Genomic DNA, 113,220 nt, shown 5'->3' with positions numbered 1-113,220 from the left:
AAGGTCGCCCGGCTCGACCTCGGCGGCCGGGGGCGGTGAGATGCCTTACGTCGTCAAGCGCACCGGATTCTACGCCCTCGTCGTCTTCATCGTGCTGTTCTCGGTCTTTCCGTTCTACTACGCGATCCTGACCAGCCTGAAATCCGGCACGGCGCTGTTCAAGGTGAACTACCTGCCGGTCGACTTCTCGCTGGCCAACTATGCCGACGTCCTCGGCAACGGCGTCTTTCCGACCAACATCCTGAATTCGGTCATCGTGGCGGTCACCGTCGTCGCGATCTCGCTGTTCCTGGCGGTCACCGCGGCCTACGCCCTGTCGCGGATCAACTTCGCCGGCCGGGGGCTGCTGCTCCTGACGATCCTCGCCGTGTCGATGTTCCCGCAGATCGCGGTGCTCGCCGGCCTGTTCGAGATGGTCCGCTGGGCGGGGCTCTACAACACGCTGTTCTCGCTGATCTTCGCCTATATGATCTTCACGTTGCCCTTCACCGTCTGGGTGCTGACCACCTTCATGCGCGACCTGCCGATCGAGATCGAGGAGGCGGCGATCGTCGACGGCGCCTCGCCCTTCGTGATCGTCATGCGCGTCTTCCTGCCCTTGATGTGGCCGGCGCTGGTGACGACCGGGCTCCTCGCCTTCATCGCCGCCTGGAACGAATTCCTCTTCGCCCTGACCTTCGTGTCGAACAATGCGACGCGCACGGTGCCGGTGGCGATCGCGCTGCTCTCCGGCGCCTCCGAGCAGGAGATCCCGTGGGGGACGATCATGGCCGCCTCGGTGATCGTCACGGTGCCGCTGATCGTCCTGGTGCTGATCTTCCAGCGCAAGATCATTTCCGGCCTCACCGCCGGCGGCGTGAAAGGATGACGATGGCTCTCCCGTTTCGCCTGCGGCCGGAAGCACGGGAGGACGAAGACGGCATTCGCGCCCTGGTCGCGGCGGCCTTCGCGCAAGCCCCGCATGGCGGCGGAACGGAAGGCGCGATCGTCGATGGTCTGCGCGCCGCCGGAGCCTTGGCGCTCTCCCTCGTCGCCGTCGACGAGGATGGCGGCCTTCTCGGCCATATCGCCTTCTCGGCCGTTTCGGTCGGGAGCGGCGAGAACGGCTGGTACGGCCTCGGCCCGGTTGCCGTCTGGCCGCAGCTCCAGCGCCGGGGGATCGGCACGGCGCTGGTGAGCGATGGTCTGCGCAGGCTGAAGGAGAGAGGAGCGAAGGGCTGCGTTCTTCTCGGCGACCCGGCTTTCTACTCGCGCTTCGGCTTTGAGAGCGACCCGGCGCTCACCTATCGCGGTCTGCCGAGCGAGTATGTGCAGCGCCTCGTCTTCATCCCGCCGGCGCCACGCGGCGAGATTACCTACCATGCGGCTTTCGAGGTCGCCGCCTGATGGAGCGCGACTTGGACGACGGGACCACCGACTTCGCCACCGCTTCGAATGCCGCCGACCTTCAGCGCGAGGCCGACTGGTGGCGCGGCTGCGTCCTCTACCAGATCTATCCGCGCTCCTTCCAGGATTCGAACGGCGACGGGATCGGCGACCTGCCGGGCATCACGCGGCGGCTGTCCCACGTCGCCTCGCTCGGCGTCGACGCGATCTGGATCTCGCCCTTCATGCCCTCGCCGATGAAGGACTTCGGCTACGACATCTCGAACTACCGCGACGTCGACACGATCTTCGGCACGCTCGCCGATTTCGACGCCCTCGTCGCCGAGGCGCACCGGCTGGGGCTGAAGGTGATCATCGATCAGGTGCTGTCGCACACCTCCGACAAGCATCCCTGGTTCGAGGAAAGCCGGCAGAGCCGCGACAACCCGAGGGCCGACTGGTACGTCTGGGCCGACCCGAAGGAGGACGGTACGCCGCCGAACAACTGGCTGTCGGTGTTTTCCGGCCCGGCATGGCGCTGGAGTTCGCGCCGCCGCCAATACTACTTCCACAACTTCCTGATTGAACAGCCGGACCTGAACTTCCACAATCCCGATGTCCGGGAAGCGCTTCTCGGCGAGATGCGCTTCTGGCTGCAGCGCGGCGTCGACGGTTTCCGGCTCGACACGGCGAACTTCTACTTCCACGACGCCGAACTGCGCGACAATCCGCCCCTGCCCGAGGCGATGCGATCGGAGATCTATACCTCGCGCGCCGACGCCTACAACTTCCAGCACCACGTCTTCGATCGCAACCGGCCCGACAATCTGCAATTCCTCAGGCAGATGCGCGCGCTGCTCGACGAATTCGGCGCGGTCGCCGTCGGCGAGATCGGCGAACGGACGACCGGCATCGAACTGATGGGCGAATACAGCTCCGGCGGCGACAAGCTGCACATGTGCTACGCCTTCGAGTTCCTCTCCGGGGCGATCCCCGAGCCGGAAACCATCCGCCGCGTCATCGAGCGCTTCGATGCCGCCGGTCCCGACGGCTGGGCCTGCTGGGCCTTCTCCAATCACGACGTCGTCCGACACGGAACGCGCTGGACGGAAGGCCCCGGCCGGCCGGATGACGTTTTGAGGCTCGCGGCCGGTATCCTGATGACGCTGCGCGGCTCGGTCTGCCTCTATCAGGGGGAGGAACTCGGCCTCACCGAAACCGACATTCCGCGCGAGAAGATGGTCGATCCCTCCGGCATCGCGCTGTGGCCGGACGTTCGGACCCGCGACGGCTGCCGCACGCCGATGGTCTGGACGAAGGACAACCGTAATGGCGGCTTCTCCGACGGCGAGGCCTGGCTTCCCGTCCCGGCCGAGCATCTGCCGCGGGCCGTCGCCGAGCTCGAGGACGACCCGGCGTCGCTGATGAATTTCTATCGGCGGCTGATCGCCCTGAGGAAACGCACGCCGGCCCTGACCAAGGGCTCGCTGCGCTTTCTGGAGGCCGCGCCCGGCATCCTGGCGATGCTGCGCGAAGAGGGGTCGGAGGCCGTCCTTTGCGTCTTCAACCTCGGCGAGCATCCGGCGACCTTCCCCCTGCCGGAGGATATGACGGCACGGCCGCTCGGCGAGGGCCTGTTTTCGGGAAGAATCGAGGGCGATTTGATCGCGCTCGGCGCGCATGACGGTTTCATCGCGGCGGTCGGTCCCCGCGGCACGAAAACATCGGGAGGATGATCGGATGGCCAATCTCAAGCTCACCGGGGTCAGGAAGGCCTACGGGTCGGTCGAGGTGCTGCACGGCATCGACCTCGACATCCACGCCGGCGAGTTCGTCGTCTTCGTCGGCCCGTCGGGCTGCGGCAAGTCGACCCTCTTACGGGTCATCGCCGGGCTCGAGGACATCACCGGCGGCACGCTGGAGATCGGCGGCAGGGTGGTGAATTCGCTCACCCCGAAGCAGCGCGGCATCGCCATGGTGTTCCAGTCCTACGCGCTCTATCCGCATATGACCGTCTACGAGAACATGGCCTTCGGCCTGACCCTGGAGAAGGGGACGGGCAAGGAGGCGATCGACCGGCGGGTGCGGGAGGCGGCGCGCATCCTGCAGATCGAACCCTATCTCGACCGCCTGCCCAAGGCGCTGTCCGGCGGCCAGCGCCAGCGGGTCGCCATCGGCCGGGCGATCACCCGCGATCCCTCCGTGTTCCTCTTCGACGAGCCGCTGTCCAACCTCGACGCGGCGCTGCGGGTCCAGACCCGCATCGAGATCGCCCGCCTGCACGAGCGGATGGCCGGCACGACGATGATCTACGTCACGCACGACCAGGTCGAGGCGATGACCCTCGCCGACCGCATCGTCGTGCTCAACAAGGGCCATGTCGAGCAGGTCGGCGCGCCGATGGAACTCTACAATTCGCCCGACAATCTCTTCGTCGCGAAGTTTCTCGGCTCGCCCTCGATGAACATCCTGCCGGCGAAGATCGAAAGCGCCGGCTCGACCACCCGCGTCATTCCGGAAGGCGGCGCGAAGGTCGACCTGCCGATCGTCACCACCGGCGCGGCGCAGGGGCGCCCCGCCCATCTCGGCATCCGGCCGGAGGATCTTTCCGTCACCGACGATCCGCACGCGCCGTTCCGCGGGCCGGTGACGCTCACCGAGTCGCTCGGCGAGGTGACCCTCGTCTATGTCGACATCGGCCGGGCGGACGAGCCCTTCGTCGCCAAGCTGCCGGGCGAGGTGGCGATCGAACGGGGCAGGACCATCGGCCTCACCTCCCGGCCGGAGGCGATGCGCCTGTTCGACGAGGCGGGGACGGCGCTGCGCCCGGAGATGCGCAGGGCGGCGTGAGGTTTGGCGCCGTGACGGCACGGCGCGGAGGCCTTCGGGGCCCGGGTCGTCGGTGAGGACACGCGCCGAAAGCCGGGGCCGCCGAGGGCGATTGGCCTGATCTCCCCCCGTGCGGGGGAGATGCCGCCCTTCGACCGGCTCAGGAGGCAGAGGGGGGCATGCCGGGCACAGACCCGTCGGAGATTCGCGCCGAGGCGCCCCCTCTGGGTCGTCACCCATCTCCCCTGCAAGGGCGGAGAGATCGAAGCGTCGCCGGCGGCCCTTGGGCTTCAAACGACCGCGTTTGCACCCCGGGGCGGCGCAATTGACGCAAGCGTGTTCGAAATTTGACGGCGCCAAGGCGGTAACCTCGCGGCGCGGAGAAGCGAAGTCGCTATGCTCGCTGCCGACCGCGCTTACCGGTTGTCGCCATGACACGGGAAGCGCCGATACAGCTTCGGGCCGCCCGCCGGGCGGCCGCACGCCGGAGACACCACCGCTCATGCCGATTGCAAGGCGCAGGCCCGGGGATTTCGGAGGCGGGACCGCCGCTCCGAGCGACGACGTCAGAGAGGACGCGGGCCGGGAAGGGGGCGGGGCGGGCGGTTCGGCGCAGCGACACACGCGCTATCTTCCGATCGCCGTCCTCGTCGCGGCGCTGGCTCTCGCCTATGCCCTCGGCCTCCACCGCTATCTGTCTCTCGACGCCTTTCTCGAAAGCCGCGAGGCGCTGCAGGACTATGTCGAGGCGCATCTCCTCCTTGCCGGCATCGGCTTCGTCCTCGTCTATGCCGGCCTCGTCGCCGTCTCCTTTCCGGCCGCCTCGCTCGTCACCGTCGCGTCGGGCTTCCTGTTCGGCTGGCTCCTAGGGGGGACCCTGACGGTGATCGGCGCGACGCTCGGCGCGACCATCCTCTTCGTCGCCGCCCGCACCGCCTTCGGCGACGTGCTGCGGCGAAAGTCCGGCGGGGCGATCGCGCGCTTTGCCGAAGGCTTTCGCGACGACGCCTTCGCCTATCTCCTGCTCCTGCGGCTGACGCCGGTCCTGCCGTTCTTCGTGGTCAACGTCGCGCCCGCCTTCTTCGACGTCTCGTTGACGACCTACGTCGTCACCACCTTCCTCGGCATCATCCCCGGATCGATGGTCTATGCGTTCCTCGGCTCCGGCCTCGATCAGGCGCTGGTCAATGCCGGCGGACAGCACGTCTCGATCAAGGATCTGGTGACGCCGGAAATGACCATCGCCCTCGTCGGCCTTGCCGGCCTCGCCATTCTCGGCGTCATCCTGAAGAAGACCGTGTTGCGCCGGCGCCGGGCCTGACGCGTCGCGCACCCGGTCGGGCCGACGATCCCGGGACTGCTGCCGGGCGCCTGCCGCGTCCGCAATCACCATGGAGGAACGGGCATGGCGCCCATCTTGAAGCCGGATCTCTGCGTCATCGGCGGCGGCTCCGGCGGACTGACGACCGCTGCCGCCGCGGCGGCTTTCGGCGTGAAGGTCGTCCTCGTCGAGCGCGGCGCCATGGGCGGCGACTGCCTGAACTACGGCTGCGTGCCGTCGAAGGCGCTGATCGCCGCCGCCAAGCACGTCGCGGCGATCCGCGAGGCGAAGCGCTTCGGGATCTCGGCCGGCGAGCCTGAGATCGACTTCGCCGCGGTGAAGGACCACGTGCGCGGCGTGATCGCGGCGATCGCGCCGAACGATTCGGTCGAGCGCTTCGAGGGCCTCGGCGTCACCGTGTTGAAGGCGGACGCGGTGTTCGTCGGCGAAAGCACCATCTCCGCCTCCGGCCAGATCGTCGAGGCACGGCGCTTCGTCGTGGCGGCCGGCTCCTCGCCGCTCGTCCCCGATATTCCGGGGCTGCGGGAGACGACGCATTTCACCAACGAGACGATCTTCGACCTGAGGCAGCGGCCCGAGCATCTCGTCATCATCGGCGGCGGGCCGATCGGCATGGAAATGGCGCAGGCGCACCGCCGGCTCGGATCGCGGGTGACGGTGCTCGAAGCCGGCGCGCTGCTCGGCCGCGACGATCCGGAACTCGCCGCCGTCGTCGTCGAGACGCTGCGCGGGGAAGGCGTCGCGTTGCGCGAGCGGGCCAAGGTCGTCGCCGTCCGGGGCGGCGACCGGGGGCCGTCCGTCACCATCGAGACCGACGAGGGCCGGGAGACCATCGAGGCGAGCCATCTCCTCGTCGCGGTGGGGCGGGCGCCGAACGTCGCCGGCCTCGGCCTCGAGGCGGCGGGCATCGACTACGACGCGCGAGGCATCAAGGTCGGGCGGGACCTGCGCACCAGCAACCGCCGCGTCTATGCCGTCGGCGACATCGCCGGCGGGCCGCAATTCACCCATGTCGCCAACTATCAGGCCGGCCTCGTGCTGCGGCCGATCCTCTTCCGCCTGCCGGTCCGCGAGCGTCGCGACCATTTGCCGCATGTCACCTTCACCGATCCCGAACTCGGCCAGGTCGGCCCGACCGAGCGGGAGGCGAAAGCCGCCGGCAGCCTCAGGGACGTCGTCCGCTGGCCCTATCGCGAGAACGACCGCGCCCAGGCGGAACGCCGCACCGGAGGCCTCGTCAAGCTGGTCCTCGGCGAGGGCGGCCGCATTCTCGGCGGCGGCGTTGCCGGCATGGCGGCGGGCGAGATCACCAACATGCTCTCTCTCGCCGTCGGCAAGAAGATGGGCGTCGCGGATCTGCGCGATCTGGTTTCGCCCTATCCGACTCTCGCGGAAATTGGAAAACGCGCTGCAACGGTCTACTATCGCCCCTATACGGAGAAGCCCTCGGTGCGGCGACTGGTCGGCATGCTCGCCCGGTTCGGCTGAGGGGCCTGATACGAGATCCGTTCGATCGGAGCGGGGCTCGAATCAAGCCCGCGCGGCGAATGAGCGTCTTCGTTTCCGGCATCACGAAGTGATCTGCCGGAAACCGTATGAGTACCGGCATTGTGCGCAGGATTCCGGCTGGGGAGCCGGGGCCCGACGCGCAGCACCGGACGGGCTGTTCGCCCGGATTTGAGTTCGAGCGCCGCGGGAGGGCGGCGGGACGAGAGCGGGGACACTCTTTGGACGATCCTGCGAGGTCGGAGGCTGGGGCATCCGGCGACGAGCCGGTGCCGAAAGTGCGGTGGCGGCTGTCGACGCGCATCCTCGCCATCACCGCGCTCGCCGTCATGCTCGCCGAAGTCCTGATCTTCGTGCCCTCCGTCTCGAAGTTCCGCAACGACTGGCTGACCACCAAGATCGAGGCCGTGGCGGTCGCCGGGCTCGCTTCGGAGGAGGTCGACGCCGGCGCCGGCTCGGTGCTCGGCCCCAACCAGGAGTCGGCGCTCCTGAAGGCGCTGGACGCCCAGCTTCTGGCGATCAACGACAAGGACGCCTCGCGCCTGCTCGCCCGCGCCGAGATGGTGCCCATTCCCGACATCCAGGTCGACCTGACGGAGCAGTCGATGGTGGCGACGATCCTCGGCGCCTTCGACACGCTGCTCTTCGGCGGAGACCGCACGATGCGCGTCCAGGGCGCGGTCGGCGACGGGTCGCTCGTCGCCGAGGTGGTGATGTCGGAAAAGCCGCTGCGCATGGCGATGCTGGTCTATTCGCGCAACGTCTTCTTCCTGTCGCTGTCGATCGCGCTGTTCGCCGCCGTCCTCGTCTATTCGGCGATCAGCCGCTATCTGGTGCGGCCGATCATGCGGATGACCCGCTCGATGGTAAGCTTCGGCGGCAACCCGACGGATTCCGAGCGCATCATCCGCCCGGACGAGCGCGGCGACGAGATCGGCGTCGCGGAGATGGAACTCGCGGCTATGCAGCGGCGGCTCAACGAGACGCTGCGCGAGCAGCGCCACCTCGCGGACCTTGGCCTTGCCGTCTCCAAGATCAACCACGACCTGCGCAACATCCTCGCCTCCAGCCAGATGATCTCCGACCGGCTGGCGACGATCGAGGACCCGACGGTGCAGCGCTTCGCGCCGCTGCTTCTGCGCAGCCTCGACCGGGCGCTGCACTACACCCAGTCGGTGCTGGCCTACGGGCGGGCGGTGGAAACCGCGCCGGTGCGCCGGGAGGTGCGGCTGAAGCATCTCGTCGACGACGTCCTCGGCAGCCTCACCGTCGATCCGAAATCGGAGATCGGGCTGATCAACGCCGTCCCGGACGACCTCCTCGCCATCGTCGATCCGGATCAGTTCCACCGGGTCATCCTCAACCTCTGCCGCAATGCCGCCGAGGCGCTGGCGGGGCTTGCCGAGGATCCCTCGGTGGTGGTGCGCAAGATCCGCGTCGGGGCCGAGCTGCTGCAGCCGGGGCCGGGCGGCTGGGGCGGCCTCCTGCTCTTCGTCGAGGACACCGGGCCGGGCCTGCCCGAGGTGGCGCGGGAAAACCTCTTCAAGGCGTTTCGCGGATCGGCCCGCTCGGGCGGCACCGGCCTCGGCCTGCCGATCGCGGCCGAGATCGTCGAGGCCCATGGCGGCGAGATCCGGCTGTCGGAGCGCGACGAGCCGGGCACGCGTTTCGAGATCCTGCTGCCGCCGAAGACCGCGCGGCGCGAGGCCGAGGCGGCGCGCGCCTGAATCCTGGGGCCCGCACGATTTCGCGTGCAACCGCCCCGCCCATTCGCTAGACGCCGCTGATGACCCTCCTCGACGGCGCGAGCCTCGTTCCCCTCGTCCTGACGCTTCTCCTGGCCGCTGCGGCGGCCGGCTTCCTCGCGGGCCTCTTCGGCATCGGCGGCGGGGCGATCTTCGTTCCGGTGCTCTACCAGACCTTCGAGGCGCTCGGGGTCAGCCATCTGGTCTCGATGCATCTCGCGGTCGGTTCCTCGATCGCCATCATCGTGCCGACCTCGCTCCGCTCGCTCGCCTCGCATCTGAAGCGCGGCGCCGTCGACACGGCGCTTTTGAAGCGCTGGCTGGTCCCGATCCCGCTCGGGGCGGTGGCCGGGGCGCTGCTCGCCTCGGTCGCAAGTTCCGCCGAGCTGCGGGGCATCTTCGCCGTGCTCGCCTTCGTCCTCGGGCTGAAGATGCTGATAGGCCGCCTGACGATGCAACTCGGCGACGACCTGCCGGGGCCGGTCGGGCGCTCCGTCGCGGGCGTCGTCATCGGGCTCCTGTCGTCGCTGATGGGGATCGGCGGCGGCGTCCTCAACAACACCTTCATGACCCTCTACGGCCGGCCGATCCACCAGGCCGTGGCGACCAGCGCCGGTGTCGGCGCGCTGATCGCGGTTCCCGGCCTCGTCACCTACGTCGTCGGCGGCTGGGGCGAGCCGGCGCTGCCGGCCCTGAGCTTCGGCTACGTCAACGCGTTTGCCGTCGCCGTGGTGGCGCCGGCCTCGATCCTCGCCGTGCCGCTCGGCGCGTCGCTCGCCCATCGGCTGTCGCGCCGCCAGCTCGAGCTCGGCTTCGGCAGCTTCCTTCTGATCGTCGCCCTGCGCTTCGCCTGGAGCCTCGTCTGATCGGCCGGGCCTGTCCCGGTCAGTCGGTCAGTCGGTCAGCACCAGCCGGTCGCCGCGGAAGTCGTAGGAAGTGAGCGTTTCGAGGAAGCTCATGCCGAGGAGCACGGTGTCGAGACCCTCGCCCTCGGTCACGGCGGCCTGAACGTCCCTGCGGCTGATCCCGCCGATGGTGACGCTGGCGAGGCGGATCGGGGCGGCCTTGGCGATGCCGTTCGCCGTCATCACCGCGTTGGTGAAATGCAGGCTCGACATGTCGATGCCGAGCGCTTCGGCGGTGCGGCTGTCCATCGCGACGACCGAGGCGCCGGTGTCGACGATGAAGCTGGTCGGCGCGCCGTCGATCGCGCCGTCGAGATAGAAATGCCCGTCGGCCGAGCGGGTCGCCATGAACCGCGGATGGCCGTCGTCCGCGCCGATCGGCACGACGCTGCCCGGCATCAGGACGGCGAAGACGCGGTTCTTCAGGGCGTCGAATTCCGGCCGGAAGGCGTAGAGGCCGATGAGCAGGGCGAAGACCGCCGTCCAGATGACCGCGCTTCTGAGCACCTGGCCGAGGTGGAGGCGGCTTGCCAGGAAAACCAGCGCGCCGAGGCCGACGAGCAGGATCGAGTCATAGGCGAGCCGGCCGAAGGTCTCGTCGTCGAGACCGGCGATGGTCTGGCCGTGCCGGGTGAAGAGCACGAACAGCGCCACGGCGACGCCGCCGAGCACGAAGTACAGGATGGCGTCACGGCGCATCGCGGCCGCCGGCGCCGTCCGCCGGCTCCTTCGCGTCGTCGCCGTGCGATGCGGCCGCGGCCGCGGGAAGCCGGCTCCGGACCCTTCGGGCCGCGAGACCTGCCATGATCCGGCGGCGCTCCGACGCCTCGAAGCCCGCCCATCCGGCGATCTCCGCGATCGTGCGGGCGCAGCCGAGGCAGAGGCCGGTCGCCGGGTCGACGGTGCAGATCTTCGTGCAGGGGGTTTCGATCGCCATCGGGGCTTCGGTGTCGTGCGTCTTTTGTCTGTCCCGGAGGATATGGCCGCCTTCGATCACCATAACAAGCACATGGGGGCGGATCGGCATGCCGGAAGGCTCATGCCTCCTGCCAGTTCGGATCGTCGAGGGCCGGCATCACCTCGAGCACGCGCGACTGCGGGAAGATCGCGATCGCCTCGGTGCCCTCGCGCAGCCGGGAATGAAGATCGAAGCGGCCGTTGTGGAGCTTCACCAAGGCCTGGACGATCGGCAGGCCGAGACCGGTGCCCTGTTCGGCGCTCTTCATCGCCACCGAGCCCTGGCCGAAGGCCGACAGGACGACCGGGATCTCCGATTCGGGAATGCCCGGGCCGTCGTCCCTGACCGAAACGTACTGTCCCGCCCCGGCGGTCCAGCCGACCGAGACGACGACGGTGCCGCCGCGCGGCGTGAACTTCACGGCGTTGGAGAGGAGGTTGAGGATGACCTGCCGGATCGCCCGCTCGTCGGCCCACAGCGCCGGCAGCGCCGGCTCGAAGTCGCCGCGCACCGTCAGGCCCTTGGCCTCTGCCTTGATGCGGACGACGCCGAGGCACTCGCGGGCGACGGCGACCAGCTCGATCGCCTCCTCGTTGAGGCTGAAGCGGCCGGCCTCGATCCGCGACAGGTCGAGGATCTCGTTGATCAGGCCGAGCAGGTGGCGCCCCGAGGCGTGGATGTCGCGGACGTAGGAGCGGTAGGTGTCCGAGCCGAGCGGCCCGAGCATCTCGCTTTCCATCACCTCCGAAAAGCCGAGAATGGCGTTGAGCGGCGTGCGCAGCTCGTGGCTCATCGTGGCGAGAAAGCGCGACTTGGCGAGGTTGGCGTCCTCGGCGCGGCGCCGCGCCTCGTCGGAGATCACCTTGGCGGTCTCGAGCTCGGCGATGAGTTCGTCCTTCTCGGCCTGATGCACGTAGCCGCGCAGCGCCGAGCGCCGCAGGATCTCGCTCACCAGCGAGAAGAAGGCGATCGCCGCGATCAGGATCGCGGTCATGGCGATGTGGGCGGGGTCGGTGCCGCCGGCGATGCCAATCGCCAGGAAGACCGCGGCGAGCGCGAAGGTCGCCGGCACGACCGCCTGCAGGGTGAAGGAGATCATCGCCGTCGACGCCACCACGACGAAGAGCACGGTGAACTGGAAGATGCCGAATTCCCGGCCGTGCAGCGGCCCGAGATCGAGGGCCGCGAGATAGGCCCAGCAGAGCCCGGTCATCGCATGGCCGGTGAGGAACAGGCCGCGCCAGCGCGCCACCGCCTCGGGCGCCACCTGCTCGGCGCCGAACCGCCGCGCCGTCGCGACCAGCGCCAGGTAGCAGCCGAGCGCGACGAGGGTCCACAGGACCGCCGGCACCGGGCCGAGGAACACCGACAGGCCGAAGCCCGTCGCCATCACCGGCAGCGGCAGCACGAAGGCCGCCGCCCGCAGCGCCGCGGCATGCTGGACGAGAAGCTCGCGGGTGAAGCGCGGCCCCGTGCCGCCGCGCATCGCCAGCCGCTCGCGCGCGGCCCGCAGCGTTCGCGCGAGCTCGCCTTCGCGCGGTCCGGGACGACGGGCGGCGCCGTGATCGACGGTGGGCGGTGCGGCAAAGGACATGAATTGACGGCTGCCGGCCTTCGCTGGGTTTCGGTCCGGCCGCATTCTGTTTCCCCAACCTTAAAAAAATGCCTTAAGGAAGCGGAAATTCGGCCGAACCGCCGAAATGCCGCGGCCGCCGGACGCCGCCGACGCCCGCAGACCGCCGGTTCGCAGGCGACAGGCACTGCCGTCTGACGGGCGAGAGGCACCGCCCGGCCACGGGCGACGGACAAGGAGCAGCCCATGCGACTCTTCGACGGCGGCCGCGCGCCCAATCCGCGGCGCACCCGGATCTTCCTCGCCGAGAAGGGCGTCGACCTCGAACTCGTGCCCGTCGACATGGCGAAGCTCGAGCACCGGTCCGAGGCGATCGCCAGCCGCAATCCGCTGAAGCGGCTGCCGGTGCTCGAACTGGACGACGGCACGATCGTCACCGAATCGATCGCCATCTGCCGCTACGTCGAGGCGCTGCATCCAGAGCCGGCGCTGTTCGGCACGACGCCGCTGGAGATCGCCACCATCGAGATGTGGAACCGGCGCCTGGAACTCGGTCTCTATGCGAGCGTCGCCGCGGCCTTCCGTCACAGCCATCCGGCGATGGCCGAGTGGGAGGTGCCGCAGATCCCGGCCTGGGCCGAAGCCAACCGCGACAAGGCGGTGGAGTTCCTGAAAGTCTTCGACGCCCATCTCGCCGAAAGCCGATACGCCGCCGGCGAAGGGTTTTCCGTCGCCGACATCACCGGCCTCGTCGCCGTCGACTTCATGCGGCCGGCGAAGATCGCGATGCCGGCGGAACTGACGAACGTCGCCCGCTGGTACGAGGCGGTGTCCACGCGGCCGAGCGCAAAGGCCTGACCGCCATTTCGACCCGACCGCAGAAGGCCGCCGGCGTAAGCGCGCCGCAGACGCTCTACCGCACCATCCGCGCCTGCCGGATCTGCCGCGACGAGCCGGTCGGCCGGCCGCTTCCGATCGAGCCCAATCCGATCCTCGTCCTCTCCTCCACCGCGCGCATCGTCGTTGCGGGGCAGGCGCCGGGCAATCTCGCCGACAAGACCACCAAGCCCTTCAACGACCCCTCCGGCGTGCGGCTGCGGGACTGGATGGGGATCGGCCCGGAGGTGTTCTACGATCCGTCGCGGGTCGCCATCGTCCCGATGGGCTTCTGCTTTCCCGGCTACGACGCGAAGGGCGGCGACCTGCCGCCGCGGCGGGAATGCCGCGCGACGTGGCATGCGAGGGTGATGGCCTCGATGCCGCAGGTCGAGCTGGTGCTGGCGGTCGGCCTCTACGCTCAGCGTTTCCACGTCGAAGGCGGGGGCGGCCGCTCGCTGACGGAGACGGTTTCCGCCTGGCGTTCCGTCCTCGCGGGCGGCGGGCGATTCGCGCCCGTCCTGCCGCTGCCGCACCCCTCCTGGCGCAACAATGCCTGGCTGAAGCGCAACCCGTTCTTCGAACGGGAGCTGCTGCCGGAGCTGAGGCGCCTCGTCGCGGCGCTGATCGGGGACGTGCCGCGGGAGGAGCCGACAAGCGGAGGCGACGGCGAGCCTTGACGGGCGGCCGGCAAGTCCCGACCATGCACCGAAACGCCGCGGCGAGACTGCGGGCCGCCGACGGCAGGAGCCAGACCGATGCAGACCATCTTCGTACAGTTCAAGTGCCGGCCCGGCATGGCCTACAAGGTCGCGGACGCGCTCGTCCTCGAGGTCGAGGAGATTTCGGAGGTGTTCTCCACCTCCGGCCATTACGACCTCATCGCCAAGTTCTATCTCTCAGACGACAGCGACATCGGGCATTTCGTCACCGAACGCCTGCAGGTTCTCGACGGCGTGGCGGACACCTTTACGCTTGTCGCCTTCAAGGCCTTCGGCTGAGGCAGGCTCGTCGAGGGGCGTGTCCGGCGGCCACACCCGGTTGCGGCCGGCGGTCTTGGCGACGTAGAGGGCCGCGTCGGCTCCGGCGAGCAGGTCTTCCGGCGCCGAGGAGAGAAGCGTGTCGGCCATCGCGCCGATGCTGGCGGTGACCGGCGTCACGCCGTCGGCGTGGAGGATGCCGAGGGCCTCGATCTCGCCGCGGATGCGTTCGGCGATGCGCAGCGCGTCGTCGGGGAGCGCCGCGGTCAGGAGGACGAGGAACTCCTCGCCGCCGAAGCGCACCACGAGGTCGCAATCCCTGCGCACGAGCCGGACCAGCAGGTCGGCGACCTGCTGCAGGCACATGTCGCCCGCCAGATGGCCGTTCTCGTCGTTGAAGCGCTTGAAGTGGTCGACGTCGATCATCAGCACGGCAAGAGGCAGTTCCGGCGATTTCTCGGCGAGTTCCTGGAACAGCGCGTCGAGGCGGCGGCGGTTGTAGAGCCCGGTGAGGGCGTCCCGCTCGGCCTCGGTCTTCGCCTGCTCGATCCGCAGCCGGTCCTGCAGGCGCCTGAGGAAGCTGTGGCGCGCGTCGCGCTGCATCTGCCGGTTGCCCGACAGGGAGAGATAGCTGGCGGCGCCGGCCGCCATGATGCCGATCACCAGCACCGGCAGGGGGGCATGGCTGACGAACAGCGCCCCGATATAGACCGTCACGCCGAACATGCTGGCAATCACGGCGTCGGCGAACTCCAGGCGAAACAGGAGGTTCATGAAGATCAGCACCAGGATCGCCAGATACTGGTAGTGCTGTGCGAGTTCGTTGGCATTGACGGTGTAGATCGCCATCACCTGGACGATCATCGCCAGCGGGCCGAGCGCCGCGGAACCCTTGGCAAGCCATGTCTTGCGCCGCATCCGCTGGCCGATGGTCGACAGGACGATGATCGGCGAGACGACGAAAAAGTGCAGGGCCGCGCTCAGCCAGAAGGTCTGCGGCAAGAGGATGTAGTCGACGATCAGGAAGACGTTGTAGCAGAGCAGCGTCGGAGCGAGCAGGGCCTGCGACAGCCGCTGCCGGTAGTTCGAGCGATACGCCCTGTAGGCCGCCTCGATGTCCTGCGGGAAGGAGAACCGGTATCCGCGGTCGGATATCAGCTGGTCGATCTGGGCGAGCTGCATGGGATTTGTGATCCTTTGCAGCAGATCTTGTGCGCAGAGATATAATTAAAGCTTGCCGGTATGCATCAAATTGGCCGCAAAACCGAGGTTTCACGGCCAAGTTATGTCGCCTGCTAAGCAATCCTCCGTAGCACGGGCAGATCTGCGCCCGCAAGGGCTTAGGAAATACCGTGGCGGAGGGTTAATATCGAGCGTATCGCCGCCGGAGCGGCGACTCACCAGATCGAGTAGCGGATGCCCGCCTGGATGGTGTGGCGCTTGAAGCCGTCGTCGCTGCCGCTGATCGCCATCGTGTCGCCGGTGGTGGTGTTTTGGCCGATGACCTCGGTCACGCCGCCGCCGTCGACATCCATGAAGCGGTAGCCGACGTCGAGCTTGAGGTTCTTGGAGACGTCGTAGGAAACGCCCGCCATCAGCGAATAGGCGAAGCGCCAGTCGGAGCCCTCGTCGGTCTTCAGCTCGTCGAAATTCGCGTCGCAGGAGGTCGAGAGGTAGCGGCAGCCGGTCTCGTAGGAGACGTGGACCGCGCCGGCGCCGGCGCCGAGATAGGGGGTGAAGCCCGCATAGGTGCCGAGGTCGACATAGGCGTTGGCCATCAGCTCGTAAGCCTCGGCCTTGCTGTCGAGGGACGCGTCGGCCGCGCCGAAGGACACGTTGTCGACATGCGACTTCCAGTAGCCGACGGTGGCGTCGGTGCGCAGGAATTCGTTGAACTTGTAGCCGATGCCGCCGCTGAACTCCGCGCTCGCCGGCAGCGACAGGCCGTCATAGTCGCCGCTGACCGAGCCGGCCGGCGTCGTCGCGCTGTAGCTCGTGTCGATGTCGCTCTTGAACTGGTAGCCGACGTCGCCGCGCAGATACCAGCCGGTACCGATCTCCACCGGCTGCACCTCGGGCACGTCCTGGTAGATCGGCGCGTAGATCGGATCGAGATCGGCGGCGAAGCTCGTCCCGCCTGCCGCGACGACGGCGCTTGCCGCGAGGGCGCCGATCCAAACTGCCACTTTCATCGACTTCTCGTCCCTTACCCGATTTGGCGGTGGTCCGGAAAAGATTGCCGGCCTCGCCTTGAGCGGGACTGTCGCACCGATCGGTTAACGCTCGCTTAACCGTGTTTCTTAACCATGCGGGAGAAGCGCGGGCCTCACCTCTCCGCCTGTTCGGCCGCCTCGGCAGCGGCCGTCTCGCGGAAGACGCGGCGGACGATCTTGCCGCTCGTCGTCAGCGGCATCTCGGCGACGAAGCCGATCTCGCGCGGATATTCGTGGGCGGAGAGGCGCGTGCGGACGAAGCCCTTCAGCTCGGCGGCGAGTTCCGGCGACGCCTCGATCCCGTCCTTGACGACGACATAGGCCTTGACGATCTCGGTGCGCAGCGGATCGGGCTTGCCGACGACGGCGGCGAGCGTCACCGCCGGATGCGCGAGGAGGCAGTTCTCGACCTCGCCGGGGCCGATCCGGTAGCCCGCCGAGGTGATGATGTCGTCGTCGCGGCCGAGGAAGGAGACGTAGCCGTCGTCATCCATCACCGCCTGGTCGCCGGTGAGCAGCCAGTCGCCTAAAAACTTCGCCGCGGTTGCCGCAGGATCCTGCCAGTAGTTCAGGAACATCACCGGATCGGGAGCCCGCACGGCGATGGTGCCGGCCTCGCCGGGCGCCACCTTCCGTCCGTCGGCATCGAGGAGGGCGACCTCGTGCCCCGGCACCGCCTTGCCGATCGCCCCGGCCCGCGAGACGCCGCAGGCGGCGGAGGAGCCGAGCACCATGTTGCATTCGGTCTGGCCGTAGAACTCGTTGACCGTCAGGCCGAGCGTCTCGCGTGCCCATTCGAAGGTCGCCGCCGGCAGGCTCTCGCCCGCCGAGGCGATGGTCCGGAGGGTGAGGTCGCGCAGGGCTGCCGCGTCGGTCGCGGCGGCGAGCATCCGCAGCGCCGTCGCCGGCAGGAAGGCGTTGCGGACCGCCTGCCGGGCCATCAACCGGAAGGCCTCCTGCGGATCGAAGCGCCCGGCGGTGAACACCACCGGCACGCCGAGCTGCAGCGACGGCAGCAGCACGTTGAGGAGGCCGCCGGCCCAGGCCCAGTCCGACGGCGTCCAGATCCGGTCTCCGGCCTGCGGATAGTCTTCGTGATGGAAGCGGATGCCGGGCAGGTGGCCGAGCACCACGCGGTGGCCGTGCAGCGCCCCCTTCGGCGGCCCGGTCGTGCCCGAGGTGAAGATGATCAGCGCCGGGTCGTCGGGGCCGGTCGCCGGCTCGCCGGGCGCCTCGGCCGTCTCCTGAAGCAGCGTCTCGAAATCCGTCGGGCCGGCGCGGGGCTTGCCGCCGACCGAGACCAGGTGCTCGAGCGCCGGCAGGTCGCCTTCGACCGCCGCGAAGGTTTCGAGCCCCTCGCGGTGGACGATGGCGAGCTTTGCGCCGCAGGCCTTCAGCCGGTAGCCGAGCGCCTCCGGCCCGAACCGCAAGGCGAGCGGAACGGCGATCGCCCCCAGCCGGTAGACGGCGAGATGCGCGATCACCGTCTCGAAGCTCTGGGGCAGCACGATCGCCACGCGGTCGCCGCGCCCGACGCCGCGCGCCGCCAACGCCGCGGCGAGGCGAACCGACAGCCGCGCGAGTTCCCCGTAGCTCATGCTGCGCGCCGGCGCCTCGCCGCGGTCCTCGATCAGGCAGATGCGGTCGGGCTCGCGGCGCGCATGGGCGTCGGCGCAGGCGGCCGCGATGTTGTAGCGGGCCGGAAGATTCCAGGCGAAGGCCGCCCGAAGCGTTTCATGGTTTTGCATTGCAGCACAAGAAGCACCCGGCGGGGCGCGCCGCAAGCCCCCGGCGGCACCGCCCGCAGCTGGCGCAGGGTGAGGCCGCCATGCGACGTAACGTCAATTCGATCGACAGGCCGCTGGCGTTCATGCTTAAACCTGCCGGGCGACGCTCCATCCGGCCGCCCTCGCGACGGTGCTCTTCGATGCCCGGTGATGTCATGACGTTCAAGGTCTTTCGCCCGAACCGCTCAGGCTTCGGTTTCGCCTGCCTTTTCCTCCTCGCGCTTCTGCTATTTCCCTCCGCCGCCTCGGCCGCCCCGCGCTACGAGCGGTGGGAGCTCGAGGTCCTGATCAACCTGCAGAGCCTCCAGTCGGACCGCCAGTGCGTGCCGAACGGCGGCCAGCAGCAGATCCAGATCCTCGGCGTTTCGAGCGACGACACGCTGCTGTCGCCGGAGGAAAAGACCTCGGTCCTCTCCGACCTGTCGGAGCTGATCTCGACGCGGACCAATGCCCGGACCACCAAGGCCGACAATTTCCAGTCGATCGCCTCGAGCTACAGCGGCTTTTCGGAAGCCAATTCCCGCGAGCTCGACCAGCTGATCGAGCGGGCCTCCAGCGCCGACATCACGGTGCTGGTGCGGCCCTACCGCGACCGCGGCGCCAGCGTCGACGCCGAGATCCGCCTGTGGGCGCGGGGCGCCGGCGGCGCTGCGCCGGGGCTCAACTGCGTCCAGTCCTTTTCCGTCGAGATTCCCACCAAGGAGGAGGATCCGGCCTGCGCCAGCGCCTTCGCCAAGGCCCGGCAGGACAACGACCCGGCAAGGCTCGAAGCGTTTCGCGACTTCTTTCCGCAATGCTCGCAGACGGCCGAGGCCGACCGGCTGGTCACCGAGCTGAAGGCGAGCCAGGCCCAGAAGGCCGAGCGGGAACGATGCGAGCGCAACTTCGCCAGGGCCCGGGCGGACGGCTCGGTGGCGGCCTATTCGGCCTATCTCGACGAGAACATCGACTGTCCGGGGCGCGACGTCGTGATGGCGCTGCGCGACCAGGCGGCCAAGGGCGCCGCCTGCGAGACCGCCTATCGCGACGCCCGGCGGCTCGACACGGCAGGGGCCTACGAAGCCTTCCTCACCGACAACCGGGCCTGCCCGCAGGCCGACACCGCCTCGGCCTTCCTGACGATGAAGCGGCAGGACGAGGAGCGGGCGAAACAGGCCGAGGCCGATCGCGCCAAGGCGCTGGAAGAGGCCAAGGCGAACGCGGCGAAGGGCCAGGCGCAGCAGAGCACGTCACAGACCTCGCAGCAGCAGGCGGGGCTTCCGACCGACCGGTCGCAGTCGAACTATGGCGGCCAGCCCGGCTATTCCCAGCCGCCCGTCTACAATCCCCCCGTCTACAATCCGCCGCCGAGCTACGAGCCGCCGCCCTCCAGCAGCCGGCCGGCCTATGCCAGCTATCGCGGCTATCCGATTCCCTCCGACCTCGCGGGCAGCACCTGCGGCCGGCTCTGGTACATGCGCAACCTGCTCTTCGATCTCGCCGGCTACTGCTTCAAGACGTCGAAGGCGCAGCGCTACTTTTCCAATGCCGGCTGCAGCGGCGGGACGCCGCGCGGCTCGGACGCGAGCGAGGTCAGCCGCATCCAGGCGGAGGAGCGGCAGAATGGCTGTTCGAACTAGCCTCCACGCCCTGTGGCAGGCCGCAGCGGTCTCCGCCTTTCTCCTGCCGGTCGTCGCCGCCGGCACCGCTTCGGGCGCGTTTGCCGCGTCCTCCGTGCCGCTCTTCGACCGGCTGGAGGCGCTGAGCGCCGCCTATCCCGGCGCCGTCGCTTCGATCGAGCCGGACGCCGTCGTGATGGCGGGCGGCAGCCGCATCGCCATCGACGACGGCAGGGCGAAGGACCACGAGGCGAAGCTCGCCGACGCCGACCTCGAGGACATGCTGTCGCAGATCTATCCGATCGGCGCCTGCGACACCGGCCGGCCGCCGCCGCGCAATTTCGATCCGGGGCGCATCCGCGACGACGCCTTCTTCCGCGCCCTCTACGGGGCCGCGAAGCCGGCGGCCGCGAGTCGCCTCGTCACGGTCGACTGGTTCGGCGCGAAGCTCCCCTTCAGCCGGGTCGGCGGGGCCGACGAGGCTTTACGCGCCGTGGAGAAGGAGCTTTCCGCCGATGCGGCGCTGAAGAAATATCTCGTGCCCTCGGCCGGCACCTTCAACTGGCGGGTGGTCGCCGGCACCAGCCGGCTCTCGGCCCACAGCTTCGGGGCGGCGATCGACCTCAACACAAAATTCGCCGACTACTGGCTGTGGAGCGGCGGAAAGCCCGGCAACGTCCCGCATTACTCGAACAAGTTTCCGAAGGCGATCGTGACGGCCTTCGAGCGCCACGGCTTCGTCTGGGGCGGCAAGTGGTATCACTACGACACCATGCATTTCGAATACCGGCCCGAGCTGATCGCCATCGGCCGGCTGGCCGAGGCGCGTGGCTGTCCGCCGGAGTGACGCCGCACGCCTTTCGCCGAGTGGTCCGATTCCGACATTTGGTACCGTCTTGTGGAGACCGCACAGCAAATGTCGGAATCGAAAGACCACTCGCCAAGATTATGATCCTAGTGGACTTTTCGAATTTGACGTTTGATACGACGCCTCACCCGATCGGGACTCAAACGTCAAATTCAATCCACTAGCGCAGCGCGGGCCGGCCTTTCACATCCTATGCGACGATCGTGTAGTCGGCAGCGACGCTGCGCCCGAGCACGGTGCGCATATTGGGAAGGTCGTTGCCTTCGAGCTTTGCCTCGAGCGCGTCGCCGGCAAGGCCGTAGCCGACCCAGCGGGCGGTGAGGCGCTGGCGCAGCGTCGCTTCGGGAACCTCGATCATTGCGGTGACGTCGAAGAAGCGGCGCATCGGCGCCCAGGCCGGGTCGTCGAGGAGAAGATAGTTTCCTTCGACGACGACGGTGCTAACGTCCGGCCCGATGATCCGCGCGCCGGCGCGGGCGATCTCGATCGCCCGGTCGAAGACCGGCACGGCGATCTCCTCGTCCGGGCTCTCCCGCAGCCGCTTCAGCGTCGTGGCGAAACCGCCGGTGTCGAAGGTGTGAGGGGCGCCCTTGCGCGGCCTGTGCCCCCGCGCGTCGAGCAGCATGTCGTCGAAATGGAAGCCGTCCATCGGCAGCACCGCCGCCGTGCCCGGGGCCCCGCGGCCGAGTTCCTCGGCGAGCCAGTCGGCCAGCGTGCTCTTGCCTGCTCCCGGCGAGCCGGCGACGGCGACGATCCGCCGCCGGGAAGGCGCAAGGCCGCGGAGGCGGGCGACGAAATCTTCTCGGGTGAGCCTTGTGGTCATGGCGCCTCGATCCGCAGCCGGAGGAAGACGCGCAGCATTACAGCATCGGTGCTGGGAGTGGAATTCCGCGCAAGACCCTGGGGCCGTCGGATCAGTCCGTCCGCCGCCTGACGAAGACGGGCCGATAGCCGCCGGGCAGGGGCCTGATCGCCGCGATGCCGAAGAGCCGCGAGACGTCCAGCTCGATCCGACCGGTGCCGCCGTCCTGGCGTGGCGATGGGAGCGCCGGCTCTCCCCGCGCGAAAGACGGCGGGACGCTGCGCGCCATTCGCCGCAAGCCGCGGAGCGTCGCCTCGCCCGCCGAAGGGCTCTCGCGCAGCGCGGCGCCGTCCTCCCGGGCTGTCGCCTCGGCCGGCACACTTGGCAGGTCGACTTCGCAGGTTGCTGTATCTCGGGCCATGGACCAACCGTCGACTTTTCTTACGCTGAGGGAGATCGGGCGATCCTGCATTCGTTTCTGCAGCGTGGTCAATATAAATCCGTTCACTATATTGCGAAAAATTTCAGCAGATTGATGACGAAACGACACTATTCGCCGAGCATCAGACTGGATAATCGCAACCTAACCTTGCGTCGAACTTGTCGTGATTCTTCCGCGGCGAGTGCTGGCCGCACGGCATCCATGCCCGTCGCGCTCGCTGCCCTCAGATGGCGAGGGACCGGGTCCGGCCGAACCGTTCGAGCTCCCATGCGGCGGACCAGCGTCCGTCGCGGCGTTCGAGGACGAGATAGTTGCGCTCGGCGGCATAGGTGGTGGCGTAGCCGGGGACCGGGCGGATGCGGATGCTGCGTCCCTTCAGCGGGCTCTCCCCGAAGCGGGCGAGCAGTCCGAGCACTTTCGGATAGCCGGGATGCGGCGCCGGATGGGCGATTCCCGAGGCAACGAGCTGATGCATCGTGCCGCCGCCCTTCAGCGTCATCTCGCCGCGCGTCGCGAGATGGATCTCGCCGGAGAGCACGGTGAGCGCTCCCTTGCCGCTCTCCTGCCAGCCGGCGAGCAGCGACAGGAAGCGTCGCCATTCCGCCCGGTGGGTCCGGCTCTGCCACTGGTCGCGCAGGTCGTCCTCGTATTCGCTGGAACCCGGCAGCACGTCGGCGACGAACTCCGCCCAGGAAAGCCGCGGGCCGAGCGCCGGGACGCTCGACATCATCAGGATGCGGTCCTGCGGCGGGGTCGTCGCGAAGGCCGTTTCGAGAACCCGCCAGCCGCTCTCGCCCATCACGCGTTCGAGCCGCCGCTCGCTGCGAAGGTCCGGCGAGATCACCGAGAGGCCGGGATAGCGCACCGCCGTGCCGAGATTGGCGCCGGTGGCGTCGAAGCCGTTCGGCGAGGTCTCGCCGGGCGAGACCGCCATCTGGAAGACCAGGAACATCTCGCGCGCCGCGGCGAACATCGCCCGCCCCACCGGGCTGTCGAGCATCTCCGGCGGATGGCTGCCCCAGCCGTCGACGATGTCGTGGTCGTCCCACATCATGATCGAGGGAACGCTCGCCGCGAGGCTGGCGAAGGCCGGGCGCGAATACGTGACGAGGTAGCGCTCGAAATAGAAGCGGCGCAGCGCCTCGGCGACCTCCGGCGTGAGTTCGACGGCGCCCCGCTCGGTCTTCGGCATGGCCGCCCAGCGTTCCACGGTGGGATGGCAGTGGAGAACGTCGTCGGCATAGAGCTGGTCGCCGCCCTGGAGGAGCAGGGCGAAGGGCGCGGCGGCGTTTTCGTCGGCGAGCCGTTGCCAGATCGCGTCGCGTTCGTCGAGACCGCGGTCGAGGTCGCCTTCCTCCTGGCCGTTGCAGGAAACATAGGCGATGCGGATGTCGGCGATGGCCGGCGATCGCACGCTGCGGCCGACACCGTCGCACTCGTAGGTGCCGGTTACGCCGCTGTTCAGGGAAAAGTCGTAGGCATGGACGGTGCGTCCGAACGCGTCGGTGACGATTTCGGGCGACACGGTCCCCGCCTCGGTCACGAGCGTCGGCGGAGCTTCGCCCGTCGGCCGCACGACCAGCGCCCGCAGAGCATCGGCCCTGCCGTCGCCGCCCCGCGAAAAGAGCACCGGGCCGACCCTGTCGGGCACTCTGCTCGTGCCGGTCCGCGCCGGGAGCGCCTGCCCATCCCTGCCTGCCATCGGTCAGCTCTTCGTTACGCCAGCCTGCGTCTCACCGCCTTGCGGCGGTTGCGCCACTGCCGCCGCATATAGGGGCGAGGCGGTGCTTGCCAGCGTCGAAGGTTGCAGCGCGACATCGCGCCGGCGTTCTACCAGCGCCGCAGCCAGGCGTCGGCGCCGTCCTTCGGGCCGTCGCCCTTGCCGCCGCCGCTCTCGGAAAAGCCCATCCCCGTCCCGACGCCCGGCAGGTTCTCCGCCGAAGCTCCGTCGGCCGCCGGCCGTTCGTCCGGCGCCGCATCGGCGAGGCGCGCGCTGCGGCCGTCGTTCCCCTCGCCGGCATTGGGTCCAGCCTGCTTGCGGCTGCGGAACATGCCGAGGAAGGGGCTCTTCGGCTCGGGCGTCGCAGTCGCGGCTTCGGCCGGCCGTTCGCCCGGAACCGGCGCCATCGCCGCTTCGCGCATCTTCGGCTCGGCATAGCCGATCGCCGTCGTGCTGCCCGTCGCCTTGTCCCGCGCCGTCGAGGCGGTGCGCAGGGTGTCGATCGCGCCGGTCGCGTTCTGGGCCTCGCGCACTTCCGCCTGGGACGTCATCCTGAAGCCGGGGTTCAGCCGCCGCGAGACCCGCTCGTAGAATGCGTTGCCCCCGGCGATCGCGGTGTAGTTCATGTTGCGGTAGCCGAAATGCATGCCGGCGGTGTGGAAGTATTTCGCCTTGTCGACGCCCCGGTGCCGCGCGCCGGAAAGCACGCGGGAGGCGACCTTCATCGCCAGATCCTTGCCGGCGTTCATGTCCCGCGTCATCACGCCCGCGGCGAACTGGCCGGGCTGTCCGACCACCTCGCAGACGTCGTTCGGATAGTCCGGCGACTCGACCCGGTTCATCACCACCGTGCCGACCGCGAGCATGCCGTCCTCGCTGGAGCGGTTGGATTCGAAATACATCGCCCGAGCGAGGCATTCCTGGGCGGGGCCGAAATCCCGCGTCGCGATGGCGTCGAGGGCCTCGTCGGCGCCGGGCGCCCCGACGCAGCCGGCAAGCGGCAGGGCGAGGGCGCAGAGGAGGGCGCGGCGGATGGCGATAACGGCGTGTGTCGTGCTCATGACAAACCCGTGATCGCAGATTGGGGCAGGAAGTCGACACATTTCGTCACAAAGCGAATCCGGCGGGGCGAGTGTTGCCGCCCTGCCGCAGCCCGGCGGCGCCAAGCCGCCCGGCGCGGCCCCGGCGTGCCAAGCGTTTCGCGGCACGACCGTCTCCGATGCGACGGCCCGGTCTGCACAATTTTCGCCCGCCGCTGCGCAAGCCTTGCGCAAGCTGCAGCGCGTGCGGCCCGTGCGCGCCGGGGAGGGCGGCTTAGCGTGAGGCCGAATCGTGCCGGCGCGGCCGGCCTGCCATGGCTGGCACGCATCTTGGATGGTCTCTTCTCGTGCGGTGCGTCTAGGGTTCCGGTGCCTTTCGAGGGCATGCTGGTCCGAGAGACGCACTCCCCGCGGGCTGCGGGGAGACACGGCGGGCCAAAATCCCGGGAGAACGCCGCACGGACCCGCGTGGAAGCGGGCCGTCTCCCGGTCCTCTTCAGTGCGCGACGTCCTTCACGAACCGGCCGCTCCGGCCGACGCGACGAAGAAGGAAGAAGCCGCATGCGAAATCTCGCCTCCGCCCTGGCGCTCGCCGTCTCGCTCCTCAGCCTTCCAGCCATCGGCACGGGGACAGCCGCGGCCGCGGAGAAGAAGGACTTTTCCGTCTGCTGGTCGATCTATGCCGGCTGGATGCCCTGGGGCTACATGCAGGATTCCGGCATCCTGAAGAAGTGGGCCGACAAATACGGCATCGCCATCAAGGCCGTGCAGATCAACGACTACGTCGAGTCGATCAACCAGTACACCGCCGGCCAGTACGACGGCTGCGCCATGACCAACATGGACGCCCTGTCGATCCCCGCCGCCGGCGGCGTCGACACCACCGCCCTCATCGCCGGCGACTATTCCAACGGCAATGACGGCCTCGTCCTGAAGAACGAGACCGATCTCGCGGCGGTCAAGGGCCAGCGGGTCAATCTCGTCGAGTTCTCGGTCTCCCACTATTTCCTCGTCCGCGCCCTGGAAAGCGTCGGCATGACCGAGCGGGACATCACCACGGTGAACACCTCCGACGCGGACATGGTCTCCGTCTACGGGACGCCGGAGGTCACGGCGGTGGCGACGTGGAATCCGATGCTGTCGCAAATCGTCGACGACCAGGGCGGCCATCTCGTCTTCGATTCCTCCAAGATTCCCGGCGAGATCATCGACATGATGGCGGTCAACACTGAGACGCTGAAGGACAATCCTAACTTCGGCAAGGCACTCGTCGGCGCCTGGTTCGAGGTGCTCGACCTGATGAAGTCGGATACGCCGGAAGGCAAGAAGGCGCTGGAGGCGATGGCGGCGGCGTCCGGCACTGACCTTGAAGGCTACAAGAGCCAGCTCGCCGCGACCGCGCTGTTCTACACGCCGAAGGATCTCCTCGCCTTCACCAGCGGCGGCCAGCTGCCGAAGACCACGAAGTTCGTCGCCGAGTTCCTCTACGATCACGGCATCCTCGGCCAGGGCGCGCCGAGCCCGGAATTCGTCGGCGTGACCTTCCCCGACGGCTCGACCTACGGCGACACCAACAACATCAAGCTGCGGTTCGACGACAGCTTCGTCAAAATGGCCGAAACCGGCGGCCTCTGATCCGGCTCGGATCCGGCCGCCCGACCCGCCGCCGCGGCATGCCCCGGCGGCGGCCCGCCCCTTCTTTCGACCCCCCATGACGGAGCCACGCGGATGGCACAGCAGGCCGCTTTCACCGAACTGCCGGTCGTCGACGTTTCCGGCCTCTATTCGTCCGATCCCGCCAACCGCGAAAAGGTCGCCGAAAAGCTCGGCCGGGCGGCCGGCGAGGTCGGCTTCTTCTACGTCACCGGCCATCCCGTCGATCGCCGGCGGCGCGAGGCGCTGCTTTCCGCGACGCGCAGCTTCTTCGCGCTGCCCGAGGAAGCGAAGATGGCGATCCATATCGGACGCTCCGGCAACCACCGCGGCTACGTGCCGGAGGGCGAGGAGGTGATGGTCGGCGGCAAGCGCGACCGCAAGGAAGCGCTCGACCTCGGCCGCGAGGTCGCCCCCGACCATCCGGATGTCGTCGCGGGTACGCCGATGATCGGCCCGAACCAGTGGCCGGAGCTTCCCGGCTTCCGCGAGGCGGTGGAGGGCTATTACGACGACGTGTTCGATCTCGGCCGGCACCTCCTCAAAGGCTTTGCCCTGGCGCTCGGGGTGGAAGAGACCTTCTTCGACGGCTTCGTCACCAACCCGCCGAGCCAGCTGCGGCTGATCCACTACCCGTTCGATCCGAGCGCCGAGGACGTGCAGGGGATCGGCGCGCACACCGACTACGAATGCTTCACCCTCCTCTTGCCGACGGCGCCGGGCCTCGAGGTGATGAACGGCGACGGCGAGTGGATCGACGTGCCGCTGCTCGACGACGCCTTCGTCGTCAACATCGGCGACATGATGGAGGTCTGGACCGGCGGCCGCTTCGTGGCGACCTCGCACCGCGTGCGCAAGGTGAAGGAGGAGCGTTATTCCTTCCCGCTGTTCTTCGCCTGCGACTACCACACGGAAGTGGCGCCGCTGCCCGAGGTCGCAGGTCCCGCGCCGTCGCCGCGCTACACCCCGATCCGGGCCGGCGATCATCTCTACGCCCAGACCATCCAGAGCTTCACCTATCTGCGCCAGCGGCTGGAGCGGGGCGAACTGGTCCTGCCGGAAGGCTCGAAGGCGCTCTCCTCCTTCGGCCAGTCGGCGCGCCGAAAGCCCGCCGCGAATGCTTGAGGCGCTGCCCCCCGTTCCCTCCGCCTATCGCGGCCTGTGGGAGCGCACCGCGCTGCAGCGGTCCGGCCCCGGCCTTCTGACCGACGACCGGCCGGCGCGGGTGTTCTGGCTGCAGACCGAACGCTGGCATGCGGATCTCCGCGTTCCGCTCGACCGGCCGCCGATCGACGGCTCCGCCGGGCTGGCGGGGCTCGGCGATGCCGACCTCGCCTTGCTTGCCGGCCAGGACGCCTTCTGCGGCCTGACCCGGGTGGAGGGGCCATACTGCAGCTGGCTGAGGCTGTTCGACCTGCGGCCCGTTGCGGCGCCCGACATCGGCCGGATGGAGGTGTTCGAGGAGCGTCTCGTCGAGCACGGCGTCACCGAGGCCTACCGCGAGGAATGGACGCTCGTCGCCGGTTCGCGCGACGGGTTCGAGGTGGCGGCGCGGGGCCGGGCGTCCGGGCCGCCGGCGGAGATCCTCCTCACGGCAGGAAGGTTCCGCATGCGGATCGAGCCGCGGCCCGCCGCGCCGCCCGGCATCGATCCCTTTGCGCCGGTCGCCGCCCTCGACCGCGCCGCCCTCTTGTGGCGGAGCTCGATGGTCGCGTCCCTCGAAGAGAAGAGCGCCGCGGGCTGGCAGGTCCGCCTCTCGACCCATCCCTGGCTGGAAGGCCGGATCGTCCCGGAGGAGGAGGCGCTGCCATGCGGCTGATCAATCTGCGCCCGACCCGCGCCGGGGCGGTCTGGCTGGCGGTGCTTCCCTTCGCCGCCCTGGTCGCCGCCTATGTGATCGCCAGCCAGATCCGGCTCGCCGAGAACCCCTCCGACAAGCTGCTGCCGTCGCTGGCGACGATGGGCCAGTCGATGTGGGATCTCGCCTTCACGCCGGATCGCCGCTCCGGCGATCTCCTGTTCTTCGCCGACACCCTGGCGAGCCTGGAGCGCCTTTTCGCCGGCCTCGGCATTTCCGCCGCCATCGCGCTCGTCGTCGGCTGCCTCGCCGGCTTCTTTCCCTATGCGCGGGCGCTCTTCGCCCCCTTCGTCGCCGCCTTCTCGCTGATTCCGCCGATCACCATCCTGCCGATCCTCTTCATCACCCTCGGCCTCGGCGAGGCGGCGAAGATCGGGCTGATCGTCATCGGCACCACCCCGGCGATGATCCGCACGCTCGCCCAGGCGGTGCTCGCGATCCCCGAGGAGGAGATCGTCAAGGCGCAGACGCTCGGCGCCTCGAGCTGGCAGATCATCGCCCGCATCTTCCTGCCGCAGGTCTGGCCGGTGCTGATCGCGGCATTGCGGATCGGCCTCATCCCGGCCTGGATCTTCCTGATCTCGGCCGAGGCGATCGCCGCGACGGAGGGGCTCGGCTACCGGATCTTTCTGGTGCGCCGCTATCTCGCGATGGACGTCATCCTGCCCTACGTCGCCTGGATCACGCTGCTCGCCTATGTGACGGACCGGTGCCTGTCCTTCGCCTCGCGGCGGCTGTTTCCCTGGGCCCATCTCAAGGGGGCGAGCCTTTGAGCTTCGTTGCGGTCTCAAACATCGCCAAGCGCTACGGCGACGCGCCGATTCTCGAGCGCCTGTCCCTCGACGTCGAAAAGGGCGAGTTCGTCACCATCGTCGGGGCGTCGGGCTGCGGCAAGTCGACCTTCCTCAGGCTGCTGCTCGGGCAGGAGCGGGCAGATCGCGGCACGATCGCGATCGAGGGAGCGCCGATCGCTCCCGAGCCGGGACCGGACCGCGGGGTGGTCTTCCAGAAATATTCGGTGTTTCCGCATCTGACGGTCATCGACAATCTCGTCCTGCCGGCGGAGATCGAGGCATCGCCGTTCTTCGGCCGGCTGTTCGGCGGCCGGCGGCGCAAGGCGCGCGAGGAAGCCGAGGCGCTGATGGAGAAGATCGGCCTTTCCCATGCGGCGCGCCGCTACCCCGCCCAGCTTTCCGGCGGCATGCAGCAGCGCCTCGCGATCGCCCAGGCGCTTTTGAGGAAGCCCCGGATCCTTCTTCTCGACGAGCCCTTCGGCGCCCTCGATCCCGGCACGCGCCAGGACATGCACGTCCTCATCGAGGACATCTGGCGCGAGACCGCGATGACCATCTTCATGGTCACCCACGACATAAAGGAGGCCTTCAAGCTGGGCACGCGGCTTCTGGTCTTCGACAAGATCCGCCACGATCCGCAGTTTCCCGCGGCCTACGGGGCGACCGTGACCTACGATCTGCCGCTCCACCGCAAGGCCGCGAATGCGGCCGGCGAGGGGACCGGGCCATCCCCGCACGAGACCGCCGATCTCGAAGCGACACTTTCCATGCCGGCGAGCCCGCGCCGCGAGCGCGCCGCCCCGGCCATCGGGCAATGACGGCCATCAGCGAGGAGAAGCCTTTCATGCATGAAGACATCCGTTTCGACGCCCCGTCGCGCCGCGGCCGCAGGGCCGGCGCCCGCATCGGGCCGGAGCGCGCCCACCGCCACCACCCGAATTTCGACGCCAAGGAGACGCGCGGCTGGAAGGCGCTGGAGGCCGAGGACAAGCTCTCCGGCGAAGGCTGGAAGCGCGAGGTCAAATGGGCGCTCGACATGGGCCTGCCCGGTGCCGACTCGATCACCGACAAATCGATCCCGACATTTGCGCGCGGTGAGCTTCCGCATTTCGCCGGCATCAACACCTTCCTCAAGGCGCCCTATGTCGAGAACGTCCGCGACGTCGGCAAGTACGACGCCGCCGTCCTCGGCATTCCCTTCGATTCGGGCACGACCTACCGGCCCGGCACCCGTTTCGGCCCGCAGGGCATCCGCCGCATCTCGGCGCTCTACACCACCTACAACTACGAACTCGGCGTCGATCTCAGGGAACAGATGACGCTGTGCGACGCCGGCGACGTCTTCACCATTCCCGGCAATCTGGAAAAGAGCTTCGACCAGATCTCGCGCGGCGTCAGCCACGTCTTCTCCTCCGGCGCCCTGCCGGTGATGCTCGGCGGCGACCATTCGATCGGCTTCCCTTGTGTGCGCGGCATCGCCGAATGCACCTCGAAGCGCATCGGCATCATCCATTTCGACCGGCACATCGACATCCAGGAAAAGGATCTCGACGAGCGGATGCACACGACGCCCTGGTACTGGGCGACGAACCTTCCGAACGTCCCGGCGGTGAACCTCGTGCAGCTCGGCATCGGCGGCTGGCAGGTGCCGCGCCCCGGCGCCAAGGAGGCCTTCCGCCGCCAAACCAACGTCCTCACCATCGAGGACATCGAGCAGTACGGCCTCGAAAAGACCGCCGAGATCGCGCTGGAACTCGCCTGGAAGGACGCCGACGCGGTCTACATCTCCTTCGACGTCGACTCGCTCGACTGCGGCTTCGTGCCGGGGACCGGCTGGCCGGAGCCGGGCGGCTTCCTGCCGCGCGAGGCGCTGAAGATCCTCGGCCTCGTCTGCGCGCCGGGAATCTGCGGTCTCGAAGTCGTCGAAGTCTCGCCGCCCTACGACACCTCCGACATCACCGCGCTGATGGGCGTCAGGGTCTGTGTCGAGGCGCTCGGCTCGATGTGCGCCCACGGGACCATCGGCAAGCACAAGGCGATCATCGACAAGCCGGTGGCGTTCTGACGAGCCGCGTTGCCTTGGGTGAAGTGGGCGAAGATGCCGGGAGGGAGATCGCCGATCTTCCCTCTGTGCCGAGGCGCGCCCCCCCGGCCCGCCCGGCCCCGGGGGGGGGCGCCCCGCGCCCGGCCCCAAAATCCCGCCCGTGGGGGCGCGGCCCCCCCGGGCGGGCGGGGCGGCGGGGGGGGGGCGCCTCGGCGCGACTTCCCAAACTTTCCGGCAGCGCGGCACGATGCAGCATTGAACAGAAGGCAAGAGGAGACGCCCCCATGCATCGCGGCGACGGCGATCACTTCCACCCCTACGACGTCTCTCACGGCGGCGGCCACTCTCACGGCGCCCACGGTCACAACCATCGCGGCACCGCCCAGTGGCAGGTGCCGCACAAAGGCGATCATGAGCCCGAAGACGACGACCACCATCATCACGAGGCCGATCTCGACCTTGTCGAGAAGGCCTTCGTCGAGGGCTTCCAGTCGGCCCCCGATCCGACCAGCTTCCTGCGGCTCGCCGGCATCCCCTTCGAGGCGAGGCTTTCCGACGGGACGGAGCTGAGGCTGCTTCGCGTCTCGCAGGAGCGGCGGGTCGACATGGGCTCGCTCACCCCGCATCTCGGCGGACGGACGTTCCGCTACGATCCGCTGCCGGCGCAGATGGTGTCGAAGCGCGACCACCTCGTCTTCGTCTATTTCGACGGCGAGTCGACCCGGCAATACGCCTTTGAGGACGCCCGCGCGCTCGGCGGCCGGTGAGGCGATGGGCTCTTGAGCGCCACCGCTGAGCGGCCTCGATTTGCCAATGCGACTTTCGTGGAGCCTCGAAAAGAACGAGACGCTGAAGGCTCGATACGGCTTCGGCTTCGAAAAGGTCTTGAAGGCGCTGGACGAGGGGCGGCTTCTGGAGCGGCGCCGACATCCCAACGTGCAACGTTATCCGCATCAGAAGCAGCTCGTCGTCGAGATCGATGAGTACGCCGGGGTGGTTCCTTATGTGGAATTGGAGACGGGGATCTTCATGAAGACGATGTTTCCCAGCCGGCGCGCGACGCGCGACTTTCTCGGAGGCGGCAAATGACTGGCCGTGAACCAGAACCGATCCTGACCGAAGACGAGCAGGAAGATTACGATCTGAGTGAGCACGCCACATGGGAAGCGGTCGGAGACCCGAATGAGGATCGGCTCGCCTTTCAGACGGCAGCGCGAAGCGTATTGCGGGAGTCGCTGGACCAGCGGGTCGAAGTTTTCGTTTCCAAGCGCGAACTGACGAGACGTCTCGACGCGGCGCCCGACGTGCCGCCGGCGGCCGATGACCAGGTGTCAGGCAGGTAGCTGCTCCGCCCCTTTCATCCCTTGCCGTAGTCGCCCTTCAGGCCTTCCAGCCCCTCGCGATAGGTCGGATGGCGAAAACGGTATCCGGCGTCCTTGATCTTCTTGTTCGAGACCCGCTTGTTCTCGCCGTAGAAGCTTCTCGCCATCTCCGAGAGGTCTGCGGCGGCAAAGTCGGTCTCCTCCGGCGGCGTCGCGCCGACCATCTCGGCGGCGTGGAGCACCACGTCCTGGGGCGGGGCCGGCTCGTCGTCGGTGACGTTGAAGATGCCGCCGAGCCGTCTTTCGGCGAGCAGCCGGGTGGCGCCGGCGATGTCGTCGACATGGATGCGGTTGAAAACCTGGCCGGGCTTGACGAGCCGCTTGGCCGTGCCGTTCGTCAGATTGACGAAGGCGTTGCGGCCCGGCCCGTAGATTCCCGACAGCCGGACGATGGCGACGGGCACGCGGCGCGTCTCGCCGAGGGCGAGCCAGGCCTTCTCGGCCTCGACCCGTGCGGTCGACCGCTCCGAGCGCGGCCTCAACTCGCTTTCCTCGTCGACCCAGCCGCCGTCGTGGTCGCCATAGACGCCGACCGTCGAGAGATAGCCGATCCATTCGAGGTTGGGGCTGCCATGGGCGAGTTCGTCGTAATACCAGCGCAGCACCGGGTCGCCCGCCCGGGCGTTCGCGCCGCCGGCATGCGCGCCCTTCGGCGCCGGGTGGCCGGGCGGCGCCGAGACGAGGAGATGCGTCGCGCGGTAGAGCGCGCCGGCCACCCCGTCGGCCGGGTGCTCCCCGTCGAAGACCAGCGGCTTCAGCCCGTGGGCCGCGACGGAGGCGGCCTTGTCGCGCGACCTCACCGTGACGGCCTCGACCGTCACCTTCTTCCTGTCGAGCCCGTCGACGAAACGGGCGGCGGAATAGCCGTAGCCGAAGACGAAAAGACGCATGGCTCAGCGCATCCGGCGGCCGGCGGGGACGAAGGCGTCGACCTCCAGCCGGCCGATCCTCAGGCGGCCGATCTCGGCCTCGCCGATCCGTGCCCTGCCGACGGAGAGCCGGCCGATGGCGAAGGCGCCGACTGCGACGGCACCGAGCGCACAGGCGCCGATCGCCAGCGAGCCGAGCGCGCCGGCGCCGAGGGCACCGGCCCCGAGGGCCCCTGCGCCGAGGGCGGCCGAGCCGGCGGAATGGTCCGGCTGCGGCAGGAAGGCTCCTTCCCGCAGCTGCAGCAGCGCGCGGCGGACCTTGGCCTCCGGCCGGTCGCCGGCGGGCGCGATGCCGGTGCCCGGCTCGCTCGTCGCCCCGGCCCGCTGCGGCGGCTCAGACTTCGCTCTCTTCCAGGACATGCCACTCGCTCCGCACCGTCTCGTCTCTCTCGATATCAAGCGCAGGCGGGCGAAGCCGCAAGGCCCGGCCGTGGTCGAGGCGTCCCAGCGCCCAGACGGCCATCGCCCGCACCGGTGCCGCCGCGTCGGCGAGCAGCCCCTCGACCTGGGGAAGCAGCGCCGGTTCACCGGAATTGCCGGCGGCGATCAGGCAGTTGGAGACGAACTTGTCGCGGCCGATCCGCTTGATCGGCGAACCGGAAAACAGCGCCCGGAAATCTGCGTCGTCGAGACCGAGAAGCGCGTCGAGCCGCGGCGCTTTGAGATCGTCGCGGGCGACGAGCTTCGCCTCGCGCGCCCGTTCGGCGAACTTGTTCCACGGGCAGACGGCGAGGCAGTCGTCGCAGCCATAGATGCGGTTGCCCATCGCGGCCCGGAATTTTCGCGGGATCGCCGCCTTCGTCTCGATGGTGAGGTAGGAGATGCAGCGCCGCGCATCGAGCTGATAGGGCGCGGGGAAGGCGTTCGTCGGGCAGGCATCGAGGCAGGCCCGGCAGGAGCCGCAGCGGTCGCGCCCCGCCTCGTCCGGCTCGAGCTCGAGCGTCGTGAAGATCGAGCCGAGGAACAGCCAGGAGCCGAAGTCGCGCGACAGAAGATTGGTGTGCTTGCCCTGCCAGCCGAGCCCGGCCCGTTCGCCGAGCGGCTTTTCCATCACCGGTGCCGTGTCGACGAAGACCTTGGCATCGTGGTCGCCGAACCCGGCCTCGCGGGCCCGGGCGACCAGGCGGCCGGCAAGTTCCTTCAGCCGGCCCTTGATCACGTCGTGATAGTCGCGGTGCCGGGCATAGACCGAGATCGCGCCGCGGTCGGGCCGGTCGAGAATGGCGAGCGGGTCTTCGTCCGGCCCGTAATTCATCGCGAGAACGACGATCGACCGCACATTCGGCCAGAGATCGCGCGGCGACCTTCGGCGATCCAGCGTCTCAGGCATCCAGCCCATGGTCCCGTGCCGGCCGTTCGCGACGAATTCGGCAAGGCGCTCGCCGGCGAGAGGGCTGCCGGCCGCATCGGCGATGCCGGTCGCGCAAAAGCCGAGCCGGCGCGCATCGGCCGCCACGAAGCTCTTCATCCGGGCAAGGGCCGTCGACGTCATGCCGTGGGTCTGCGCGCGCTGCGATCGGCGGCCGCAGCGCTCACCCGTCCCGCCGGTCGGCAAACGCCCGCAGCAGCGGGCCGAAGGCTTCCGGCGGCGGAAACTGCGGGAAGCTGTGGGCAGCGCCGGTCTCGGCGAAGGCGAGCTTCTCGCTGACCCAGGCCTCGATGAAGGGCGCGACGTCGGACGTGTCGTCGAGCATCGGCGAGCGCAGATTGACGAAGCCGGCGATGCGCTTCGGCTTCGAAAACACCCAGGTCAGGCAGGATGGGCAGAAATAGTGCTCGGTCTGCGGGCCCTTCAGCCCGCCGAGCACAGGCTCGCCGGCGGTAACGGCGAAGCCGTCTTCCGGCAGCATCCAGGTCAGGGAGTACGGGCCGGCCGTCATCTTCTGGCAGCCGCGGCAGTGGCAGGCGGCGGTGATCGCGGGTGCCGCCCTGACCTCGAAGGTCAGCGCGCCGCAGCGGCAACTGCCGCTCCGCGGCAGGTTCCAGTCATGCGCCATGCGGGTGCTCTCCTTTCCGGCGGGAGGCGGCTGCATCCCGCCCTGCCTGCCCTTGCTGGTTCCATCGCCGGCGATGCGGCCTCGGGCGCAGCTCAGCGGCCGGTCATCGCCAGCTGGTCGGGACGGTAGCGCGCGCCCGCGACATTGGCGAGCCTTTCGCCGATCTCGGCCTGTTCGGACTCGGTGAGGGCGATGTCGGCGGCCGCGGCGTTCTCCTCCAGATGCCTGATCTTGCGTGCGCCGGGGATCGGCACGACGAATTCCTTCCGCGACAGGAGCCAGGCGAGCGCCAGCTGCGCCGCCGTCACGCCCCGGGCCGCGGCAAGGCTCTTCAGCGTCTCGACGAGGGCGGCGTTGGCGGCCATCGCCTCGGCCTGGAAGCGCGGCAGGTCCTTGCGGAAATCGCCCTCGGAAAGCTGGTCCGGGCTGGTCAGTCCGCCGGTCAACTGGCCGCGGCCGAGCGGCGAATAGGGAACGAGCGCGATGCCGAGCTCCGCGCAGAGCGGGATGATCTCGGCCTCCGGATCCCGGGTGAACAGCGAATATTCGTTCTGCAGCGCCGCGATCGGGTGCACCGCGTGCGCCCGCCGGATCGTCTCCGGGCCGGCCTCCGACAGGCCGAGGGCGCGCACCTTGCCGGCCTTCACCAGCTCGGCCATGGCGCCGACCGTCTCCTCGATCGGCACGTTCGGGTCGACACGGTGCTGGTAGAACAGGTCGATCGTCTCGATGCCGAGCCGCTTCAGCGATTGATCGCACACCGCCTTGACGTGCTCGGGCCGCGAGTTGGTGCCGCCCATCGGGTTCGCGCCGGGCTCGGTCGAGATGTCGAAGCCGAACTTCGTCGCCACCACCACCCTGTCGCGCCGGCCCTTCAGCGCCTTGCCGAGCAGTTCCTCGTTGGTGAAGGGTCCGTAGACCTCGGCGGTGTCCCAGAAGCTCACGCCGATCTCGGCGGCGCGGTGCAGCGTCCTGATCGATTCGGCCTCGTCCTGGCCGCCATAGGCGTGACTCATGCCCATGCAGCCGAGGCCGATGGCCGAGACCGTCAGTTCCGTGCCGAGTTTGCGCTGATGCATGTCGTTTCTCCTGCCATTTCATCGCGGGAAATGCGTCAGCCCGGCGCTTCGGCCAGTCCTCCCGGGGCGGAGTGCCATGCGGACGCGCCGCCAGGCGGCAGAGCCGCGGAAACAATGCCGACACGAGCGCCTTCGGCCTGGCTGCGCGGAGCGAAGATCGAGGTCAGGCGGCAAGAACGGCCATTCTCCGCGGGCATCTGCCGCGGGGCACGGCGGCGCCGCCGGCGATCGGGGAGGGCCCGTCATGCGACGGGCAGACGTCCGGAGAGCGGACCGGCGGGCGCTGCCTGCGCCATCGTCGCCGCGCTCTCCCGCGACCGGCGGCCGCTCAGAAGTCGAGCTCGCCGTAGTTCAGGGACGGCGGCAGGCCGCGCACCCGCTCGGAAAGCAGCATGCGGAAGGACGGTCGCGACTTCACCCGCACGTACCAGTCCTTGGCATGCGGTTCGCTGTCCCAGGGCACCTCGCCGATATAGTCGAGGGTCGAAAGCGACGCGGCGGCGGCGATGTCGGCATAGGTCAGCTTCGGGCCGGCGAGCCAGTCGCGCTCCTCGACCAGCCAGCCGAGATAGCGCAGATGATGCTTGAGGTTGGCACGCGCCGCGCGGATCGCCGAGGCGTCGGGCGCGCCGCCCCCGTCCTCGGCCCGCATCTCCAGCTTGAACACCCGCTCGCGGATCAGATAGCGGGTGACCTCGCTTTCCATCTTCTTCAGGAACCATTCGGTCAGCCGGCGCGCCTCGGCCCGTTCCAGCGGCTTTTCCGACATCAGGCGCTTGTCGCGCTGGAAGGCGCCGCGGGTCTCGTCGAGATATTCGCCGGCGACGATCCCGCCGACGATCGGCGGGCCGTTGTCCTCGATCAGCACCGGCAGCGTCGCTGCCGGATTGAGCACCAGGAATTCGCGCCGCCGTTCCCACGGCCGCTCCTCCACCAGTTCGCAGCGCTCGCCGTATTCGGCCAGGACCAGCCGGACGAAGCGGGAGGCAGCGGACATCGGATGGTGATGGAGTTTCAACATTGCGCCTGGGGTCGGGTTCTGTGCGTCGGCATTCCGGGCGTTTCGGCCCGACCGCCGGCAATACCCGCGCCGAGGCCGGATCGGGCCGCAGGACGGGCATTTCCGCAATCTTCACACAAATTCGTCAACAGATTGGAAAAGCGGACATTTCGAAGGCAGTTGCGTGGCATCGGGTCGCGGGGACACCTGGATCACGAATGCGGGAAGGAAAGTTCCGGTTCCCCTCGCCCCCGCGGAGCAGGTCAGGTCCGGGCCAGCGTCCGGCGCGAAACAGCCCCGGGTGCCATGGAGCGCGGTTTCCGCCGCTTGCCGCAATTTGGCTGGAGACGTCGGGCCGAAGGGCGTCGTTCAGGAGGCGGCCGGACCCCCATCCGGGCCGGCGGACGGCCGAGGAGAATCGCAGTTGGATCTTGGAGCCTATGTCGACGCGGCGGTCCTCGGTATCGTCGAGGGACTGACCGAATTCATCCCGGTCTCCTCGACCGGGCACATTCTCCTGCTCGGCCACTTTCTCGGCTTCCATTCGACGGCCCACACCTTCGAGGTGGTGATCCAGCTCGGCGCGATCCTGGCGATCCTCCTCGTCTATTTCTCGCGGCTGTGGCAGCTTTTCATCACGCTGCCGACGAGCGGGCGCAGCCGGCATTTCGTGCTCGGCATCCTGATCGCCTTCCTGCCGGCGGCGGTCGTCGGGGTCATCGCCCACGACTTCATCAAGAACTACCTGTTCGAAACGCCGATGGTGATCTGCATCGCCCTCGTCGTCGGCGGCATCCTGCTCCTCGTCATCGACAAGGTGCCGCGCCGCGTGCGCTACGACGAGGTGACGGACTATCCGCTGTGGATGTGCCTCGCGATCGGCGTCTTCCAGTGCCTGGCGATGATCCCCGGCACGTCGCGCTCCGGCGCCACCATCGCCGGCGCCCTGCTGATGGGCACGGACAAGCGCTCGGCCGCCGAATTCTCCTTCTTCCTGGCGATGCCGACCATGGTCGGCGCCTTCGCCTACGACCTCTACAAGAGCCGCAACGAGCTGTCGGCGGACGATCTCGGCCTGATCGCGATCGGCTTCCTCCTCGCCTTCGTCTCGGCGCTGTTCGTGGTGCGAACGCTGCTCGACTTCGTCTCGCGCCACGGCTTTGCGCCCTTCGCCTGGTGGCGGATCGTCGTCGGCCTGGTGGGGATGGTGCTGCTCTTGACCGTCTTTCCGGCGAAGACCCCGGTCGTCGCGCCGGCCGCGGCACCGACCGAGGGCGCCCTCAGCGTCGAGGACATCATCGACGGCGAGCGGCCGAAAGCCGCGCTCGACCACGCCGCCGAGGGCAAGGGCGAACGCGTCACCGGCCAGCAGTGAGGCCGCCGCTCGGGCCTTGGCGCGAAAATCGAAATCGCCGTCCGGAAGGCAGGATGCGCCGGATCAAGCGGTGAAGGCGGCTTTGCCGAGCCGCTCTTTACGCGCGGGGCCGGCAGAGGGTCGGCGGCCGGGATCGGCCGAGGCGATCGCTCGGCCCCGGCCCGGGAGCGACTCTTTCAGGCGAGGCCGTCCTGGTTCTCGGCGTCGAGGCCGCCTGCCTGCGGCTGCGGCTTGGTGAACTGGCCCTGCGGGCGGAAGCGCACGAGATAGGTCGGCAGGATCGCGTCGAGGGTGCGGGGCATGCGCTCGAAGGCATCGAGCGTGCGGCCCTCGGCCTTGGCGGCTTCCGAGACGACGTTGTCGTGCTTGAGCAGCTTCACCTGGTCCTCGGTGAGCGGTGCGCCGGGCAGAAAGCGCATCAGCCGCGCCATGGTCGAGGCGGCGCCGAAGGGGATGGTCACGAAGCCGCGCTTGCGATCGACGACGCGCAGCATCTCCTCCATCATCTGGCGGAAGGTGAGGACCTCCGGCCCGCCCAGTTCGTAGATCCGCCCGCCCGGCACCTTGCCTTCGACGGTCTCGGCGATCGCCTCGGCGACGTCGCCGACGAAGACCGGCTGATAGCGCGTCTTGCCGCCGCCGATCAGCGGCAGCACCGGCGCAAAGCGCGACATGTCCGCGAAGCGGTTGAAGAACTGGTCCTCGGCGCCGAAGACGATCGAGGGCCGGACGATGGTGGCCTCCGGGATCGTCTCGAAGACGGCCGCCTCGCCGGCGGCCTTCGAGCGGGCATAGGCGGAATCGGAATGGGCGTCGGCGCCGATCGCCGAGATCTGGGTCATGCCGGCGCCGACCCCGCGCGCCGCCTCGGCGACCGCACGGGCGCCGAAGTTCTGGACGGCGTCGAAGCTCTGGCGGCCGCTCTCGGCGAGGATGCCGACGAGATTGACGACGTGGTCGGCATTCTCGACCGCCCGGTCGACCGACCAGCGATGGCGCAGATTGGCCTGGATCGGCAGGATCTGCCCCATGTTGCCGGCAATCTGCAGGTGATAGGCGAGATCGGGCCGGCGGCAGGCGACCCGCACGCGGTGGCCGCGGCGGCACAGCGCCCGCGCGACGTAGCGCCCGAGGAAGCCGGACCCGCCGAACAGCACAACCGTCTTCTTCAACCCGATCGTCATCCAATCCGCTCCTTCGTCCCTTTCGGGGCATCCCGACCCGGCGGCACCCGGCCTGCGAGAAGCCACCCGTCGGAAAATCCTGGGCCCGGCCGACGCATCGCGAGGGTGCCCCGCACGGCGCCCCGCGCACTCGCCTGCGCTCATAACCCGTTCACCCCCTCAGGTGAAGGCGGAATTCGCCGGTCGACCGCCGGCCGATGGGGGGGGTCAATTCAGGAGGGAGATATTGTGTCGATAAAACCAGAACGATAATGTCCATTCGACCGCGGCAGTCGGGGAAATCCGTTGGCTCTCGAACCTCCGCTCCCGCTGGAGTTCATCGTTCACGGGACGCCGACGAGCCTGCAGGGGTCGGCGCGATCGCGCGATGAGTGGCAGCGGCGGGTCCGGCGGGCCGCGCTTGCAGGGCTCCCGGTCGGTGGCTGGCTCTTGAGCCAGCCTCTTGCTGCGACGATATACATCTTTCCAGCAGCCCCGCTTGCCGGCGACATCGACAACCGCGTGAAGCACATACTCGATGCGATGACGCGGGTCGTTTACCTGGAGGACGCGCAGATCCATCGGATCGTCGTTCAGAAATTCGAGCCCGATGCCATCTTTCAGTTTGCGAATGCGAGCCAGTGCCTGGCCGAGGCATTGATGTCGACAGATCCCGTCGTCTACGTGAGAATTACCGACGATCTTCATGAGGAACTGCGGTGATGCTGGCTTTGACCGAACGGCTCGTACTCGACGCAATGGAACCAAGATGGAAGGCGCGGGGATACACCTTGATCCGTGAGCCGACCGAAGCGGAGGTGCCGAATTTCTTCGGCGGATTTCGCCCCGACGCGATCGCGGTGGGACGCGCGCCTTCGCTTCTGATCGAAGTCAAGCGCCCGGGCGGCGAGATAGGCGACTACAAGCTTGCCAAGCTCCAGGAACTCCTCAAGGGCCGCAACGACTGGCGTCTGGAAATTCTCTATGCCGCCTCCGAGGCGCCTCTTGTCGAACCGGTCGCGACCGAGTGGATCGGCAGCACTCTCGTCTCTGCGACCCAGCTCTCGCCGCATAATCCGCAAGCTGCCTTTCTTCTCGCATGGGCAGCGCTCCAGGCAGCCCTGACACGCAGATTTCCGATCGAGGCGAAGGGCCCGATCTCCGCGCCGCTGCTGGCTCTTCTCGACGGCGGGGATATCGATCAGGACGAACACCAGCTGCTGCTGGGGCTCTCCCGCAAGCGGAATGCGCTGGCGCATGGCCAGCTCGACATGCCGATCCTCGGCGAGGACGTGGCGGTGATCGTCGACCTCGCCGATCGTATCCTTGCCAAAGATCCGCAGCCTTAGCTCAGCGGCCGAGGCGCCCCTACCGGAACGCCCGCGACGGCGAGCCGTCATGGGCGGCGATGGTCGCGCCGTCCTCGATCTCCAGGAGCTTGACGTCGTAGCCCCAGAGATTCGCGAGGTGGTGCAGCACCTTGGCGGCGTCCTTGCCGTCGAGGGTGACGCCGTCGACGACGTTGTGGTGCAGGATCAGCTTGCGGTCGCCGGCGAGATCGACGTCCGCCACCTGAATGTCCGGGTCCTGCCGCCCGACGTCGAACTGCCGCGACAGCGACCGGCGCACCGCCTTGTAGCCGCGCTCGTCGTGGATCGAGGCGACGACGATCTCCTCGTCCTCGGCATCGTCGATGAGCCGGAAGAGCTTCTGCTTGCGGATCACGGCGGGGCTGAGGAACTGCAGGAGGAAGCTCTCGTCGCGATAGTTCGCCCAGGCGTCGCGCAGCACGCCATAGGCGTCGCCGCAGCCGGCGAAATCCGGGAAGAAGGCGCGGTCCTCCGGCGTCGGAGCGAGAGCGATGCGCTCGATGTCCTCCATCATGGCGAAGCCGAGCGCATAGGGGTTGATCCCGGAATAGCGCGGGTCGTCGTATTCCGGCTGGAAGACGACGCTGGTGTGGGAGTGCAGGAATTCCAGATAGGCGCCGTCGGTGATCTGCCCGGCCTCGTGCAGCCTTGTCATCAGCCGGTAGTGGGTGAAGGTCGCGCAGCCCTCGTTCATCACCTTGGTCTGGCGCTGGGGATAGAAGTACTGGGCGATCTGGCGGACGATGCGGATCAGCTCGCGCTGCCAGGGGGCGAGGCGCGGGGCGTTCTTCTCGAGGAAATAGAGGATGTTCTCCTCCGGCAGGCCGAGCATCTGGCGGCGCCGCTCGTCCTCGCCGTCGCGCTTCCTGCGGCTGGCGGTCTTCGGCAGCGTGCGCCAGAGATCGGAGAAGTGCTGTTCGGCGAAGGCCTGGCGCTCCTCGAGCCGCCGCTGCTCGGACTTCAGGTCGAGGGCGTGCTTGCCGGGATAGCGGTGGACGCCGTGGCTCATCAGCGCGTGGGCGGCGTCGAGGATCTGCTCGACGTTCTCCTGGCCGTAGCGGTCCTCGCAGGCCGCGACGTAGTTCTTGGCGAAGGCGAGGTAGTCGAGGATGCTGGTGGCGTCGGTCCACTGCTTGAAGCAGTAGTTGTTCTTGAAGAAGTGGTTGTGGCCGAAGGCGGCGTGCGCCAGCACCAGCGTCTGCATCGTCGCGGAGTTCTCCTCCATGATGTAGACGATGCAGGGGCTGGAGTTGATGACGATCTCGTAGGCGAGGCCCTGCCAGCCCTTGCGGTAGAGCGTCTCGTTCCTGACGAAGTGCTTGCCGAAGGACCAGTGCTTGTAGAACAGCGGCATGCCCGTCGAGGCGTAGGCGTCGAGCATCTGCTCGGAGGTGATCACCTCGATCTGGTTGGGATAGATGTCGAGCTTCAGCTCGCTGTCGGCGATCGCGCCGATCGCGCCGTAGACGCGGTCGAGCAGGTCGAAGTCCCAGTCCCGGCCGGTGAAGAGCGGCTCGCGCGGCATCGCGGCCGGGGGCGCGGCGCTGGTGGTCTTCCTGGCCCTCGCCATCAGCGTGCCTCCGCCGGTTCGTCGCGGCGCTCGAAGAGTTCGCGGAACACCGGATAGATGTCGCGCCGGTCGTTCACCTTGCGCATCGCCATCGGCAGGTTCGGCCGCACCAGTTCCTGATAGGCGCGCCAGAGGGTGGTCTCCTGGCGGGCGAAGACGCCGTCCTCGCGGTCGAAGTCGCCGCGCCCCACCTGCAGATAGGCGTAGTATTGCGACATCGGCAGGATCGTCTCGCGCAACAGCGCCACCGAGCGGGCGTTGTCGGAGGAGAGATTGTCGCCGTCTGAGGCCTGGGCGGCGTAGATGTTCCACTGGTCGGCGGGGAAGCGCTGCTTGACGATCTTGGCCATCTCGATCAGCGCCGAGGAAATCACCGTGCCGCCGGATTCGCGCGAATGGAAGAAGGTCTCCTCATCGACCTCCTTGGCCTCGTGGGTGTGGCGGATGAAGACGATCTCGACCTGCCGGTAGCGCCGGGTGAGGAACAGGTAGAGCAGCGAGAAGAACCGCTTGGCGAGGTCCTTCATGTGCTCGTCCATCGAGGCCGACACGTCCATCAGGCAGAACATCGCCGCCCGGGCGATGGGCTCCGGCGTCACCTCGATGCGCCGGTAGCGAAGGTCGACCGGGTCGATGAAGGGGATCACCCTGGCGCGCCGCTCCTGGCGTTCGATCTCGGCCTTGAGGACGGCGATGCGGCCGGAGGTGTCGCCGTCGCGTTCGAGGTCGCCGAGCTCGCGGCGCATCTTGTCGAGCTCGGCCGGGTTGGGCCGCTTCAGCGCGATGCGGCGCGACAGGCTGCGCCGCATGGTGCGCCCGACCGACAGCGAGGCCGGCGATCCGGAGGTGCGGAACCCCGCGGGATGGCGTTTTTCGACGGCGTCGCCGAGCACCTGGCGCTTGGCAAGATTCGGCAGTTCGAGATCTTCGAGGAACAGGTCGAGGAACTCGTCCCGCGACAGCACGAAGCGGAAGCCGTCCTCGCCCTCGCCGTCGGGGCTGCCTTCGGAGCCCGAGCCCTGGCCCTGCTTCGGCCGCTGGATGCGGTCGCCGGCCACGAACTTCTTGTTGCCGGGCAACACGTAGTCGCGCATCCCGCCGTCCCGGCCGGCATGGAAGCTCGGCTCGTGGACGTCGTCCGCCGGGATGGTGACGGCGCCGCCGCCGTCGATCTCGCGGATCTTGCGTGCGCCGGAGGCCTCGCGCACCGCCTGCTTCACCAGCGCGCGGGCACGCCGCATGAAGCGCTGGCGGTTGGCGAGGCTCTTGCCCCCCGGATCACGACGACGGTCGATGATATGCATGGCCGATCCAGTGGAAGTCCGAGTGCGCTCAGCTTGCCTGCCTGACACGCATATACCATTCGACGAGTCGCCGCACCTGCCTTGGCGTAAAGCCGCGCTCGACCATGCGGTCGACGAACTCGTTGTGCTTCTTCTCGGTCTCGGAATCCTTCTTCGAGCCGAAGGAGATCACCGGCAGCAGGTCTTCCACCTGGCTGAACATCCGCTTCTCGACGACGTCGCGGATCTTCTCGTAGCTGGTCCAGGAGGGGTTCTGGCCGCGGTTCGCCGCCCGTGAGCGCAGCGAGAACTTGACCACCTCGTTGCGGAAGTCCTTGGGATTGGCGATGCCGGCCGGCTTCTCGATCTTCGAGAGCTCCTGGTTCAGCAGGTCGCGGTCGAGCAGCTGCCCGGTGTCGGGATCCTTGTAGTCCTGATCCTCGATCCAGGCGTCGGCATAGGAGACGTAGCGGTCGAAGAGGTTCTGGCCGTAGTCGTGGTAGCTCTCGAGATAGGCCTTCTGGATCTCGTTGCCGATGAACTCCGCATAGCGCGGCGCGAGCTCGGCCTTGATGAACTCCAGATAGTCGCTCTCGACGTCCTCGGGAAACTGTTCGCGGCGCACCGCCTGTTCGAGGACGTACATCAGGTGGACGGGATCGGCGGCGACTTCCTCGGTGTCGTGGTTGAAGGTCGCCGAAAGCGCCTTGAAGGCGAAGCGCGTCGAGATGCCGTTCATGCCCTCGTCGACGCCTGCGGCATCGCGATATTCCTGCAGCGTGCGGGCCTTGGGATCGACCTCGCGCAGGCTCTCGCCGTTGTAGACGCGCATCTTGGCGTAGAGCGAGGAGTTCTCGTGCGGCTTTAGCCGGGAGAGGACCGCGAAGCGCGCCAGCATCGCCAGCGTGTCCGGCGCGCAGGGCGCCTCTGCGAGTTCCGAGCCGGTGACCAGCTTGTCGTAGATCCGGGTCTCCTCGTCGACCCTGAGGCAGTAGGGCACCTTGATCACGTAGATCCGGTCGATGAAGGCCTCGTTGTTCTTGTTGTTCTTGAAGCTCTTCCACTCCGATTCGTTGGAGTGGGCCATGATCATGCCGGTGAAGGGGATCGCGCCGATGTTCTCCGAGCCGACATAGGAGCCTTCCTGAGTCGCGGTCAGCAGCGGATGCAGCATCTTGATCGGCGCCTTGAACATCTCGACGAATTCGAGGACGCCCTGGTTGGCGCGGTTGAGGCCGCCGGAATAGGAATAGGCGTCGGGATCGTTCTGGGCGAAGGTCTCCAGCCGGCGGATGTCGACCTTGCCGACCAGCGAGGAGATGTCCTGGTTGTTCTCGTCGCCCGGCTCGGTCTTGGCAACGGCGATCTGCTTCAGCCGCGAGGGCATCAGCTTGGCGACCTTGAACTTCGAGATGTCGCCGCCGAACTCGTCGAGCCGCTTGACGCACCAGGGGCTCATCAGCCCGCTGAGGCGGCGGCGGGGAATGCCGTATTCGGCCTCGATCGTCTCGCCCATCGTCTCGGGATCGAAGAGCACGAGCGGGCTCTCGAACACCGGGCTCAGCTCCTCGCCGGCCTTCAGCACGTAGATCGGCTGATCCTCGATCAGCGACTTGATGCGCTCGGCGAGCGACGATTTGCCGCCGCCGACAGGGCCAAGCAGGTAGAGGATCTGCTTGCGCTCCTCGAGCCCCTGGGCCGCCTGCTTCAGGAAGGCGACGATCCGCTCGACCGTTTCCTCCATGCCGTAGAAGTCGGTGAAGGCCCGGTAGGTCCGGATGGTGCGGTTCTGGAAGATGCGGCCGAGGCGCGATTCCTGCGAGGTGTCCACCATCTCCGGCTCGCCGATGGCGGCGAGAAGCCGCTCGTGCGGCCCGGCATAGAGGATCGGATCCTCACGGCACTTCTCGAGAAACTGCGAGAGCGACATCAGCGTTTCGCGCCGCTGCTCGTAGGTCCTGGCGTACTGGTCGAACAATGTGCTCATCACCCACCTCCATTCGCCATGGCACGCTTCGAGCCTTGCGCGAAGGCGCGCCGATCAGTCCCGTCCACTCACCATGCTACATGTCAAACCGTTGAAAACAATCATTAAATTTCCAAAAATCCCGGCTTTGCCCCTTGCGTTCGCGGCTCTTCTGGGGAACTATGCGCGCGCTGGAAAATCCGATCCGCCGCGCCGCGCCTGCCATACTGCACTGCAAAACAGTTTCATCCCGGCGACCTTGAATCAAGTGGTCGCATGCGCGGCGCCGGACAAGGCGCACCAGAGGGGCCGGGCAATCACCTTCGCCGTGATCCTCGGCCGCGATCACCCGCCTTGCATCTTCCCGGGGCGCTTGCCCCATGCCGGCACTCGGATAAGTTTCGAACGACAAAGCGGCGCGGATGCGGCGCGCGGGTCCTGCGTTCATTCCTGTCGCCGGCGATCAGTCCGAATGCCTGGCTGTCGCGTCCTGCGAAGGATCAAGGCTCGCACGCCAATCTTGAGCGGAGCCTGTCACGGCCGGCCGGTGGCGAGGACGGCCTCTACGAAGGCGGGAACGAGCGTCGAGGCCGGGCCCTGCCTGGTCTCGTCGAAGAGCCAGCTCCCGTCCGACGGCTGGAGATTGAGTTCGAGCGTGCGGATGCCGGCCGCCCGGGCCTCGGAAACGAAACCGGCAGCCGGGTAGACCGCGCCGGACGTGCCGATCGCGACGAAGAGATCGGCGTCGAGGAGCCGCGCCTCGATCTCGTCCATGCGGTAGGGCATCTCGCCGAACCAGACGACGTCCGGCCGCAGGCCGCCGACACGCGAGCAGGCGGCGCAGGAAAGGCCGGTCGAAAGGTCGCCGGCGGCCGCTCGCCTGTCGCCGCAACGGGCGCAGAGCGAGCGGGCGAGTTCGCCGTGCATGTGGATGACGTCGCGCGAGCCGGCGCGCTCGTGCAGATCGTCGATGTTCTGGGTGACGAGGGTGAGGCGGCCGGCAAATTCCGCCTCGAGCCGCGCGAGCGCAAGATGGGCGGGGTTCGGCCGGGCGGCCGAAAGGCTGGCGCGGCGGGCATTGTAGAAGGCGTGCACGGTGTCCGGATCGCGGGCGAAGCCTTCCGGCGTCGCGACGTCCTCGAGCCGCACCCGCGACCAGAGGCCGCCGGCGTCCCTGAACGTGTCGATGCCGGATTCGGCGGAAATGCCGGCGCCGGTGAGAATGAAGATCGCCGCGGTCATGCCCGCGCGAACGCGGCTTCGCCGATGCGCGCGACGCCGAGGTCGCCCATCTCCTTCCAGGCACGCGCCAGCGAGCCGTCAAGGTCGATGGCGCGGCAGGCATCCTCGACGACGCAGACCTTGAAGCCGGCCTTGCGGCCGTCCATCGCGGTCCAGGCGACGCAGAAGTCGGTCGCGAGGCCGCAGACGAAGATCCGCGCGACGCCGCGCTCCCTCAGATAGCCGGCGAGCCCCGTGGGGGTGGCGTGATCGGCCTCGACGAAGGCGGAATAGCTGTCGATGTCGGCATGATAGCCCTTGCGCACCACCAGCTGCGCCGTCGGCACCGAGAGGCCGGCGTGGAAGGCCGCGCCGCTTGAACCCATGACGCAGTGGTCGGGCCACAGCACCTGCGGGCCATAGGGAAGATCGATGGTCTCGAAGGGCTGGCGGCCGTGGGTCGCGGCGAAGGAAACGTGGCCGGGCGTGTGCCAGTCCTGGGTCAGGACGACGACGGGAAACAGCGCGGCGAGGCGGTTGACCACGGGCACCACAGCTTCGCCACCGGGCACCGCGAGGGCACCCCCGGCACAAAAGTCGTTCTGGACGTCGACGATGATCAGGGCGTCGTCCGCGCCGGGTCGGATCTGGGTCATGGCGCCACGATGCCAAAAAACGCACCGCAACAAAAGCCGGTCGGGCCACGAAAGCCGGGCCCGCGTGGCGGGTGCCGCCGACCTCGCCTCGCATATCCCGGCCCGGCCGGCCGAACGGCTTTGCCCGCGAACGCGAAGACGGCCGGTGCGCGCCCCTTCGCACCGGCCGTCTTCACGAGGCCGCCGCACCCGGCCGGGCCGGGCCGGGCGCAGCGGCAAGACAGAGTTCGCTCAGTCGGTCAGCGCGGCCCGCAGGTCGGCGCCGCTTTCGACCGCGACGCGGTCGCCGATGCGCCGGAAGGTCAGGGTCGCCGGCTCGGCGCCGCCGGTCCCGGGGACGGCGATGGTCGTCGTCTCGCCGTCGGAAAGGGTCGAGACGAAGCGCAGCGGCGTTCCGCTCTCGCCGTCGGCGAGCGTTGCAACCAGCCTGAGGCCGGACCCCTCGACGGTGTAGTAGGCGGCCCCCTGCACGGTGCCGAGCCGGATCGTCTGGCCGGCCTCGGGCTTCAGGTCGCCGGCATGGGCGGCGGTCGCGGCGGCGAGGAGTGCGGTCGCGGTGATGATCTTCAGTTTCATAGTCGGCCTCGTTGCTTCAAAATGTCTTGTTGATCCGAGACCTATTCCTTCATGCTGCGGCGCACAATGGCATGGCAGCCATGATATTTCGCTCGGGCGGCGATGTTCTATTGGGCGATGCGAAGGATCGATCGTCCGTTCGGCGCTTCAGCTCGCAGGTTTTTCCGGAAAATCGCCGGGGTGCCCTTGCGTCGGGGCCGTCAGGGCGCGCGTTCCCTGCGGGCGATTTGACTTTGCCGGACCCGGCTCCAGCCTTTGGCGGCAGGGACGATGCGGCGCCTTCGCTGCGGGGGCAAATGGGGTCCCCGCACGGCGCCACGGGCGGATTTCGAGAGGTTTCGCGGTGATTATCCAAGCAAAGCGTAAGGCCGGGCGGAAGGCGCGGGCGGTCGGCGCCGGCCTTTTTGCGCTCGCGGCGCTCGCGGCGCTGCACGCGCCGGCCTTCGGCCAGTCGGCACAGAGCCCGGCGGCTGCGGCCGAAGATCCGATCGCCAGCGATCCGGACAAGGTGCTGGTCGAGGTGTCGCTCGGCGACTGGCAGGTGCGGACTTCTCTCGCCGCCAAGCTTTCGCGCAAGATCTCGGACATTCCGCTGACGGTGAAGGTCGCGCCCGACCTCGCCGACGCGGTCTGCCCGCTCGATCGCGGCGCACTCGACCAGCAGGTCGTGGTCAGCCCGACCCGCACCTGTGCCGCCAAGAAGACGACCGAGGCGCTGGAGGCCGAGGTCCGCAAGGTGGTTCCGGCGCAATAGCCAGGATTTTTTCGCAGCGGAACGAGGGGCCGGCGGCGGCTTCGTCACACCTTCGCCGCAATGAACTTCGTGTGGTCGAAAGCCCGGCGCCTCGCTCGACGACGAGGCCGCGGCGCCGCGGCCGGTCGGTTCCCGAACGGGGTTGCCGCCGCATCATCGAAATCGCCGAAGGTCCGCCGCCGTCCGCCCGCTTTAAGAAAGCGGCCGGATGCTGCGGCCGGAGAGACTGAATGGAAACCCGTCCGATGCGCATGATGGCTGTCGCCGCCGTTTCGATCCTTCTGGCCGGCGGCCTTGCGGGCTGCGCCACCAGCGGCGTCGAGGACGCCATGGATCTCGAGGCGCCGGCCGACGACGCCCATTGCCAGAGCCTGCTGATCCGGCCGGGGGAGCTCGTCTACGCCCAGTGCCGGCTGGCGCTGCGCAAGACCTATCTGAACGACTACGCCGCCAGAAAGGCGGTGATCCAGCAGCAATACGGGCCGGTCTCGGGCGAACTCGACATCGCGCTTCGAGCCGACGCCTTCTGCAATTACGACGAGAGCGTCAAGCAGGTGGTGACGCCGGGTCTTTCCGACGACGTCGTCGCGGAGACGGCGTATCAGAACTGCGCCAACACCCGCGGGGAACTCGGCGCGAAGTTCGCGGAGGCCACCGGCCGGCCGGCCGAGCTTCTCGCCGAGGCCGAGCGCCCGACGGTTCTCGGCCAGAACCGCAAGGCGATCCGCGAGGCGCGGGTGGTGATCAAGGGGCCGCCGGGTTCGACGCTCGTCACCGAATCGCAGGTCGCGATCGAGAATGCGCCGGGCGCGCAGGCCGCGGGGACGGTCGTCCCGCCGGCGCCGGTGGCGCACTGAGCCCTTGCCGCCCAAAGACTTCGCCTGAACAATTCTTGCCGTTGCTTGAAGGAAGGGGCGGGTGTGGCCCGCGTCGCTGGGCCGCGAATCAGCCCGCATCCGGAAGGCACGGTCGCGCCCGCCAGGCGCGGTTCAAGCGGAGTTTGCGGTGCGATCGGCGGCGATTTGCCGGCCCCTGCGGCGGGCCGGCAACGCTCCCCCATCCGTCTCTCCGGCTGTGATCCGAATGTCGCATCGCCATGTTCCGAAAGGCTTTGCTGACTTTGGAAAACAGTCGCGAAACAAATTGTTAACGATGAACCCGCTAGGCTTCGGACGTTCGGCAAGGACTGTGGCTTTTGAGCACTTGCCGCTAGCTGGTTTTGGCAACAGGTTCCGAACGCACCGGCCGCAAACGCGTCGGGAATTTGAACTGCGGCAACCAACCGTCAGGCACTGATAGGTAGCTACTATGAAGAAAGTCATCATCGCATCGGTCGCGTGCTTCGCTCTCGCAACCTTCGCTGGCTGCATGGGCAAGGGCATCGGCAAGGGCAAGGGCAAGGCCCCGGTCGAGCCGGCCTACTCCGAGCCGGCTTACGTCACCAAGGGCTGATCCCCTTCAGGTGTGGGGAAGGTCGTTCGCGGCCTTCCCCGTCAATTCGCCCGAGCGGCCTTAGGGCCGCCGGGCGTTCGGTCCTGGAACCGAACCAACCGCAGCGCATTCCTCGGCCGGCCGATCGGTCGCTTGTCTTTCGCCGAAGGAAAAACCCGCGCTGAACTCCATGGCTGGAGTATCGACAGCGTGACATGACGCCACGCCGCGCTTCCTGATCAGGTCGAGCGCCTTATAAGCGTCATGGATGTTGACCGATCGACAACAAGATGAAGTCGGTCATCACGTTTCGTTTTCTAGAAAGGCAGCACTATGCTTCCCTCATTCTTGCGGCTCGCGGCGGCTGCATGTCTCTGTCTGGCTTTTGCCGGATGCACCTCGACGGCCTCGGGCAACAACACGGTCATGGCCGGCGCGCCGGCGAATGCCACCGACAGCCTCGTCCAGCCGGCTGCCTTCGCGCCGAGCGAGGAGGGCCAGTCGCGCCTCGCCAAGCCGTATTTCATCTCCTTCCGCGCCCGCAACGCCGAGAGCTACGGCCACACCTTCGTGGTGTTCGGCAGGCTCGACGCCAGCGGCCACGTTCCCTATGATTCGCGCGGCGTGCTCGTGCCGAGCATGACCGAAATCGCCGGCCTGCATCCGGCCTCGACCAGCGTGGTGCCCTACATGCTGGGCCACTTCGTGCCGGTTCCGTCCGAGACCGGCGCCAGCGACGGCGACAGCGAGAAGGCCTATCTCCTGGCCGAGTGGACCATCCCGCTCACCGCGGCGCAGTACAACGAGATCGTGCCCTACATCCACAAGCTCCAGGCGCGCAGCCCGGTCTGGAACGCGCTGACCTACAACTGCAGCGCCTTCGTCGCCGACGTCGCCCGCCACATGGGCTACAAGACCCCGAGCCCGCTGCATCTGCCGCGCGACTTCATCAACGACATGCGCAAGATGAACACCTGAGGAATGCGGGAGCCGGGAAGACCGGCACTCGATCTTGCGACGGCCCGGCGTCTTCGACGCCGGGCCGTTTGCGTTTCGGACGCCTGCTTCGCTCGTCGCTCAGGGATGGCGAGGGAAGCACGGAGCGGGTCTGCGGCATGGTTCCCGCTCTGCCGCAGCTCCTGCCGCCGGAGGCATCAGAGCAGGTCGTCCGCGCGTCGACGGGGCTTCCGGCGCGGGCCGGGCGCCGCTATCAAAGGGTATGTCAGACCGCTTTCTCCGCCGCCTCCCCGTACTCGCCGCCGCAGCCCTCGTCGTGCTGTCTGCCGCATTCGTCCTCGCGTTGCCGGCGCGCGCCGCGTCCCTCGACGAGGCGTTCCGCGGCTTCCTCGACGAGGACATCTGGCCGGCGGCGAAGCAGCGGGGGGTGCCGCGCGCCGTCTTCGATGCCGCCTTCGAGGGCGTTTCGCCGGACACGACGCTGCCGGACCTCGTCCTGCCGGGCGGCAAGGACACCGTCGCCGAGACGAACTTCCAGGCCGAGTTCAAGAGCGGTGCGGACTATCTCTCCGAGCGCGCGGTCGCCGCGAACGTTTCGACGGCAAAGGCGCTCGCCGCGAAGTATCGCGGCCTGCTCGCCCAGATCGAGAAGCGCTACGGCGTGCCGGCACCGGTCGTCCTGGCGATCTGGGGGCGGGAGTCGGCCTACGGCCGAGCGAAGATCCCGCTCGACGCCTTCCGGGTGCTCGGCACCGAGGCGTTCCTCTCCCGGCGCAAGGCGATGTTCCGCGAGGAGCTTCTCGCGGCTTTGCAGATCGTCGCGGACGGGCACCTGAAGGTGTCGGAGATGAAGTCCTCCATCGCCGGTGCGCTCGGCCAGCCGCAATTCATGCCGACCAAATTCCTGAAATACGCGGTCGACTTCGACGGCGACGGGCGCCGCGACATCTGGGGCTCGGTGCCGGACACGCTCGCCTCGATCGCCAACTTCCTGAAGGCGGCCGGCTGGCAGGCCGGGCGCGACTGGGGCTTCGAGGCGCGCATCCCTGCCGGGGTCTCATGCCGCAACGAAGGGCCCGACAGGACCTTCCGGATCTCCGATCTCGTCAAGCTCGGGGTCGAGCGCGTCTCGGGCCGGCCGTTCCCGCCGAAGGAACTCTCCGGCGCCGGACATCTCCTGTTTCCCGCCGGCCGGCTGGGCCCGAGCTTCGTCGCGACGCCGAATTTCTACGTCATCAAGGAATACAACAATTCCGACCTCTATGCCCTGTTCGTCGGCCACGTCGCCGATCGGATCGGCGGCAGCGGGCCGCTCGAGGGCACGTGGCGAAAGACCGACGGGCTGACCCGCGGCGACGTCTTCCGCATGCAGAAGAAGCTCGTCGCCGAAGGCATGGACGTCGGCGCAGTGGACGGGCTGGCGGGCTTCAAGACCCGCCGCTCGATCGGCGAGGCGGAGGCAAGGCTCGGCCTTTCCGAGACGTGCTGGCCGTCGAAGGGCCTTGCCGCCAAGCTGTGACCGGAAAGGCCGCCCGGCGTCCTTCGGTCCCACGAATGCCGGCCCGTCATTTCGTTTCGGGGCGCCGCGCGTTCCGGAATGCGATTGCGATTCCCGGGCCGATGCCGTCGCCGGCCTCCGGGCGAAGCCGGACGGGCGCGCGCGAGGGTATCTCTGCAAGCGGCCAAGGCCCGTCGGCAGCATCACCTGTGGATGAATTCACCATTCGGTAACGAGAGTTGCCAAATCCTTGGGGAAGAGGATTTGCGTCACTACCGCCGGTCGCCGCGCCATAGTATTGACCGTTTCGTGGAAGCCCACGGAGAGCAGCGAAGAAACGCGCTGCCGCGGCGGGAGTTGCCGGGGAGGCGACTCGGACGGTTCGATCCTGCAAGGGGTCGGACCGTCCCACCTGGGCTTTCCGATCCCGGTTCGCAGCCTCCGGCGACGCGAGCCCGGTGCGGCGGGATCCTCCGCCTCTCATCCTCAGAATTTCGGCGCCTCGATCCCTGCCGACCGGCAGGCCGAGCGCAGCGTGTTCGCCATCAGCATGGCGATGGTCATCGGCCCGACGCCGCCCGGCACAGGCGTGATCGCCGCCGCCTTGCGGGCCGCTTCCTCGTAATTCACGTCGCCGACGAGCTTGGTCTTGGGCGTGCCGTCCTCCTTGAGGCCCTTCTCCGGCGCCTCGATGCGGTTGATCCCGACGTCGATCACCACCGCGCCGTCCTTGACGTAATCGCCGGTGAGCATCTCCGGCCGCCCGACGGCGGCGACGAGGATGTCCGCCCCGCGGCAGACGCCCGGCAGGTCCTTCGTGCGCGAATGGGCGATGGTGACGGTCGCGTTCGCCGCCAGAAGCAGCTGTGCCATCGGCTTGCCGACGATGTTCGAGCGGCCGACGACGACGGCGTTCTTGCCGGAGAGGTCGTCGCCGAGCACCTCGCGGATCAAAAGCATCGAGCCAGCCGGCGTGCAGGGCACGAAGGCCGCGGCGGTATCGCCCGTCGACAGGCGTCCGACATTGATCAGGTGGAAGCCGTCGACGTCCTTGTCGGGATCGATGGTCTGGATGACCTTGGCCTCGTCGACGTGCTCGGGCAGGGGAAGCTGGACGAGGATGCCGTGGACTTCCGCGTCCTCGTTGAGATCGCGCACGACCTTCAGAAGCGTCGCCTCGCTGGTCTCGGCCGGCAGCTCGTGCTTGATCGACTTGAAGCCGCAGGCCGTCGCCGTCTTCGCCTTGGAGCCGACATAGACCTGGCTCGCCGGGTCCTCGCCGACGATGACGACGGCGAGCCCGGGCACGGTGCCGGTCTTTGCCGTCAGGGCCGCCGTCTCCGCGGTCACATTCTCGATGATCCGCGCTGCCGCCGCCTTGCCGTCGATGCGCCTCGCCTCTGCCATGGCCTTCTCCCCTTTGAGCCCGCGTTCTTGATGAGCGGCCGGTCATAAAGGGACGGGCGGGCGATGGAAAGGCAGCCGAAAGCGGAGCTGGAATGTTTCGCGGCGACGGGGTGATTTGCGATCGTCGATGTCGTCTGGTTCAACCCGATCGAACGGACTGGACGATGGACAGGAGATCTATACCGGCGGACTTCAGGATGACCGCCGCGCCAATCAGGAAGACCGTGTAAAGGAAGGCGGCAAGGCAGGACGTCCAGACCGACCCCCAGAAAGTTCCACGCAGGGCGTCTTCTCGAATGCGCGGCGTATTCTCGTCGACGACCGAGCCTGCGAAATCCAGAAGGACGGCATCGGCTTCCTTCTCGGCGCCGGCGATTCTGGTGGTCGTCCAGGTGCGTAGATATTCGTCCAGTTCGGTTTCGTTCGGCTTTCGACCATTCCGTTGAAAGAAGTCCGTCGCCCACTCGCGCTTGGCGATCTTGTAGAGGCAGTAGGCGATCATGCCGGAGAGATTCTCCGCCATCGGCTGATCGACATTCACCAGCCTTTCGAAGATCGGATTGTAATGAGGCTCCGGCGGGGCCGGCGTCTGATTCACTTCGATTTCCACCCGCCCGTGTTCTCGATCGCCATACGGAGCCGATTTCCGGCGGCATCCATCGCCGAGGCGAAGGAAGCGCGCGTCACGATCGTCACGTCGCCGCGACCGGGTACGCTCATGACGTCGGAGAGGTGCCCGGAGCGGGTGTCTCTCACGATGAAGCTTCGACCGGGCCTGCTCTTCTTGCCGTCCCGCGTGACTTTCACGAAGCATCCTCCCTGTCCGACGAACCCCCGGAATTCTCAAACGCGTGTCGGGCAAAACCTCGTTCTACATATAAGCGAATTCGATAAAGCTTTCCATGATCGGTTTGACGGGAGTCCGTACCGACGCTCGAAGGAACCGAGCGACGGGCCGGAGACGAAGGCAGGGGGCTGAAACGTTCTGCCTTCGAGGCCCCTCATACGGTTTCCGGCAGATCACTTCGTGATGCCGGAAACAAAGACGCTCATTCGCCGCGCGGGCTTGATACGAACCCCGCTCTGATCGAGCGGATCTCGTCTCAGACCTTCTCGATGTCGCCGTGCGGCGTCCAGATGGTGCCGTCGATCTTGCCCTGGAGTTCGGGATAGTCGTCGTTGTCGAAGCGTGGTTCGAGACCCGAGGACTTCTGCCGGAAATAGTCCCGCGTCAGCTTCACCACCGTCCCCGACAGCGCCACGATCGCGATCAGGTTGATCGAGGCCATCAGGCCCATCGAGGCGTCGGCGGTGTTGAACACCGTCTCGACCTTCACCAGCGAACCCCAGACGACCATCAGGAGCAGGCCGATCTTCAGGATGCCCAGCCAGATCCGGTTGCCGGCGCCGAGGAAGGTCATGGCGTTTTCGGCATAGGAGTAGTTGCCGATGATCGAGGTGAAGGCGAAGAAGAAGATCGCGATCGCCACGAAATACTGGCCCCAGCCGCCGATATGGGCCGAAAGGGCGTTCTGGGTGAGCTCGGTGCCGGTGACGTCCTGGCCCGGGGTGTAGATGCCGGACAGGAGGATCATCAGCGCCGTCGCGGTACAGATCAGCAGCGTGTCGATGAACACGCCGAGGCCCTGGACCAGCCCCTGCGACGACGGATGGTGGGGATCGGGGGTGGCGACGGCGGCGATGTTCGGCGCCGAACCCATGCCGGCCTCGTTGGAGAACAGGCCGCGCTTCACGCCGTTCAGCATCGCCGCCGTGATGCCGCCGGCAAAGCCGCCCGCCGCCTCCTCGAAGCCGAAGGCGCTCTTGACGATCAGCCAGAGCGTCGCCGGAACCTCGGTGATGTGGACGGCGAGCACGTAGATCGCGACGGCCAGATAGGCGACCGCCATGAACGGCACGACGATCTCGGCGACGTTGGCGATCGAGCGGATGCCGCCGAAGATGACGATCGCCGAGATGACCGCGAGGCCGATGCCGATCCACAGCTTGTCGAAGCCGAAGGCGGCCTCGACGGCGTCGGCGATCGAATTCGCCTGCACGGCGTTGAAGATCAGGCCGTAGGCGAGAATCAGGCTGAGCGAGAAGATCACGCCGAGCCACGGCAGGCCGAGGCCGTGCGACATGTAGAAGGCCGGTCCGCCGCGATACTGTCCCTCCTCGTTGCGGATCTTGTAGAGCTGGGCGAGGGTCGATTCCGCATAGGCCGTCGCCATGCCGACGATGGCGACCATCCACATCCAGAAGATCGCCCCCGGCCCGCCCAGCGTCAGAGCCACGGCGACGCCTGCGAGGTTGCCGGTGCCGACGCGGCTCGCCAGCGACACGGTCAGCGCCTGCAGCGGCGAGATGCCCGCCTTGTCGCCGCCGCGGCTGCCTTTCACCACCCTGAAATATTCGGCGAAATGCCGGATCTGGATGAAGCGCAGCCGGAAAGTGAAATAGATGCCGACGGCGAGGAGCCCGTAGATCAGCACGTAGCCCCAGAATATGTCGTTCATGAAGTTGATGATCGGGTCGATATAGGCCATGCCCTGCTCCGCTCACGGCCGGTCACGGCCTTGCTGTCCGGCTAAGGATTGACCGCGCGGAAGGAAAGAGTCCACCCGGGGCGAGGCGCGTCCAACGGAATTTCCGGCTCGGGCATCCGGCGACGGCGGCGAGGCGCCGCAGGCGGGCGGCGAACGGTATGCCGCACTTGCCAATCCGGCGGCGCCGGACGACATGGCTGCCGACGCTTTCCGGAAAATTCGAACGAGGGGACGAAAATGTACGAAACTCTGGTCAAGGCCCATGGCGGGCTCGCCATGCTGGCCCTTCTTCTGTCGCTCGGCTGGACCGGCGTCGCGCTCGCCGGGCCGTCGGGCGCCGTCGCGGCGGTCGCCGGCTGGAGGAAGGCGGTCTATGTCGGCGCGGTGGCGATCGTCAGCCTCGTCGGCCTGCTCGGCCTCGGCCTCGTCGGCTTCAACCCAGACTGGGCCGGGCAGATCTTCACCTGGGTCGGGATCGTCGTCCTCGTCGCTTATCCGATCCTCGGCGCGAAGAGCCGCAGAGCCTATGCGAGCGGCGAGAAGGGGACGGCGATCGGCCTGTCGATCGCCATGCTGGCGCTCGTCGTCCTCGCCTATTTCGTGATGACGGCCAAGCCGTTCTGACCGCGCGACACGTGTCGCCGCCCTGCCGTCGCCCTGCCGCCGGCAGGTCGCGCTTCAGGGCCGTGCGAGGGAGCGGACAGGGAAGGCTCCTTGGCCCCGCCCTCATGGAATGCCAGCCTCAGACCGAGACGTATTTCCGCCAGTCGTGCTCTTCCTTGAAACCGAGCACCTCCCGGATCTTGCGGTTGGAAAGCGGCGCCTCCCACTCGCCGAGTTCGCGGGTGATCGGAATCTGCGGGCAGTATTTCTTCAGGAACTCGGCCGTCGGCAGCTCGGCGGTGATCGTGTCGTTGGTGGCGTTGAACACCTCGAAGCCGAGGCCGTCCTTGGCGATGGCGAGATCCACCATCTGGCCGAGGTCGCGGGCGTCGATATAGCTCCAGGCATTGCGCTTGCGCGACATCGGATCCTTCAGGAAGTCCTTGAACATCTCGTATTCGTGCGGCTCGATGACGTTGCCTATCCGCAGGGCGTAGATGTCGGCGCCGGAGCGCATGGCGAAGGCCCGCGCGGTCTTCTCGTTGACGACTTTCGACAGGCCGTAGCTGTCCATCGGATCGATGTCGTAGTCTTCCTCGAGCGGGAAGCCGTGGAAATCCTTGTCGCCTTCCGCAAAGCAGACGCCGTAGGTCGTTTCCGATGAGGCGATGACGATCTTGCGGATGCCGAGCTTCACGGCCGCTTCGATGACGTTGTAGGTGCCGAGCGTGTTGACCCGGAAGGTCTCGTTGTCCGGCTTGATCAGGACGCGCGGGATCGCCGCGAAGTGGACCACCGCGTCGATGGGGGCGGGGCCCTTGCCTGTGGCAAATTCCGTCATGTTGAAATGGCAGGACAACGCGTCGAACATCTGGCCGCTGTCGGTGATGTCGGCGGTGAGATTGTCGACGCCCTCATGCTCGAAGGGAACGAGGTCGACATTGAGCACCCGATGCCCCTTGCCGACGAGATAGGGCACGACGTGGCGGCCGGCCTTGCCGGTGCCGCCGGTGAAAACGATGCGCTTTGCCATTTGATGAACTCCCGTATTCTGCAAGTGGGCGCCCGACGCGGACCCTGCCTTCGGGGCCTGCGGGGCCGGGTGTCGAAAAGGACGCGGCGGCGTCGACCGCCGGCCCATGTCAGAACCCCGTGGCGGGGCCTCGTGTCTCGGCCCGGTGTCTCGGCCCGGTGTCAGGGCAAGCTGTGGCGCCGGCGCGTTCCGGCCAGCCTGCCGGCGGGAGCGCAGCTGCGACGCAGCGTCAATCGTTGATGCGCAGATTGCGCAGCCGGTCGAACAGCACGGCAAGAATGATCGCCCCGCCGATGAAGGCGCCCTGCCAGAAGGCGCTGATGCCGAGAAGGCCGAGGCTGTTGCGGATGACCTCGATCAGCGCCGCGCCGACCAGCGCGCCGAAGGCCGTGCCGACGCCGCCGGCGAGATTGGCCCCGCCGATCACCGCCGCGGCGATCACCTGGAGTTCCATTCCGGCGCCGATATTCGTCGTCACCGCGCCGAGCCAGCCGGTCTGGATGATGCCGGCGATGCCGGCGGTGAGGGCCGAGATCATGTAGACCGCGACCTTCATCGGCCGCACCGGCACGCCGGTGAGGACGGCGGCGTGCTCGTTGCCGCCGATGGCGAAGAGGTGGCGGCCGAACTTCGTCCATCGGAGCACGAAGCCGAAGATCAGTGCCAGCACGACCATGTAGATGACCGGATTGGCGATGCCGAAGAAGAACGCCCCGCCGCCGAGCGAAAGCAGCTTCTGATGATCTGGGCCGAACTCGAAGACGACCGTGTTGTTCGACGCGACCATCGCCAGGCTGCGCGCCAGCGAAAGCATGCCGAGCGTCACCACGAAGGGCGGAAAGTTCAGATAGGCGATCAGGATGCCGTTGAAGGCTCCGACGAGGAGGGCGGTGCCGATCGCGGCGAGGATGCCGACCTCGATCGAATGGCCGGCATGCATCGTGATCGCGAGGATCATCGAACTGAGGCAGAGGACGGAGCCGACTGACAGGTCGATGCCGCCGGTGATGATCACCATCGTCATGCCGAGGGCGATGATCGCGGTGAAGGTGACGTTGCGGGTGATGTTGTAGAGGTTCTTCGACGTCGCGAAGGAATCCGTCTCGAAGGAGAGGTAGAGGCAGGCGAGGCAGAGCGCGACGACCACCCAGAAGGTCTGGCTGGCGACGAGGGCGCTCAGCCGGCTGTGCTGGCGGTGGTCGATCGACTGGTTGAGGGTGATTGCCAAGAGAGTGAGCCTCCCGCTCGCGTTGTTCATGCTCTGCCCGTCGCCGGCGTCTTCGGCCTCCGGTCAGTCGCCGCGGTTGCCCGACACCCGCTGCCGGGCCGATCGCGGCGCATGCGGCGAAGGTCTCGAAACGGCCCGTCCGGTTCCGGCGCGAAGGAAGAGACGTTCAGGCGGCTTCGATGGCGCCGGTGATCAGTCCCGTCACTTCCTCCGGCGAACTCGCCGCGATCTTCTTGTCGGCGACCTTGCGGCCACGCCGCATGACGATGACGCGATCGGCGACGGTGAAGACGTCGGGCATGCGGTGGCTGATCAGGACGACGCTGATCCCCTGGTCGCGCAGCCGGCGGATGAGGGCGAGGACCTCGGCGATCTGGCGCACCGAGATCGCCGCCGTCGGCTCGTCCATCAGGACGATCTTCGCGTCCGACAGCCGCGTGCGGGCGATCGCCACGGCTTGCCGCTGGCCGCCCGACATCTTCTTGACGAGGTCGCGCGGCCGGGTTTCCGACTTCAGTTCGGCGAAGATCTCGCCGGCCCGGCGATACATCGCCGCATAGTCGAGAATGCCGAACGGGCCGAAGCCGCGTTTCAGCTCCCGGCCGAGAAAGACGTTGGCCGCGGCCGTCAGATTGTCGCAGAGCGCGAGGTCCTGGTGGACGATCTCGATGCCGTGCCCGCGCGCGTCCACCGGCCTGTGCATGTTGAGCACCTTGCCCTCCATGCGGATGGTGCCGTGGCTCGGCCGGAAGTTGCCGGCGATCATCTTCACGAGGGTCGATTTGCCGGCGCCGTTGTCGCCCATCAGGCCGACGACCTCGCCGGCAGCGAGCGCGAAGGACACGTCGTTGACGGCCTGGATCGCGCCGAAATGCTTCGACACGTTGCTGAGTTCGAGAACCGTCACGCCTCGTCACCCTCCCGGGAGCCGCCCGAAACACCGGGACCCGCCGCAGGCGCCGCAGCACCGTCCGTCGGCCCACTCAAACTGACGCAAAGGCAAGTTCCGCCGCCGCTCGGGGCAGATTCCCGCAACCCGCTCTCGCCGCGCAGATAAGGCACTGTCGGTCCGCGGACGTCAACGGGATTCGGCGGCCATCGTCGTCCCTGCTGCAATTTTTACTGCGGTCGGAGAAATTCAGTTGACCCTCGTTCTGCCTCGGGCTTAGATAAAGCCAGATCGTCACTTCGTTTTTGCACTGCAATACTGCCGCGTCTGCATGAGGTGCAAGTCGAACGCCTCCTCTGTTCATGTTGCTTTGCAGCATGTGCTGTGGGGCGGTGCCGGAGCGTGGCGCGTCCGAGGTCGGGCGGCGGCAGGGCCTGCACGGACCGGAGGGCGGACCGGAGGGCACGGGCGCGTCGGCGCCGGCAGCTCGGGGCCATGTGCATCTCGGGAGGATGTGCAGCTCGGGAGGGATGTGCAGCGCAATCGCCGACCGCGCCGCGCGGTCGGATCGAGACAGCGGCCGCAAGAGCCGCTCCTTCCGCCGAAACCATCGCGTCGGGCATGGAGGCGGACGACACCTGGGAGGACCAAAGTGCAGAAAACCAAACTCTTCGTTGCCGTGGCGGCAGCCGTCATGGCGCTCGGCGCGGGTCCGGCTCTCGCCAAGAAGCAGCTCGTCATCGTCGTCAAGGGGCTCGACAACCCGTTCTTCGAGGCCATCCATCAGGGCTGCGAAAAATGGAACAAGGAGAACGCCTCGTCCGACTACGAGTGCTTCTACACCGGCCCCGCCTCGACCTCGGACGAGGCCGGCGAGGCGCAGATCGTCCAGGACATGCTCGGCCGCGCCGACACCGCCGCGATGGCGATCTCGCCGTCCAACGCCAAGCTGATCGCCCAGACGCTGAAGGTCGCGAGCCCTTCGATCCCGATCATGACGATCGACGCCGATCTCGCCAAGGAAGACGCCGATCTGCGCAAGACCTATCTCGGCACGGACAACTACCTGATGGGCAAGAAGATCGGCGAATACATCAAGCAGCAAAAACCGAAGGGCGGCACGATCTGCACCATCGAGGGCAATCCCGGCGCCGACAACATCCTGCGCCGGGCGCAGGGCATGCGCGACGCGCTGTCCGGGCAGGAAGGGCTTTCGGCGCTTGCCGGCGAAGGCGGCTGGACCGAGGTCTCGGGCTGCCCGGTCTTCACCAATGACGACGGCGCCAAGGGCGTCCAGGCGATGACCGACATCCTCGCCGCCAATCCCAAGCTCGACGCCTTCGGCATCATGGGCGGCTGGCCGCTCTTCGGCGCGCCGCAGCCCTATCGCGATCTGATGAAGCCCTATGCCGACCGGATCGCCAGCGGCGATTTCGTCGTCGGCGCGGCCGACACGATCGGTGACGAGGTGGCGATCGCCGGCGAAGGCCTGGTGACGGCGCTGGTCGGCCAGCGTCCCTTTGAGATGGGCTACAAGGCGCCGAGCGTGATGATCGACCTCATCGACGGCAAGACGGTCGAGGATCCGGTGTTCACCGGTCTCGACGAATGCACCAAGGACACCGTCGACACCTGCATCCAGAAGTGACCATGGGAGGAAGGCGGCGGCGGCCCGCGTCGCCGCCTTTCCTCGCTGCCGAAGGTTCTCGACGCCGGCCCCTGCTCAGGCCGCGAGCTTCAGCGCCACGTCCTCGCCATTGACCTTCACCTCCGTCGCAAGGCCCATCTTGCCGAGAAGTTCGAGGAACGGCTTCGGCGGCAGATCCTCGACATTCGCCATCTTCTTGACGTCCCAGGTGCCATTGGCGATCAAGAGCGCCGCGGCCACCGGCGGCACCCCGGCCGTATAGGAAATGCCCTGGCTGCCGACCTCCTCGAAGGCCGCCTTGTGGTCGGCGACGTTGTAGATGAAGACCTCCCGCGCGCGGCCGTCCTTCCGGCCCTTGACGAGATCGCCGATGCAGGTCTTGCCCTCATATTGCGGCGCAAGCTCCGCCGGGTTCGGCAGGCAGGCCTTCACCACCTTCAGCGGCACCACCTCCTGGCCCTCGGCGGTCCTCACCGGCTGCTCTGACAGGAGCCCGAGATTCTTCAACACCGTGAAGACCTGGACGTAGCGTTCGCCGAAGCCCATCCAGAAGCGCACGTCGGCGTCCTTGTAGCGGGCGGACAGCGAGTGGATCTCGTCGTGTCCGGTCATGTAGGTCGGGCGCTTGCCGACGACGGGCAGGTCCCACTCGCGCGGGATCTCGAACATCTTGTTGGTCTGCCAGGCGCCGTTCTGCCAGGAATAGACGACGCCGGTGAATTCGCGGAAGTTGATCTCCGGGTCGAAATTCGTCGCGAACCACTTGCCGTGGGTCCCGGCGTTCACGTCGACGATGTCGATCGAGGCGATCTCGTCGAGATACTCGTCCTCGGCGAGCCGCGCATAGGCGTTGACGACGCCGGGGTCGAAGCCGGCGCCGAGGATCGCCGTGATTCCGGCCTTCTCGACTTCCGCGCGGCGCTTCCACTCGTAATTGCCGTACCAGGGCGGCGTCTCGCAGATCTTCAGCGGGTCCTCGTGGATCGCCGTGTCGATATAGGCGGCGCCCGTCTCGATGCAGGCCGACAGCACCGCCATGTTGACGAAGGCCGAGCCGACATTGATGACGATCTCCGCCTTCACCTTGCGGATGAGCGCGATGGTCGCGGGAATGTCGAGCGCGTCGAGCCGATGCGCCGAGATCACCCCGTCCTTCACCCTCATTGCGTCCTTCTCGGCGACGGAGGCGACGATTGCCTGGCATTTCGACAGCGTGCGCGAGGCGATGTGGATCTCGCCGAGACGGTCGTTGTTCTGGGCGCATTTGTGCGCCGCCACCTGCGCGACGCCGCCGGCGCCGATGATCAGCACGTTCTTCTTCATCTCGTTCCCCTTCAGGACCTTCCGCATTCGGCCTTACGAGAGGCTTTGTTCGTAGTCGTCATAGCTGAAGTCGCGCACGACCTCGACATGGCCGCCGAGCCGCTTCACCGCGATCGCCGGCATCGTCACGCCGTTGAACCAGTTCTTCTTGACCATGGTGTAGCCGGCCGCATCCTGAATGGAGATCCTGTCGCCGATTTCCAAGGGCTGCGGAAACGAAAACGTCCCGAAGACGTCGCCGGCAAGGCAGGACTTGCCGCAGATCATCACTTCGTGCGGCCCGCTGTTCGGCAAGATCCTGGCGCTCTCCCGGTAGATCAGAAGGTCGAGCATGTGCGCCTCGACGGAGGAGTCGACGATCGCCAGCTCCCTGCCGTTGAAGAGCCGGTCGAGCACCGTCACCTCCAGCGTCGTCGTCCTGGTGATCGCCGCGTCCCCGGGCTCGAGATAGACCTGAACGCCGTATCGTGCGGCAAAGTCCTTCAGCCGCCGGCAGAACGCCTCCACCGGATAGTCGGCGCCGGTGAAGTGGATGCCGCCGCCGAGCGACACCCAGTCGACCCGTTCAAACAGATGGCCGAACTTCGCCTCGATCTGTGCCAGCATGGCGTCGAAGCGGGAAAAATCGCCGTTCTCGCAGTTGTTGTGGATCATGAAGCCGGAGATCTTGTCCAACACGGCTTCCACCCTCGTCGTGTCCCATTCGCCGAGCCGCGAAAACGGCCGGGCGGGATCGGCGAGATCGAAGGAGGAGGTCGAGACGCCGGGGTTCAGCCTGAGGCCCCTTGCGATCGAAGCGCTTTCGGCCTCGAAGCGGGTGAGCTGCGAGACCGAGTTGAAGATGATCTTGTCGGCATGGGAGACGACCTCCGCGATCTCGTGATCGGCAAAGGCCACCGAATAGGCATGCGTCTCGCCGCCGAATTTTTGCCGCCCGAGCCGCACCTCGTAGAGCGAGGACGAGGTGGTCCCGTCCATGTGTCCGGCCATCAGGTCGAACACCGACCAGGCGGCGAAGCACTTCAGCGCCAGAAGCACCTTGGCGCCGGACTTCTGCCGCACCGCGTCCATGACGCGCATGTTCTCCAACAGGCGCGTCTCGTCGATCAGATAATAAGGGGTCTGCAGCATGGCCCGCCCGTCATGCCGGTGGTTCCGGCCGTTGGTCCCGGTCAGTTGTTCCGGCCAGTGTTTCCGGATTGCGGCCGGTGTTTAGGCGAGGGGGGCAGGGGGTGCAAGGTGTGGCGGCAGTGGGGCGCCAACGACGGTCGGCTTGTCGGCCCGAAGGCAGAACCGAATTTTTTAAAGTCCTCGAGGGGAGAGGGCAGGCGTGCCGGAGGCGCCGCGACGCCACTCGAGGACGTCGGCTCGTACGGTTTCCGGCAGATCACTTCGTGATGCCGGAAACAAAGACGCTCATTCGCCGCGGTTCCGGGATGAGACGATCCAGCGCGCACTGAGTTGTGGCGCAATGCTCGCTGAATTGTGGCTCGGGCAGCACGTTCCCTAGCAATGGCGCCCCTCTTTCGTTTCCGCTAGACTAAGACCAACCTCAAGAGATGAGACGCGTCATGACAGCAGGGGAAAAATACGTGGAAAGCTTGCCTCGCAAGCGGCATTTCCATGACCGCAACGAACGAAGATCCTACGAAACTGCCCGCATCGTCGCAGCGCGCCTGATCGACGATCCGAGATCCCTACGCCAGGGCTTGGCATACATGCGCCGCCACATGGAGGGAGACCCACACCAGGCGGACTACCTTCGTCTGTGGCAAGATGTCATTCGGCAAGACACCAAAGAAATCGCCCGTCTTCTCCTCGAGGACTCCCCACGCGGAGCGCTCCTTCGCGACACGCGGCCGGTATTCCACGTGCTGACGGACGAAGAACGGCGAACGGCCCACCTCGCCGCCGCCGGGGCGGGAGACGCCGGCATTTCGAGCGAGGGTCTGCGACCTTGATCATGCGGCAAGACCGCGTGGATCACATCCTCCGGGCTGCGGCAGAAATCACCGGCCACAAATTATTCGTCCTGGTCGGCTCTGCCGCCGTCGCAGTCGGTCGCAAGAACGTGCCGGCCACGATGATGATCACGCCCGAAATCGATATCTACGCTCCCGGCGCCGAAGATTCGGAAGCGATCTCTGACCTGATCGAAAGTAATATCGGCCGCGACAGCGCCTTCCATAAGACACACGGCTACTTCGCAGACGGCGTATCGCCGCAAACTGCGACGATGCCATTAGGCTGGGAAACCCGAACCACCGAATACGAGGGATCAGGATGCCCCGGCGTTCTTGTCATCGTCCCAGATGTCAACGACATAGCTCTGGCCAAGCTCGTTGCGTGGCGAGAAAAGGATCGTGGATGGCTGACCGAAGGCGCCCGATACAGCTTACTGTCGCTTCAAATCATGGCGGATCGACTACATCTCATGCCGGAAGCCGATCAAGACCGCGGAATCCCCAGTAAGAACGAACTGATCCGACGCATCGGGATTCTTTCGATAGCCTGCAAGACAGAAATTAACTTCGCACCAATATCGGAAGACGAGGATACGGCGGGGATGACCCCGCCGCGCAGAACTTAGCGCCTCCTGCTGCAACTTAGCGCGCAGAGGCAATCGATCGTCGAGCCCTCAGCTGCAGCCGCTCGTCGATCCGCAGGTGTCGCACTTCAGGCAGGTGCCGTTGCGCACCATGGTGAAGTTGCCGCATTCCGAGCAGCTCTCGCCGGTGTAGCCCTTCATCATCGCGATCGTCCGGCGTTCGGCGCTGGTGGCCTTCGGCCCGTCCTGGGTGCCGGAAGCGGCCGCCGTGACGTTGGCGCTGTCCCGCTCGCTCGCCTCGAAGGCCAGCGGCTGGTCGAACAGCCCCTGCGCCGGCGAGGTGTCGGCGACGGGTGCCGGCGCGGCGAGGGGGGCTTCCTCGTAGTCGCGCTTGAAGGCCGTGGCGGTCTGGGCGCCGGCCGCGGCGGGGGCGGCGCGGGCCGACAGCGTCGGCTGCAGCGGCGCCGCGGAGGCGGCCGGCTTGGCCGCCGGTGCCGAAGCGGCGGCGGGCTTGGCGGCACTGGCGGAATTGGCCGCGACCGGGGCCGTCGGGCGCTGGGTGCCGGCGGTCACCGGCTTGGCGCCGCCTGCTGCAGGGGCCGAGACCCCGCCCGAGGCGCCGCCTGCCGCCTGGCCGACGGGCTCGTTCGACGAGACGAGGCGGAACTTCGCCGTCTGGCCGCGCACCATGCCGGACGAGATCGGCAGCGGCGCCGGCTTGTCGCCCTCCACCCCGCGGCCGACCGTCGAGGCGCCGATGTCCTCGGGCTGGACATGGGCGAGGTCGTGCCGGCCGAGATAGGAGACGGCGAGCTCGCGGAAGACGTAGTCGAGGATCGAGGTGGCGTTCTTGATCGCCTCGTTGCCCTGCACCATTCCGGCCGGCTCGAACCGCGTGAAGGTGAAGGCCTCGACATATTCCTCCAGCGGAACGCCGAACTGCAGGCCGAGGGAGATGGCGATGGCGAAGTTGTTCATCATCGCGCGGAAGGCGGCGCCCTCCTTGTGCATGTCGATGAAGATCTCGCCGAGCCGGCCGTCGTCGAACTCGCCGGTCCTGAGATACACCTTGTGGCCGCCGACGATGGCCTTCTGGGTGTAGCCCTTGCGCCGGTTCGGCAGCTTCTCGCGGTCGCGCACCACCTTTTCGACGATGCGCTCGACGATCCGTTCCGCGACCTGCACCGCCTGGGCCGGAGCCGGGGCGGCGATCAGCGCGGCCGCCGTCTCTTCGACGATGTCCTCGTCGTCATCCTCGTCGGCGATCAGCGAGGCGTTGAGCGGCTGGGAGAGCTTCGAGCCGTCGCGATAGAGGGCGTTCGCCTTCAGCGCCAGCTTCCAGGACAGCATGTAGGCCGACTTGCAGTCCTCGACGCTCGCGTCGTTCGGCATGTTGATGGTCTTGGAGATCGCCCCGGAAATGAAGGGCTGCGCCGCCGCCATCATGCGGATGTGGCTGTCAACCGAGAGATAGCGCCTGCCGATCCGTCCGCAGGGATTGGCGCAGTCGAAGACGGCGAGGTGCGCGTCCTTCAGGAACGGCGCGCCCTCCAGCGTCATGGCGCCGCAGACGTGGATGTTGGCGGCCTCGATGTCCCTCTTCGAAAAGCCCAGCGCCGGGAGCATCTCGAAGGAGAAGTCGTTGAGCTCGGCGTCCGTGAAGCCGAGCACGTCCTTGCAGAATGCCTCGCCCAGCGTGAACTTGTTGAAGACGAACTTGATGTCGAAGGCCGAGGACAGCGCCGCGTTGACCGCCGCGATCGTCTCGTCGGTGAAGCCCTTGGCCTTCAGCGAGGACGGGTTGATCGCCGGCGCCTGGTTCAGATTGCCGTGGCCGACCGCATAGGCCTCGATCTCGGCGATCTCGGCTTCCGGATACCCCAGCGTACGCAAGGCGTCCGGGACGGCGCGGTTGATGATCTTGAAATAGCCGCCGCCGGCGAGCTTCTTGAACTTCACCAGCGCGAAGTCGGGCTCGATGCCGGTGGTGTCGCAATCCATGACGAGGCCGATCGTGCCGGTGGGCGCGATCACCGAGACCTGGGCGTTGCGATAGCCGTTCTTGGTGCCGAGCTCGACGGCCTCGGTCCAGGCGACCTTGGCGCGGCCCGACAGCCGCTTGTCCTTCAGCGAGGCATGGTCGAGCGGCACCGGATCGACGGCGAGCGCCTCGTAGCCGTTGGCGATGCCGTGGGCGGCACGGGCGTGATTGCGCATGACCCGCAGCATCGATTCGGCGTTGCGCTCGTGATCGGGGAAGGCGCCGAGGACGCCGGCCATCTCGGCCGAGGTCTTGTAGGCGATGCCGGTCATCAGCGCCGAGATGGCGCCGCAGATCGCCCGGCCTTCCTTGGAATCGTAGGGAATGCCGGAGGACATCAGCAGGCCGCCGATATTGGCGAAGCCGAGGCCGAGGGTGCGGTAGTCGTAGGAGAGCCGGGCGATCTCCTTCGACGGGAACTGCGCCATCAGCACCGAGATCTCGAGCACCACCGTCCAGATCCGGACGGCGTGTTCGAAGGCCGCCGTGTCGAAGCGCCGTGCCTCCTTGCCGCCGTCGCCCTTCACCACTTCCTGGAACTGGATGAGGTTGAGCGAGGCGAGATTGCAGGCCGTGTCATCGAGGAACATGTATTCCGAGCACGGGTTCGAGGCCCGGATCGGACCCGCCTCGGGGCAGGTGTGCCAGTCGTTCATGGTGGTGTTGAAGTGCAGGCCCGGATCGGCGGACGCCCAGGCGGCATAGCCGATCTGCTCCCACAATTCGCGCGCCTTGACGGTCTTGTGCACCTTGCCGTCGGTGCGCCGCACGAGGCTCCACTCCTCGTCGTTCTCGACGGCGCGCAGGAAGTCGTCGGTCAGCGAGACCGAGTTGTTGGAGTTCTGGCCGGAGACGGTGAGATAGGCCTCCGAATCCCAGTCGGTGTCGTAGACCGGGAATTCGATGTCGGTGTAGCCCTGGCGGGCGAACTGGATGACGCGCTTGGCGTAGTTCTCGGGAACCTGGGCCTTCTTGGCGTCACGCACGGCGCGCTTCAGCGCCGGGTTCTTCATCGGGTCGAAGCAGTCGCCCTCCGGCCCCTCGCAATTGACGCAGGCCGCGAGAATCGCCTTCAGGTGCTTCGCCACGGTCTTCGAGCCGGTGACGAGGGCGGCGACCTTCTCTTCCTCGCGGACCTTCCAGTTGATGTAGGCCTCGATGTCGGGATGGTCGATGTCGACAACGACCATCTTCGCCGCGCGCCGCGTCGTGCCGCCGGACTTGATGGCGCCGGCCGCCCGGTCGCCGATCTTCAGGAAGCTCATCAGGCCGGAGGACTTGCCGCCGCCGGCGAGCTTCTCGCCTTCGCCCCGAAGGCGCGAGAAGTTGGAGCCAGTGCCCGAGCCGTATTTGAACAGCCGTGCCTCGCGCACCCACAGGTCCATGATGCCGCCGTCGTTGACGAGGTCGTCGGCGACCGACTGGATGAAGCAGGCGTGCGGCTGCGGATGCTCGTAGGACGAACCGGAGCGGGTCAGCTGGCCGGTGCGGTAGTCGACGTAATAGTGGCCCTGGCTCGGGCCGTCGATGCCGTAGGCCCAGTGGAGGCCGGTGTTGAACCACTGCGGCGAGTTCGGCGCCGCCTTCTGGGTGGCGAGCATGTAGGCGAGTTCGTCGCGGAAGGCGCAGGCGTCCTCCTCGGTCTCGAAATAGCCGCCCTTCCATCCCCAGTAGGCCCAGGTGCCGGCGAGCCGGTCGAACACCTGGCGCGCGTCCTTCTCGGAGCCGGTGCGCGCGTCCTCGGGCAGGTCGGCGAGCGTCTTTTCGTCGGCGACGGAGCGCCAGAGGAAGGACGGGACGTCGTGTTCCTCGATCTTCTTCAGGCGGGCCGGGACGCCCGCCTTGCGGAAGTACTTCTGGGCGAGGATGTCGGCCGCCACCTGGCTGAACTGCTCGGGGACGTCGATTCCCTCGAGCTTGAAGACGACCGAGCCGTCGGGGTTCCTGATCTCGCTCGTCGCCTTGCGGAAGGCGACCTCGTGATAGGGGCTCTGGCCGGCCTTGGTGTAGCGGCGCTCGAACTTCATGCCCATGGAAAACCCATCCTCGACTGGTTGGCTTCGACCCGCGGAGCGCAGGAACGGGCGTCCGCCGACGGCCGCTCGCCTCTCTCGCCGATCTCGTGATCCTGGCCAGCATCTAGTGCCGGTCCGGCCAGGAGCTCCTACATATAGTGGGTAAAGAGCGTTACGCGAAGCTTAATGCCGTCGATTTTAACGGCCCTGAGCAGTTATCAACGGAATTCACGCTCGGCCTGGGGACGGCGCGCGACGGGCCGCCCGGAAGCGGGGTAGCAGGAGTACCGCCCGACCGAAGCGTAGGGTGAGTCTTTCCGGCCGGTCAATGACGGCGGCGACACAGATGCGGGGCGTCGACCATGGACAAAGTGTGCACAAACTGTCGCATCGGGCGGGCGAGCCTTGCAAAGCCGGGCTTTCGGACCCTACGCTGAATTTTAGGAAATTTGCGCTGGACAAGCGAATCGTGCGCGCGGGCAGGCCTTCGGGTCCGTCGGCATCGCATTCGTCGTCACCAGAGAGCCGTGGAAGGACCGTGCTTGGGCCGGCCTGAGCATTCAGCCTGGAAACTGTCGACCGCCGACCTGACGGAGGCGGGACCCGAGGTGGCGATCGACCGAATCACCCGGCTCGCCACCCGGATCCTCGGCGTTCCCGCCAGCTTCGTCTCGGTCTTCGACGAGGGCAGGCAGGTGTTCAAGAGCGAGGCGGGGCTGCCGGGGCCTGCCGAGCGCGACGAGCAGGGCCTCAGGGTCGCTGCCGCCCGGGGCTCGGCCTGCCTCGACGTCGTCGAGCATGGCGAGCCGGTGGTGATCGACGACGTCGCGGCCGATCCGCGATACGCCGCCGGCGCGGGCGTCCGCGCGCTTCGCATCGGCGCCTATATGGGCCTGCCGGTGCGGCTGCCCGACGGAACGGTGATCGGCTCCTTCTGCGTTGTCGACGAAAAGCCCCGCGCCTGGACCGAAGAAGAACGGCAGGCGCTCGAGGATCTCCTGGCTTTGCTCGCCGGTGAGCTGGAGCTGCGCCAGGAGGTCAAGCTGCGCAAGCAGCTCGAGCAGCGCTCGCTGCTGATGTCTCGGGAGATGGAGCACCGCATCAAGAACTCCCTGTCGACCGTGCAGGCGATCATCCTCCTGTCGGTGCGGGAAGGGCAGAGCCCGTCGGAGATCCGGGCCGACCTTCTGGAGCGGGTCGCCTCGCTCGCCAAGACGCAGTCGCTGCTCGCCGATCGCGACGGCAAGGGCGCGCTGTTTTCCGAGATCGTCTCGAGCGAACTCCAGCACTACGGCATCGGCACCAATGTCTGGATCGACGGCCCGCAGGTCATGATCGGCAAGGACGACGCGGTCTCGGTCTCGATGATCATCCACGAACTGGCCACCAACGCCACCAAGCACGGCGCCCTGGCACCGCACATGCGCGGCGGCGTCGCCGTCCGCTGGACGCCCGCCGAGCGCGACGGCCGGCCGGCCCTGACATTCCATTGGGAAGAGTGGTTCGGCGGCGGCCCGGCGCCCGAGGCGGCGCGGCGGGCGGGGGAACTCGGCTTCGGCACCGAACTCCTCGAAACCCTGGTGCTGCGCCAGATGCGCGGAGAGATGTCGCGGGAACTGACGCCCGGCGGGCTGATGTTCATCGCGACCGTCAGGCTCAGCGGCGCGCCGGCCTGAGAGCGGCCGCCGCGGCGGTGGGTGCCGCGACCGGGCGCCCTATCCGGCGGTGCCGCGCCCGATCGGCGCCTGGAAGCTCAGACCGAGATCCCAGGGAAAGAAGATCCAGGTGTCCTGGCTGACCTCGGTGATGAAGGTATCGACCAGCGGCCGGCCCTTGGGCTTGGCGTAGACCGTGGCGAAATGCGCCTTCGGCAGCATCGCCCGGACGATGCCGGCGGTCTTGCCGGTGTCGGTGAGATCGTCGACGATCAGGATCCCCTCGCCGCCGTCCTCGAGAAGCTCGGGGCTGATCTCCTTCAGGACCCTCAGCTCCCCCTGTTCGGAATATTCGTGATAGGAGGCGACGCAGACCGTCTCGATCAGCCGGATGCCGAGCTCGCGCGAGATCACCGCCGCCGGCACCAGACCGCCGCGGGTGATGCAGACGATCGCCCGCCACTCCTCCTTGCGAAGGCCCGCAAGTCTCCAGGCCAGCGCCCGCGCATCGCGATGAAACTGGTCCCAGGAGACGGGAAACGATTTTTCCACCGTCGACATGGTCGGGGCTATCCATCCTCAGAGCAATTCGTCCGGCCCGGATAGATCGAATCGGCATTTGCACGCAAGCTCCGTCCCGCCTCGCGGTGCCGACGGCCTCTGCCGCCGGGACGCGAAATCCCGGCGTCCGGCGACTCTTCGTCAACGCGGCGAGGCTGGCCTGGTGGCTTTCTGCCGGCTACTGATCGGGCGCAACCAAAACGCAACCGGGACTTATCTCCTCATGCCCCTCGACCGGTACCATCCCTACGCACTCGCGCTCATGCGCATCGTTTCGGGCCTGATCTTCATGGAGCACGGCACCCAGAAGCTCCTCGGCTTTCCGGCCGGCGGCCACGGCACCGTCGAGCTAATGTCGCTCTTCGGCCTCGCAGGCGCGATCGAGCTCGTCGGCGGCCTGCTCCTCGTCCTCGGCCTCTTCACCCGCGTCGTCGCCTTCGTCTGCTCCGGCGAGATGGCCTTCGCCTATTTCATGGCGCATGCGCCGCAGGACTTCTTCCCGGTCAACAACGGCGGCGACGCGGCGATCCTCTACTGCTTCGTGTTCCTGTTCCTGGTCTTCGCCGGGGCGGGTGCGGCGAGCCTCGACGGCGCCCGCGGACGCAGCGCCTGACCTTTGGGAGCGCCGCGGCTCGCGCCGGACTCAGGCCGAGGCGCGGCGCTGGTCCACGGCCTGAAGCATCGCCTCGACCGCAGCGGCCGCGGCGTCGATCGCGGCCTCGTCGCGGGAGCGGATGACGATCTCGGTCGAATAGCGGCTGCCGTCGAATTTCGGATAGGAGCCGATGACGACCTTCGGATGCTCCCGCGCGATCGCCGCCAGCGCATCGCCGATGTCGCCTTCGCCGAAGCGGCAGGCGATCGCCCGGCTGACCAGCGGATCACCCGCCGGCAGGGCTGCCGACAGCCCGGCGAGCATCGCCTGAAACACCGCCGGCACGCCGGCCATGACGAAGACGTTGTCGATCCGGAAGCCCGGCGCCACCGACACCGGATTGTCGATCAGCCCGGCGCCTTCCGGCGTGCGGGCCATGCGGCGTCGGGCGGTCGTGAACTCCATTCCCCGCTGCCGGTAATGCGCCTCCAGCCGCGCCACGGCCTCCGGATGGTCGACGACCGGCAGACCGAAGGCCGCCGCGACGGCTTCGGCGGTGATGTCGTCGTGTGTCGGTCCGATGCCGCCGGAGGTGAAGACGAGGTCGTAGGTCCGCCGCAGCGTGTTCAGCGTGTCGGCGATCATGTGCGGATCGTCGCCGACGATGCGCACTTCCTTCAGGTCGATCCCGGCGAGCGTCATCACCTCGGCGAGGTGACCGATGTTCTTGTCCTTGGTGCGCCCGGACAGGAGTTCGTCGCCGATGGCGAGCATGGCGGCCGTGGCGGTCTCACGCGGCATCCGGTTCCTCCGATGGATTGCATCCCGGCACGGGCCCGGCCCCCGGCCGCGCCGCGCGCGACCGGCTGCCCCGGTGCCGGAGCGCACGACTAAGCGTGAGGAACGCAAGGAAAGCAAGGGCGGCGCGCCAGCCCCGGCCGTGCCGATTGTCGCGGCACAGGCGACGGTGCGTCGCGGCGATTCGGCGAGCCGGCCGCGGCACGATCGCCTATGTCCCTGCCCGGGTCTTCCGTCAGGAGAAGACGACAGGAACGAAAGGACACGCATCGCATGGCCAAGGTACTCGTCCTCTATTACTCCAGCTACGGTCACATCGAGACGATGGCGAAGGCGGTCGCCGAAGGCGCCGAGGGCGCCGGCGCCAGCGTCGACATCAAGCGCGTGCCGGAGACGGCGCCCGAGGAGGTGGTCAAGGCGGCGCATTTCAAGACCGATCACCCTTATCCGGTCTGCGAGATCGACGAACTGGTCGGTTACGACGCGATCGTCGTCGGCGTGCCGACCCGCTACGGCAACATGGCCTCGCAGATGCAGTCCTTCTGGGACCGGACCGGCCCGCTCTGGGCGCGCGGCGCGCTCGTCGGCAAGGTCGGCGGAGCGTTCTCCTCCTCGGCAACCCAGCACGGCGGCAACGAGACGACGCTGATCTCGGCGATCAAGACGCTGCTGCATCACGGCCTGATGATCGTCGGCCTGCCCTATGCCTATCAGGGGCAGATGAACATGGACGAGATCGTCGGCGGCTCGCCCTACGGCGCGACGACCATCGCCAAGGGCGACGGCTCGCGCATGCCGAGCCAGCTCGAGCTCGACGGCGCCCGCTTCCAGGGCCGGCACATCGCCGAGATCGCCGCCAAGGTTGCCGGCTGACGCCGGACGACGCGCGCGTACGGCCGTCGGCGCAGCGTCGTCTCGTCCCCGCCGCCCTGTCATCGCCGAAGGCCGCCGCGCGGCGGCATGCCGGCTTCCTTCGCGTCGCGGCCCCCGCGTGACCTATCGGCTGCCTTGCCGGGCTGGTAGAGGAGGGGAAGCGACGAGAAAGGAACGCGCGGCATGGCGAATGCGGAGGAACTGAAACGGGCGGCCGCCGAGGCGGCCCTCGACTTTGTCGAGGACAAGATGGCGCTCGGCATCGGAACGGGCACCACGGCGGAGGCCTTCGTGCGGGCGCTGGCCCAGCGCGTGCGGGGCGGGCTGAAGGTGACGGGCGTCGCGACCTCCGAACGCACCGAGCGGCTCTGCCAGGAACTGTCGATCCCGATGGCGACGCTCGAGACCCTGCCGCGGCTCGACCTGACGGTCGACGGCGCCGACGAGATCGATCCCGGTCTGCGGCTCCTCAAGGGCGGCGGCGGCGCGCTGCTGCGCGAAAAGATCGTCGCCAAGGCTTCCAAGCGGATGATCGTCGTCGCCGACGCGGCGAAGCTGGTCGACGAACTCGGCGCCTTTCCGCTGCCGATCGAGATCAACGGCTTCGGCATGGTCGCCACCTATCTGGCGATCCAGGAGGCGACGGAGGCGCTCGGCCTTTCCGGCGACCTGACCCTGCGCCGCCGCGGCGAGGAGCCGTTCATCACCGACAGCGGCCATCTGATCCTCGATGCGGACTTCGGCCGCATTCCCGATCCACAAGCGCTGTCGCGCGCCCTGCACGAGGTTCCGGGCGTCGTCGAGCACGGCCTGTTTCTCGGACTGGCCAGCGATGCGCTGGTCGCTTCGTCGGACGGGGTCCGGCACCTGACCGTTTGACGGCCAATGCCTTGCGGGTTCGACGGCCGACGCGGCCGCCGGCTTGCACGGCGCGGCGGAAGCCGCTAGGTCGCCGGGAAAGGAGCCGGTCCGGTCTCGCCGGCACCGCCGCACCGGACCGAGCCGCCGCAGAACGCGTCGCCGGCGTTTCGACGGACGGCGCCGTTCCGGCACGGTCCGATGCGACGGCGACGGTGGAACGTCCGGGGCGCAGATCAACCAATGGAGTCACTCAACCGATGATCTTCAGTCAGTCGATGCGCCGCGGCCTTTTCGCCGCAGCGACCGCGATGCTTCTCGTCCCCGTCGCGGCGAGCGCCCAGGACCAGAAGCCGGCCGACCAGGCGGCGGCACAGAAGGCCGCGGACGAAAACATCAGCGAGAGCCACCTGAAGGCGGCGCGTGCCGCGATCGCGGCGATCCACGCGACCGACCAGTTCGACGAGATCCTTCCCAACGCCGCGACGCAGATCAAGTCCGAGCTGATCTCCAACCGGCCCGACATGGATTCCAAGATCTCCGACATGGTCGACGAGGCGGCGCTGAAGCTCGCGCCGCGCCGCGCCTCGCTGGAGACCGAGGTCGCGCGGATCTACGCCCGGATGTTCTCCGAGGACGAATTGAACGACATCGCGCAGTTCTACAGCTCCGAGGCGGGCAAGAAGCTGCTGGCGCAGGGGCCGGATGCGACGCGCGCGATGCTGAAGGCGGCGCAGGTCTGGAGCAACGGCATCGTGCGCGACCTGCGCCAGGCCGCCTTCGACGGCTTCCGCGCGATGAACGGCGGCAACGCCCCGGCGGAGAGCGGCGCGCCGGCGACCGGCCAGAACTGAGCCCGGCGGCGGCCGAGGCCGGCGGGCAGCCATGCGCTCCCGGCCGGCCGGCCGGGCGAGGGCGGGCCGTGCGTCTCTGCCCGGTGAACGCCCCGTCCGCCTGTCGAAGCCTCGCCGGAACGACACATATCAGCGCGGGATTTTCGGATCCGGCACCGCCGGCCGCGTGGCGGCGCGGCCTCTTCGCCCCGCGGAGTTTTCCGCCGGGCCAGCGAGCGGAACGATCGGCATGGGCGCTTTCGACTACGATTTCTTCGTCATCGGCGGCGGCTCCGGCGGCGTGCGGGCGGCGCGGCGCGCCGCCGCGCTCGGCAAGCGGGTGGCGATCGCCGAGGAATACCGCTTCGGCGGCACCTGCGTGATCCGCGGCTGCGTGCCGAAGAAGCTCTTCGTCTACGCCTCGCAGTTCGCCGAGTCCTTCGAGGACGCCCGCGGCTTCGGCTGGAGCGTCGGCGAGACACGTTTCGACTGGCCGTCGCTGATCGCCGCCAAGGATGCCGAGATCGAGCGGCTCGAAGGCATCTACCAGAGCAATGTCGGCAAGGCCGGCGCGGAGATCTTCAACGACCGGGCGGTGCTCGAGGGGCCGCACGAGATCCGCCTCGTCGAGGCCGGGCGCCGGGTGACCGCCGACAAGATCCTGATCGCCACCGGCGGCAGGCCGAACCGGCATCCGGCGATGCCCGGCGCCGAGCACTGCATCACCTCCGAGGAGGCGTTCCACCTCAAGAAACTGCCGAAGCGGATCGCGGTCCTCGGCGGCGGCTACATCGCGGTCGAATTCGCCAACATCTTCCACGGCCTCGGCGTCGAGACGACGCTGATCTATCGCGGCAAGGAGATCCTGCAGGGCTTCGACGACGACCTGCGCCACGAACTCCACCAGGCGATGGACAAGAAGGGCCTGCGCGTCCATTGCTGCGACACGCTCGAGCGGGTCGACATGCGCGGCGACGGGACGCTGGCGGCGACGGCGATGAGCGGCGAAGTCTTCGTCGTCGACGAGGTGATGCTGGCGATCGGCCGCACCGCCAACACCGAGAACCTCGGCTGCGAGGCGGCCGGCGTCGCACTCGATGCGCGCGGTGCCGTCAAGGTCGACGACTATTCCCGCACCAGTGCCGAGAACATCTACGCCATCGGCGACGTCACCCACCGGGTGCAGCTGACGCCGGTGGCGATCCACGAGGCGATGTGCCTGATCGAGACGATCTTCCACGACAGGCCGACGAAGCCCGACTACGACACGATCGCGACGGCGGTGTTCTCGCAGCCGGAGATCGGTGCTGTCGGGCTGACGGAATGCGTCGCGGCCGAGCGCTTCGCCGAGATCGAGGTCTACCGCACCGCCTTCCGGCCGATGAAGAACACGCTTTCGGGCCGCGACGGCAGGATGCTGATGAAGCTGGTGGTCGATGCGACGAGCCGCCGCGTCCTCGGGGCCCACATCCTCGGCCACGACGCCGGAGAGCTGGCGCAGCTCCTCGCCATCGCCGTCAAGGCCGGCCTCAGCAAGGACCAGTTCGACGCGACGATGGCCGTCCACCCGACAGCCGCCGAGGAACTGGTGACGATGTACGAGCCGAGCTACCGGGTGCGGGGCGGCGAGCGCATCTGACGCACCGGCGACAGGCGGCATTTCCCGGTTCGGACCGACGCCGGAAGACGCCCCGGGCAGTCGGGCGGGAAGCCGCGGCCCCGTCCGCCGCGCTCAGGCCCTGCGGCGGGCTGCCGGGACCGGCGGCGCGTCGATTGCGGCGACGAGCAGCAGGCCGAGGGTGACGGCGTTCAGGACGTGCCAGACCGCATGGGTGCCGAGCGGCCAGACCTCGCAGAGCGGTGCGTCGAGCATGCGGAAGATCAGCGAGACGAAGAAGGTCGCGCCGGCGCCGAGCACGAGGGTGCCCGGCTCCTCGCGCCGCGAGACCAGGATGCCGCCGACGCCGACGAGGGCGAAGAGCCCCGGCATGTAGCCGGCCGAGGAGCCGACGATCGCGGCGAGCACCGGTTCGACGACGAGCGATGCGGCGAAGAAGACCGCGGTTCCCGCCGCCGCGACGAGCGGCGTCAGCGCGAAGAACCGGCTGAGCGCCAGGGCGAAATAGCCGTAGATGAAGACCGCGATCGGCACGACGTCGGCAAGGCTCGCCCAGCGCGTGGCGACGGTGTGGAATAGGAAGGATCCCGCGCCGATCACCGCGACGAGGAGGCAGAGGGCAAGGGCGGGTTCGTCGCGCCCGCCGCGCATCTTCCAGAGGCTGAGCCCGAGCAGCGCCGCGGCGATGAAGGCGATATTCGTCCAGGCATTCAGCGGCTCGGCCCAGAAGGCCGCGCTGGTGCGTTCGCAATAGTCGTCGATCGGGGCGGTCCAGTCCATCGGCACGGCTTCTGCTGGATCGGCCCGAACAGCGGTACCGACGGTGACGTTTCGAACGGGACGACGCGGCGGCTGGAGGAGCGCCGCGTCCCCCCGGTTCCTGGGGCGAAGCGGGCCTTACGGCAGCCTGAGCCTTCTGCGCAAGCGCGAAGCCGTCACACGCCCGTCCGCCAGGGGTCGTAGGTGCCGAAATTCCACAGATGCCCCTCCGGATCGCGGCAGGAGAATTCGCGGGAGCCGTAGTCCTTGTCGGCAAGGTCCATCACCACCGTCGCGCCGGCGGCCTTCACCGCCTCGTAGAGCCGGTCGATGTCGGTCACGACGACATAGGGGCTCTGGGTCACCCGGGCGTCGCCGCCGGATGGCGGTGCCTGACATGCGCCGAAATCGTCGTCGCGCGCCTCGCCGACCATGACCATGCCGGCGCCGTGGACCAGCTCGGCATGAAGGATGGTGCCGTCGTCCGCCTCGTGAACGGCGCGCCGTTCGAAGCCGAGGACGGAGCAGAGCCAGTCGATCATCGCCCGCGCATCGGCGTAGCGGAGCGTCGGGATCACGCTCGAGGTCATCGCAGTCTCCTTCGTCGGACTTGTGCCGGCAGGCACCGGCCGCAAAGCCGCCGGGGCCTCCGAGGAACATGGGTGGGCGAAGGCGGGCTTTCCATTCCCTTCACGCCTGTCCAAGGTTTCTTGCTGTCGCCGACGAAACCTCCACTTCTTCTGCGGGATCGCGGCCGATGGCCTTCCCGGCGGGTGCGGCCCTGCCGGGGCCGGCCGCGGCGCATCGGGAGGAAGGACATGAACGACATCAACGACAGGAACGACAGAAACGGAACCGGCTGGCTGGCGGCCCTCGTCGCGACGATCGGGATCGCCGCCACCTCGTCCGGCGCGGCGGCCGAGATCGCGGCAGGCAAGACGGCGATGGTCGCCGTCGCTAAGTTCGACTATGCCGACACGTCGGGCGAGGCGCGCGACCAGACCGCGGCCCATGCCGAACGGCTGGCGGTGTTTCGCGACCGGCTGGAGGCCGAACTCGTCGAGGCCGGCAGTCTCGACAAGGTGACGCTCGCCTGCATGACGGGCGCGGCATCGGGATGCAGCCTTGCGGCGCTGAGGGCAGAGCCGCTGCTCGGCGAGGCGAAGCGCGCCGGCGCCGACTATCTGGTCTATGGCGGGATCCACAAGATGAGCACGCTCGTCGGCTTCGGTCGCGTCGACGTTCTCGACGTTGCCAAGAACCGTGTCGTCTTCGACCGCGTCATCACCTTTCGCGGCGACACCGACGATGCCTTCCGGCGCGCGGCGGCGTTCGTCGCCACCGACATCCGGCGCACCCTGACGGGCGATCCGTCCGCGGCGGCGGATGCCGGAAAGGACGAGACGCGCGGCGTCAGATGATCGGAGCGGGGAGGGGACGGCGATCGGCGCAGCATGGCATTCCGGCTTTCGCCGAAGGGCGGCAGGATTTTCGCGCGAAAACCATTGAAGGGCGAAAATCCGCTCACCATCTCTTAATCATCGACAAAAAACGAGAGGCCTCTCTCCCGCGATGCTTGCCATCGCGGCCATATTCAAAAGGAACGTGACTGCGATGACTTCACAAGCTCTCATTCGTCCGGCCTGGACGCCGGTGACGATTGCCGTGATGGTCGGCGGGTTCTTCGTCTGGTGGCCGCTTGGTCTGGCGATGCTGGCCTACATCCTCTGGGGCGAGCGCCTCGAGGGGTTCAAGCGCGACGTCAACACTTCGACCGACAAGTTCATGTGCAACATGCGGCGTGCCGGCTTCAAGCAACCCTTCCGGCAAGAGGCGACCGGCAACGTCGCCTTCGACGACTGGCGCGACGCCGAGCTTCGCCGGCTCGACGAGGAGCGGCGCCGGCTGAACGAGGCGGCGGCCGAGTTCGAGGCCTATGCCCGCGAACTGCGCCGGGCCAAGGACCAGGAAGAGTTCGACCGCTTCATGCGCGACCGCAAGGGCCGCGAGTCCCGCCGCGACGAGGGTGGCCCGATCGTCGACGGCCAGCCGGCCTGATCTGCCGCCCGGCGACGGCATGCGGCCCTGCCGAACGCGAGGCCGAAATCGAGACCAGAATCGGGGGCAACGGGTAGCCCTTGCCCCTCACGGCCGACAGCGGCTGTTGATTGAGCCGGGCGGCGGCATCCTTCGGGGTGCCGCCGCTTTTCATTCTGGGCTAGACTGAGCCGCTCGGCGAACGGGGTGGACGCAGGCGGATTTCCACCACCCGTCTCCGACGTGAGACACAAGCCGGATCGCCGTTCTCGATGCCTCAGCTTCTGCGCCGCAAACCGGAACCGCCGCTGCCCGAAACGATCGACGTCGCGGGGAGCCCGCTCCCCTTGACCATCCGGCAGAATCCGCGGGCAAAGCGCATGATCATGCGCATCGCACCCGGCGGCGGCGGTTTGATCGTGACGGTGCCGCGCGGCATGTCGGCCCGCAAGATACGCGGGTTTCTCGACCGCCACCGCGGCTGGGTCGAAGAGCGACTGGCGCGCGTCCCGGACCGCGTCGTCATTGCGCCCGGCGCGATCGTCCCGCTGCGCGGCGAGCCGACGCTGCTGACCCATCGCGGCGGCCGGCTGGTCACGCGGCTGGCGCCTGTCGGCGATCGGGCCGAACCGGAGGCCCCGCAAGCCGTCTCGCCGCCGGTCGCCTCACGGCACCGTCCGCCTCGGCTTCACGCGGCAGGCGCGATGGGCGACCTGTTCCAGGCAGCGGGAATGGAACCGATCAGGTCTCGCGACGCCGTTGGACATGGGGGCGCGGCGGGCGCTGCAGGCGCGGCCGCCCTTGGCGGAGCGGAAAACGCCGGTCGCCACCGAGGCGATCCCGCTTCCGGTGCAGCGCCGGCCCGGCCCGACGATGCCGCCATCGCCGGCATTCGCCAGCAGCTCCTCGTCGGCGGCGAAGACAGGCATTTTACCCGCCGCGTCCTCGACTTTTTCTGCCGCGAGGCCGGGCGCGACCTTTCCGAACGGGTGAAGTGCCACGCGGCGGCGGTCGGTCTGGAGCCCCGCGCCATCACCATCAAGGACACCACCAGCCGCTGGGGCTCCTGCACCCACGACCGGCGCCTCGCCTTTTCCTGGCGGATCGTCATGGCGCCGCCCTTCGTCCTCGACTATCTCGCCGCCCACGAGGTGGCGCATTTCGTCGAGATGAACCACGGCCCGCAATTCTGGGCGCTGTGCGAAAGGCTCTGCCCCGACACGCAGGCCGGCAAGGCCTGGCTGAAGCAGCATGGGTCGGGGCTGCATGCGATCGGAGTGGGGTGAGGGACGGCGCGGTTTCGACCCGATGCGTCCGTCGACCGCGGTGAATTCAACGCCACCGCCGGCCATGGACGATGCTGCCTATGCGGCGAGCGAGTAGCCGGTGGTGCCGCGATCCGCCGCGCGGATGGTGATTGGCTGAGTTTCGGCTTTGGGAACGCTGCGCTGCGCCAGGAGCTTGATGCCGACATCTCCAAGAGCTTCAGCCTTTCGATCGCCATCCGGCGGATCAGCGTCTCGGCCGTCGAGTCGATTTCGATCTCACCGCGATTGACGGCGGGGATGGCGATCATCTCCTCGCCGACCGCCTCGCGATCGGCCGCGATGTCTTCGATATAGACGTTGTCGAGGCCGCTTTCGATGTGATGATGCCTCGCCATCTCAGCCCGCGACTAAGCCGGCCGTGCACGACATAGCCCCACGATAGTTTGCTTCTGGCAAGATCCTCTCCATGGTCACGTCGCCCCGACTTGCCGGATCCCCCTCCGCCCCTCGACATCGCCGCGTTTCGATGCCACTTGCCGTCTCATGAAACCCGACGTCAAAATCTGCGGCCTGTCGACGCCCGAGACCCTGGACGCGGCGCTCTCCCGCGGCGCGAGCCATGTCGGCTTCGTGCATTTCGCCAAAAGTCCCCGGCATCTCGACGTCGAGCCGATGGCCGCGTTGGTGCGCCGCGTCGCCGGCCGCGCCGAAACCGTCATTGTCACGGTCGACCCGGACGACGATCTGATCGCGCGCTTTGCCGGGGAGGTGCGGCCGGACTGGCTGCAGCTGCACGGGCGGGAAACGCCCGAACGGGTCGCGGAAGTGAAGGCGCGGACCGGGCTGAAGGTGATGAAGGCGCTGCCGGTTGCGGAAGCCGCCGATCTTGAGGCCATTGCTGCCTATCGCGGCGTCGCCGACCGCATTTTGCTCGATTCGAAGCGGCCCAAGGGCTCCGACCTGCCGGGCGGCAACGGCGTCTCCTTCGACTGGCGGCTGCTCGCTGTCCTTGACCCCGGCCTCGCCTACATGCTTTCCGGTGGCATCGACGCGGACAACGTCGCCGAGGCGCTGCGCGTGGCGCGGCCCGCCGGCATTGACGTCTCCTCCGGCGTCGAGAGCGCGCCGGGCGTGAAGGACGTCCGCCGCATCGACACCTTCTTCGACGCGCTGGACCGGATCGCCGCCGGGACGCCAGCCTGAAAGGCTAGAGAGCCCATGAACCAGCAGCTGCCCAACTCCTTCCGCGCCGGCCCCGACGAAGAGGGGCGCTTCGGCCTGTTCGGCGGGCGCTTCGTCGCCGAGACGCTGATGCCGCTGATCCTCGACCTGCAGGAGCACTGGAACGCGGCGCGGGCCGATCCGGCGTTCAAGGCCGAGCTCGACGGGCTGAACAAGCACTACACCGGCCGCCCGTCGCCGCTCTATTTCGCCGAGCGGCTGACCGAGGAGTTGGGCGGCGCGAAAATCTACTTCAAGCGCGACGAGCTGAACCACACCGGCTCGCACAAGATCAACAACTGCCTCGGCCAGATCCTGCTCGCCCGCAAGATGGGCAAGACCCGCATCATCGCCGAGACCGGCGCCGGCCAGCACGGCGTCGCGACGGCGACGGTCTGTGCGCGGTTCGGCCTGCCCTGCGTCGTCTACATGGGCGCCACCGACGTCGAGCGGCAGGCGCCGAACGTCTTCCGGATGAAGCTCCTCGGCGCCGAGGTGCGCCCCGTCACGGCCGGCCACGGCACGCTGAAGGACGCCATGAACGAGGCGCTCCGGGACTGGGTCACCAACGTCGAATCGACCTACTACCTGATCGGCACGGCCGCCGGCCCCCACCCCTATCCGGAACTGGTGCGCGAGTTCCAGAGCGTCATCGGCAAGGAGGCGCGCGAGCAGGTCATGGAGGCCGAAGGCCGGCTGCCGGACATGCTGGTCGCCGCCGTCGGCGGCGGCTCCAACGCCATCGGCCTGTTCCACCCGTTCCTCGACGACAAGGACGTCGCGATCGTCGGCGTCGAGGCCGGCGGCAAGGGGCTCGACGGCGAGGAGCACTGCGCCTCGCTGACCGCCGGCTCGCCGGGCGTCCTACACGGCAACCGCACCTATCTCCTGCAGACCTCCGACGGGCAGATCAAGGAGGGCCATTCGATCTCGGCGGGTCTCGACTATCCCGGCATCGGCCCGGAACATTCCTGGCTGAAGGACACCGGACGTGTCGAATATGTGCCGATCATGGACCGGGAGGCGCTCGCCGCCTTCCAGATGCTGACCCGCACGGAGGGCATCATCCCGGCGCTGGAGCCGGCCCATGCGCTGGCCGAGGTGATCAAGCGCGCCCCGAAGATGGGCCGCGACCAGGTCATCGTGATGAATCTCTGCGGTCGCGGCGACAAGGACGTGCACACCGTGGCGAAGCATCTGGGGATGGAGCTCTAGGCGAGGCTCGATCGGCTCCGCCGCATCTGCCGATCCGGCCAGAGCTGCATATTGGAAGGAGACGTTCGATGGCGTCGGTCGACTTATCCGTTCGGCTCGAGCCTTCGGTGAAGGCGGATCTCGAGGCCGAAGCCAGCATGACCAACCAGACGGCGGCGGAAGTCGCCGAGGCGGCGATCGCGCAATATCTTTCGGGCCGCAAGGTCAAGCGCGAAGCCGTTCGCCAGGCCTTGCAGGAGGCCGAGGATGGCGTGTTCGTCTCAGAGGCGGCGATCTCGCGCTGGGTCGAAAGCTGGGGGACGGCCGACGAACTTCCGCCTCCGGAGCCTGATGTCTTCCCAGGCCGATGAAAATCGTCTTCCTGCCGCGCGCCCGTGCCGATCTCGGCTGGTTCCGGCGGTACTATGAAGAGATTTTCCCGGACGGTGCCGTGAGAGCGCGCCTCCAGTTCGGCAGGACGATGCAGACGTTGCGGGAGCATCCGCTTGCGGGACGGCAGGGAGAAGAAGGCACGCGTGAGATCGTTCTTGGACGAACGCCGTTCATCTTCGTCTACGTCGTGCGCGAGGACCGGATCGAGATCATTCGCGTCTTCGACCAACGCGCCGAGCGATCCGGCGAGTGGCCATAAAACCATACGAGAAGAACCTGGCTCGGGAGCGCATCATTGACCGACATCGTCGAAATCCACGTCACCTGCCCGTCGCTGCTCGACGCGCGGGAAATCGCCGGCAAGCTGCTCGACGAGAAGCTCGCGGCCTGCTGCAACATTCCGGTCAAGGAGATCGACAGCCGCTTCTGGTGGCAGGGCAAACGCCAGCGCCAGGACGAGTGGCGCCTCGCCGTCAAGACGCGGGCCGACCTGTTCGAGGCCTGCGCGGCGGCTATCCGCGCGGCGCATCCCTACGAGACGCCGGCGATCTTCGGCTTCCGGGTGGATTTCGTCGATGCGGCGACGGCGGCCTGGGTGGAGGAGGTCTGCCGCAAGCCGTGAGCCCGGGATCGTGGTCGGGGCGCCCTGCGATCGTCCTCTTCGCCGGCGCTCCCGCGCCGTCGTCTTTCTGCGCGCCGGCACCGGCGATCGGACGGCGCGCGGCGGGCGTTCGCCGGTTCCGACCCGCTTGGCAGCGCGGCGCATGATGGCGTAAGGAACGCGGCATCCATCGGCAGTTCCGGATTTCAGGCGCCCGCGAAGAAACTCACTCGGCGTCCCGTTCGAAAGCGCATCCATGACCACCCGCATCGAAGCCCGTTTCGCCAAGCTGAAAGAAGAGGGCCGACCCGCCCTCGTCACCTTCGTCATGGCCGGCGATCCGGATCACGCGACGGCGCTCGAGATCGTCCGGGCGCTTCCCGATGCCGGCGCCGACGTCATCGAACTCGGCATGCCGTTCTCCGATCCGATGGCCGACGGTCCGGCGATCCAGAAGGCCGGGCTCCGGGCGCTGAAGGCCGGCGAAAGCCTGAAGAAGACGCTGTCCCTGGTGACGGACTTCCGGCGGGGCGACACCGAGACGCCGATCATCCTGATGGGCTACTTCAACCCGATCTACGTCTATGGCGTCGAGGCCTTCGTGAAGGATGCGCTCGTCGCCGGCGTCGACGGCCTGATCGTCGTCGACCTGCCGCCGGAGATGGACGAGGAACTCTGCCTGCCGGCGCTTCAGGCGGGTCTCAACTTCGTCCGCCTCGCGACGCCGACCACCGACGACAAGCGCCTGCCGGCGGTGCTGAAGAACACCTCGGGCTTCGTCTACTACGTCTCGATCACCGGCATCACCGGATCGGCGGCGCCCGATTCCGGCAAGGTCGCGGCGGCCGTCGCGCGGATCAAGCGCCACACCGACCTGCCCGTCTGCGTCGGCTTCGGCGTCAGGACCGCCGAACAGGCGGCCGAGATCGGCCGCGGCGCCGACGGCGTCGTCGTCGGCTCGGCGCTGGTCTCGGCCATCGAGGCCTCGCTCGAGGACGGCGGCGGCGCGGCTGCGGTCTCCTCCGTGACCGGGATCGTTTCGCGCCTTGCGGCCGGCGTTCGCGGCGCGCGCCTTGCCAAGGCGTGACATCGCGGCCATCTGAGCTCCGCATCCCGCCCTCGCGAACAGGAAGACGGATCGCCCCGTGAACTGGATCACCAACTACGTCCGCCCGAAGATCTCCAGCCTTCTCGCCGCCCGCCAGGTGCCGGAGAACCTCTGGATCAAATGTCCCGAGACCGGCGAGATGGTCTTTCACAAGGACCTCGAGGCCAACCACTGGGTGGTGCCGTCCTCGGGCTTCCACATGCGCATCCGCGCCCGGGACCGTCTCGACCATTTCTTCGACGGCGGCGCCTACGAACTCGTCGACCTGCCGACCGCGGCGGTCGACCCGCTCAGGTTCCGCGACCAGAAGCGCTATGTCGACCGGCTGAAGGAAAATCGCGCCAAGGCGGAGATGGACGATGCCGTCGTCGTCGCCAAGGGCGCGATCGAGGGGCTGCCGATCGTCGCGACCGTCCAGGACTTCGCCTTCATGGGCGGCTCGCTCGGCATGGCCGCGGGCGAGGCGATCATCCGCGGCTTCGAGACGGCGATCGAGGAGAAGCGGCCGCTGGTGCTGTTCTCGGCCTCGGGCGGCGCGCGCATGCAGGAAGGCATCCTGTCGCTGATGCAGCTGCCGCGCACCACCGTCGCGGTGGAGATGCTGAAGGAAGCGGGCCTTCCCTACGTCGTCGTCCTCACCAATCCGACGGCGGGGGGCGTCTCGGCCTCCTACGCGATGCTCGGCGACGTCCACATCGCCGAGCCGGGGGCGGTGATCGGCTTTGCCGGCGCGAGAGTGATCGAGCAGACGATCCGCGAGAAGCTTCCCGACGGCTTCCAGCGGGCGGAATATCTGATGGAGCACGGCATGGTCGACATGGTCGTGCCGCGCCAGCAGCTGAAGGGCCGGATCGCGACGCTCCTGAAACTCCTCCTGAAGGCGCCGGGCGACACCGTCGCGGGGCTTCTCGAAAACGGCGCGGCGATCGGCGAGGCTTCCGGGCAGGAGGGCCAGCCCGCGCCGCACGAGGCGGAGGCCGCCGATCGCGCCGATGCTCACTGAGCCGCGCTTTGCATCTTCGCAAGCTCTGGCGTAACACGCCGCGATGACGACGACCTCTCTCGCCGCGGCCGAGATCGAGACGCTTCTCGGCCGCCATCCCAAGGGCTTCGACCTCACGCTGGATCGCATCGCGCGGCTGCTGGCAGCCCTCGGCGATCCGCATCTGCGCCTGCCGCCGACGCTGCACGTCGCCGGCACCAACGGCAAGGGCTCGGTCACCGCCTTTGCGCGGGCGATCCTCGAGGCCGACGGCCGCGCCGTCCACACCCATACCTCGCCGCATCTCGTCCACTGGCACGAGCGCTATCGCCTCGCCCGGCCCGGCGGCGGCTCCGGCCTCGTCGACGATGCGGTGCTCGCCGAAGCGGTGCGCCGCGCCGCCTCGGCCAATGGCGGCCGTCCGATCACCGTCTTCGAGATCCTGACCGCCGTCACCTTCATGCTGTTTTCCGAGGCCCCGGCCGAGATGGCGATCGTCGAGGTCGGGCTCGGGGGCCGCTTCGACGCGACCAACGTCATTCCCCGGCCGGCGGTCAGCGTCATCACGCCGATCTCGCTCGACCACCAGTCGTTCCTCGGCGACCGGGTCGAGCTGATTGCGGCCGAGAAGGGCGGCATCATCAAGCCCGGCGTTCCGGTGGTGATCGGCCAGCAGGCGGAGGAGGTGGCGCTCGAGGTGCTGACCACCATCGCCGACCGGGTGGGGGCGCCGGTCTGCGTCTACGGCCAGGACTATTTCGCCTATGAGGAACACGGCCGGATGGTCTATCAGGACGGCCTCGGCCTCCTCGACCTGCCGCTGCCGCGGCTGCCCGGCCGCCACCAGATCGTCAATGCCGCCTCCGCCATCGCCGCCCTCAGGCAGGGGCCCTATCCGCCGTCCGAGACGGCCATCGAGAGGGGGCTCGGCAGCGTCGAGTGGTTCGGGCGGATGCAGCGCGTCACCGCCGGTCCGCTGCTCGACCGCGCCGTTTCGGGCGCCGAGATCTGGATCGACGGCGGCCACAATCCCGGCGCCGGCGTCGCCATCGCCGAGACCCTCGCCGACATGGAGGAGCGGGTGCCGCGGCCGCTGTTCCTCATCGCGGGGATGATCAACACCAAGGAGCCGGTCGGCTTCTTCTCGGCTTTCGCCGGCATGGCCCGCCGGGTGTTCACGGTGCCGGTCAACATGAGCGAGGCCGGCATCGACCCGGACGAACTCGCCGATGCCGCCATCGAGGCGGGGCTCGACGCCGAACCCTGCGACAGCGTCGAGGAGGCGATCGCTCTCGTCTCGACCAACTGGCAGGCGACGCCGGCGCCGCGATTTTTGATCTGCGGCTCGCTCTATCTCGTCGGCGAGGTCTTGGGAAAGAACGGCATGGCGCCGCGCTAGGGTATCGGGGAATCGGGCGCCTGCGCCCGGCATTATACGGTTTCCGGCAGATCACTTCGTGATGCCGGAAACAAAGACGCTCATTCGCCGCGCGGGCTTGATACGAGCCCCGCTCTGATCGAGCAGATCTCGTATTACTCGATGAACTCTTCCTTGCCCTCGCCGGGGCGCGCGGGAGTGCGAGTGCGGGAGCGGCGCCGGCGCAGCGCCACGGCGCCGTGGCCGCCGGCCCCGCAGACCCAGCCGGCGACGAAGCCGAACAGCGCGAGAAGTACCCCGTCGCCGGTCGCCGGGATCGCCGGCCGATAGTCCGATGCGGCCCGGCCCGCGATCGTCCAGTCCGGATCGATGGCCACCTCGAAGGGCCGGAACAGCGGCGCCGTCGACACCAGCGCGCGGTAGCGCCGTTCGAGATCGCCATAGCGCTCGAGATTCGTCTCCGCGTCGCTTCCCTGCCGGACGGCGACGTCGTCGGGATTTGTCTTCAGCCGGTCGATGGCCTGCCGCGCGGTGAGGTCGGAGGCGCGGGCGCTCTCCTCGAAGCGCTGGACGACGGCCTGCATCTCGTCCGCCGCCCCGCCGAGACGCTGCAGATACTGCTGCGTGAACTCGGCCGACTGGCTGAACAGGAAGCCGCCGAACAGGGCGGCGAGGACCCGGGCGAGGAAGGCGCTCAGACTTGTCGTCCTCCGATGCGATGCGTGACGACCGGCGGGCCGATCCCTATGCGGCACATAGTAGCGCGCCCGGAGGCCGGTTGTATCGAATCCTTCGAAAGGCGGTAAACGTTTCGAAACCAAGGGTTTCGGCCGAAACGGCCGCGGCGCGAGCGTCGAGCGGCGATCGCTTTCAGGTTGCGCGACCGAACTGGGCCGCCCATAGTCTCCCATGCACGATCAAAGGCCGGCCGGAGATGCAGCGCGTATTCCCTTCCCGGCACGGCGCGTCTTCCCGGCGGCATGATCGCAGAGGCGACGAGACGCAAAAAAGGCCCGCGCCGGTCGCGCGAGCCTGATTTCGTTTCTGCGGGGGCCGAAGCGTCGTGTGGCTCAGGCCGCGCCCTTGATCCAGTCGACCAGCTTCGACTTCGACTGGGCGCCGATCTGCACCGCCGCCGGCTCGCCGTTCTTGAACAGGAGCAGCGTCGGGATCGAGCGCACGCCGAACTGCGCGGCGAGATCGGGGTTTTCGTCGATGTTGACCTTGGCGATCTCGACGGTGCTCATCTCCTCGGAGATTTCCTCGAGGCTCGGCGCGATCATCTTGCACGGGCCGCACCACTCGGCCCAGAAGTCGACGACGACCGGCTTCTGGCTGTCGAGGACGTCGGTCTTGAAACTCTGGCTGTCGACCTTCTTGGTGGCCATGTCCGGCTCCTTGTGTGAGAGTTTAGCTGCTAGGTAGACCCGCATCGCGGCCAATTCAAGCAAGGTCGCCGGTCGGCGAACGCGACGTCTTCGCCGCGAAGACGGACGTCCCTCCCGGGGCCGCGAGCGCGGCGTCGAGACGCGCGCCCGGAACCTCGATCAACCGCGGCGCCTCGGTGAAGATCAGCGCCGCCTCGACGCGCCTTTCCGGATAGAGGGGGGCGACCAGGGCCCGGTAGAGGGCAAGCTGCAGCACATAGGCCGCAGGCACCTCGTCCAGTTCCTCGGGCGGCGGGCGGTTGGTCTTGTAGTCGACGATCAGCACCCGGTCCGCCGTCACCGCCAGCCGATCGATGGTGCCGTTGACCGAAAAGCGCCTGCCCTTGAGCGCCACCTCGCCGGCGACGGCGACCTCGGGCCGGCTGCCTTCCGCAAAGACCGGCGCAAAGGCCGGGTCCGCCATCACGGCGAGCACCCGCTGGGCGAGACTGTCGCATTCGGCCGGCGGCAGGTCGTGGGCGAGGGCGGAAAGGATCAGCCGTGCCGCCGCGTCCCGCTCGACCGGAGCAACGTCGGGGAGGAGTTCGAGCATGCGGTGGGCGGCGAGGCCGCGGCGGATTGCGAAGGACGGCGCCGCAGCGCCGGCGAGGACCGGCGAGGGGGGCGGCGTTCGCCCGAGCCCGCCCGGCGCAGCGGCGTTGACAGCGTCTGGGGCGTCTGGGGCGTTTTCGGCGTTTTGGGCGTCGCGCCGAAGGTCCTCGTCCGGTTCGGGCAGGAGTTCGGCCGCCGCGCTCGCCAGCGAGGGCGACAGCGGTCGCGGCGGCAGTTCCTCCGGCGCCAGCCTCGACAGCGGCAGAGGCGGCGCCGTCCGGGAGGCCTCGCGCCCAGGCGCGAGCTTTTCGCCGGACGGCGTCTCGCCGATGCGCAGGGCGATCGTCTCGCCGACGGCATTGGTGACGATCTCCGCCTCCGGCTCCAGCGCCAGGCCGACCCGTTGCAGCCAGGTTCCGTCGCCCGGGCCGCGCTGCGGTGCGAGGCCGCAAAGCACCAGGCGGTCCGCCGCGCGGGTCATGCCGACATAGAGCAGCCGGCGATACTCCTCCTCGGCGCGCTCCCTCTCGCTCGCCTTCAGCCCGTCGACCGCAGCGTTCCTCAGTTCCTTCGTCGGACACCACAGAAAGCCCGGCGCCGCGCCATGGGGAAGCCCCGGCATCGCCTCGAAGGCCATCAGGCTCGCCCCGTGCGAGGCCGAGAACGGCGCCGAGCCGGGATCGACCAGGAACACCGCCGGCGCCTCCAGCCCCTTGGAGGCATGGACGGTGAGGATCCGCACCTCGCCGCGCCCGTGGCCGAGTTCGCGTTTCAGCACCGGCGGGCTTTCGGCAAGCTCGGCGAGGAAGGCGTCGAGACCGGCGATGCCGGCCTCCTCCTTGGCGAGCGCGAGATCGAGGAAGGCGTCGATCACCTCGCCGGCCTCGCCGCCGAGACGCGAGACGAGGGCCTTGCGCCCGCCTTCCGGGCCGAGGATGCGGGCATAGAACGCGAAGACCCCCTCGAAGCCGGCACGGTTGCGCAACGCGTCGAGGCGGCCGATCGCCAGGCGCGCCTTTTCGAGGAGCGCCGTCGCCGGGGCGCCGTCGGGCACGAAGGCCGGCAGCCGGGCCGGGCCGCCGGCTTCGTCGGCGAGCAGCCGCAGCCCGAGGGAGAGCGGCTGCGAAGCCTCGCGCGACAAGGCGAGGGCCATCACCTCGTCGTCGGAAAATCCGAAGAGCGGGCTCTTCAGCACGGCGGCGAGCGACAGGTCGTCGTCGAAATTCGCGACGACGCGGCCGAGCGCCATCAGGTCCTCGACGGCGATGTGGTCGGTGATGACCAGGCGATCGGTCCCGGCGACGGCGATCCGCCGGTCGCGCAGCGCCGCGGCGAGCGCCGCCCCGAAGCCGGACCGCTTGCGCACCAGCACCATGACGTCGCCCGGCGTCAGCGGCCGGCGCTCGCCCTTGACGAGGACGGGATCCCCCAGCCAGCCGGCGATGGTGTCGGCGATGCGGGCGGCGAGCCGGTGGGTCGGCGAGCTCGCCGGCTCGACGTCGAGCGGCTTCGTCCAGTCGTCGGGCTCCTCCTTGGCTTCGGCCCGGAACGGCGGCCAGACCTCGACGAGGCCGGGCCCGTCGCGCCGCGCGGCGGAATGCACCGGTGCCTCGCCTCCCGCCGAGAGGCCCTTGCGGTTGTCGGCGTCGGCAAACACCCGGTCGACGGCGGAAAGCACCGTCTCGACGGTGCGGAAGGAACGGTTGAGCTGCACCGCCTCGAAGGCGAGGCCGGCACCCTCGGCCCGCCTTTCCACCCGCCGGCGCTCCTCGTCGAACATGTGCGGCGAGGCGCCCTGGAAGGAGTAGATCGACTGCTTCTCGTCGCCGACGGCAAACAGCGTGCGGCGGCGGTTGTGACCGCCGGCCCCGGCGAAGAACTCCTCGGCGAGCTCGCGCATCACCTGCCACTGGCGGGGGCTCGTATCCTGCGCCTCGTCGATGAGGATGTGGTCGATCCCCTTGTCGAGCTTGTAGTGCACCCAGGCGGACGCCTCCGACCTCAGGAGGAGATCGGCGGTGTGGGCGATGAGGTCGGTGAAGTCGAGCCGGCCGCGCCGGCGCTTCAGCGCGGCATAGTCGCGCTCGAAGGCGTCGGCGACGAGAAGGGCGGCGCGGCTCGCCCGACAAAGCCGCAGCGTCGCCAGGCGCTCCTCGACCGCACGGGCCCGCCCGCCGGCCGCCTGGACCCGCTCCAGGAGATCCGGCACGAATTCGGCGACGCCCTTGGTGACGAGGCTCTTCAGCGAGCCCCGAACGTCGCCCTTCGAATCGAGCCCGATCCCGCGATAGGCGTCGAACCGCGGCTGCGGCGCCGCCGCCGCGTCGAGCAGCAGAACCAGCTTCTCGGCAAATTTCGCGTCGGTGGCGGATTTCGAGGCGAGCGTCGCGATCCGCAGCATCTCGCAGGTGTCCGGATCGAGATGCGGGCAGGGCAGCGCCGCGGCGAGGACCGCCGCTTCGTCGAGCTCCTCGTCGACGCCGAGTGCCGTGCCGAGAAGGGCGATCGCCGCATCGACGCCGCCGGCCTCCTCGAGATGCCGGGCGAGCTCGTCGCGCTTGAAGGCGATGTCGGCGAGGAGCTTGTCGAGGCCCCATTCGCCGGCGATCTCCAGCGCGTCGGCGAAGGCCGAAGCGAGGCGCCCGGCCGCGTCCTTCGGCATGCGCACGGTGCCGGTGAGGAGCCGCTTGCGCGTCTCGGCGAGGAGCCGCCCGGTCTCCGCCTCCTCCATCACCTCGAAATGGCCGGGAACATCCGCCTCCAGCGGAAACTGGTGGAGGATCGCCTCGCAGAAGGCGTGGATCGTCTGGATCTTCAGGCCGCCGGGCGTCTCCAGCGCGCGGGCGAAGAGCTGGCGCGCCTCCTTCAGCGTCTCCCGGCCGGGGCGCCGTCCCGCCTCGAGCCGCGCGAGGACCTCGGCGAGCGTCTCGTCCGGCATCGTCGCCCAGGCGCCGAGCCGGGCGAAGACGCGGGCCGACATCTCCGCCGCGGCCGCCTTGGTGAAGGTGAGGCAGAGGATCTTCGACGGATCGACCCCGGACAGAAGCAGCCGCACCACCCGCTCGGTGAGGACGTGCGTCTTGCCGGAGCCGGCATTCGCCGAGACGAAGACCGACTTGTCGGGGTCCGAGGCGACCGCCTGGCGGTGCCGCGTCGTCTCGTCGACGAGAAAGGCGGGCGTCTGGGCGTTCGTCACTCGGCGTCTCCCTCGGTCTCGTCGCCGCCGGCGACCGACCATTCCTTGACCCGCGCCAGATGGTCGTAGTCGCCGGAAAAGTCGCCGGCGAGAACCGGCCGGGCGCGCGAGCCGAAGGGCGTCTCCGCCCTCAGATACATCGCCGCGATCGCCTCGAAGCGGCGCATCGCCTCGTCGCAGAGCGCCGTCGGATCGCAGGGCGGGGCGCTCCTGCTGCCGGCCGTGCGCAGCCCCTCCTGCTTCAGCTCGCGCTCCTTCAGCCGCACATAGGTGAGGTCGGCGATGGTCTCGCCGGGCTCCGTCCCCTCGAAGTCGCCGCGCATCGCCATGCCGCCTTCCAGCGCCAGCTGCGGCGCAAGCAGGCTGCGGGCCTGCTTCACCGAGGGGCTGGAGCCGGTCTTGAAGTCGAGGATCTCGATCGTGCCGTCCGAGAGCCGGTCGATGCGGTCGGAGCGGCCGCTGAGGCTCACGCCGACGGCGGGAAAGTCGCTCGCCCCGGAGCGCTCGGCGAGGCGCTCGCGAACGGTGTCGCCGCGCGCCTTCTCCCAGTCGAGGAAGCGGGCGGCGGTGGCGGCGATGCGCGGCCACCAGATCGCGGCGATCTCGCCGGGCAGGGCGGCGCGCTCGAAATGCTCCCGCGCGATCAGCGCCAGCTCGTCCGCCGCGTCGGGTTCGGCCGGGTCGATCCCCTTGATGACGAAGTCGGCGACGATGGCGTGGATCAGTTCGCCGCGCTCGCGGGCGTGCGGCGCACGCATCAGCGGCGGCAGGGCCTCGAGCTTCAGGATGCGCCGCGCATGCACCGCATAGGGATCGCGGATCAGCGTCTCCACCTCGGTCACCGAATAGCGCCGTGGCCGCGTCTCCTCGGGCGGGCGGGGCGCCGGCCGGGCGATGCGCGGCCGGTCCTTTGCCGCCTCCAGCATCTCAGCCGCGGCGACATAGGCCTCGCCGCGCGCCGCCATTTCCGCCGTCGCATCGCTGCCGGCGAGGGTCGTCAGGCGCTGCAGGAAGCGCGAGGCGATGGTCGGCGCCCCGTCCATGCGGCGCGAGCGGGTGAGGACGACGCGTTTGGCGCCCATCGCCATCCAGAAGTCGTGGGCGGCGAGGCCGATCCGCCGTTCCGGCGGGTCGAGCGCGATCTCGCGGCGCATCAGCCGGGACAGGAAGGCGCCGCTGCGGGCGCCCGCCGGCCAGATCCCTTCGTTGAGCGAGCCGAGGATCGCCGTGTCGACGCCTTCGAGCCGCGCCTCCAGCGTGCCGAGGACGAAGGCTCTGGCGGAGAGGCCGCCGCGCGGCTTCACCGTGGTGCCGGCGACGAGCGCGGCGACCGCATCCGGAAGCTCCTCGGCGGGAAAGCTGAAGCCGGTCGCCGGCGCCGAGACGAGCTGCGACAGGAAGTCCGCGAGGGCGGCGCCCGTCTCGCCGGCATAGAGCTCGGCGGTCGCGCCGGTCTCGTCGCGGGCGAGCGTTTCGAGCGCCTCGGTCAGCGGAACGGCAAATTCCGCGATCTCGCGCGGCTCGCCGCCGCGCAGCGCCGCCAGCGGTTGCAGCGCCGCGGCGAAATCGTCGGCGAAGGCCTGCGCCGCCGCATATTCGCTGCGCCTGACGTTGCGGGCCGGACGGGTGAGGAGACGGCCGACCTCGCCGACCGGAAGCGCCTCGATGGCGGCGATGCGCCGGCGGAGGATGTCGCCGAGCCGTGCCCCGTCGGCCTTGTCCACCGTGCCGCGGACGGCGATCAGCTCGATCGCCCGGGCGGCGTTGCGGGCGTCCGCCGCGCTGCGGCCGAGGCGGCAGAGCGGATGCTTGAGGAGTCCGAGGAGGGCGACCGGATCGCCCGGCTCGAGCGCCACCGTCAGGAGCGTGGCGAGCAGCGTGCCGGGCGCCGTGACTGCGAGGGGACGACCGGCGGAGTCGTTCGCCGCGATGCCGAAGCGTTCGAGCTCGGTGAGGACGCGGCGGGCGAGCCGGCGGTCGGGAGTGATCAGCGCGACCGTCCGCCCGGGTTCCTCGAGCGCCTCGCGCATGGCGACCGCGATGGCCAGCGCCTCGACCCGCGGTTCCGCCGCCTCGACGAGCGCCACGCCCTCCAGAGCGTCCGGGCCGAAGCGCGGCGCCTCCTTTGCCCAGAGCGCCGTCGTCTCGGCCGGGCGAAGCGCGCTCGCCACGAATGCCTCGCGCCGGGCGAGCCCGGCCGGCAGACCCTCGGCGAGGTGCCGGACGGCCTCCGGCGGCATGGCGAAGCGGGCGAGGATGCGCTTCAGCCCGTATTGCGGATGGCCGGGGCTGGCGATCGAGGCCTCGCGGTCGATCGCCGCGAAACCCTCGGAGCCGATGTGCCGGTCGAGACCGGGCAGCACCAGCGCTCCGTTCGGAAGGAAGGCGACCGCATGCATCAGGTCGAGCGTCGCCGGGGCGGTCGCCGTCGAGCCGGCGACGACGACCGGTCCGCCGCCCGCGCCGGCGAGAAGCCGCGCCGTTTCGCTGCGCAGCCAGACGTTCTTGGCGGCGGCCTCGCTGGTGACGCCGCGCTCGCCGAGCACCTTCGGCCAGTGTTCGGTGACGATCCCGAGAAACGAGAGCGTCGTCTGCCACCACGCCGCGAGGGCGTCCGGCGCGAGACCGGCGAGCTTGTCGAAGGAGGTCCCCTCGGTCTCGATCTCGTCGAGCAGCGCGCCGAGGTCGCCGGCGAGCCACAATGCCTCGGCCGCCGCGGTGACGCGCTCGGGCGCTGCGCCGGGAAGCTCCTCCCCGGCGACCCGGTCCGCGAGATGGCGCCAGGCGCGGGCGAGGCGCGCGAGATCGAGCCTTCGTTCGAGCTCGGGCATGGCGGGAAGGGCGGCACCGGCCGCCGCATCGCCGGCGGCCCCGGCGGCGAAGATCCCGGCCTCGTCGCCCTCGCCGATCGGGCGGATGCGCGGCAGGATCGCCGAGCGGGTTCCGCGACGTTCCGCAAGCGTGTCGGCGAAGGCGGCGGCGAGGCTCCGCGCGGCGCGCCGGCTCGGCACGTAGATCGTCGCCGCGGCGAGTTGCAGCGGGTCGCCGTCGTCGCGGAAGCCGTCGACGATCCGCCCGTCCAGCAGCGCCTCTGCGAGCGTCTTCAGGAACGGCAGGCCGGGCGGGATCGAGAGGACGTTGGGTGCCATGCGGACAGTCTAGGGTGAAGCCGGCCGATTCGCACCGACTGCGCGCGATCGGTGCCGTTGCCGGAGGGAAAAGGCCCGGCGGCGACGCCATCCATCTGCCCCGGAAGGGGCGAGATCGGGCCATCCGCCCCGTTCAGCCCATATTCAGACGTTCCGTCCGCTTGCCCTGTGGCGCCCTTGTGCTTCCCCCTCCGGCTGGTACACTCGGCGCGACGCAGAAACGAGAGGCGCCGGGGACGCGATGGACGCAGTTCCGCGCCGGAGAGATCGTGTGAGTGACCATGACGATACGGGGAGACACCGGCACAAGCCGCACATAGCTCGCGAAACCTTCGCCTTCGGCGCCACCGACCGGCGGCGGGGCGAATCCGACCGTGCCGAGCATCGCTCCCATCCGCAGAAGGCGAACAGGGCGGCCGCGGCGCGTGACGACGGGCTGGATGCGAACTCCTCCGCCGGCGACGATACGCGGCTGACCAAGCGCCAGCGGCGACGCCGGCGCAAGAGCCGCAAGGTGTCGGAGGTGGCCCCCGCCGCTGCAACGGACGTTCAGAAGCCTGCCGCACCGGCGGCGGGGATGCCGCGTGGCGCGCGCAAGTACGGCCGCGCCCGGCGCGGCGACGGCGATTCGCCGGGCGCCCCGGAAAAGCCGACGCCGGCCAAGAACGCCCCGACCGGCGCCGGTGGCGAGAAGCGCCCGTCGGCCGCGCCGTTCCGCGCCCCCGTCGAGCCCGAAAAACCGCCGATCTACGCCGCCCTCGACCTTGGCACCAACAACTGCCGGCTGCTCATCGCCGTTCCGACCCGGCCCGGGCAGTTCCGGGTCATCGACGCCTTTTCCCGCATCGTCCGGCTCGGCGAGGGGCTCGGGCGCACCGGCAGCCTGTCGCGCGGGGCGATGGACCGGGCGACGGCGGCGCTGTCGGTCTGCGCCCAGAAGATCGCGGCGCGCGAGGTGACGCGCGCTCGGCTGATCGCGACGGAGGCCTGCCGGGCCGCCGCGAACGGCGCCGAGTTCATCGAGGAGGTCGCCGAGCGCACCGGACTGTCGCTGGAGATCGTACCGCGCGAGACCGAGGCGCGCCTCGCGGTGTCGGGCTGCGGCTCGCTGATCGACCGCAAGGCGCGCGGCGCCGTGCTCTTCGACATCGGCGGCGGCTCCTCGGAGATCGCGCTTCTCGATCTGCGGGGCCCGCATACGCGCCGGCTCGCCAGCCGCATCGTCGCCTGGACCTCGCTGCCGGTCGGCGTCGTGACGCTCGCCGAGCGCCATGGCGGCCGCAACGTGACGCCGGAGATCTTCGAGCGCATGGTCGCGGAGACGGTGGAACTCATCGAGGGGTTTGCGGGACGCGACCGGCTGAAGGACCTCGTCGGCACAGAGAACTTCCACCTCCTCGGCACCTCCGGCACGGTGACGACGTTGGCGGGCGTCCATCTCGGCCTCGAGCGCTACGACCGGCGCCAGGTCGACGGGCTGTGGCTGACCGCCGAGGAGTCCGATACGCTGGTGCGAAGGCTCGCCGGCTGGAGCTTCGAGGAGCGCGTCGCCAATCCCTGCATCGGCTCGGACCGGGCGGACCTGGTGCTCGCCGGCTGCGCGATTTTCGAGGCGATCCGCCGGGTCTGGCCGGCGCGGGCGCTGCGCGTCGCCGACCGCGGGCTCCGCGAGGGCCTGCTCACCGAGATGATGGTCGCCGACGGCGTCTGGCGCCGGCGCGACGGAAGGCGGGCAGGCTGATGGCGGGCCGGGGCGACGATCGCGGCATGAGCGTCAGGGTCAAGAAGAAGCGCGGCGTCAAGGCCTCGTCGCGGCGCTGGCTCGAACGCCAGCTGAACGATCCCTATGTGCGGCGGGCGAAGGCCGACGGCTACCGCTCGCGCGCCGCCTACAAGCTGATCGAGATCGACGACCGCTACAGGCTCTTGAAGCCCGGCCAGGCGGTGGTTGACCTTGGCGCCGCGCCGGGCGGTTGGAGCCAGGTGGCGGTCGACCGGGTGAAGTCGGCGCTCGACGGCGTCTCCGTCGTCGGGATCGACTATCTGACGGTCGAGCCGGTCGCCGGCGCGACCATTCTGGAGATGGACTTCCTCGAGGCGGACGCGCCGCAGCGGCTGCTCGACACGCTGGGCCGGGCGCCCGACGTCGTCCTGTCCGACATGGCGGCACCGACCACCGGGCACCGCCGGACCGATCACCTGCGGACCATGCATCTGTGCGAAGTGGCGGCGGATTTCGCGGTGAGGACGCTCAGGCCCGGCGGCCACTTCCTCGCCAAGACCTTCCAGGGCGGCACCGAGGGCGACCTGCTGACGCTCCTGAAGCAGAGCTTCGCGACGGTCCATCACGTCAAGCCGCCGGCCTCGCGCGACGGCTCGGTCGAGCTCTACATCCTCGCCAAGGGCTTCAAGGGCCGCGACGGCGCGGGGCAGCTTGGCGGCACGGACGACCCGGACGAGGGCGACGACGGGGGCGAGGATGGCGAGGCCGGCCCGCTCGGGTGAACCCCGGAAGCTCGCTGCCGGCCGCCGCGCCCGCGGCCGGTGAGACCCGGACCCGGCGTCGCCCGGCCGATCTTGGCGGGGCGTCCGCCGGCAGGCGTCACTCGGCCGGTACCCGGCGCCCGGCGACCTCGTCGCCCGCATCGGCAGGCAGGCGCAGAAAGGCCAGCACCGCGGCGCCCGTCACCACGCCGACGACGGCGAAGGCGAGCGCGAAGTCGGAAAGCGCGACGACGCTGCGGCCGGACAGGGTCATGCCGGCTTCGAGCAGCGCACCCGCGAGCGCGACGCCGGTCGCGATCGAGACCTGCTGGATCGCGGCGATCATCGCCGTCGCGTCGCCGGCCTCGCGGCTGCCGAGATCGGCGAAGGCGAGCGTGTTGATCGAGGTGAAGAACAGCGAGCGGAAGAAGCCGCCGACGAGCAGCGCGAGCACCACCATTGCCACCGCCGTGTCCGGCCGGAACACGCCGATCAGCGCCGTCATGCTGCCGCCGATCACCGCCGTCGCGCAGAGCGTCGCACGGAAGCCGAAGCGCGAGAGGATCGGCTTTGCCAGGAACTTCATCATCATTGCCCCGCCGATCGACATGCAGGTGGTGAGGCCCGACTGAAGAGGCGTGTAGCCGAAGCCGAGCTGCAGCATCAAAGGGAGCAGGAAGGGCACGGCGCCGGCGCCGATCCGGAACAGCGATCCGCCGACGATCGCCGCCCGCAGCGTCCGTACCTTCAGCAGCCTCAGCCGCAGCAGCGGCTCGGGCGTCCGCCGCGCGTGGAAGACGAAGGCGACCGCGGCGGCGAGGCCGGCGATGATCATCGCGACGCCGAACTGCGGCGGCAGGGCGGGCAGCGACACCACGGAAAAGCCGAAGACCAGCCCGGCGCAGGCGAGAGCCGAGAGGAAGAAGCCGGGAAGATCGAAGCGGATGCTCGGCAGGGTCGGCAGCTTCGGCAGGAAGCGGCCGGCGAGATAGATGCCGACGATGCCGATCGGCAGGTTGATGAGGAAGATCCAGCGCCAGTCGGCATAGGTCGAGATGGCGCCGCCGACCGGCGGTCCGAGCAGCGGCCCGACGAGGGCGGGAAGCGAGAACCACGCCATGGCGTTGACGAGGTCGGACTTCGGCACGGCGCGCACCAGCAGGAGCCGGCCGACCGGCGTCATCATCGCCCCGCCCATGCCCTGCAGGAAGCGGGCGGCGACGAAGCCGCCGAGCGACGTCACGGTGGCGCAGGCGAGCGAGCCGAGGCAGAAGACGGCGATCGCCAGGCGGAACACCAGCCTGGCCCCGACCCGGTCGGCCATGCGGCCGGAGATCGGGATGAACACGGCGAGCGACACGTAGTAGCTGGTGAGCGCCAGCTTGAGGGCGATCGGGCTCGTTCCGAGATCCTGCGCGATCACCGGCAGCGAGGTGGCGATGACGGTGGAGTCCATGTTCTCCATGAACAGCGCGACGGCGAGCACGAACGGGACGATGCGTTTCATGCGGGAGATGGCCTTTGCCAGTCTGTGGCCGGCGTCGCGGCGATCGGGCGTGTCGGGCGGCCGGCGCGCCGACGGTCGGTCGGCGACGGAGCCGGCGGGCGGGCGCGGGAGACATCGCGATTCCGGCAGGCGGAGAGACCCCGGTCTATCGCTTATCGCGAAGGGTGTGAAGCGGCGTCTTCGCCCGACTTCGCGCGTCTGTGGCAGGCGCCGACCGCCAGGAGCCGGCGGCCGACGAGACCCGGCGCCCGCCCGTCGGAACGCCAGGGGCGGGCGAAGGATTTGATGTCCGTCACCCGGGGCGCGGCAAGATTGCCGGCCGGCCGGGTTCCGGACGGATCGAACGCACCGTCACCCCGCCAGGAGTTCCCGCGATGACCCCGATCAGCCTCTCTCTGCCTCGCTCGACCCGCCGTGCCGCCCTAAAACTCCTGGCAGGAGCGGGCGGCGCCGTCGCCGCGCTGGCGGGGGGACGTCCCGCAAATGCCCGCTCCGGCGAGCCCGCGACCGATCCGGGCGTCGAAACCTCCATTCAGAAGGCGAATGTCATGACACCAGGCTGGCAGCGCTTTGCCCTCGGCGAGGCGCGCATCACCACGATCCTCGACGGCGCACGTCACGCCGACGGGCCGCATCCGACCTTCGGCGCCGACCGCAGCCAGGAGGAGATGGCCGCGCTGATGCGCCGCAACCTCCTGCCCGAGACCCGCTACGTCAACCACTTCAACCCGGTGCTCGTCGAACTCGACGACAATCTCCTCTTGTTCGACACCGGCTTCGGCGAGAGCGGCCGCGAGAACGGCTACGGCAGGCTCGTCGAACGCATGGAAGCGGCAGGCTATGCGCCGGAGGCGGTGACGATCGTCGTCCTGACGCATCTGCATCCCGATCACATCCTCGGCCTGACGACCGGCGGCCAGCCGACCTTTCCGAACGCCCGCTACGTCACCGGGCGGCGCGAATTCGCCTGGTGGACCTCGGACGAGGCGAGGAACGGCAAGCGGGCGGAAGCGGCACGGATGGTCGAGACCCATCTCGTTCCCCTCGCGGACAAGATGACCTTCCTCGACGACGGCGCGGCGGTGGTTTCGGGCATCACCGCGCTCGACGCGCCGGGCCATACCCCCGGCCACATGGTCTTCGAGCTCGAATCGGCCGGCCGGCGCCTGATGCTGACCGCCGACACGGCGAACCACTTCGTCGCCTCGCTGCAGAAGCCCGACTGGAAGGTCGCCTTCGACATGGATGCCGCGCAGGCGATCGAAACGCGCAAGCGCGTCTTCGGCAGGATCGCCGACGAACGCATACCTTTCATCGGCTACCACATGCCGTTTCCGGCGCTCGGCTATGCCGAACGGCTGGAAAAGGGCGGCTTCCGCTTCGTCCCGGAGACCTACCAGCTCGCCGTCGCGGCCGAGGAGGGCTGACGGGGCGACGCCCTTGCTGCAGCCGCCCGGCCGGGCCGGCTGTCGATCTTGTGATCGCGACAACGGCCCGAGAGGTGGACAGGGCGGCATTTCTTGCAATGATGGCATGAAGTTCCGCAAGGGAATGTCGCGATGCCGCTATCCGCCCGTCCGTGCCGCCCAACCATGCCGTCGCAGGGCCGCGCGGCCCGCGGGCGCGGGTTCCCGATACCCGCCGGCGGGCGGCCGTCCCGCATCGCCGCGATGCTCTGTCTCTTCGCGGTCCTCGCGGCGCTGCCGGCATCCGCCGCCGATGCTGCGGACGGGGCCGGCGGAGGCGCCATTCCGCGCCCGCCTCCGGCCGTCGAGGAGAGCGGGGCGGCGTCCGCAGGCAATGCGGCCGCGCTCAGGCGAAGCTGCCTCGATCTCGCCGAAACCGCCCGCGCCGACCGCCGGCGCATGCCCGACGCGGTCATGGCGTGCCAGGACGCCGTGCGCACCGGCGGGGACGACGTCGACCTCGTCTATCGCTACGGCGCGCTTCTTTCCGACGCCCTCGTCTTCGACGAACTTGCCGCCGAGATGTTCCGGCGCGCCGCCGAGGCCGGCGACGGGCGGGCGCAGAACGCCCTCGGCATCGCCTTCGTCAACGGCCGCGGCGTCGACCGCGACGTCGCGGTGGGCGTCGGCTGGATCCGCAAGGCGGCCGAAAGCGGCATTGCCGACGCGCAGAACAATCTCGGCAGCCTCTACGCCGCGGGCATCGGCGTGCCGAAGGATCTCGCAACGGCGGTGACGTGGTTCCGCAGGGCGGCGGAGGCCGGCGACGCCCAGGGCGAGTACAATCTCGCCGAAGCCTACGCGTACGGGGAGGGCGTCGCGCAGGACTGGCCGACCGCGACCGGCTGGTACGAGAAGGCCGCCGCCCGGAACATGGCGCGGGCCGACTATCGGCTGTCGCGGATCTATGCAAACGGCCTCGGCATGGCCGCCGACCCGCCGCGCGGCCTCGCCAGCCTGAAGAAGGCGGCCGAGGGCGGCTACGGGGCGGCGGCCTTCGATCTCGGCGAGGTCTACCGCACGGGCAACGGCGTCACCACCGACGCCGCCGAGGCGGAGCGCTGGTACCGCGTGGCGGCGAGCAAGGGACATGCCGACGGGCAGTTCTTCCTCGCTTTGGCGCTCGCCCAGAGGCAGGCCTTCGACGAAAGCCGGGAGTGGCTCGACCGGGCGGCCGAGCAGGGCCAGCCGAATGCGCAATACATGCTCGGCCTGTTCCTCGCCGAAGGGATCGGGGGCAGGCCGGCCGACCGCGACAAGGCGGCCGAATGGTATCGCAAGGCCGCCGCCCAGGGCCAGGCCGATGCCGCCGCGGCGCTGAAGGCGATGACCGACCCGCAGGACCGCGATCCGCCCGCGGCGAACGGCGAGGATGCGGCCGGCAAGGCGGAAACGGGACGATGAGCCTGCCTCGGTCCGTCTTCGTCGGGCTGAGCCGCGCCGCCGCCCGGCTTGGCATGGCGTTGGCGTTGGCGCTGCTGGTTCTCCTTGCCGCGCCCTCTCTTTCCGTGGCTGCCGAGGAGGTCGGGCTCCTCGTCCTTGCCGCGCGTCCGCATCCCGATGCGATGCCAGCCGATTCGGCGGCGACGAGGGCGCTCCTTTCCGGCATTGCGGCCGGTCTGACCACCGGGGCGGGGCGCGAGCGCCTGATGCGCTTCAACGGCGCATCCGTCCGTCTGGTCGATCCGGCGGTGCTCGGCGCCGATCCAGCGCCCGATCCCGCGGCATCGGACCGCGCGATCCTCGACCTTCTGCAGAAGCGCGACGCCAAGGATCCCCATGCCGTGGACGTCCTCCTGCGCCTGTCGCTGCGCACCTTCGTCGCCCCCGATCCGGCCGGCAAGCCGTCTGACGTCGATCTTCGCCTCGCCGCCGATCTGTCGCTGCGCGACGTCGCCAGCGGCCGGCCGCTCGGCATGGCGCCCGAGCACCGCACGGCGCGGCTTCCCGATTGCGGCTCTCCGCCGAGTGGGAATTGCATCCGCGATTTCCTCGCCGACGAGGCCACGGCCTTCGGCCGGGACATCGGGCTGAAGCTCGCCTTCCAGCTGTCGGCGCTGCTGCCGCGGCGCGAGGCAGACGACGGGGCGCCAGGCGGCGGCGAGGAGGCGCCCGACGCCGACGAACCGAAGCCGAGCGACGACGGCAAGGGCGACGACGGCGAGAGCGACAAAGGCGAGAGCGACAAAGGCGAGGGCGCGGGCGGCGGTGGCGCATCCGCGGATGCCGGCGCGGCGGTCTCGCCGGGTCCACCGGTCGAAACGGCCTGCGGCGACGACGGGCGGACCGTCACGCTGACGCTGCGCCTGCTGCCGGTCGGCAAGCGCAGCGAGCTCGAGGACCGGCTGGCGGCGATGGCCTGCGCCCGATCCCTCGAGCCGGGACGCTCGAGCCTTGCCGAGGCAAGCTACGACCTGACGACGACGCTGCCGCAGGATTCGCTGCAGCCGGCTCTGGAAAAAATCGTCGCCGAGCTGGCGATCGACGCCGTCGTCCGGCCGGCCGGGCCGCAGGGGCTTCTCGTCGAGGCACGGTGAAGCCTTGGTGCGGGGCGCTGGTTCGTCATGCGCGCCGGCCGCCGCCGCGGGCCGGGCTTAGGCCGGCGGCAGCGACTTGATCCACTCGATGATGCGGCCTGCGATCTCCTCCGTCGTCGCCGGCGAGAGGATGTCGCCGGCGATCACGTGATTGGCGGCGTCGCCGGAGACCGGCACGTCGACGACGCGGTGCGGCCCCGGCCAGGCCGCGGCGAAGGCCTCCGTCGCGTCCGGGTCGACCACCTTGTCCTGCTGCGAATAGAAGACCAGCAGCGGCAGCGGATCGACGTTCGAAAGATCGAGGTGCCGCACGGCGCGCAGCAGCGCCGCCATCGGCGCCAGGGCGCCGATCGGATAGCGGGTCGTCCAGTGCCGCGCCTGCTCGTCGTTGGCGGGGGTGAAACCGTAGGTCTTTCCGCCGAGCATCGGCAGCAGGTCGCGGGGGAAGGGCAGGTCGAGCAGGAAAGCCCAGCGGTCGTTGATCGCGAAGTTCGGCGAGAGGCAGACGAGACCGGCGACGTTCTTCATCACCGCCGGGAGCGTCGTGCCGAGGCTCGCCAGCGTGCAGCCGGTCGAGGCTGCGACGACGACGACGCGGCTGCCGATCTGCCGGCCGATCGCGGTCGCCTCGGCGAGGTCGTTGATCCAGTCGTTGACCGTGACCTGCTCCATCGCCGCGCCGTCGCGGCCATGGCCGGCGAGGCGGGTGTAGAAGAGGTTGGCATGGAGCGCCGTCGCAACGCGGTCGGCGAGCGGGCGCATCTCGGCCTTGTCGGCGGAAAAGCCGTGGACGTAGACGATCGCGAGGGGCGTCTTCGCCCGGGAGGCCGGATAGGCCCAGACGATCTCCTTCGCCGATTGCGGCCTGAGGTTCGGCACGTCGGCCTCTTCGCGCGCGAGATAGGCGTCCGGGTCGCTGCCGATCGAGGCGGGATCGAAGGTCACCGTCGTGTCGACCGGCTCGCGCGGGCCGAACAGCCACAGCCCGCCGAGGACGACCACGACGAGCAGGATGAGAGCGAAGACGAGACGCAGGATCACGAGGAAGGTCCGGGTAGCATGCCGACCCGCGGAGCCATAGCGCGGATCGCCAGCCGGCGAAACCGGCGGCGGGAAAGGCGGCGCCGCGGCCTACAGGCTGAGCCGGTAGAGCGCGAAGCCGTTCTCCTGCCGGCCCGTCGGCTCGATCCTGACGCCCTTGACGGCTGAGGCGAAGCGCTCTGCCTTCGGGCTCGTCTCGAAGATCGCGCTCGTTGCCTCTGCCGGCGCGAAGCGCCAGTTGGCGTCGGCGGAGGGGTTGATCGTCCCCTGGTCGTGGATGAAGCGGACGATGACGTCGCGGTTGGCGTCCGGCGCCACATAGACGATCCTGTCGTCGGAGATGCCGGGGAAGTTGCCGCCGCCGCTGGCGCGGTAGTTGTTGGTCGCGACGATGAATTCCTGATCGGGGTCGATCGGCCGGCCGGCGAATTTCAGCTCGACGATCCGCTCGGCGTTTTCGTCGGTGCGCTTGCCGTCGGGCGAGTATCTGGCGGGCTTGGTGACGTCGATCATGTAGGTGACGCCGTCGATGACGTCGAAATTGTAGGAGGGGAAGTCGTCCGCCAGGAGCGGCTGGTCGGCCTTGCCCGCTTCCACCTGCCGGAACATGCCGGCCGACATCTCCAGCCATTCCTTGACGGTGGCGCCGGTGATCTTCACGGCCCGCACGGTGTTCGGATAGAGGTAGAGGTCGGCGACGTTCTTGATGGCGATCGGCCCGGCGGCAACGTCCGTATAGTAGTCCGGCCCGCCGCGGCCGCCCGCCTTGAAGGGCGCCGCCGCCGAGAGCAGCGGCAGCGTGGCGAATTCGGTCGGCTTCAGGATCTCGCGCATGTACCAGGTCTGCGCCTGGTTGACGATCTGCACGGACGGATCGTCGGCGACGAGCGCGAAATAGGAGAACAGCGGCGCCGAGGTCTTGCCGACCGGCGTGCGGACATAGTCGAGCGTCGCCTCGTGGTCCTTCTTCGCCGCGTCGAGCACGGGCGCGTCGCTCTTAACCAGCGGCTCCACCTTCTTCTCGACCCGCTCGTAGATCGGCCGCAGCTCGGTCGAGAAGTCGGCGATGCGGAAGGCCTTGCCGTCATGTTCGAGCAGGAGGTCGACGAGGCCGAGATGCGAGCCCCAGAAGCCCGCCATCACCGCCGGCTTGCCGTTGAGCGTGCCCTTCTTCGGGTCGGCGCCGGCGATGTCCTGGAAGTCCTTGTCGCCCGGAAAGGTCAGGTGCTGGTGGCCGGTGAAGATCACGTCGATGCCGTCGACCCCTGCGAGGTCGAGCGAGGCGTTTTCCGGCCGTCCGTCCTTCGGATCGTTGCCGGCGATGCCCGAATGCGAGAGCGCGAGGACGAGGTCGACGCCTTCGGCCCTCAGCTTCGGGACCCAGGCCTCGGCGGCCTCGACGATGCCGCGGGTCTCCGCCTTGCCCTGCAGGTTCTGCTGGTCCCAGGTCATGATCTGCGGCGGCACGAAGCCGATGACGCCGATCCGGATCGGCTTTGTCGATCCGTCGCCGAAGACGACCGTCTTGTCGAGGACGAGATAGGGCGGGACGAAGAACTGGTCGTCGAGCGGCGAGGCGGCGCGTTCGCCCTTCACCAGATTGGCGCAGCAATAGGGAAAGTTCGCCCCGGCGATGACCTTTTCCATGAAGGGCAGGCCGTAGTTGAACTCGTGGTTGCCGAGCGTGCCGGCCTCGTAGTCGAGGACGTTCATCGCCGCGATGACGGGATGGACGTCGCCCTCCTTCATGCCGCGCTCATAGGCGACGTAGTCGCCCATCGGATTGCCCTGCAGGAAGTCCCCATTGTCGAAGAGGAGGGCGTTCTTCGCCTCGGCCCGGATCGCCGCGACGATCGACGCCGTGCGGGCGAGGCCCACCGTGTCCGACGGTTTGTCGGCGTAATAGTCGTACGGATAGACGTTGACGTGGATGTCCGTCGTCTCCATCAGCCTGAGATGCGCCTGGTTGGCCGCCGCCCGGACCGAATAGGGATGCAGGACCGTGGCCGCGCCGAGCGCCGCCGTGCCGGCGAGGAAGTGGCGGCGGGAAAGGGCTGCGGAGGTCTTGTCGCTCATGACGGTCTTCCTCGTCGGTCCGTATCGGGTCGCGGAGCCGCCGGTCATGCGCGGCCGCCGCATTCACCCGCAGTGGTAGTCGAAGCCGTGGCCGAAGTCGCGTGACAATTCGAAATCATCCGCGGCCGCGGCCGGCCAGTGTCCGCGTTTATGCGAGGCGGCGCGCGATCAGCTCCGCCACCATCAGGTCGAGATGGGCGCCGCCGCCGTTCTTGAAGACGGTGATCGCCTCGGGTCCGCTGCGGCCCGCCCGGCCGGCGACGAGGTCGTAGAGGTCGCCGCGAATGTCCGCCTCGCCGATCGTGCCGGCGCGAAGCGGGATCTCGATCTCGCCGATGTGGCCGATGGTGGTCTTGCGCGAATCGACGAAGATCTCGCCCCGCTCAAGGAGCGCGTCGTCGGCCTCGCGCATCGTCGGCGTGAAGGCGCCGATCAGGTCGACATGGGTGCCCGGCGAGAGCCACGCGCCGCGAAGGAACGGCTCGGACGCCATGGTGGCGGTCGCGACGATGTCGGCGGCGGCAGCCGCCTCGGCAAGGTCCGCGGCGACGCGGACGTCGATCCCTGACCCTTTCAGCGACGCCGCGAGCTCCTCGGCCCGTGCGCTCGTGCGGTTCCAGACGAGGATCGTCGTGATCGAGGCGAACACCGCCGGATAGGCCTCGGCGAGCTGCCCGGCGACGGTGCCTGCGCCGCAGACGAGCAGCGTTTTGGGTTCCGGACGTGCGAGGAGGCTCGCCCCGAGGAGGGAATCGCCGACCGTCTTCCATTTGGTGACGAGCGGGCCGTCGATCACCGCGCGCGGCGCCCCGCTCTGAGGATCGAAGAGGAGGACGCTGCCCTGCACCGACGGCCGCGGCGGCTCGGCGCGGGGATTGTCCGGAAACACCGTCACCGACTTCAGCGCGATGCCGAGGCCGTCGATCCAGGCGGCGCGGCTGAGGAGCTTGTTCTCGCCTCTGCCGATCAACAGGTCGCCGATCTCGGGCGCTGCGGCCCTGTGCCCTTCCGCGAGTGCGTCGACGACGCTCCGCCAGGAGAGCAGCCGGTCCGCCTCGTCGAAGCCGACGATCCTCAGGGGATCGCCCGTCACCGGACCGCCCTAACGGGTTCGAGGAAGGATTCGATCGCCGGCGTCTCGACGTCGCGCAGGGCGTAGGGGCGGAAGCCGTGCTTCTGGTAGAGGGCCAACGCCGCCGGGTGGTCGAGCGTGTTGGTTTCGATGCTCACCCGCTCCGGCCGCAGCGAGAAGGCCGCGAAGATCGCGCGCGACAGCATCACATGGGCGAGCCCGCGGCCGCGATAGTCCGGCAGGATGCCGAAATGGACGATCCTGACCTCCTGCGCCGCCCGCCGGACGTCGAGCTCGAACCAGCCGGCACGCCGGGCGTCGACGGTCATGACGTAGATCTTGGTGTCGCGGTCGTGGATCTCGCGCCGCAGCCGTTCGTCGGACATCAGCCGCGAGGTCCAGTGATGGGCCTCGCCGACCTTGCGGTAGAGCGTCCGGTACTCGGCGAGCGGCATCCTCGCGACCTCGGCGACGGCGACGCTGCCCGCCTGGGGCGGCACCGGCACGAGGCCTTGCGGGCACGCCGTCATTTCGAGGCTGGTGACGCGGGTTCGAAGCAGACGCATGGCAGTCAGGTCTTGGCGCCCCGGCCGGTCTCGACCGGCGTGTCTTCGGCCGAGCCCCACTCGGTCCACGAGCCGTCGTAGAGCCGCGACGACCGGTTGCCGAGGGTTTCGAGCGCGAGGCTGACGACGGCGGCGGTGACGCCCGAGCCGCAGCTCGTCACCGAGGGCCGGTCGGGATCGATGCCGGCTTCGGCGAACGTCTTGCGCAGCGCCTCGGCGGATTTCAGCCGGCCGTTCTCGGTGAGTTCGAGGAACGGCATGTTCCGGGCGCCGGGCATGTGGCCGGCCCTGACGCCGGGGCGCGGCTCGGGCGCCTCGCCGGCGAAGCGGTCGGCGGGGCGGGCGTCGAGAACCTGCAGCGACCCCGCGGCGACGATCTCGCGCATCTCGGGCAGAAGCACGGCGGCCTCGGCGTCGGAATGCGGGGTGAATGTCGCGGGTGAGGGCGCGCCGGCGCCGGTCTCGACCGGCAGGGCGGCGGCCTGCCAAGCAGGGAAGCCGCCGTCGAGGACCCGCACGTCCTTGGCTCCGAAGGCGCGGAACATCCACCAGACGCGCGGCGCGGAAAATAGCCCGATGCCGTCGTAGACGACGATCGTGTCGGTGTCGGAAACGCCGAGTGCCCCGACCTTTTCGGCAAAGACTTCCGGCGAAGGCAGGGTGTGCGGCAGGCTGGAGGCAGGATCGACGACCGCGTCCTGGTCGAAGAATACCGCGCCCGGCACGTGGCCGGTCTCGTATTCGGCCTTGGCGAAGCGGTTCTGGGCCGGCAGATACCAGGAGGCGTCGACGATCGAGACGCCGTCGCGGCCGAGAACGGCGGCGAGATCGCGGGGGGAGATAAGGAAGGGGTTCTGGGTCATGACGTCTTGCTAAGTGGTCGCTCGGAACGCCGGTGGAAGGCCATTCGATCCGTTCTCGTCAGACGAGGGGCCGCCCAAGGCTTTGAGCAACGGATTGCGTGGGCTTTCCGGATCGCCCATCTGGGGAGGAATTAGGTGCGCGAATATTTTCGCCAACGGCCGACGGCGTGTTGCCATTTCAACGTGTGCCGGTAAGCTCGTCTGCGAGGTGGTTGTGATATCCGACGAATCGAAGATGCATCGTCTGCGGAGGCTCGAATATACCGGCAGCCGGCTCGCGGCCAACGCCGGTGCCGTCGCTCTTGCTGCAGGCGCGGCCGCCACCGCGGCGACCGGGACGCTCGGGGCCGGGGTGCTGGCGACGATCGCCGGCGGGGTGATCGGCTACCTCCTTCTGAACCAGATTCCAAAGACCGGTCAGACCGACGGCATGAAGCCGCGTGAGTAAGTACAGTTCGGTCCCGCTTTTCCTTTCGGTCGTCTATTTTTTCATCCTCCTGTTTTTCGACCATTCGACCCGGCCATCGGGAACGGCATACCTCGCCGATGTCCTCGACCTCTTCAACGCAGCGACGATTGCCGGGCTTTTCGTTCTGCTTGCCAAGCATGAGAAGTCGGACGCCAAGACGTTCGGTGACGAGGTTCGGGCAAACATGTCGACCCTTCTGATCGCTCTCCTGATCAATTTCCTGCTGTCGGCCACGACCGTCTTCAGACAGATCTCGGATCTGTTCTGACGTCGATTTCTCTCGGCTCCCCCTGTGCCGACGATGTAAGGCGCTACCCCGGCATCGGTCCGAACCGGATCCGGAACCGCCGGTTCTCCCTGCCCTTCTTCTCGATCTTGCCGATGTGGATATCGCCGACTTCCTGGGTCTCCGAGACATGCGTGCCGCCGCAGGGCTGGGTGTCGACCGCGCCGTCCTCGCCGATCGAGACGAGGCGGATGCGGCCCGCGCCGCGCGGCGGGCGGACGTTTGCGGATTTGACGAGGCCGGGATTGGCGTCGAGCTCGGCGTCGGTGATCCAGCGGGTGAACACCGGGTGGTTGGCGGAAACGATCGCCATCATCCTCTCCGTCACCTCGGCCTTGTCGGCGGAAGCCTCGGCAAGGTCGAAGTCGACGCGGCTCTCCTCCTCGCCGACCGAGGCGCCGGTGATCGGATAGGGCAGGACGACCGAGAGGATGTGGCAGGCCGTATGCATGCGCATCAGCCTGTAGCGCCGCTTCCAGTCGATGTGGAGGACGAGCGCCTCGCCGACGGCCGGGGCGGGTTGGCCTTCGGCGGGCAGATGCACGATCTCGTCCTTGGTCTCGCCGGTGATCGTGCCGGCGATCCTGATCACCAAGCCGTCCGAGCGTTCGAAATGCCCGGTGTCGCCCGGCTGGCCGCCGGACGTCGCATAGAAGACGGTGCGGTCGAGCAAAATGCCGCCGTCGTCGCGGATCCCGGCGACCTTTGCTTCGACGGTCGAGAGATAGGCGTCCTCGCGAAACAGCGCGGCGGTCATGCCACCGGCTCGAACGGCACGTCGAATTCCGGCCTGCGGCCGATCCAGCCCGGCACCGGCAGGTTCTTCTCGCGCAGGAAGGTGGGGTTGAACATCTTCGACTGATAGCGGTTGCCGTAGTCGCAGAGCACCGTCACGATGGTGTGGCCGGGGCCGAGTTGCTTCGCCATGCGGATCGCGCCGGCGATGTTGATGCCCGACGAGCCGCCGAGGCAGAGGCCCTCTTCCTCGACGAGGGCAAAGACGATCTTCAAAGCTTCTTCGTCCGGGATCTGATAGGCGAAGTCCGGCGCGAAGCCCTCGAGATTGGCGGTGATCCGCCCCTGGCCGATGCCCTCGGTGATCGACGAGCCCTCGGATTTCAGTTCGCCATGGGCGTAATATTCGTAAAGGGCCGCGCCCATCGGATCGGCGATGCCGATCTTGACGCGGCCGGAATGGCGCTTCAGCCCCATCGCGGTTCCGGCCAGCGTGCCGCCGGTGCCGACGGCACAGATGAAGCCGTCGATCTCGCCGTCGGTCTGGTGCCAGATTTCCTCGGCGGTGGTGACGACGTGGCCGTCGCGGTTGGCGACGTTGTCGAACTGGTTGGCCCAGATCGCCCCGGCCGGATGGCTCTTCGCCAGCTGCGCGGCGAGCCGGCCCGAGAGC

Annotated in this window: 107 protein-coding genes, 2 pseudogenes and 1 riboswitch (2 of these 110 running past the window's edge); of the genes and pseudogenes, 59 read left to right on the top strand and 50 right to left on the bottom strand. The window is 68.5% G+C overall.

The genetic code is table 11. The features are described from left to right. The 9 genes from J1C47_RS10175 to J1C47_RS10135 all read left to right on the top strand — a co-directional run. Positions 1-39, top strand: the 3' end of a protein-coding gene (locus J1C47_RS10175; protein WP_207350644.1) for a carbohydrate ABC transporter permease. Its footprint begins 963 nt before the window's first position; the window shows 39 of its 1,002 coding nt (coding positions 964-1,002); its start codon lies beyond the left edge, outside the window; it ends in the stop codon at positions 37-39. Position 40: 1 nt separating this feature from the next. After that, positions 41-868: a carbohydrate ABC transporter permease gene (locus tag J1C47_RS10170; RefSeq protein WP_207350643.1), complete on the top strand. Its 828-nt coding sequence runs from the start codon at positions 41-43 to the stop codon at positions 866-868. A gap of 2 nt (positions 869-870) precedes the next feature. Further along, positions 871-1,386, top strand: a complete 516-nt coding sequence (locus J1C47_RS10165) for a GNAT family N-acetyltransferase (RefSeq protein ID WP_207350642.1) — start codon at positions 871-873, stop codon at positions 1,384-1,386. Further along, complete coding sequence (locus J1C47_RS10160; protein ID WP_207350641.1) at positions 1,386-3,101, top strand: alpha-glucosidase family protein; 1,716 nt, start codon at positions 1,386-1,388, stop codon at positions 3,099-3,101. Before J1C47_RS10165 ends, J1C47_RS10160 begins: the two co-directional genes overlap by 1 nt. 4 nt (positions 3,102-3,105) lie before the next feature. Continuing rightward, the gene (locus J1C47_RS10155; RefSeq protein ID WP_207350640.1) at positions 3,106-4,215 is read left to right on the top strand and encodes an ABC transporter ATP-binding protein; all 1,110 of its coding nucleotides are present in this window, start codon (positions 3,106-3,108) and stop codon (positions 4,213-4,215) included. Positions 4,216-4,696: 481 nt separating this feature from the next. Next, positions 4,697-5,515 (top strand): TVP38/TMEM64 family protein, encoded by an 819-nt coding sequence (locus tag J1C47_RS10150; protein ID WP_207350639.1) that lies wholly within the window; start codon positions 4,697-4,699, stop codon positions 5,513-5,515. A gap of 84 nt (positions 5,516-5,599) precedes the next feature. Beyond that, a complete protein-coding gene (locus tag J1C47_RS10145; RefSeq protein ID WP_207350638.1) occupies positions 5,600-7,024 on the top strand; it encodes a dihydrolipoyl dehydrogenase family protein in 1,425 nt (474 codons plus the stop codon). Between the two features lie 287 nt (positions 7,025-7,311). Then, positions 7,312-8,769 (top strand): sensor histidine kinase, encoded by a 1,458-nt coding sequence (locus tag J1C47_RS10140; protein ID WP_342591960.1) that lies wholly within the window; start codon positions 7,312-7,314, stop codon positions 8,767-8,769. Between the two features lie 59 nt (positions 8,770-8,828). Further along, complete coding sequence (locus tag J1C47_RS10135; RefSeq protein WP_207350636.1) at positions 8,829-9,653, top strand: sulfite exporter TauE/SafE family protein; 825 nt, start codon at positions 8,829-8,831, stop codon at positions 9,651-9,653. A 27-nt stretch (positions 9,654-9,680) separates the two neighbouring features. On the opposite strand, the gene J1C47_RS10130 is transcribed toward J1C47_RS10135, so the two are convergent. From J1C47_RS10130 to J1C47_RS10120, 3 genes are all read right to left on the bottom strand, one after another. Beyond that, complete coding sequence (locus J1C47_RS10130; protein ID WP_207350635.1) at positions 9,681-10,391, bottom strand: TIGR02281 family clan AA aspartic protease; 711 nt, start codon at positions 10,389-10,391, stop codon at positions 9,681-9,683. Beyond that, positions 10,381-10,629 (bottom strand): DUF1289 domain-containing protein, encoded by a 249-nt coding sequence (locus J1C47_RS10125; RefSeq protein ID WP_207350634.1) that lies wholly within the window; start codon positions 10,627-10,629, stop codon positions 10,381-10,383. The genes J1C47_RS10130 and J1C47_RS10125 overlap by 11 nt, the downstream gene beginning before the upstream one ends. A 100-nt stretch (positions 10,630-10,729) precedes the next feature. After that, a complete protein-coding gene (locus J1C47_RS10120) occupies positions 10,730-12,244 on the bottom strand; it encodes a sensor histidine kinase (RefSeq protein WP_207350633.1) in 1,515 nt (504 codons plus the stop codon). 225 nt (positions 12,245-12,469) lie between these two features. Between J1C47_RS10120 and J1C47_RS10115 the strand changes: the two genes are divergently transcribed. The 3 genes from J1C47_RS10115 (at position 12,470) to J1C47_RS10105 (ending at position 14,100) form a co-directional block, all read left to right on the top strand. Next, positions 12,470-13,081, top strand: a complete 612-nt coding sequence (locus J1C47_RS10115; protein WP_207350632.1) for a glutathione S-transferase — start codon at positions 12,470-12,472, stop codon at positions 13,079-13,081. Next, positions 13,078-13,779 carry a uracil-DNA glycosylase family protein gene (locus J1C47_RS10110; RefSeq protein ID WP_210382293.1) on the top strand — a complete coding sequence of 234 codons (702 nt, stop codon included), beginning with the start codon at positions 13,078-13,080 and terminating at the stop codon, positions 13,777-13,779. The genes J1C47_RS10115 and J1C47_RS10110 overlap by 4 nt, the downstream gene beginning before the upstream one ends. A 78-nt stretch (positions 13,780-13,857) precedes the next feature. Beyond that, on the top strand, positions 13,858-14,100 hold the full coding sequence (locus J1C47_RS10105; RefSeq protein ID WP_207350631.1) for an Lrp/AsnC family transcriptional regulator: 243 nt from the start codon (positions 13,858-13,860) through the stop codon (positions 14,098-14,100). Here the strand turns inward: J1C47_RS10105 and J1C47_RS10100 are convergent. The 3 genes from J1C47_RS10100 to J1C47_RS10090 form a co-directional block, all read right to left on the bottom strand. Continuing rightward, on the bottom strand, positions 13,999-15,261 hold the full coding sequence (locus J1C47_RS10100) for a GGDEF domain-containing protein (RefSeq protein ID WP_207350630.1): 1,263 nt from the start codon (positions 15,259-15,261) through the stop codon (positions 13,999-14,001). The genes J1C47_RS10105 and J1C47_RS10100 overlap by 102 nt on opposite strands. A 215-nt stretch (positions 15,262-15,476) precedes the next feature. Beyond that, entirely contained in the window at positions 15,477-16,271 is a 795-nt protein-coding gene (locus J1C47_RS10095) for an outer membrane protein (protein WP_207350629.1), read from the bottom strand. Positions 16,272-16,405: 134 nt separating this feature from the next. Beyond that, the gene (locus J1C47_RS10090) at positions 16,406-18,040 is read right to left on the bottom strand and encodes an AMP-binding protein (protein WP_207350628.1); all 1,635 of its coding nucleotides are present in this window, start codon (positions 18,038-18,040) and stop codon (positions 16,406-16,408) included. Between the two features lie 194 nt (positions 18,041-18,234). On the opposite strand from J1C47_RS10090, the gene J1C47_RS10085 reads away from it, so the two are divergent. Then, positions 18,235-19,698 (top strand): YARHG domain-containing protein, encoded by a 1,464-nt coding sequence (locus J1C47_RS10085; protein ID WP_207350627.1) that lies wholly within the window; start codon positions 18,235-18,237, stop codon positions 19,696-19,698. After that, positions 19,682-20,524 (top strand): M15 family metallopeptidase, encoded by an 843-nt coding sequence (locus J1C47_RS10080; protein ID WP_207350626.1) that lies wholly within the window; start codon positions 19,682-19,684, stop codon positions 20,522-20,524. Before J1C47_RS10085 ends, J1C47_RS10080 begins: the two co-directional genes overlap by 17 nt. A 211-nt stretch (positions 20,525-20,735) precedes the next feature. Here J1C47_RS10080 and J1C47_RS10075 read toward each other — a convergent pair whose 3' ends face one another. The 4 genes from J1C47_RS10075 to J1C47_RS10060 all read right to left on the bottom strand — a co-directional run bounded on the left by J1C47_RS10075 (position 20,736) and on the right by J1C47_RS10060 (position 24,570). Beyond that, entirely contained in the window at positions 20,736-21,368 is a 633-nt protein-coding gene (locus J1C47_RS10075; RefSeq protein WP_207350625.1) for a nucleoside/nucleotide kinase family protein, read from the bottom strand. 91 nt (positions 21,369-21,459) lie between these two features. Continuing rightward, entirely contained in the window at positions 21,460-21,840 is a 381-nt protein-coding gene (locus tag J1C47_RS10070) for a hypothetical protein (protein ID WP_207350624.1), read from the bottom strand. Positions 21,841-22,012: 172 nt separating this feature from the next. Continuing rightward, complete coding sequence (locus J1C47_RS10065) at positions 22,013-23,491, bottom strand: alkaline phosphatase D family protein (RefSeq protein ID WP_207350623.1); 1,479 nt, start codon at positions 23,489-23,491, stop codon at positions 22,013-22,015. Positions 23,492-23,619: 128 nt separating this feature from the next. Continuing rightward, a complete protein-coding gene (locus J1C47_RS10060; RefSeq protein WP_207350622.1) occupies positions 23,620-24,570 on the bottom strand; it encodes a cell wall hydrolase in 951 nt (316 codons plus the stop codon). A gap of 326 nt (positions 24,571-24,896) precedes the next feature. Further along, positions 24,897-25,001, top strand: a riboswitch (guanidine-I (ykkC/yxkD leader). 109 nt (positions 25,002-25,110) lie between these two features. Between J1C47_RS10060 and J1C47_RS10055 the strand changes: the two genes are divergently transcribed. From J1C47_RS10055 to J1C47_RS10015, 9 genes are all read left to right on the top strand, one after another. Continuing rightward, positions 25,111-26,184, top strand: a complete 1,074-nt coding sequence (locus J1C47_RS10055; RefSeq protein ID WP_207350621.1) for a putative urea ABC transporter substrate-binding protein — start codon at positions 25,111-25,113, stop codon at positions 26,182-26,184. A gap of 93 nt (positions 26,185-26,277) precedes the next feature. Continuing rightward, a complete protein-coding gene (locus tag J1C47_RS10050) occupies positions 26,278-27,327 on the top strand; it encodes an isopenicillin N synthase family dioxygenase (RefSeq protein WP_207350620.1) in 1,050 nt (349 codons plus the stop codon). Further along, entirely contained in the window at positions 27,320-28,021 is a 702-nt protein-coding gene (locus J1C47_RS10045; RefSeq protein WP_207350619.1) for a hypothetical protein, read from the top strand. The genes J1C47_RS10050 and J1C47_RS10045 overlap by 8 nt, the downstream gene beginning before the upstream one ends. Next, complete coding sequence (locus J1C47_RS10040) at positions 28,012-28,833, top strand: ABC transporter permease (RefSeq protein ID WP_207350618.1); 822 nt, start codon at positions 28,012-28,014, stop codon at positions 28,831-28,833. Before J1C47_RS10045 ends, J1C47_RS10040 begins: the two co-directional genes overlap by 10 nt. Continuing rightward, complete coding sequence (locus J1C47_RS10035; protein ID WP_207350617.1) at positions 28,830-29,672, top strand: ABC transporter ATP-binding protein; 843 nt, start codon at positions 28,830-28,832, stop codon at positions 29,670-29,672. The genes J1C47_RS10040 and J1C47_RS10035 overlap by 4 nt, the downstream gene beginning before the upstream one ends. Before the next feature lie 26 nt (positions 29,673-29,698). Next, entirely contained in the window at positions 29,699-30,919 is a 1,221-nt protein-coding gene (locus tag J1C47_RS10030) for an agmatinase family protein (RefSeq protein WP_207350616.1), read from the top strand. A gap of 263 nt (positions 30,920-31,182) precedes the next feature. After that, a complete protein-coding gene (locus J1C47_RS10025) occupies positions 31,183-31,665 on the top strand; it encodes a hypothetical protein (protein WP_210382287.1) in 483 nt (160 codons plus the stop codon). A gap of 46 nt (positions 31,666-31,711) precedes the next feature. After that, entirely contained in the window at positions 31,712-31,987 is a 276-nt protein-coding gene (locus tag J1C47_RS10020; RefSeq protein WP_207350615.1) for a toxin, read from the top strand. Next, complete coding sequence (locus J1C47_RS10015) at positions 31,984-32,241, top strand: hypothetical protein (RefSeq protein WP_207350614.1); 258 nt, start codon at positions 31,984-31,986, stop codon at positions 32,239-32,241. The genes J1C47_RS10020 and J1C47_RS10015 overlap by 4 nt, the downstream gene beginning before the upstream one ends. A 14-nt stretch (positions 32,242-32,255) precedes the next feature. Here the strand turns inward: J1C47_RS10015 and J1C47_RS10010 are convergent, their stop codons facing one another. From J1C47_RS10010 to J1C47_RS09985, 6 genes are all read right to left on the bottom strand, one after another. Continuing rightward, entirely contained in the window at positions 32,256-33,170 is a 915-nt protein-coding gene (locus tag J1C47_RS10010; protein WP_207350613.1) for an SDR family oxidoreductase, read from the bottom strand. Between the two features lie 3 nt (positions 33,171-33,173). Then, complete coding sequence (locus J1C47_RS10005; protein WP_207350612.1) at positions 33,174-33,569, bottom strand: hypothetical protein; 396 nt, start codon at positions 33,567-33,569, stop codon at positions 33,174-33,176. Next, positions 33,544-34,701 (bottom strand): tRNA epoxyqueuosine(34) reductase QueG, encoded by a 1,158-nt coding sequence (gene queG, locus J1C47_RS10000; protein WP_207350611.1) that lies wholly within the window; start codon positions 34,699-34,701, stop codon positions 33,544-33,546. Before queG ends, J1C47_RS10005 begins: the two co-directional genes overlap by 26 nt. Before the next feature lie 40 nt (positions 34,702-34,741). Then, on the bottom strand, positions 34,742-35,206 hold the full coding sequence (locus tag J1C47_RS09995; RefSeq protein ID WP_207350610.1) for a GFA family protein: 465 nt from the start codon (positions 35,204-35,206) through the stop codon (positions 34,742-34,744). 92 nt (positions 35,207-35,298) lie between these two features. After that, the gene (locus tag J1C47_RS09990; protein WP_207350609.1) at positions 35,299-36,285 is read right to left on the bottom strand and encodes an aldo/keto reductase; all 987 of its coding nucleotides are present in this window, start codon (positions 36,283-36,285) and stop codon (positions 35,299-35,301) included. 328 nt (positions 36,286-36,613) lie between these two features. Beyond that, complete coding sequence (locus tag J1C47_RS09985) at positions 36,614-37,306, bottom strand: glutathione S-transferase family protein (RefSeq protein ID WP_207350608.1); 693 nt, start codon at positions 37,304-37,306, stop codon at positions 36,614-36,616. Between the two features lie 403 nt (positions 37,307-37,709). On the opposite strand from J1C47_RS09985, the pseudogene J1C47_RS09980 reads away from it, so the two are divergent. Further along, a pseudogene (locus J1C47_RS09980) lies at positions 37,710-38,510 on the top strand (undecaprenyl-diphosphate phosphatase); the annotation flags it as partial. A gap of 326 nt (positions 38,511-38,836) precedes the next feature. Here J1C47_RS09980 and J1C47_RS09975 read toward each other — a convergent pair. Continuing rightward, a complete protein-coding gene (locus J1C47_RS09975; protein WP_207350606.1) occupies positions 38,837-39,844 on the bottom strand; it encodes a complex I NDUFA9 subunit family protein in 1,008 nt (335 codons plus the stop codon). Positions 39,845-40,129: 285 nt separating this feature from the next. On the opposite strand from J1C47_RS09975, the gene J1C47_RS09970 reads away from it, so the two are divergent. Both J1C47_RS09970 and J1C47_RS09965 read left to right on the top strand, forming a co-directional pair. Beyond that, complete coding sequence (locus J1C47_RS09970; protein WP_207350605.1) at positions 40,130-40,546, top strand: RusA family crossover junction endodeoxyribonuclease; 417 nt, start codon at positions 40,130-40,132, stop codon at positions 40,544-40,546. Then, positions 40,546-41,172 (top strand): hypothetical protein, encoded by a 627-nt coding sequence (locus J1C47_RS09965; protein WP_207350604.1) that lies wholly within the window; start codon positions 40,546-40,548, stop codon positions 41,170-41,172. The genes J1C47_RS09970 and J1C47_RS09965 overlap by 1 nt, the downstream gene beginning before the upstream one ends. A gap of 19 nt (positions 41,173-41,191) precedes the next feature. On the opposite strand, the gene J1C47_RS09960 is transcribed toward J1C47_RS09965, so the two are convergent. The 7 genes from J1C47_RS09960 to J1C47_RS09930 all read right to left on the bottom strand — a co-directional run bounded on the left by J1C47_RS09960 (position 41,192) and on the right by J1C47_RS09930 (position 48,465). Then, positions 41,192-42,763 carry a SpoVR family protein gene (locus tag J1C47_RS09960; protein WP_245396478.1) on the bottom strand — a complete coding sequence of 524 codons (1,572 nt, stop codon included), beginning with the start codon at positions 42,761-42,763 and terminating at the stop codon, positions 41,192-41,194. Continuing rightward, on the bottom strand, positions 42,763-44,067 hold the full coding sequence (locus J1C47_RS09955; protein WP_207350603.1) for a YeaH/YhbH family protein: 1,305 nt from the start codon (positions 44,065-44,067) through the stop codon (positions 42,763-42,765). The genes J1C47_RS09960 and J1C47_RS09955 overlap by 1 nt, the downstream gene beginning before the upstream one ends. 28 nt (positions 44,068-44,095) lie before the next feature. Then, entirely contained in the window at positions 44,096-46,033 is a 1,938-nt protein-coding gene (locus J1C47_RS09950) for a PrkA family serine protein kinase (protein ID WP_207350602.1), read from the bottom strand. Positions 46,034-46,109: 76 nt separating this feature from the next. Beyond that, positions 46,110-46,460, bottom strand: coding sequence for a hypothetical protein (locus tag J1C47_RS09945; protein ID WP_207350601.1), 351 nt, complete (start codon positions 46,458-46,460; stop codon positions 46,110-46,112). 86 nt (positions 46,461-46,546) lie between these two features. After that, positions 46,547-47,254, bottom strand: coding sequence for an NAD-dependent deacylase (locus tag J1C47_RS09940; protein ID WP_207350600.1), 708 nt, complete (start codon positions 47,252-47,254; stop codon positions 46,547-46,549). Next, on the bottom strand, positions 47,251-47,889 hold the full coding sequence (pncA, locus tag J1C47_RS09935) for a bifunctional nicotinamidase/pyrazinamidase (RefSeq protein ID WP_207350599.1): 639 nt from the start codon (positions 47,887-47,889) through the stop codon (positions 47,251-47,253). The genes J1C47_RS09940 and pncA overlap by 4 nt, the downstream gene beginning before the upstream one ends. Positions 47,890-48,120: 231 nt before the next feature. Further along, the gene (locus J1C47_RS09930; protein WP_207350598.1) at positions 48,121-48,465 is read right to left on the bottom strand and encodes a hypothetical protein; all 345 of its coding nucleotides are present in this window, start codon (positions 48,463-48,465) and stop codon (positions 48,121-48,123) included. A 343-nt stretch (positions 48,466-48,808) separates the two neighbouring features. On the opposite strand from J1C47_RS09930, the gene J1C47_RS09925 reads away from it, so the two are divergent. From J1C47_RS09925 to J1C47_RS09905, 5 genes are all read left to right on the top strand, one after another. Then, a complete protein-coding gene (locus J1C47_RS09925; RefSeq protein ID WP_207350597.1) occupies positions 48,809-49,219 on the top strand; it encodes a hypothetical protein in 411 nt (136 codons plus the stop codon). A gap of 230 nt (positions 49,220-49,449) precedes the next feature. Then, positions 49,450-50,076, top strand: a complete 627-nt coding sequence (locus J1C47_RS09920; RefSeq protein WP_207350596.1) for a hypothetical protein — start codon at positions 49,450-49,452, stop codon at positions 50,074-50,076. A gap of 451 nt (positions 50,077-50,527) precedes the next feature. Next, positions 50,528-50,671, top strand: a complete 144-nt coding sequence (locus tag J1C47_RS09915) for an ABC transporter (protein ID WP_134762510.1) — start codon at positions 50,528-50,530, stop codon at positions 50,669-50,671. 312 nt (positions 50,672-50,983) lie between these two features. Continuing rightward, positions 50,984-51,628 (top strand): hypothetical protein, encoded by a 645-nt coding sequence (locus tag J1C47_RS09910; protein WP_207350595.1) that lies wholly within the window; start codon positions 50,984-50,986, stop codon positions 51,626-51,628. A gap of 241 nt (positions 51,629-51,869) precedes the next feature. After that, positions 51,870-53,126 (top strand): lytic murein transglycosylase, encoded by a 1,257-nt coding sequence (locus J1C47_RS09905; RefSeq protein ID WP_207350594.1) that lies wholly within the window; start codon positions 51,870-51,872, stop codon positions 53,124-53,126. Between the two features lie 465 nt (positions 53,127-53,591). Here the strand turns inward: J1C47_RS09905 and folD are convergent, their stop codons facing one another. From folD to J1C47_RS09885, 4 genes are all read right to left on the bottom strand, one after another. Continuing rightward, positions 53,592-54,512 carry a bifunctional methylenetetrahydrofolate dehydrogenase/methenyltetrahydrofolate cyclohydrolase FolD gene (gene folD / locus J1C47_RS09900; RefSeq protein ID WP_207350593.1) on the bottom strand — a complete coding sequence of 307 codons (921 nt, stop codon included), beginning with the start codon at positions 54,510-54,512 and terminating at the stop codon, positions 53,592-53,594. A gap of 139 nt (positions 54,513-54,651) precedes the next feature. After that, positions 54,652-55,122 (bottom strand): hypothetical protein, encoded by a 471-nt coding sequence (locus tag J1C47_RS09895; RefSeq protein ID WP_210382286.1) that lies wholly within the window; start codon positions 55,120-55,122, stop codon positions 54,652-54,654. Then, positions 55,107-55,319 (bottom strand): hypothetical protein, encoded by a 213-nt coding sequence (locus J1C47_RS09890; protein WP_207350592.1) that lies wholly within the window; start codon positions 55,317-55,319, stop codon positions 55,107-55,109. The genes J1C47_RS09895 and J1C47_RS09890 overlap by 16 nt, the downstream gene beginning before the upstream one ends. A gap of 296 nt (positions 55,320-55,615) precedes the next feature. Then, positions 55,616-57,052, bottom strand: coding sequence for an amino acid carrier protein (locus J1C47_RS09885; protein WP_207350683.1), 1,437 nt, complete (start codon positions 57,050-57,052; stop codon positions 55,616-55,618). Positions 57,053-57,298: 246 nt separating this feature from the next. Here J1C47_RS09885 and J1C47_RS09880 point away from each other — a divergent pair, with 246 nt between their 5' ends. Further along, positions 57,299-57,685: a hypothetical protein gene (locus J1C47_RS09880; protein WP_207350591.1), complete on the top strand. Its 387-nt coding sequence runs from the start codon at positions 57,299-57,301 to the stop codon at positions 57,683-57,685. Positions 57,686-57,803: 118 nt separating this feature from the next. On the opposite strand, the gene J1C47_RS09875 is transcribed toward J1C47_RS09880, so the two are convergent. From J1C47_RS09875 to J1C47_RS09865, 3 genes and pseudogenes are all read right to left on the bottom strand, one after another. Further along, positions 57,804-58,697: an NAD-dependent epimerase/dehydratase family protein gene (locus J1C47_RS09875; RefSeq protein ID WP_207350590.1), complete on the bottom strand. Its 894-nt coding sequence runs from the start codon at positions 58,695-58,697 to the stop codon at positions 57,804-57,806. A gap of 229 nt (positions 58,698-58,926) precedes the next feature. Then, entirely contained in the window at positions 58,927-59,925 is a 999-nt protein-coding gene (locus tag J1C47_RS09870) for an ABC transporter permease (protein ID WP_207350589.1), read from the bottom strand. Between the two features lie 166 nt (positions 59,926-60,091). Further along, positions 60,092-60,912 (bottom strand): annotated as a pseudogene (locus J1C47_RS09865) (ATP-binding cassette domain-containing protein). Between the two features lie 596 nt (positions 60,913-61,508). On the opposite strand from J1C47_RS09865, the gene J1C47_RS09860 reads away from it, so the two are divergent. Next, positions 61,509-62,462, top strand: coding sequence for a sugar-binding protein (locus J1C47_RS09860; protein WP_207350682.1), 954 nt, complete (start codon positions 61,509-61,511; stop codon positions 62,460-62,462). A 75-nt stretch (positions 62,463-62,537) separates the two neighbouring features. Here the strand turns inward: J1C47_RS09860 and J1C47_RS09855 are convergent, their stop codons facing one another. Together J1C47_RS09855 and J1C47_RS09850 are read right to left on the bottom strand one after the other, a co-directional pair. Further along, positions 62,538-63,785: a saccharopine dehydrogenase family protein gene (locus J1C47_RS09855; protein ID WP_207350587.1), complete on the bottom strand. Its 1,248-nt coding sequence runs from the start codon at positions 63,783-63,785 to the stop codon at positions 62,538-62,540. Positions 63,786-63,818: 33 nt separating this feature from the next. Beyond that, on the bottom strand, positions 63,819-64,916 hold the full coding sequence (locus J1C47_RS09850; protein ID WP_207350586.1) for a carboxynorspermidine decarboxylase: 1,098 nt from the start codon (positions 64,914-64,916) through the stop codon (positions 63,819-63,821). Positions 64,917-65,356: 440 nt separating this feature from the next. Here J1C47_RS09850 and J1C47_RS09845 point away from each other — a divergent pair, with 440 nt between their 5' ends. After that, entirely contained in the window at positions 65,357-65,746 is a 390-nt protein-coding gene (locus tag J1C47_RS09845) for a hypothetical protein (RefSeq protein ID WP_207350585.1), read from the top strand. Between the two features lie 17 nt (positions 65,747-65,763). Further along, positions 65,764-66,375: a DUF6036 family nucleotidyltransferase gene (locus tag J1C47_RS09840; RefSeq protein ID WP_207350584.1), complete on the top strand. Its 612-nt coding sequence runs from the start codon at positions 65,764-65,766 to the stop codon at positions 66,373-66,375. A gap of 48 nt (positions 66,376-66,423) precedes the next feature. On the opposite strand, the gene J1C47_RS09835 is transcribed toward J1C47_RS09840, so the two are convergent. After that, complete coding sequence (locus tag J1C47_RS09835; protein WP_207350681.1) at positions 66,424-70,401, bottom strand: vitamin B12-dependent ribonucleotide reductase; 3,978 nt, start codon at positions 70,399-70,401, stop codon at positions 66,424-66,426. Between the two features lie 596 nt (positions 70,402-70,997). Here J1C47_RS09835 and J1C47_RS09830 point away from each other — a divergent pair. Continuing rightward, positions 70,998-72,065: an HWE histidine kinase domain-containing protein gene (locus tag J1C47_RS09830; RefSeq protein ID WP_207350583.1), complete on the top strand. Its 1,068-nt coding sequence runs from the start codon at positions 70,998-71,000 to the stop codon at positions 72,063-72,065. A gap of 39 nt (positions 72,066-72,104) precedes the next feature. Here the strand turns inward: J1C47_RS09830 and gpt are convergent, their stop codons facing one another. Next, positions 72,105-72,605 (bottom strand): xanthine phosphoribosyltransferase, encoded by a 501-nt coding sequence (gene gpt / locus J1C47_RS09825; protein WP_207350582.1) that lies wholly within the window; start codon positions 72,603-72,605, stop codon positions 72,105-72,107. 223 nt (positions 72,606-72,828) lie between these two features. On the opposite strand from gpt, the gene J1C47_RS09820 reads away from it, so the two are divergent. Beyond that, positions 72,829-73,218, top strand: a complete 390-nt coding sequence (locus J1C47_RS09820) for a DoxX family protein (RefSeq protein WP_207350581.1) — start codon at positions 72,829-72,831, stop codon at positions 73,216-73,218. Positions 73,219-73,248: 30 nt separating this feature from the next. Here J1C47_RS09820 and J1C47_RS09815 read toward each other — a convergent pair whose 3' ends face one another. After that, positions 73,249-74,001, bottom strand: coding sequence for a competence/damage-inducible protein A (locus J1C47_RS09815; protein WP_245396476.1), 753 nt, complete (start codon positions 73,999-74,001; stop codon positions 73,249-73,251). Positions 74,002-74,271: 270 nt separating this feature from the next. Between J1C47_RS09815 and wrbA the strand changes: the two genes are divergently transcribed. The 4 genes from wrbA to gor all read left to right on the top strand — a co-directional run bounded on the left by wrbA (position 74,272) and on the right by gor (position 78,201). Beyond that, positions 74,272-74,871, top strand: a complete 600-nt coding sequence (wrbA, locus tag J1C47_RS09810) for an NAD(P)H:quinone oxidoreductase (protein WP_207350580.1) — start codon at positions 74,272-74,274, stop codon at positions 74,869-74,871. Positions 74,872-75,054: 183 nt separating this feature from the next. After that, positions 75,055-75,750: a ribose-5-phosphate isomerase RpiA gene (gene rpiA / locus J1C47_RS09805; RefSeq protein WP_207350579.1), complete on the top strand. Its 696-nt coding sequence runs from the start codon at positions 75,055-75,057 to the stop codon at positions 75,748-75,750. 239 nt (positions 75,751-75,989) lie between these two features. Then, on the top strand, positions 75,990-76,583 hold the full coding sequence (locus J1C47_RS09800; protein ID WP_207350578.1) for a DUF2059 domain-containing protein: 594 nt from the start codon (positions 75,990-75,992) through the stop codon (positions 76,581-76,583). 229 nt (positions 76,584-76,812) lie between these two features. Continuing rightward, the gene (gene gor / locus J1C47_RS09795; protein ID WP_207350577.1) at positions 76,813-78,201 is read left to right on the top strand and encodes a glutathione-disulfide reductase; all 1,389 of its coding nucleotides are present in this window, start codon (positions 76,813-76,815) and stop codon (positions 78,199-78,201) included. A 93-nt stretch (positions 78,202-78,294) separates the two neighbouring features. On the opposite strand, the gene J1C47_RS09790 is transcribed toward gor, so the two are convergent. Both J1C47_RS09790 and J1C47_RS09785 read right to left on the bottom strand, forming a co-directional pair. Next, positions 78,295-78,960: a ceramidase domain-containing protein gene (locus J1C47_RS09790; protein WP_207350576.1), complete on the bottom strand. Its 666-nt coding sequence runs from the start codon at positions 78,958-78,960 to the stop codon at positions 78,295-78,297. Positions 78,961-79,115: 155 nt separating this feature from the next. Beyond that, positions 79,116-79,529, bottom strand: a complete 414-nt coding sequence (locus tag J1C47_RS09785) for a VOC family protein (RefSeq protein WP_207350575.1) — start codon at positions 79,527-79,529, stop codon at positions 79,116-79,118. 228 nt (positions 79,530-79,757) lie between these two features. Between J1C47_RS09785 and J1C47_RS09780 the strand changes: the two genes are divergently transcribed. The 11 genes from J1C47_RS09780 (at position 79,758) to J1C47_RS09730 (ending at position 89,142) form a co-directional block, all read left to right on the top strand. Then, positions 79,758-80,360, top strand: coding sequence for a DUF2380 domain-containing protein (locus J1C47_RS09780; protein WP_207350574.1), 603 nt, complete (start codon positions 79,758-79,760; stop codon positions 80,358-80,360). A gap of 193 nt (positions 80,361-80,553) precedes the next feature. Then, the gene (locus J1C47_RS09775) at positions 80,554-80,997 is read left to right on the top strand and encodes a DUF2852 domain-containing protein (protein ID WP_207350573.1); all 444 of its coding nucleotides are present in this window, start codon (positions 80,554-80,556) and stop codon (positions 80,995-80,997) included. Between the two features lie 326 nt (positions 80,998-81,323). Further along, complete coding sequence (locus J1C47_RS09770) at positions 81,324-82,262, top strand: M48 family metallopeptidase (RefSeq protein WP_245396475.1); 939 nt, start codon at positions 81,324-81,326, stop codon at positions 82,260-82,262. Positions 82,263-82,787: 525 nt separating this feature from the next. Further along, entirely contained in the window at positions 82,788-83,447 is a 660-nt protein-coding gene (locus J1C47_RS09765) for a phosphoribosylanthranilate isomerase (protein ID WP_207350572.1), read from the top strand. A 15-nt stretch (positions 83,448-83,462) separates the two neighbouring features. Further along, positions 83,463-84,680 carry a tryptophan synthase subunit beta gene (trpB, locus tag J1C47_RS09760; RefSeq protein WP_207350571.1) on the top strand — a complete coding sequence of 406 codons (1,218 nt, stop codon included), beginning with the start codon at positions 83,463-83,465 and terminating at the stop codon, positions 84,678-84,680. A 68-nt stretch (positions 84,681-84,748) separates the two neighbouring features. Then, entirely contained in the window at positions 84,749-85,030 is a 282-nt protein-coding gene (locus J1C47_RS09755; RefSeq protein WP_207350570.1) for a hypothetical protein, read from the top strand. Next, the gene (locus J1C47_RS09750) at positions 85,027-85,311 is read left to right on the top strand and encodes a type II toxin-antitoxin system RelE/ParE family toxin (protein ID WP_207350569.1); all 285 of its coding nucleotides are present in this window, start codon (positions 85,027-85,029) and stop codon (positions 85,309-85,311) included. Before J1C47_RS09755 ends, J1C47_RS09750 begins: the two co-directional genes overlap by 4 nt. A 36-nt stretch (positions 85,312-85,347) precedes the next feature. After that, positions 85,348-85,674 carry a divalent-cation tolerance protein CutA gene (gene cutA, locus J1C47_RS09745; protein ID WP_207350568.1) on the top strand — a complete coding sequence of 109 codons (327 nt, stop codon included), beginning with the start codon at positions 85,348-85,350 and terminating at the stop codon, positions 85,672-85,674. Positions 85,675-85,909: 235 nt separating this feature from the next. Beyond that, on the top strand, positions 85,910-86,740 hold the full coding sequence (trpA, locus tag J1C47_RS09740) for a tryptophan synthase subunit alpha (protein ID WP_207350567.1): 831 nt from the start codon (positions 85,910-85,912) through the stop codon (positions 86,738-86,740). A 58-nt stretch (positions 86,741-86,798) separates the two neighbouring features. Further along, complete coding sequence (gene accD / locus J1C47_RS09735; protein ID WP_207350566.1) at positions 86,799-87,764, top strand: acetyl-CoA carboxylase, carboxyltransferase subunit beta; 966 nt, start codon at positions 86,799-86,801, stop codon at positions 87,762-87,764. A gap of 43 nt (positions 87,765-87,807) precedes the next feature. Continuing rightward, positions 87,808-89,142 carry a bifunctional folylpolyglutamate synthase/dihydrofolate synthase gene (locus J1C47_RS09730; protein ID WP_207350565.1) on the top strand — a complete coding sequence of 445 codons (1,335 nt, stop codon included), beginning with the start codon at positions 87,808-87,810 and terminating at the stop codon, positions 89,140-89,142. 134 nt (positions 89,143-89,276) lie between these two features. Here the strand turns inward: J1C47_RS09730 and J1C47_RS09725 are convergent, their stop codons facing one another. The 4 genes from J1C47_RS09725 to addB form a co-directional block, all read right to left on the bottom strand. After that, positions 89,277-89,876 carry a DUF2937 family protein gene (locus tag J1C47_RS09725; RefSeq protein ID WP_207350564.1) on the bottom strand — a complete coding sequence of 200 codons (600 nt, stop codon included), beginning with the start codon at positions 89,874-89,876 and terminating at the stop codon, positions 89,277-89,279. A gap of 315 nt (positions 89,877-90,191) precedes the next feature. Then, on the bottom strand, positions 90,192-90,554 hold the full coding sequence (gene trxA / locus J1C47_RS09720) for a thioredoxin (protein ID WP_281065501.1): 363 nt from the start codon (positions 90,552-90,554) through the stop codon (positions 90,192-90,194). Positions 90,555-90,564: 10 nt separating this feature from the next. Beyond that, entirely contained in the window at positions 90,565-94,296 is a 3,732-nt protein-coding gene (addA, locus tag J1C47_RS09715; protein ID WP_342591959.1) for a double-strand break repair helicase AddA, read from the bottom strand. Continuing rightward, positions 94,293-97,445, bottom strand: coding sequence for a double-strand break repair protein AddB (gene addB, locus J1C47_RS09710; protein WP_207350561.1), 3,153 nt, complete (start codon positions 97,443-97,445; stop codon positions 94,293-94,295). Before addB ends, addA begins: the two co-directional genes overlap by 4 nt. Before the next feature lie 271 nt (positions 97,446-97,716). Between addB and J1C47_RS09705 the strand changes: the two genes are divergently transcribed. Next, positions 97,717-99,186 (top strand): Ppx/GppA phosphatase family protein, encoded by a 1,470-nt coding sequence (locus tag J1C47_RS09705; protein WP_425354553.1) that lies wholly within the window; start codon positions 97,717-97,719, stop codon positions 99,184-99,186. Next, positions 99,186-99,950, top strand: coding sequence for an RlmE family RNA methyltransferase (locus J1C47_RS09700; protein ID WP_207350560.1), 765 nt, complete (start codon positions 99,186-99,188; stop codon positions 99,948-99,950). Before J1C47_RS09705 ends, J1C47_RS09700 begins: the two co-directional genes overlap by 1 nt. A 97-nt stretch (positions 99,951-100,047) precedes the next feature. Here J1C47_RS09700 and J1C47_RS09695 read toward each other — a convergent pair whose 3' ends face one another. Beyond that, a complete protein-coding gene (locus J1C47_RS09695; protein WP_207350559.1) occupies positions 100,048-101,436 on the bottom strand; it encodes an MFS transporter in 1,389 nt (462 codons plus the stop codon). Between the two features lie 374 nt (positions 101,437-101,810). Here J1C47_RS09695 and J1C47_RS09690 point away from each other — a divergent pair, with 374 nt between their 5' ends. From J1C47_RS09690 to J1C47_RS09680, 3 genes are all read left to right on the top strand, one after another. Next, positions 101,811-102,863, top strand: coding sequence for an MBL fold metallo-hydrolase (locus J1C47_RS09690; protein ID WP_207350558.1), 1,053 nt, complete (start codon positions 101,811-101,813; stop codon positions 102,861-102,863). Between the two features lie 243 nt (positions 102,864-103,106). Continuing rightward, the gene (locus J1C47_RS09685) at positions 103,107-104,306 is read left to right on the top strand and encodes an SEL1-like repeat protein (RefSeq protein WP_207350557.1); all 1,200 of its coding nucleotides are present in this window, start codon (positions 103,107-103,109) and stop codon (positions 104,304-104,306) included. Beyond that, complete coding sequence (locus J1C47_RS09680; RefSeq protein WP_207350556.1) at positions 104,303-105,439, top strand: hypothetical protein; 1,137 nt, start codon at positions 104,303-104,305, stop codon at positions 105,437-105,439. Before J1C47_RS09685 ends, J1C47_RS09680 begins: the two co-directional genes overlap by 4 nt. A 57-nt stretch (positions 105,440-105,496) precedes the next feature. On the opposite strand, the gene J1C47_RS09675 is transcribed toward J1C47_RS09680, so the two are convergent. The 5 genes from J1C47_RS09675 to sseA form a co-directional block, all read right to left on the bottom strand. Then, entirely contained in the window at positions 105,497-106,480 is a 984-nt protein-coding gene (locus J1C47_RS09675; protein ID WP_207350555.1) for a serine aminopeptidase domain-containing protein, read from the bottom strand. Between the two features lie 90 nt (positions 106,481-106,570). Next, a complete protein-coding gene (locus J1C47_RS09670; RefSeq protein ID WP_207350554.1) occupies positions 106,571-108,556 on the bottom strand; it encodes a bifunctional 2',3'-cyclic-nucleotide 2'-phosphodiesterase/3'-nucleotidase in 1,986 nt (661 codons plus the stop codon). A 148-nt stretch (positions 108,557-108,704) separates the two neighbouring features. Next, positions 108,705-109,649 carry an ornithine cyclodeaminase family protein gene (locus tag J1C47_RS09665; RefSeq protein ID WP_342591958.1) on the bottom strand — a complete coding sequence of 315 codons (945 nt, stop codon included), beginning with the start codon at positions 109,647-109,649 and terminating at the stop codon, positions 108,705-108,707. Next, positions 109,646-110,194, bottom strand: coding sequence for a GNAT family N-acetyltransferase (locus tag J1C47_RS09660; RefSeq protein WP_207350553.1), 549 nt, complete (start codon positions 110,192-110,194; stop codon positions 109,646-109,648). The genes J1C47_RS09665 and J1C47_RS09660 overlap by 4 nt, the downstream gene beginning before the upstream one ends. Positions 110,195-110,199: 5 nt before the next feature. Next, on the bottom strand, positions 110,200-111,057 hold the full coding sequence (gene sseA / locus J1C47_RS09655; protein WP_207350552.1) for a 3-mercaptopyruvate sulfurtransferase: 858 nt from the start codon (positions 111,055-111,057) through the stop codon (positions 110,200-110,202). A gap of 235 nt (positions 111,058-111,292) precedes the next feature. Between sseA and J1C47_RS09650 the strand changes: the two genes are divergently transcribed. Both J1C47_RS09650 and J1C47_RS09645 read left to right on the top strand, forming a co-directional pair. After that, positions 111,293-111,505: a hypothetical protein gene (locus J1C47_RS09650; RefSeq protein ID WP_207350551.1), complete on the top strand. Its 213-nt coding sequence runs from the start codon at positions 111,293-111,295 to the stop codon at positions 111,503-111,505. Beyond that, complete coding sequence (locus J1C47_RS09645) at positions 111,498-111,794, top strand: hypothetical protein (protein WP_207350550.1); 297 nt, start codon at positions 111,498-111,500, stop codon at positions 111,792-111,794. The genes J1C47_RS09650 and J1C47_RS09645 overlap by 8 nt, the downstream gene beginning before the upstream one ends. A gap of 43 nt (positions 111,795-111,837) precedes the next feature. Here J1C47_RS09645 and J1C47_RS09640 read toward each other — a convergent pair whose 3' ends face one another. Then, positions 111,838-112,569, bottom strand: a complete 732-nt coding sequence (locus tag J1C47_RS09640) for an alanyl-tRNA editing protein (protein ID WP_207350549.1) — start codon at positions 112,567-112,569, stop codon at positions 111,838-111,840. Then, positions 112,566-113,220, bottom strand: the 3' portion of a protein-coding gene (locus J1C47_RS09635) for a cysteine synthase A (protein ID WP_207350548.1). 389 nt of this gene lie beyond the right edge of the window; 655 of the gene's 1,044 nt are visible here — the last part of the coding sequence; its start codon lies beyond the right edge, outside the window — the gene reads right to left on this strand; it ends in the stop codon at positions 112,566-112,568. The genes J1C47_RS09640 and J1C47_RS09635 overlap by 4 nt, the downstream gene beginning before the upstream one ends.

Origin of the sequence: Jiella sonneratiae (assembly GCF_017353515.1) — a bacterium.
Classification (GTDB): domain Bacteria; phylum Pseudomonadota; class Alphaproteobacteria; order Rhizobiales; family Rhizobiaceae; genus Jiella; species Jiella sonneratiae.
The sequence above is the reverse complement of the archived record's forward strand: the minus strand, read 5'-3'. Positions and strand labels throughout refer to the sequence as shown.

Coding starts and splice junctions, on each gene's coding strand:
- J1C47_RS09785 (WP_207350575.1), bottom strand. CDS start 79,529: ATGACCTCGAGCGTGATCCCGACGCTCCGCTACGCCGATGCGCGGGCG.
- J1C47_RS10025 (WP_210382287.1), top strand. CDS start 31,183: ATGCATCGCGGCGACGGCGATCACTTCCACCCCTACGACGTCTCTCAC.
- J1C47_RS10095 (WP_207350629.1), bottom strand. CDS start 16,271: ATGAAAGTGGCAGTTTGGATCGGCGCCCTCGCGGCAAGCGCCGTCGTC.
- J1C47_RS09755 (WP_207350570.1), top strand. CDS start 84,749: ATGGCGTCGGTCGACTTATCCGTTCGGCTCGAGCCTTCGGTGAAGGCG.
- J1C47_RS09660 (WP_207350553.1), bottom strand. CDS start 110,194: ATGCGTCTGCTTCGAACCCGCGTCACCAGCCTCGAAATGACGGCGTGC.
- sseA (WP_207350552.1), bottom strand. CDS start 111,057: ATGACCCAGAACCCCTTCCTTATCTCCCCCCGCGATCTCGCCGCCGTT.
- J1C47_RS10075 (WP_207350625.1), bottom strand. CDS start 21,368: ATGACCACAAGGCTCACCCGAGAAGATTTCGTCGCCCGCCTCCGCGGC.
- J1C47_RS09790 (WP_207350576.1), bottom strand. CDS start 78,960: ATGGACTGGACCGCCCCGATCGACGACTATTGCGAACGCACCAGCGCG.
- J1C47_RS09680 (WP_207350556.1), top strand. CDS start 104,303: ATGAGCCTGCCTCGGTCCGTCTTCGTCGGGCTGAGCCGCGCCGCCGCC.
- J1C47_RS09920 (WP_207350596.1), top strand. CDS start 49,450: ATGGAAACCCGTCCGATGCGCATGATGGCTGTCGCCGCCGTTTCGATC.
- J1C47_RS10150 (WP_207350639.1), top strand. CDS start 4,697: ATGCCGATTGCAAGGCGCAGGCCCGGGGATTTCGGAGGCGGGACCGCC.
- J1C47_RS09650 (WP_207350551.1), top strand. CDS start 111,293: ATGCATCGTCTGCGGAGGCTCGAATATACCGGCAGCCGGCTCGCGGCC.
- J1C47_RS09845 (WP_207350585.1), top strand. CDS start 65,357: ATGACAGCAGGGGAAAAATACGTGGAAAGCTTGCCTCGCAAGCGGCAT.
- J1C47_RS10015 (WP_207350614.1), top strand. CDS start 31,984: ATGACTGGCCGTGAACCAGAACCGATCCTGACCGAAGACGAGCAGGAA.
- trpA (WP_207350567.1), top strand. CDS start 85,910: ATGACCACCCGCATCGAAGCCCGTTTCGCCAAGCTGAAAGAAGAGGGC.
- J1C47_RS10045 (WP_207350619.1), top strand. CDS start 27,320: ATGCTTGAGGCGCTGCCCCCCGTTCCCTCCGCCTATCGCGGCCTGTGG.
- J1C47_RS09960 (WP_245396478.1), bottom strand. CDS start 42,763: ATGGCGAGGGCCAGGAAGACCACCAGCGCCGCGCCCCCGGCCGCGATG.
- J1C47_RS09815 (WP_245396476.1), bottom strand. CDS start 74,001: ATGCCGCGTGAGACCGCCACGGCCGCCATGCTCGCCATCGGCGACGAA.
- pncA (WP_207350599.1), bottom strand. CDS start 47,889: ATGACCCAGATCCGACCCGGCGCGGACGACGCCCTGATCATCGTCGAC.
- J1C47_RS09995 (WP_207350610.1), bottom strand. CDS start 35,206: ATGGCGCATGACTGGAACCTGCCGCGGAGCGGCAGTTGCCGCTGCGGC.
- J1C47_RS10170 (WP_207350643.1), top strand. CDS start 41: ATGCCTTACGTCGTCAAGCGCACCGGATTCTACGCCCTCGTCGTCTTC.
- J1C47_RS09860 (WP_207350682.1), top strand. CDS start 61,509: ATGGCGCTCGGCGCGGGTCCGGCTCTCGCCAAGAAGCAGCTCGTCATC.
- J1C47_RS10050 (WP_207350620.1), top strand. CDS start 26,278: ATGGCACAGCAGGCCGCTTTCACCGAACTGCCGGTCGTCGACGTTTCC.
- J1C47_RS09855 (WP_207350587.1), bottom strand. CDS start 63,785: ATGAAGAAGAACGTGCTGATCATCGGCGCCGGCGGCGTCGCGCAGGTG.
- rpiA (WP_207350579.1), top strand. CDS start 75,055: ATGGCGAATGCGGAGGAACTGAAACGGGCGGCCGCCGAGGCGGCCCTC.
- J1C47_RS10105 (WP_207350631.1), top strand. CDS start 13,858: ATGCAGACCATCTTCGTACAGTTCAAGTGCCGGCCCGGCATGGCCTAC.
- J1C47_RS09700 (WP_207350560.1), top strand. CDS start 99,186: ATGGCGGGCCGGGGCGACGATCGCGGCATGAGCGTCAGGGTCAAGAAG.
- J1C47_RS09775 (WP_207350573.1), top strand. CDS start 80,554: ATGACTTCACAAGCTCTCATTCGTCCGGCCTGGACGCCGGTGACGATT.
- J1C47_RS09965 (WP_207350604.1), top strand. CDS start 40,546: ATGCTGGCTTTGACCGAACGGCTCGTACTCGACGCAATGGAACCAAGA.
- J1C47_RS10145 (WP_207350638.1), top strand. CDS start 5,600: ATGGCGCCCATCTTGAAGCCGGATCTCTGCGTCATCGGCGGCGGCTCC.
- J1C47_RS10085 (WP_207350627.1), top strand. CDS start 18,235: ATGACGTTCAAGGTCTTTCGCCCGAACCGCTCAGGCTTCGGTTTCGCC.
- trxA (WP_281065501.1), bottom strand. CDS start 90,554: ATGCGGGTCTACCTAGCAGCTAAACTCTCACACAAGGAGCCGGACATG.
- J1C47_RS09955 (WP_207350603.1), bottom strand. CDS start 44,067: ATGCATATCATCGACCGTCGTCGTGATCCGGGGGGCAAGAGCCTCGCC.
- J1C47_RS09850 (WP_207350586.1), bottom strand. CDS start 64,916: ATGCTGCAGACCCCTTATTATCTGATCGACGAGACGCGCCTGTTGGAG.
- J1C47_RS09915 (WP_134762510.1), top strand. CDS start 50,528: ATGAAGAAAGTCATCATCGCATCGGTCGCGTGCTTCGCTCTCGCAACC.
- J1C47_RS10120 (WP_207350633.1), bottom strand. CDS start 12,244: ATGTCCTTTGCCGCACCGCCCACCGTCGATCACGGCGCCGCCCGTCGT.
- J1C47_RS10005 (WP_207350612.1), bottom strand. CDS start 33,569: ATGTCCTGGAAGAGAGCGAAGTCTGAGCCGCCGCAGCGGGCCGGGGCG.
- J1C47_RS10135 (WP_207350636.1), top strand. CDS start 8,829: ATGACCCTCCTCGACGGCGCGAGCCTCGTTCCCCTCGTCCTGACGCTT.
- J1C47_RS09910 (WP_207350595.1), top strand. CDS start 50,984: ATGCTTCCCTCATTCTTGCGGCTCGCGGCGGCTGCATGTCTCTGTCTG.
- J1C47_RS10090 (WP_207350628.1), bottom strand. CDS start 18,040: ATGCAAAACCATGAAACGCTTCGGGCGGCCTTCGCCTGGAATCTTCCG.
- J1C47_RS10040 (WP_207350618.1), top strand. CDS start 28,012: ATGCGGCTGATCAATCTGCGCCCGACCCGCGCCGGGGCGGTCTGGCTG.
- J1C47_RS09990 (WP_207350609.1), bottom strand. CDS start 36,285: ATGCATCAGCGCAAACTCGGCACGGAACTGACGGTCTCGGCCATCGGC.
- J1C47_RS09880 (WP_207350591.1), top strand. CDS start 57,299: ATGTACGAAACTCTGGTCAAGGCCCATGGCGGGCTCGCCATGCTGGCC.
- J1C47_RS10030 (WP_207350616.1), top strand. CDS start 29,699: ATGCATGAAGACATCCGTTTCGACGCCCCGTCGCGCCGCGGCCGCAGG.
- J1C47_RS10020 (WP_207350615.1), top strand. CDS start 31,712: ATGCGACTTTCGTGGAGCCTCGAAAAGAACGAGACGCTGAAGGCTCGA.
- J1C47_RS10010 (WP_207350613.1), bottom strand. CDS start 33,170: ATGCGTCTTTTCGTCTTCGGCTACGGCTATTCCGCCGCCCGTTTCGTC.
- gor (WP_207350577.1), top strand. CDS start 76,813: ATGGGCGCTTTCGACTACGATTTCTTCGTCATCGGCGGCGGCTCCGGC.
- J1C47_RS10055 (WP_207350621.1), top strand. CDS start 25,111: ATGCGAAATCTCGCCTCCGCCCTGGCGCTCGCCGTCTCGCTCCTCAGC.
- addB (WP_207350561.1), bottom strand. CDS start 97,445: ATGGCACCCAACGTCCTCTCGATCCCGCCCGGCCTGCCGTTCCTGAAG.
- J1C47_RS09780 (WP_207350574.1), top strand. CDS start 79,758: ATGAACGACATCAACGACAGGAACGACAGAAACGGAACCGGCTGGCTG.
- J1C47_RS10115 (WP_207350632.1), top strand. CDS start 12,470: ATGCGACTCTTCGACGGCGGCCGCGCGCCCAATCCGCGGCGCACCCGG.
- J1C47_RS09950 (WP_207350602.1), bottom strand. CDS start 46,033: ATGAGCACATTGTTCGACCAGTACGCCAGGACCTACGAGCAGCGGCGC.
- J1C47_RS10080 (WP_207350626.1), top strand. CDS start 19,682: ATGGCTGTTCGAACTAGCCTCCACGCCCTGTGGCAGGCCGCAGCGGTC.
- J1C47_RS09765 (WP_207350572.1), top strand. CDS start 82,788: ATGAAACCCGACGTCAAAATCTGCGGCCTGTCGACGCCCGAGACCCTG.
- J1C47_RS10160 (WP_207350641.1), top strand. CDS start 1,386: ATGGAGCGCGACTTGGACGACGGGACCACCGACTTCGCCACCGCTTCG.
- J1C47_RS09690 (WP_207350558.1), top strand. CDS start 101,811: ATGACCCCGATCAGCCTCTCTCTGCCTCGCTCGACCCGCCGTGCCGCC.
- queG (WP_207350611.1), bottom strand. CDS start 34,701: ATGACGTCGACGGCCCTTGCCCGGATGAAGAGCTTCGTGGCGGCCGAT.
- folD (WP_207350593.1), bottom strand. CDS start 54,512: ATGGCAGAGGCGAGGCGCATCGACGGCAAGGCGGCGGCAGCGCGGATC.
- J1C47_RS09905 (WP_207350594.1), top strand. CDS start 51,870: ATGTCAGACCGCTTTCTCCGCCGCCTCCCCGTACTCGCCGCCGCAGCC.
- J1C47_RS09940 (WP_207350600.1), bottom strand. CDS start 47,254: ATGACCGCGGCGATCTTCATTCTCACCGGCGCCGGCATTTCCGCCGAA.
- J1C47_RS09670 (WP_207350554.1), bottom strand. CDS start 108,556: ATGAGCGACAAGACCTCCGCAGCCCTTTCCCGCCGCCACTTCCTCGCC.
- J1C47_RS09750 (WP_207350569.1), top strand. CDS start 85,027: ATGAAAATCGTCTTCCTGCCGCGCGCCCGTGCCGATCTCGGCTGGTTC.
- J1C47_RS10060 (WP_207350622.1), bottom strand. CDS start 24,570: ATGAGCACGACACACGCCGTTATCGCCATCCGCCGCGCCCTCCTCTGC.
- J1C47_RS10065 (WP_207350623.1), bottom strand. CDS start 23,491: ATGGCAGGCAGGGATGGGCAGGCGCTCCCGGCGCGGACCGGCACGAGC.
- J1C47_RS09985 (WP_207350608.1), bottom strand. CDS start 37,306: ATGTTGAAACTCCATCACCATCCGATGTCCGCTGCCTCCCGCTTCGTC.
- trpB (WP_207350571.1), top strand. CDS start 83,463: ATGAACCAGCAGCTGCCCAACTCCTTCCGCGCCGGCCCCGACGAAGAG.
- J1C47_RS09695 (WP_207350559.1), bottom strand. CDS start 101,436: ATGAAACGCATCGTCCCGTTCGTGCTCGCCGTCGCGCTGTTCATGGAG.
- J1C47_RS09820 (WP_207350581.1), top strand. CDS start 72,829: ATGCCCCTCGACCGGTACCATCCCTACGCACTCGCGCTCATGCGCATC.
- J1C47_RS09835 (WP_207350681.1), bottom strand. CDS start 70,401: ATGAAGTTCGAGCGCCGCTACACCAAGGCCGGCCAGAGCCCCTATCAC.
- J1C47_RS09875 (WP_207350590.1), bottom strand. CDS start 58,697: ATGGCAAAGCGCATCGTTTTCACCGGCGGCACCGGCAAGGCCGGCCGC.
- J1C47_RS10125 (WP_207350634.1), bottom strand. CDS start 10,629: ATGGCGATCGAAACCCCCTGCACGAAGATCTGCACCGTCGACCCGGCG.
- J1C47_RS10165 (WP_207350642.1), top strand. CDS start 871: ATGGCTCTCCCGTTTCGCCTGCGGCCGGAAGCACGGGAGGACGAAGAC.
- gpt (WP_207350582.1), bottom strand. CDS start 72,605: ATGTCGACGGTGGAAAAATCGTTTCCCGTCTCCTGGGACCAGTTTCAT.
- J1C47_RS09685 (WP_207350557.1), top strand. CDS start 103,107: ATGCTCTGTCTCTTCGCGGTCCTCGCGGCGCTGCCGGCATCCGCCGCC.
- J1C47_RS10155 (WP_207350640.1), top strand. CDS start 3,106: ATGGCCAATCTCAAGCTCACCGGGGTCAGGAAGGCCTACGGGTCGGTC.
- J1C47_RS09640 (WP_207350549.1), bottom strand. CDS start 112,569: ATGACCGCCGCGCTGTTTCGCGAGGACGCCTATCTCTCGACCGTCGAA.
- J1C47_RS09975 (WP_207350606.1), bottom strand. CDS start 39,844: ATGACGATCGGGTTGAAGAAGACGGTTGTGCTGTTCGGCGGGTCCGGC.
- J1C47_RS09800 (WP_207350578.1), top strand. CDS start 75,990: ATGATCTTCAGTCAGTCGATGCGCCGCGGCCTTTTCGCCGCAGCGACC.
- wrbA (WP_207350580.1), top strand. CDS start 74,272: ATGGCCAAGGTACTCGTCCTCTATTACTCCAGCTACGGTCACATCGAG.
- J1C47_RS09930 (WP_207350598.1), bottom strand. CDS start 48,465: ATGAAACTGAAGATCATCACCGCGACCGCACTCCTCGCCGCCGCGACC.
- J1C47_RS10130 (WP_207350635.1), bottom strand. CDS start 10,391: ATGCGCCGTGACGCCATCCTGTACTTCGTGCTCGGCGGCGTCGCCGTG.
- J1C47_RS09730 (WP_207350565.1), top strand. CDS start 87,808: ATGACGACGACCTCTCTCGCCGCGGCCGAGATCGAGACGCTTCTCGGC.
- J1C47_RS09945 (WP_207350601.1), bottom strand. CDS start 46,460: ATGAACGCAGGACCCGCGCGCCGCATCCGCGCCGCTTTGTCGTTCGAA.
- J1C47_RS10100 (WP_207350630.1), bottom strand. CDS start 15,261: ATGCAGCTCGCCCAGATCGACCAGCTGATATCCGACCGCGGATACCGG.